Genomic DNA, 115,343 nt, shown 5'->3' on the forward strand with positions numbered 1-115,343 from the left:
GCGTACCGCCTGGTGCCGGTATCGAATAACAGCGGCTACAACGCCACGGCGATGTACGATAACGTAATGAACAAATTCGGTTATGGCAGCGCCAACATACCCGGTGTATATTTTGATGAAGAGAACCGCAAACAGCTGGACATCATCCGCACCGCCAATACTGAACTGGCCATTAACCTGCTGGATACCAACCGCACCGACGAGGCGCGTAAGGTACTGCATAAAACCGACCGCATGTTTTTGCAGGAGAACCTGGCTTATGGCATGACGAGCAAGAACAACGACCATAACCGCATATCCCTCCTGTTTCTGCAGGCCTGTTACCGGGCCAACGAGCAGCAGCTGGCGCAGAAGGTGCGGGATTCTGTAAAACACGACCTGGAGCAGCAGATTAAGTATTACGACACCCTGGGCGAGCGCCAGGCGAACGGGATGGCCTACGAAAGAAACTCGGCCGTTAGCCTGTTAAATAATCTTGAAGCGCTCGAAAAAATGTACCGTACCGGCAAACCGGCCTCGCCCGAGAGCAGGCTGATGGACACAAAATAAACGCCATTCATTTGGCTGAAATGCATTCCAGGTAAGGGATTCGTAAAAAAAGACCCTGGCCTGGAATGTGTTTTTCAGGGCCGGTTTGGGGCCCGGAATTTTATGTTTTATAATTCAACAGTTTACATTAGGTTTGCCAGTCTTAAAAAAAATCCAAAATTGGTATGAATTTTAAAAGGATCAACAACATCACTGGTTGGATCGTTTGTTTGATAGCCTGCACCGTTTACATTTTAACGGCTGAGGCTGCCGGAAGCTTATGGGATTGCGGCGAATTTGTGAGCAGCTGCTTCAAGGTACAGATTCCACACCCCCCGGGAGCTCCCCTGTTCGTATTAATCGGACGTTTATTCATTATCCTATTCGGCGGTAACCCGAGCACTGCAGCCAAAGGCGTAAACATTATGAGTGCCCTGGCCAGTGGATTTACCATCCTTTTCCTTTTTTGGAGCATCACCCATTTTGCCCGTAAAATTGTTCAGAAAGGCGACAAGCTCAAAACCTTTACCAAGGGTGAGCTGTGGAGCATTATGGGGGCAGGCGCCGTTGGTGCACTGGCTTATACTTTCTCCGATTCGTTCTGGTACAGCGCAGTGGAAGGTGAGGTGTACGCACTGTCTTCCTTTTTTACCGCACTCGTATTCTGGGCCATGCTGAAATGGGAAAACCAGGCCGACGAGCCGGGTGCCGACAGGTGGATTGTGTTTATCTTCTTCATGATCGGTTTGTCTATCGGTGTGCACCTGTTAAGCCTGCTGAACATCCCTGCCATCGTGATGATCTATTATTTCCGCCGGAAAGATTCTTTCAACTATGCCAAACTGCGCAGCTACTTTATCTGGATTGTGCTTATTGGTGGTGTGCTGGGTGCTATACTGGCCTATATCGGTGCATCGGGCGAAGTGAATGCTGAACGCGGCATTGTAAGCGTAGACGGTACAGTGGCCACCCTGGTGTTCTTCGGCTCGCTGATTGCCATTGCGCTGCTGTTCCTGGTTGAACGCGCCAACAAAGCCAAAAAAACATACTACGGCGGTATTTATATCTTTTTTGTGATTGCCTGTGCCATTACAGGTATTGTACAGGTAGCGGTGATACAGTACTCTGTTAAGGTGGCCGGCTACTTCGATATCTTCTTTGTGAACTCAGTGGGTATGCCGTATTTCTCCGGCTTTATCATCTTTTTTGTGCTGCTGGCTATTGGCATCTGGCTGGGCCTGCGTTTTGCGAACAAGAAAGGCTGGGGTTACCTGCGTTTAAGCCTGTGGTGCTTAACCTTCATACTGCTGGGTTACAGCACGTACATCACTACCATGATCCGCAGTAATGCTGACCCTGCGGTGGATATGTACAATGTGGACAACCCGATGAGCTTAGTGGGCTACCTGGGTCGTGACCAGTATGGTGATTTCCCGCTGCTGTACGGCCAGAAATTTAATGCGCAGCCTATCGATTATAAAGAAGGCACTACCAAATACGAAAAAGGCAAAGACAAATATGTAGCTATCGGCAAAGACGGCCACTACGTGTATGCTGCTGAAGATAAAATGGTATTTCCCCGTATGTGGGATGCCAGCAATGACCAGGCACACGCTGATTACTATGCTTATTTTATGGGCATCGGTAAAAACAAAGACGGCAGCTATGAGCGCGGTCCTGAGTTTGGCGATAACCTGCGTTTCTTCCTGGAATACCAGAACTACTTCATGTACATGCGTTATTTCTTCTGGAACTTTGCCGGTAAGCAAAACGATGTGCAGGGTGTGTTTGACGGTAACCCCCGTGACGGCAACTGGATTACCGGTATTGATTTTATCGACAGCATTTTCTACGGCGACCAGAGCCAGATGCCTGACAGCCTGAAAGAAAATAAAGCGCACAATAAACTGTTTGCACTGCCGCTGATACTGGGTTTAATCGGCCTGTTCTTCCATTTCAAAAGAAAAGGAGACGATGCGCTGGTTACTTTCCTGTTGTTCTTCTTCACCGGTTTTGCGATTGTTATTTACCTGAACCAGCCCGGTTACCAGCCACGTGAACGTGACTACGCTTATGTGGGTTCGTTCTATGCATTTGCCATCTGGATTGGCCTGGGTGTGCTGAAAGTGCAGGAATGGCTGGCCAAAAAAGTGAACCAGACTACTGCAGCTACCATTGCTACCGTGGTTTGTTTGCTGGCTGTGCCGGTAATTATGGCGCAACAGGAATGGAACGATCATGACCGCAGCAAAAAACTGCTGGCACCAGACCTGGCGAAAGATTACCTGGAAAGCTGTGCACCTAACGCGATACTCTTCACCTTTGGTGACAATGATACTTACCCGCTATGGTATGCACAGGAAGTGGAAGGCGTTCGCCCCGACATCCGTGTAATCAACACCAGCCTGCTGGGTATTGACTGGTATATTAACCAGCTGCGTTATAAAGTAAACCAGAGCGACCCGATTGATGTGATTGTTTCTGCAGCGCAGATTGAAGGCCGCAAAAGGGATTACGTAATGAGCCGCGGTTCGGTAGAAAATTCTATTACCCGTGGTGAAGTAAACCAGGCAGATGCCACCAAAGTGCGCGACCTGCTGGCTAAAATTGACGGCAACCGTTACTACGACCTGTACGATGTAATGAAAAATTTTATAGCCAACGATGCCTATACCTTCTCACGTGGTGAAGATGAAATGAGCTTTTACCCGGTTAGCAAATTCAGCGTTCCGGTGGATGTGAACGTGGTAAAACAAAACAAAACGGTTAACCCCGAAGACAGCGTGCTGACTGAATTGCATATTGACCTGCCTGCCCGCGGTGGTTTAATGAAAAACGACCTGGCGGTATTAACCATTATCGCTGCCAATAAATGGAAACGTCCGATCTACTTTACCAATCAGTACGGTGAGCTGGGCTTTGGCCAGTACCTGCGCAAAGACGGTTTAACTTACCGCCTGGTGCCGCTGGTGAACAGCTATATCAACACCGATTACATGAAAGACAAGCTGATGACGAAATTCCGTTCAGGCAATGCTGATGTGCCGGGTGTGTATTTTGACGAAGAAAACCGCCGCCACCTCAATACCATCCGCCGCGCTTACACCGAGCTGTCGCTTGACCTGTCGTTCAAAAACAGGAAAGAAGAAGCCCGCCAGGTGTTGAACAAGGCCGATAAAATGATGGATCCGGGTAATTTCCCGTATGCCATGGTATCGAGAGGCAATGAGCACAACCGCCTGTCGATGATGTTCCTGGAAGCAGCGTACCGTGCAGAAGACAAAGCATTGTCTGCCAAAGTATTGGCTGCACTGCGCAAAGACCTGCAACAGCAGCTGCGTTACCTGAACAGCTTAACAGGTAAAAAAGCGGAGAACATGGAGTACGACAAAAACAGTGTGCAGGGCATGCTGCGCGACCTGGATGCGCTGGAGCAGAACTACTCCGGCAAAAAGCCTAAAACACCTGAAACAGGTGTCATACTGGGCGGTGATTCCGGTTTGCCTGCAGCCGTGGATAGCGCAAAACCATAGCAAAAGCGCCATAAAGGCACTGAAATAATGCAAAAAGCCCCTGTGAAAGGGGCTTTTTGCGTTTGGGGTGGAACCAAAATCCTTAACGAACTGTTTGTAGGATAGCATGCATACATTTTGTAGCTTAGATTATGATTGGACACAGATTTATACAATTCGACCCCAATGCCTCGGGGAAAACCAGGTTTGAACAGCTGCTGGACATATTCATGCAGTTGCTTACCTACACCAGCGGAGATGTGGCAGAGGCATTACAATGGATGAACGAACTGGATAAGCAGTACCAGTTAACGGACGATGACTACGGGATGGGCGATTTTATTGACGATTTAAGGGAGAATGGTTATATACGCGATGATAACCAAACCGGGCAGATTATCATTACTGCCAAATCGGAACAGGGTATACGCAAACGCAGCCTCGAAGAAATCTTCGGAAAACTGAAACGCAGCAAACAGGGCGATCACAATACATTTAAACCGGGTCAGGGCGATGATATCAGTCCTGATTTAAAGCCATTCCAGTTCGGCGATATGCTGGAACAGATTGACTTTACCGAAAGCATCCGCAACGCACAGATCAATCATGGTATAGAAAGCTTTACCATGCGTGAAGACGACCTGCAGATCCGCGAAACGGATTTCAAGGCGCAGACATCTACCGTACTGATGATCGATATTTCGCATTCGATGATCTTGTACGGGGAAGACCGCATTACCCCGGCCAAGAAAGTGGCGATGGCACTGAGTGAGCTGATCACCACCAAGTATCCGAAAGATACGCTGGACATCGTGGTATTTGGGAATGATGCCTGGCCGGTAGAGATCAAGGATCTGCCGTATTTGCAGGTTGGTCCGTACCATACCAATACCGTGGCGGGGCTGGAGCTTGCGATGGATATACTGCGCAGGCAGAAAAATCCGAACAAGCAGATATTCATGATCACCGACGGTAAGCCCACCTGTTTAAAAATAGGCAAGCGTTATTACAAAAACAGTTTCGGGCTTGACCGGAAAATTACCAACCGCTGTATTAACCTGGCAGCGCAGTGTAAAAAACTGAAGATACCTATCACCACCTTTATGATAGCATCTGACCCATACCTGCAGCGGTTTGTACAGGAGTTTACCGAAACCAATAACGGCAAAGCCTTCTTTGCCTCACTTGATAAACTGGGCGCATTCATATTCAGGGATTTTGAGAGCGGTAAACGGAAAACAGTGTATTAATTACAATAATGCCTTCCTACTTACCTTTGCATCGCCCGCAATGCGTAACAGCAGCGGGATGCAGTTTCCTTGTAATACAGTTGTATTGCCACAAAAAGCAGCTGCGGCGCTAAGCGCAGGGCAGGCCTTTACGGGCCTCAACACAATCTTTCAGGAAGATTACAAACAAAAGAGCGCATGAACATAGAAAAGATCAAAACATTAGGCGAGCTGAAAAAAAGCGGATACAAACCCCTCTCAGTAAAAGAAGAAATCAGGAAAAACCTGATTGAGAAAATACGCACTAAAGAAAATCCATTTACCGGTATCATGGGTTATGAAGATACCGTTATACCCGATACAGAAAGGGCATTGCTGAGCAGGCACAACATCCTGTTCCTCGGCTTGCGCGGCCAGGCCAAAACACGCATGGCCCGCCAGATGACTGAACTGCTCGACGAGTATGTACCCATTATTGCAGGCAGCGAGGTAAACGATAACCCGCTGAACCCGCTGAGCAAATACGCGAAAGACCTGATTGCAGAACACGATGATGAAACACCCATTGTATGGCTGCACCGCAGTGAACGCTACGGCGAAAAACTGGCTACACCCGATGTAAGCGTGGCCGATTTGATCGGTGATATCGACCCCATAAAAGCAGCCAACCTGCGACTGAGTTTTGCAGATGAACGTGTAATACACTACGGCATTATACCGCGCAGCAACCGCGGCATTTTCGTGATCAACGAACTGCCCGATCTGCAGGCACGCATACAGGTGGCGCTCTTCAACATATTGCAGGAAGGTGATATACAGATACGTGGTTTTAAACTGCGTATGCCGCTCGATATCCTGTTTGTGTTTACGGCCAACCCGGAAGATTATACCAACCGCGGCAGCATTGTAACACCGCTGAAAGACAGGATAGAAAGCCAGATCCTGACACACTATCCCAAAGACATCGAAACCTCGCTCGCCATTACCGAGCAGGAAGCCGATATACTGGAAGAACAGCAACAGAAAGTAAGTGTGAGCGACCTTGTAAAACGCCTGATAGAGCAGGTGGCTTTTGAGGCACGCAACAATGAGTACGTTGACAAGAAAAGCGGTGTGAGCGCCCGTTTAACCATCGCCGCTTATGAAAACGCAGTAAGCAGTGCAGAACGCAGGGCCATTATTCACCAGGAAAAACAAACCCAGGTATGGGTGAGCGACCTGGTGGGCGTAATACCCGCCATTACCGGTAAAATTGAACTGGTGTATGAAGGCGAGCAGGAAGGTCCGTACCAGGTAGCCGTAAACCTGCTTGACAAGGCCATCCGCACACAGTTTGTGAGTTATTTCCCTAACCCGGAAACCTCCAAGAAGAAAAGAACACCGTCCGGTAAAAAATCTGTTGAAGAAAAAGAAGGTGATAACCCATACAAGGCCATCACCCGCTGGTTCGATGGCGGCAATCATGTTGACCTGCTGGTTGACATGACCGATGCAGAGAAAATTGCTGCCTTGTATAAAGTAGATGGGCTGTACGGTTTTGTAAAGAAATACTTCCCGCATGCGAATGAAAAGGAAAACGCATTGCTGATGGAATTTGTATTGCATGGCCTGGCTGCTTATTCACTCATCAGCAAAAAGATGATTGAGGGGCGTATTGAATTTAAAGATCTCATAGGCAGTATGATGAACCTGGGCCAGATGAATTTTGAGGATGATGAGATCAATGAAGATGATTTTAATTAGAGATCAGCTTTTAGCGGTTAGCTTTTTATCGAAGCGGAGAACTTAGCGAATTTTTAACCGCTCCGAAGGAGTCCTACGGACAAAGTTCACAGAGGAAAACCCCGCAAATGACATAGAGCATCAACTAAAAAGAGCGCATCGCGCTCTTTTTAGTTGTAGATGCCAACCATATAGCCATGTAACCATTGAACCATCAAATGATATTGACTTCACGTTCCAGTGTTACACCGAACTTTTCCTGTACGCTGGCGATGATTTCTGCTGATAGCTGGTAAATTTCCTTACCGGTGGCATGGGCGTAGTTAACGAGTACCAGGGCTTGTTTGGGGTAGCAGCCTGCATCGCCTTTGCGGTAGCCTTTCCAGCCGCATTGTTCAATAAGCCAGCCTGCGGCCAGTTTGGTTTCGTTGCCGGTTACAGGGTAGCCAACCATGTTGGGAAATTGCTGCTGCAACTGCTGAAACTGAACAGTGGATATGGCGGGGTTTTTAAAGAAGCTGCCTGCATTGCCAATCTCGGCGGGATCGGGCAGTTTGCTGCTGCGAATATTAATGACGGCCTGTGAAATGGCTTGTATGGATAAGTCTTTTATACCCATACGCTGCAACTCCTGTTCTATGGCGCCATACGTGGTATGAAATACGGGCTTCTTCAGCAGTTTGAAGGTAACGTTCAGGATTACAAACTGGTTGCGGTACCGGCGTTTAAAAACGCTTTCGCGGTAGCCGAAACCACAATCTTCAAGGGAAAAGGTAACAATGGTTTTATCGTGCAGGTGCCAGGCTTCAAGGGAATGGAATACATCTTTTATTTCCACGCCGTAAGCGCCGATGTTTTGCATGGGCGAAGCGCCTACACAGCCGGGTATCAGGCTCAGGTTTTCGAGGCCTGCGTAGTTTTGTGCAAGGCAGTGCAACACAAACTGGTGCCAGTTTTCACCGGCCTGCGCTTTTACGTAGTAGTAGCGATCGTCTTCACTAACCAGCTCAATGCCTTTCAGTTCGTTCTTTAATACCAATCCATCGTAGTTGCCGGTGAACAGCATGTTACTGCCGCCGCCCAATATCAGGGGGTTGCTTCCCCGGGCAGTTAATTCAGCCAGCTGTGCTGCCGATTGAAATACGGCAAATTCCCTGGCCGTAACGGCCATACCGAATGTATTAAAGGGCTGCAGCGATTTGTTGTATTCGATCATAAAGCAATGCTCTCTCTTTTTTTAACCACCTGCGTAATATCCTGTTCAATCATTTTCTCCAGCAAGGTATAACCGCCATTGGGTTCGCGGTGTGCAAACTCGCGCTCTTCAGCGGTAATGGGACTTGCCCAGTACAGGTTTATTTTATCTTCGTACATAGCGGGCATCGTTAATTCGATACCGCTTTCGAGTGCGGAGGAAAGAATAAAACTTTCAAAGGGTGCAGGCACACTGGCTGAGTGAATGGTATGCCCCTCACCAAGCCAGCTGAGCGAGCGCCAGGGCAGGTCGGCCAGGGATGATATGCCGGTGGCCATCTGCATAATTTCGTCTTCCGAGAAATCATTGGTGCTTACTGCCAAACCTATTTCCATGCGCCTGAAATCTGCTGCCTGTTCATGGTACAGGTGCTCTACCCAGGGCATGGGCCGTATGCTTACACCGAGTGTAATGAAATACACGATGCCGTTTTTCTCAAACCTGGCCAGCGCCATTGGTGGCCATTGCTGGTTGTCGATGGCGAAGTATTGCTGTACAGGCCCAAGACAGGCTTCATAGGTACTGAGCAGTTGTTCCTGTATATCTTTCCAGGGATTTTGTTTTTCATCGCTCCATTGCTGCCAGAATGCAATGGATGTAGCTGTTTTGCTGAGCAATGCATTGTCTGCTGTGAGCTCAGGCATAGGCAATACCAGTCCGTCCATAGAAGGCGCAATGCAGTCTGCCGCATAGGCAACAGGCTCTTCCAGGTACAGCGACCAGCCGGGTATAACGGCAATAATTTCGTTGTTGTACAACAGGGTAGCGCCATCGTCTTCAGGTGTCCATATCACGGCAAGCAGCGATGCATCCAGTGGTTCTTTGCCTTCGGGATGGTTGCAGGCGGTAACTTCCAGCATAGGGGCAATGCCTTCGGCAAGTGCATCAATATCCCTGTGTGCAGGGCCGGGCTGCAGGTTGCGAAGCCAGCAGCTGCGCATGTTGTAGCGTTTGCCGCTTTCTTCAGACGGGTAAATATAAAACCAGGCCGTTCGTTCATCCTGCTCAACAATCGCAAATAAGGTACTGCGGTTATTGGGCTGCTCCAGTAAAATAGCGGGTGTGCTTTCCATATCAGTATCTGTAAAAGGGTTTGTGATAACGTGTTTATACGGGATCAACATCCGGCACAATAACCACAGCCCTGTATCTTTTGTTCGATTGAATGATGGCTGTTTGCTGCTGTATTTCGGTTTTACATTGCTGTATCAATGCCGCATTGCGCGGCAGTTTCAGCAATACTTCCCATATAAACTGGTTGCGTATGCGGTGTATGGCAGGCTGGGCCGGGCCTGAGAGGTATTGCTGGAAATTGGGTTTTAAGCCGCTGATCATGATGTGGGCGGCTTCTTCGGCAATATGGTCTTCCTTGTGGCGGAATACGAGTTGTATTACGCGCGAAAAGGGCGGGTAAAAGAATTGCTGCCTGTTCTGCAACTCAAACTGAAACAGCTGCCCGTAATTGTGCTGCTGCACAAAGCCCAGCACCGGGTGTGTGGTATTGCTTACCTGTATCAGCACTTTGCCTTCGCCATCTTTACGGCCTGCGCGGCCGCTTACCTGCTCCATGAGCTGGTAGGCGCGTTCGTTAACCCTGAAATCGGCAAAGTTGAGAATGGCGTCTGCATCCAGTATGCCCACCAGGTTAACGTTTTCAAAGTCGAGCCCCTTTACTACCATTTGTGTGCCGATGAGTACATCGATGCGTTGCTGTTCAAAAAGTTTGATGAGGTTATCGTGGTCGTTTTTGCCCTTGACGCTGTCAAGGTCCATACGGGCGATGCGCATGCCCGGGAATATTTCGGCGATGGCTTCTTCAATCTTTTCGGTACCGAAATTCTTCTGTATAAAGTTATGGCTGCCGCATGCTGCGCAGGTATGCATTACCGGGTAGGTAGTGCCGCAGTAGTGACAGGCCAGTTTGTTTTTTGATTTGTGGTAGGTGAGTGTTACATCGCAATGCTGGCAATGCGGAATCCAGCCGCATACGCTGCACAGCAGGTAAGGAGAGTAACCACGCCTGTTCTGGAACAGGATTACCTGTTTGTTTTGCGCTACCGATGCTTCCAGTGCCTGCTGCAGTTTGGGAGTGATCATCACTTTGGGCTGGTTGGGCTGCAGTTGTTGCTGCCGCACATCTACCAGTTCAATTTCGGGCATGGCTACATTGCCGAAACGTTCGGTGAGTTTAACCAAACCGTATTTGCCCTGCAGGGCATTGTAATAGCTTTCGATGGAAGGTGTGGCCGAGCCAAGTAATACTTTGGCATTGAATAAACCTGCATAATATATGGCTGCATCCCTTGCCTGGTAACGTGGTGCAGGGTCTTGCTGTTTGTAGGATGAATCGTGTTCCTCATCTGCGATAATCAGCCCCAGGTTTTTAAACGGCAGCAGTAATGCAGAGCGTGCGCCCAGTACAGCCTTGATGTCGCCGCTTTTTACCTTGTTCCATATTTCCACGCGTTCATTGGGGTTGAATTTGGAATGGTATATGGCGATGTGGCCGCCGAAATGTTTCTGTAGTCTGCGGATGATCTGTGCCGTTAATGCAATTTCAGGCAGCAGGTACAATACCTGTTGCCCCTCGCGTATGCTTTGCTCAATGAGCTGTATGTAAATTTGTGTTTTACCGCTCGAGGTAACGCCGTGCAGCAGGCATACCTGTTTTTCCTGCAGCAGGTGCCTGGTTTCGTCCAATGCCTGCTGTTGTGCAGGGGAGAGGGCGAAATCGATACTAAGGTCTTTTGGCAGGCGCTGAATACGGTCAATGGCCCGTTTGGTAGCGCGCAGTATGCCTTTATCGGTAAGCGCCTTCAGCTGTGCGGAAGTAGCGCCTGATTTTTTGAGCAGTTCGCTTTGGGTGACTTCGCCGGTTGTTTTTTCGAGGTGCAGGTACGCCAGCAGCAGCTCCATCTGTTTGGGTGCGCGGGAGGTACTGTTCCAGTTATTGAGTAACCCAGCCATTGCTTCCTCGCTGTGGTAGGCAGGCTGCAGCGTAATATAGGTTTCTTTCTTTTCCTTGTATTTTTCTTTCAGCTCTTCCCACACATGGCATACCCTTTTCTCAATAAGTCTTTTAATTACGGGGTACACATGCGAGGCATCAAGAATCTGCTGCACTTCGTACAGGCGCAGTTCTTTTTTCAGCAGCAGGGCTTCGGCCACCAGGTATTCTTCATCATCCAGTCCCTCAAAATCTTCTTCGTGTTCTTCATTCCAGATAAGAATGGTTTCGCTGGATAGCTTCAGGTTTGCCGGCACTGCGGCCTGCATTACTTCGCCTTCGCTGCAGAGGTAGTAGCGGGCAATCCATTCCCAGAATTCGAGCTGCGCAGGATGAACCAGTGGTTCATTATCCAGTATGTTGAGAATAGGCTTTGGATCGAAGGCGCCGGGTTTTTCGGTAAACAGGCGTTTGATGATGCCTGCATATTTCTTGTTTTTACCCAGCACTACTTCTACGCGAATGCCTGGCTGCACGCCTGCCTGCAGGTGCGGGGGAATGCTCCAGGTATAGTTTTTAGGCAGTGCCAGCGGCACAATTACTTCTGCGTACAGGGCTGCCTGCCCGGTGGGTTGTGAAAACAATAACTGGCTGGTGTTGCTTTGCTCCGTCATTATGAGCAACGAATTTACACCCGTTTGTTGGAAGCGGGTAATTCCCTGTATCTTTTTAACCCTTCCTCCATGCGGTTGTGTACCAGCTGCTTCAGCTGCGCCATGTCTTTCATGCTGTATCCCGCTACGGGTATGGGTTCCAGGAATACCACGCGGCAGCGGCCGGGAGTAAGTGTGAAAAAGCCGCTGTAGTGCATGCGTTCAGGGGTATCTACAAACAGCAGCGGGTGAATGGCGGTTTGTGTTTCAATGGCGATGCGGAATGCGCCGTCGAAAAATTCTTTGAGCCAATCGCCGGTTTCATTGAACGTGCCTTCCGGGAAAATAAAAATGGAGATGCCTTTGTGCAGCGCTGCTTTCAGTTCACGCACGCTTTGCGCCCGTTTTTCGGCACTGCGCCTGTCAACCAATACCACGGCCATACGGTAAATAATGCCAAACACGGGGTATTTCACCATTTCATATTTGCCCAGTACACGCATGGGCTGGTGAATGCTGCGTACAATGCAGGGAATATCCATGTAGGAGCTATGGTTGGCCACGAAAATATAGTGCTGGCCGGGATCGGGCTTTGATTCGTAAATTTCTTTGTGGCGGATGCCGTTTACTGTATACCAGGCCAATGCCCACAGGTTGCAGATGCGGTAGGTGATGTTACCGCCTTTTACTTTGCCGAACAAGGCGGCAAGCAGTACAAAAGGCACTACAATCAGCATGAGTACGACAAACCATAATAAAGCCCAGATAACATAGAGGTATTGCAGGGAACGCCGGAGTGCTTTCATGCGGATAAAAATAGGGAATAGGTTTTAGCTGCGAGCTTCGAGCTGCGAGCTTTTTTTGAAGGAGATCCAAGCGGAGATTTTAGCGGGGATCGGAGCGTTTTTTATTAACCACAAAGAGCGCAAAGATTTTTGCGCAGAGGGCACAAAGAGTGGGATGTAGAATGTTAAGTTATGTTTCACTATTGACTATTCAGTATTCACCCAAGGCCTGCTCATTGTTTGAATGCACACCTAGGCTTGCCCCGGTTGTTCTTTGGAGGGGATGGCAGTGCCGTCTACGTACCACTCGCCGTCGTACTCCTGCCAAACGGTAAGGTCACATACGGGAACCGCATTGCTGTCGGCCGGTGTGAGCTTTTTGGTGGGTAATTCTTCCGGTAAAAAGGAGGGGAAATTTTCCATAGACGTTTTCAACATAAGGTGTGCGAATGTAGGTTTTTATCGGCTTGGGGAAACAGAATTTTAATCACATACCTGTGCATAAGTCGTGCCATTTGCCCTGGAAAACAGTGCTGCTGCAGGTATACCGGTTTCCTCAGCAATCCGGCCATTCAGCCATCTAAACTATCTTTGCACGATGCAACAGAACAGGCTGGGGAAATCAGACCTCTACGTAAGTGAAATCAGTTTCGGGTGTATGTCGCTCGGGAGCGATATGGCCGTGAACGAAGCCATTACCGGCAAGGCAATGGACGCCGGTATCAATTTGTTTGATACGGCAGATTTATACAACCAGAGTGAAAACGAACGCATGCTGGGTAAACTGCTGAAAGGCAGGCGCAGGCAGGCGATCATTGCCACCAAGGCAGGTAACCAGTGGCGCAGCGATGGCAGCGGGTGGGACTGGAACCCGCGCAAGGAATATATATTGAAAGCGGCAGATGAAAGCCTGCGCCGCCTGCAAACCGATTATATTGACCTGTACCAGCTGCATGGCGGCACCATTAACGACCCGATGGATGATACCATTGAAGCATTTGAGCGGTTGAAGGAACAGGGTAAAATACGCTGGTATGGCATTTCCTCCATTCGTCCCAATGTAATTGCCGAATACCTGCGCAGGAGTTCAATTGTAAGCGTGATGATGCAATACAGCCTGCTTGACAGAAGGCCGGAAGAAAGCTGCCTTGCCTTGTTACAGCAACACGAAGTAAGTGTACTGGCAAGGGGTAGCGTGGCCAAAGGCCTGCTGGCAGGCAAACCCGCAGCAGCCTATAACGGGTATGAAGAACAGGCAGTGGCAGCGGCAGCCAAAGCAATCGGGCAACTGGCCGTGCAACTGGAGCGCAGCGCTGCCCAAACAGCGGCGGGGTATGTGTTACAGCAACCGGTGGCTACAGCAGTATTGGGCATACGCACCCTGCAGCAATTAAATGATATGGTAGATGGAAAAGGCGTTGCTGCATTATCTGCCGCGCAGAAAGAAACCCTGCAACACGCAGTAAAGCCTGTTTTTTATACAGAACACCGTTAAGTATTATTTGAATGTTTCGGAGTAAACGGTTTTATCCAGCTCATCGGAATTGCTGCCGTACTGGGCTTTAAAACGTAACCTGCCTGCGGCATTGCGTGTGCCTGCATCGAGGCGTGAAAAGGCATAGGATTGCGGTTCTTTGGCGCCCGGCGCAATGGCGCGAACCGAAACGGCTTTATTGGGCAGGTTGTTTAATACATCGGGATCAGCCTCTTTCCATTCATCGTTAATAAGGGCCTGCAGGGAAATGGTATAATAAGCCGTATCCTGGCCATTGTTGTTTAACTGGAAATCGATTTTCTCTTTGCGATCGGGCGTTTCGAGCAGCTGAAGCGAGAGCGTTTTTGTTTGGGCGAAGCTACGCACACCTGTAAATGCCAGTACCAGCGCAGTAACCAGGAGTATTCTTTTCAGGTTGATCATGATGGCAAAGCTAATTCATAGAACCCATGTTTGCAAGTGGGGGCAGGTGAGACTACACCGGGAGAAACACCAATTGATTATTTTTGCGGCATGTACACACGTGAACAGGCATCGCAGCTGCGGCAGGCATTCTGGACGGCTTTCGGGCATTATATGCAACCCGTTCCTGCGGCTTCGGGGGAAAAAATAAACTGGGTGAACTATAAAACCGGCATCAGGCAACTGTATTTTAAAATGGATGCAGACCGGGACAATGCTTTTATCGGCATACAAATAACGCATAGCGATGCAGAGAAAAGGCACCTGTTTTACCAAACGCTGCTGCAAATGAAACCGCAGCTGCACGAGGCGCTGGATGAAGAATGGCAGTGGCAGGAAGAAACGGAAAATGAAAGCGGCAAACCGATCAGTTTTATTTATACGGAGCTGGATGAGGTAAATGTGCTCAACCAAAAAGACTGGCCAGCGCTGATCTCGTTTTTTAAACCGCGGCTGATAGCGCTGGACAGGTTCTGGTACGATGTGAAAGATATATTTGAGCTATTGGGATAAGCTATAAATATAAACGGGCCTCAGAAGAAGCCCGTTTGCGTTTACAGTAGGTCAAGGTTCCGGGATGGGAAAGTGTTTTAATGCACTGCCGGCTTATCCCGTCATCCTCCGGCGATGGGAAGATACAATTTCCTTTCATTTCGCCAACAACAGGCACAAAAATTAAAACGATGTTGCACCAATGGCCTCCGGTTTAATTGGCAAAGGGTTTTATGCGAAGGGCCAGGTTTATTATGCGCCCGTCAATAGGTGCCCACAACGGTTTAAAATCAGGATGGGTAATGCTGCCGGTGTACAGGCTTTCATGTTTGCTCTGCCGTTCATCGAGCAGGTTTTCGCAATTGAGCACCAGGCTTATTTTGTTACCGAATTTCCTTTCCGCCATCAGGGCAATGAAGTAATAGTCCGGCGTTTTACTGTCACTATCCCTGTATTGCCTGCCATTGTACGAGCCTTCCAATCCGAAACGCCAGCTATCGTTTGGCTTGTATACAGCGGTGGCTGCTGCGCGGTTGCGTGGTGTTAAGGGCATAAACTGGTTTTGCGAAAGATAGGTGCGTTCTGCATCGGTGAGTGTATAACCCAGGTAAAACTCCCAGCCGCTGTGCAGCTGCATTTGCACGTAAGTATCAAAACCTTTGGTGTGAATGGGTTTTGGCGCGTTGGCAAAACTGAGCATGCCCTGTGCATCTTCAGTACCTATTACAGGGCTGTTAATTTGCGTAACAAAGAATGCGTGGTTAATAAAGAAGCTGTTGCCTTTACCAAACTCCTTTTTGTAATTTACTTCAAAGTTCCAGCCGGCTGATTTTTCCGGGCGTACGCCGGGGCCAATGGGCAATATATCTACCAGGTCATAATCTTTTATCTGCGGCGTTAAGGCGTTGGGTGTTTTGTAGCCCATGCCAAAACCGGTACGTATGCCCCAGGTGCTGTTGATGCGCTGAAATACGGCCAGTCTTGGTAAAACAAATGTGCCGTAATCATTGTGGTGATCTACACGCAGGCCTCCTTCAATTTTGGTTTGGGGAAACAGCTGCCAGGTATCCTGTGCAAACATACCGGGCGTGGTATTGGAAAAACGGCCCAGTGGTGCGGGTGTGGCTGCATCGGGCGTAAACACATCACCGGTAATATTGATGCCGGTATTGATGTTGTGTTTGGGCAAATTGACTGCCAGTGCCGCTTCTGTATAAAAGTTCTGCTGTTTGGCATTAAACAGGTACGTATTGGTGGCAATATCCCTGTGGAACAAACTGTAACTGCCTTTGAGTGTGGCAGATACCCTGCTGCTGAAGCGGTTGCCGGCAATGAAGGTAAAAGTGTTGCGGCTGAGTTTGTTGTTTTCAAAATACGTATGCACGCTATCTGCCTTGCCATGCAATACTTCCATATCACCACCTTTGCGTTTTTCAAAACTGCCCGACCAGCCGATGGATACATAACTGTTATCAGTTGGGTAAAAGAACAGGGTGGGATGAATTAAGGTACTGTTGATGTCGGGCACATCGCTCAGGCCGTCTTTGTCAACATCTTTCTGTTGTTGAAACGTTTGGCCTGCAAACAGCGTAAAACCTGCCTGTTTCCATCTTTGCGCGTAATAGCCATTGATATTGGTTTCGCCCAATGTGCTCTGGCTGGCAACGAATGTAGCTTCTGGGGTATAGGCAGGCTTTTTTGAAATAAAGTTGATAAGCCCTGCAATGGCACCGCCACCGTAGAGCGTGGAAGCTGCACCTTTGATCAGTTCGAGTTGTTTTAAATCCAGCGGGGGAATGCTGAGTACACCAAAGCCGCCGGAGAAGCCTTCGTACAGCGGAATGCCATCGCGCAGCAGCTGGGTATACTGCCCGTTTAGTCCCTGTATGCGTATATTGGTATTGCCCGATGCTGCGGAGGATTGCTGCACCTGCACGCCGCTGATATCACCGAGTATGCTGGCGATATTGCCGGGTTTTACCATGCTTTCTTCATTCATTTCTTCCTGGCCCAGCACTTCTACTTTGGTGGTGGCATTTTCAATACGGTCGTTGGTGCGGGTTGATGAAACAACTACAGCGTTGAGGGTGTTTTCATCAGGCTGCATCAGTAACACCATATTATCTGCATTGGGTTGCAGTTGTTGTTCCAGGTCTTCATAACCCACGGCTGTAAATTGAAATGTGCTTACCGTATCGGGCAGGTGCAGTACCACGGCGCCTTTGGCGTTGCCGGTAGTAATTATTTGTTCATTGCTTTTTACCGTAACGGCGGCAACAGGTTCATGGGTTAATTTGTCCTGTACGGTAATTGTGATGGTCCGCTGTGCTGTTGCTGCAACATGCAACAATAAACAAATCAATAACAGGCATGTCCATCTGGGCATAAAAGCAGGTTTATTGCAGGTACAAATAAAAGCGCAGAATCTGGTGAAATACTGAAGCGTTGTTTGTACCTGAAATTACAACCCAACTGCATTCGTTACACGGACTGTTGCATTTGTTCGGTGAATGTGAGGGTAAAAACGTGTAAGCCATGGTTAAATGCATATTGCAGCTGGTACCCGGATACGGCACATATTTCATGGGCAATAGCCAGTCCCAGCCCGTTGTGTGCTGCATTGCCTGCATCTGCTTTATAAAAGCGGGTGAACAGGTGTGCACTGTTTAGCGGAGCGTTGCCGGTATTGCCAATCTGCAAACGGGATGGTTCGAGGGTAATGGCAATTACGCCAGTATGGGTATGGCGGATGGCATTGCTTAGCAGGTTATTGAGCAGTATATCGAGCAGGGCAGGGTTCATGGTAATAGTGGCGGGCTGTAACTGAACCTTCGTGGTGAGTTGTTGCGCGTGTATCAGTTCTTCGAGGTGTTGCAGTTTTTGGGATACTGCCTGCTCCAGGTTCAGCTGTTCGGTATCGCTGAATTGTTTGTTTTCGATTTTGGCCAGCAGCAGTAAACATTGGTTTAAATGTGTTAAGCGTTGGATGGCTTCGTAAGCAGATTGTACGGCCTGGCCCTGGTGCGGGGTGAGCTGTTCATCCTGTATCAGCACATCGAGTTTTGATTGAATGATGGCCAGCGGCGTTTGCAGTTCGTGTGCGGCATTTTCGGTAAAGTTTTTCAGAACCAGGTAATCCTGTCCTGCCTTTTGCGTGGTTTGCTGCAGTACATGGTTCATAAAATCAAACTCATCGGTACCGCTGGCAGTAAATTGCAGGGGTTGTGTGCCTGCCAGTGAAAAGCCCTGTATTACCTGCATGCTTTGGTAAAATGGCTTCCACAGCTTTTTTAATACCAGCCGGTTAATGATGGAAGAAACGAGCAATATCAGCAGCAGGGTTCCCAGCGTAATGGTAATGATGGCGGCTGTGAGGGCATCGGTATCATCGAGTGATTTGCCTACCCCGGCCGTATACCACTGCCCGCCTGCTGCTATGTTAAAACGCAGCTGGCGAAAGGGTTTTTCTTCCTGTGTAATAGGGTCGTGGAGTTTGGCATTAAACAATTGCCGTTTGTGAAAAATTGTTTTGCCGGGTGTGAATTGTATTACCTGGTCTTTCACAGGTACTACTTCGGGCAGGCGGTTGTATTTGTTTACATAGGTAATGATCTCGTGTTGTTCAATTTTTAAATCATCATCTACCTGGTCAATCAGCACATATCGCAGCAACGCATAAAATGCCCCGCTCGACAGCAGGAAAATAACCACGGTGGCCAGCAGGTTAATACGGTTGTAGCGGCTGAATAGTTTCATGTGGCTGCGGTTTACAGGCTGAATTTATAACCCATCCCGTACACGGATTGTATGTAATCGGCGCTGCCCAGCTGCAGCATTTTTTTACGCAGGTTTTTGATGTGCGTGTAAATAAAATCATAGTTGCCGGCCATATCCATATGATCGCCCCACAGGTGTTCGGCAATGGCGTTTTTGCTGATGACTTTATTTTTATTGCTGATGAAATATAACAGCAGCTCGTATTCCTTTCGGGTGAGCTCCATTTTTTTATTATTCACCAGCGCTGTTTTTTCGTTGAGGTTGAGCGTAAGTGTATCAAATTGCAGGATGTTTTTCCCGTCAAACGATTTGCGGCGTATAATGGCTGCCACGCGGGCGCCCAGTTCGCTGAGGTGAAAGGGTTTTACGAGGTAATCATCTGCACCGGCGCGCAGGCCGTTTACGCGGTCGTCGAGCGAATTCCTGGCTGAGATGATCAGTACGCCGTCGTTTTTATCACTGCTTTTCAGCTCATCGAGTAATTGCAGTCCGCTGCCGCCGGGCAGGGTAATGTCCAAAATAATACAGGCATAATCGTACAGGGTTATTTTCTCCATGGCTGCATGAAAATCGGCTGCTGTTTCGCAGGCGAACTGTTCATCCTGCAGGTAATCACAAATACTTTTCGAAAGGGCCGGTTCATCTTCTATTACCAGTACTTTCATGCTGTTTATTTTTATTGTTTGAGCCACTTGCCATACAATGCAACAGGGATATGCTTTTCAGCGCATCATTCTATAGCAGTTTTTACCCGGCTGTGTGAAATAAATCCACGTTCAGAGGCCACGGATACCCTGCAAGATAACAAACCCGGTGGGTAAAGCTTTGGCATGTTTTTTTGCCCTGCTAAGTTACACGGCCGTTGAATAGTCAGTATATATTCTTCAGATCCTGTAGAACGGGATTACAACATTCCGCAGCCACCGGCATCATACCCGGTGCGTGCATATGTGAAAAGAACAGGGAGCCGGGGCCATGCAGCTGGCAGGCGGAATGTTACTGTATGTAAAAAGGCCTCGTCCCGGTTAAGCCTGGACGAGGCCTTTTTGTTCAGCTTTCGCTTTTATCATCATTGTCGCGGTCAATAAATTCATCCTGCTGTTTGTATTGTTTATCGGCTGTGCTGGGTTTGGGATAATGCTTTTTGTGCCCACTTTCCTTGTCTGCCGCAATGGAATGGCCGTCGCTGCCTTCACGAACAGGCGCCTGGCCTTTATGTGTATCGGTACGCTCTGCATCTTTCAGTTTGCGGTTGAGCGCAGATTGGTTTGTTTGTTGCATAATAGGTGTTTAAACAACATAATCCATAAAGCATACCAGCTTTTGGTAATGCCTGGCATTGTATTGGGGTGAAAATTCCACAACTTGTGGCGTATTGTTGAGAAAGCATCAGGTGGCGGCAGGTTGCCGGTGAAATAGCCTGCGCAATTCATCCTTTGCTTGTTCAAGAATATCCAGCTGGTGTTTTGATAGGTTATGTCCTGCGCGATTGATATAAAAATTGAGCATGGACATGGCCGATTGAAAGGGCGTTCCTTTTCTGCGGTGACTTTTTTGAGCCGAACGCTTCAAAGAGCTGGCAATGGCCGCCGGATCGGTTTTGGTAAAAATGCGTTGCTGCAACGTAAGCGCATCACTGTTTTGTGTTACTGCGGCAGACCATTTACGCTTTTTGGAAGTGTTTTTGCGTTTATTGCGTGGTGTTTTTAATGGCATGGCTTTTTTAAAAGGGTGTGCAAGTAAAATACCAATATGCAACAGCCGGCAGGGAACAACGATGCTACGGTTTGCAAAAGGTAATGATAGACAAAGAGGTCAACAATCCTTTTTTAAACAAACAAGGATGCAAAAAGGAACCTGGACAGGCAGGTATTAGCCAACCCGGGCCGTACCGGTTTCCTTTGAAATTCTGTAGGAACAAACTATGGTACTGATTGTAGACGATAAAGAGGAAAACCTGTACTCTTTACGAACGCTTTTGGAAATCAATTTATTTAACGTAGATACTGCCAACTCGGGGGAGGAGGCGCTGAAAAAGGTATTGAAACATACCTATGCGCTTATCATCCTGGATGTGCAGATGCCCGGCATGGACGGTTTTGAAGTGGCAGAGGCTATTTCGGGATACGGCAAGGCCAGGGATACACCTATTATCTTTCTCAGTGCCGTTAATACAGACAAGCGTTTTATCACCAAAGGATATATGTCGGGCGGGTTTGATTATGTAACCAAGCCATTTGACCCGGATATCCTGTTGCTGAAGGTAAAAACCTTTTACCGTTTGTACGAGCAAACGCGTGAGCTGAACGAAATGCAGCAGGTACTGCGCGAAGAAATTGAATCGCGCAAGCAGGCCGAGAACGAATTGAAAGAACGTGTGGCCGAGCTGCATTCTGTGCTGCATTCTATTCCCCAACTTGCTTTTACTGCATTAACCGACGGATCGGTTGAAATTGTGAATGGCCACTGGCTGCAATATGCGCGTGACAACAACGCCTTTCCGCAAACAGAAGCGGGAGCCTTGTCTGTATCGGGCCACCTGCTTACGGCCATCAGCCGCCGTGAACAATACACGGCAGAGCTGGCCATACAACATATTGCCACAGGCGAGTATCGCTGGCACCTGCTGGCCATTACACCGGTACGGCACAACAATGAAATTATTAAATGGGTAGGCACCTTTACGGATATACACCAGCAAAAAATGATCAACGAAATGCTGGAACGCGGTGTGGCCGAACGTACATTGGCCTTGCAGAAAATGAATACCGAACTGGAAACCAGCAATCACGACCTGCAGCAGTTTACCTCGGTAGCCTGCCACGATTTGCAGGAGCCGCTGCGGAAGATCCAGATATTCAGCCATATGGTGCGGGATAAGTACCTTGCAGACCAGTCGGAAGGCGCGATGTACCTGGACAGGGTGATGAATGCCTCTACCCGCATGCGTTTGCTGATTAACGACCTGCTCAGTTACTCTGAAATATCCATTACCAGGCTGTTTGCGCCGGTTGACCTGAATGATGTGATTGCCGATATACTTACTGACCTGGAGCTGGTTATTACCGAGAAACAGGCCAGTATTCATATCGATGATATTCCATTGGTAGAAGCAGTGCCGGGCCAGATGCGGCATGTGTTCCAGAACATCATCAGCAATGCGCTGAAGTTTTCACGAAAAGAGGTGACACCTGAAATACGCATTAAAGCTGCACTGGTGAACGATAAAGATGCTGCGGCCGAACCGGATGCAGCAGGCAGTTATTGCCGCATCAGCATCAGCGATAATGGTATCGGGTTTAATGAACGGTATCTTAGCAAAATATTCACCATATTCCAGCGCCTGCATTCCAAGGAAGAATACGAGGGTACAGGCATTGGTTTGGCCATTGCAAAAAAAGTGATCGACAAACACAACGGCTTTATCACTGCCACCAGTAAGGAGCAGGAAGGATCGACCTTTATTATTGTGCTGCCGGTAAAACAACAGGCAGCAGAACAGGTGCCGGTATAACAATCCTGCACCGCTGACAAACACCGCCATCAAACAACATTTTATACAGAGGGTATATACAACAATGAATACACAAGCGAGTTTTAAAAGAAATCTGATTGTAGGCTTCGGGCTTTCGCTGCTGCTGCTGGTAGTGAGCTCGGTGGCATCGTACATGAGCATCAGTAACCTGCTGGATAGTACCAAATGGGTAAACCATACCTATAAAGTAATACAGGGGCTGGATAATGTGATGTCTACTTTAAAGGATGCAGAAACAGGGCAGCGCGGCTACCTGATCACCGGTGATGATGTTTTTCTTGAGCCATATAAAGGCGCAAGGGAAAGAGCACTGGGGTACTTACAGGATGTGCATGATCTCACACTGGATAACCCTGCGCAAACAACCTCGGCGCTACAGCTGAAAGAACTCATCAGTCAGCGCATAGAGGTATTGCAGAAGGCCATTGATCTTGAAAAAGAGAAGCGCACCATTGATATACAGGATTTGAAAAAGGGTAAGGAGTATATGGATAACGCGCGTTTGATAGTGGAGGAAATGAAAAGCCGCGAGCAGGGATTGTTAACAGTGCGTACCAACTCTATGAACCGCTATGCGGGTTATACACCGCCATTGATCGTGGTGGCTGCCATACTTGCCATTCTTATTACCATATTCTTCTATGCACGTGTGCAGAACGATTTTGACCAGCGGCTGAGGCTGCAGCTGGAATTGCAGGCCAAAGATGAAGATATCAGCCGCCGTATAGATATTGTACATAAAATAGCAGGTAAGATTGCTGACGGTGAATACTCCACCCGTGTAAACGACAGTGGCAAAGACGGGTTGGGCAGCCTTGCCTACTCGTTAAACCGCATGGCAGGTTCACTGGAAAGCTCGTTCAACCTGTTGTCTGAAAACGAATGGCAGCAAACCGGCATTGCCACATTGAACGAGATAATGATTGGTGAAAAAAGCCTGGAGCTGCTGACAAAAGATGTGATTACCTACCTCGCCGAATATACCCAATGCAGCGCAGGTGTTTTTTATGTGATGGAAGAAAAAGAACTGCATTTTTTCAGCAGCTATGCATTTATGCCCGGCACTGCAAAAAATATTATACTGCCCGGCGAAGGTTTACTGGGGCAGAGTGTTGAAAGCCGCCACGAGATCATACTCACCGATATTGCGCCGGATGCCATGCAGGTGCAGCTGGCTACCGGTGTAATAAAACCATCGCAGATTATAGCCTTCCCTGTATTTGATGGTCATACCGTAAAAGGTGCGATTGAACTGGCTGCTGTGAAGCCATTTGAAGCACGGCATATCCAGTTCCTGAAATCTGCCGCACACAATATTGGCGTGGTAGTAAACCGCACGCAAAGCCGGAAAAAGCTGCAGGAGCTGCTGGAAGAAACACAGTCACAGGCAGAAGAGCTGCAATCACAACACAGTGAGCTGGAAAACCTGAATACCGAACTGGAACTGCAGGCGCAGAAGCTGCAGGCATCTGACGAAGAGCTGCGTGTACAGCAGGAAGAACTGCTGCAGGCCAACCAGGAACTGGAAGAAAGAAGCCACCAGCTGGAAGAACGCAACCAGCTGATTGTTGACCGCAACCGCGAAATACAACAGCAGGCAGAAGAACTGGCACTGAGCACCAAGTACAAATCGGAATTCCTGGCCAATATGTCGCACGAGCTGCGTACGCCGCTGAACTCTATCCTGCTGTTGTCAAGACTGATGTCTGAAAACAAGAACAACAACCTTTCCGGTGAACAGGTAGAATATGCACAGGTAATACAAAGCTCGGGCAAAGGGCTGCTGTCGCTTATTGATGAAATACTGGACCTGTCCAAAATTGAATCCGGCAAAATGGACCTGGAATACCACCAGGTAGCGCTTACCGCACTGGCGGCCAACATGAACGCCCTGTTTCAGCCACTGGCAACAGAAAAGAAACTGGCATTCGGGATCAACATAGCAGCCGGATTGCCGGCGGATATAGAAACAGACCAGCTGCGATTGGAACAGATTGTGCGCAACCTGCTGTCGAACGCATTTAAATTTACCTCGAAGGGTTCTGTTACCATGAATATTGCGGCAGTGCCGGGTACAACAGATAAGATCAGTATTTCGGTAGCGGATACCGGTATTGGTATTGCGCCCAATAAACAACAGCTTATTTTCGAAGCCTTTCAGCAGGCAGATGGTTCCACCAGGCGCAAGTACGGCGGAACAGGGCTGGGCTTGTCTATCAGCCGTGAGCTGGCCAAATTGCTGGGCGGGGAAATACGCATAGAAAGTGAGCAGGAGAAAGGCAGCAACTTTACCGTGATTATACCTGTATCACAAAAAGCAGCGCGTGAAAGCCGCTCTGCCACAGTGTTTGCGCCCTTGCCTTCTGCAGAGCCTGAAAAAACAACAGCGCCTGTAACAGAAGTAAAAGACCGTGCAAAAGATCCCCGTTATACCACCACGATTATCCCGGCGGCCATACCCGATGACCGCGACAGCATTGGAGGAGACGACCGCGTAGTATTAATTATTGAAGATGATACGCACTTTGCCAAATCCATACTTGACTATACACACCAGCAGGGGTACAAGGGTATTGTTGCCGTGCGTGGTGATGAAGGGGTGGAGCTGGCGCGCAAATTCAAGCCCATGGGCATTTTACTGGATATACAGCTGCCTGTGAAAAACGGCTGGGAGGTAATGGAAGACCTGAAAAATGATCCGCAGACCAGGCCGATACCGGTGCATATAATGTCATCGTTTGAAGTGAAGAATGAAAGCCTGCAGAAAGGTGCGGTTGACTTTATCAACAAGCCGGTGGCCTTTGACAAAATGCAGGAAATTTTCAACAAGATTGAATATGTACTTACACATCATCCCAAGAAAGTACTGATTGTTGAAGAAAACGCGAAGCATGCCAAGGCGCTGGCCTATTTCCTCAATACATTTGACCTGAACCTGGAGGTGAAGAGCAACATAAATGAAGGCGTCGAATCTTTACAAAAGAATGAAGTAGATTGTGTCATTCTCGATATGGGCGTACCGGCACAAAAAGGCTACGAAACACTGGATGCGGTGAAGAAGACCGCGGGGCTGGAACACATACCCATTATCGTGTTTACGGGTAAAAGTCTTTCAGCGGCAGAAGAGCTGCGCATCAAGAAATATGCAGATTCCATTATTATTAAAACAGCGCATTCATACCAGCGCATACTGGATGAGGTGTCCCTGTTCCTGCACCTGGTAGAAGAGAAGAACAATGAGCAGGTGGTAAAGAAAAAGTACAAGAACCTGGGTTCTATCAATGAAGTGCTGCAGGGCAGGAAAATACTGATTGCCGATGATGATGTGCGCAATATTTTCTCGCTTACCAAAACACTGGAGAGTTATAAAATGAACGTACTTTCCGCTATGGATGGTAAGGAAGCGCTGAAGCTGCTGAACGAAAACCCGGATACAGACATTGTGCTGATGGATATGATGATGCCTGAAATGGATGGCTACGAAACCACACGGCGCATCCGTTTTGAATACAAATGGAAGAACCTGCCGGTGATAGCCGTTACAGCAAAGGCCATGACGGGCGACCGGGAGAAATGTATCAATGCCGGAGCATCGGATTATATTACGAAGCCGGTGGATATTGATCAGCTGCTGTCGCTGCTGCGCGTATGGTTGTATGAAAGGGCTTAATGGTGAATAGTGAATCAATGTCGCTTAGTTAACGGTTCCTTTGTGAACTTTGTGGGTTTTCCCTTTGCGTTCTTTGCGGTTAAAAATATCAAATACGCTTACCTAAACGGCATTGAATAGTGAATTACAATACAGGCTAGTAGCTTAAAGCTTGTAGCTGGTTTTTAAAAAGTTTTGCAGAGCCGGTAGCGGCGAAACGAATATGGACAAACATATACTGATTATTGATGATGATGCCCGCAATATTTTTGCGCTTACAGCTGTGCTGAAGGCAATGGGCTATCAATGTATTTCAGCCCTGGCTGCCGAAGAAGGGCTGCAACTGCTGGCCACACAACCCAATATAGGACTGGTGTTGCTGGATATTATGATGCCCGATATGGACGGCTACCAGGCCATTGCGCATATACGCGGCAACCCGGCCACTACAGGCATGGTGGTGTTTGCCGTAACGGCACAGGCCATGATCGGTGACCGGGAAAAATGCCTGGAAGCAGGCGCCAATGAATACATATCCAAACCTATTGACGTTGATATATTGACCGCATTATTACAGAAATACCTTTAAATACTATCGTTTGGAAGGAAACTATGTGAAGGATGATGAAGTGGAGCTGCTGCTGAGCGATCTGCTGGATGCATACGGGTATGATTTTACCAACTATGCACGCGCTTCTATTAAACGGCGGATTAACCGGCTGTTTTTGCTGGACCGGTTTCCCAGTTTTGCTGAAATGCGCTACCGTGTTAAAAACGATCCTGATTACCTGCGCCGCGTTGTAGAACAGATATCGGTAAATGTAACCGAGATGTTCCGGGACCCCGCGTTTTATAAAACCCTCCGCAACTATGTGCTGCCCATGCTGGCAACACGGCCATCGGTAAAAATATGGCATGCAGGCTGCGCAACAGGCGAGGAGGTATATTCAATGGCCATACTGCTGAAAGAAGCAGGGCTGCTGCACAAATCACTGTTGTATGCCACAGACATTAACCCGGTTGCACTGGAGAAGGCGCGCAAGGGTATTTTCCCGATCAGTGAAATGAAGTATTATTCCGAAAACTATATTCTCTCCGGCGGAAAGTCGGAGTTCTCTTCTTATTATACTGCACAATACAACTGGGCCAAGTTTGATGAAACACTCAGCCGGCGCATGATACTGGCCACACACAACCTGGTTTCAGACAGCTCGTTCAACGAGTTTCAGCTGATCATTTGCCGCAATGTGCTGATCTATTTTGATAAGGTGCTGCAGGATAAAGTATTCAAATTATTTGATGCCAGCCTGGAATCACTCGGCTACCTGGCGCTGGGTTCAAAGGAAACGCTGCGGTTTTCTTCCATTGTAGGCCATTACCGGCAGATAGAGAACAGGGAGAAGATCTGGAAGAAAGTGAAATGAAGCTGCAAGCTTCGAGCCGCAAGCTACGAGCCGATAGCTTTCAGGAAGAGCGGAGCGAAGGTTTATAGCGGAGCTATAAGCGGATTTTTTAAACAGGCAAGAATCACAGGGGTGATGAAGCCCATATTCCCCAGAAATGCATTAGAATAAAATAGATGTGTTGACTGGTAGCATTTTTTCTTAGAAAAATAAATCAGGTTGCTTATTTTAGCTACTTCACGGGGCATCTGAAGAAAATTTCTACTGTTTTGAAGGAGAATGGCTACAAAGAAAAAGAACTGCTGACGCAAACGTCAACCGGGTGCGAAACCGCATTCAGGGAACTGTTTGTGTTGTACCGCAACAAGGTATATTCTTTTGCCATGCAGCTAACCCATCACACTGCTGTTGCCGAAGAAATTACGCAGGATGTATTTCTGAAGCTCTGGCAAAGCCGCCTTCAATTGCGCGAGGTAACACATTTTAATGCTTACCTGCGCGTAGTGGTGCGTAATACTGCTTACACTTATCTTAAGAAGATGGCCAGCGAAAAACTCGCGCTTGCCGCTATGCCACCCACCGTTTTACCATTGACGGATTGCATTACCGAACAGCAGGTTGTATTTAATGAATGCCATGGCATGCTGCAACAGGCTATTGCCCAATTACCCGGGCAACAGAAAAAAGTATACCTGCTGAGCCGGGAAGATGGTATGGCTTATACGGAAATTGCCAGCAGTATGGCCCTGTCTGTAAATACCGTGAAAGATTATATGAAGCAGGCTCTCCAGTTTATCCGCCGCTACATGCATACCCGCCTGGGTATGTGGCTGCTATGTTTCCTGCTTTGGTTGCAGGCTTAATTCCTTTTTTTAATTATTGCGTGCACTGTATTTTCTTATTGTTAATTTTTTTTCTTTTTTACCCACCCTCGCTGCATGGTTGTGTAGTCTATAGACTAACAGGGCCCGACTACGACCTGAGCCAACCAAATTTATGATGCAACAACAGCGATTGCGGCAATTGCTGCAGCTACGCATAGAACAAAAACTAACTGGTGAAGAAGCACTGGAACTGGATGCTGCTTTGGCCGACGAAGCCAATGCGCCCATGATACAGGCTTTGCTGGAAGCGTTGTACGATGAGCTGCCCCAAACACATACACTTGCTGAAAGTGCTGCTGATGCTATGTTTCAACAGGTAGTACAGCCAGAAGATAAACCTGTTATGCGAAAGCGCCGCCTGCGCGGCAGGTATGCGGCCTTGCTGGTGGCAGGCGTATTGCTCGCCAGCACGGGTGTGTGGTTGTTATACAAACCTAAGCATGCTGCCGTACTGCCGCTGGCACAGAAAACAGTAACACACGATGTGGCGCCGGGCGGTAACAAGGCAACATTAACACTGGCCGATGGATCGAGCATTGTGCTGGATGATGCCGGCAACGGCACCTTAACCCAACAGGGCAATACCAAAGTGATTAAACTGGGTAATGGCCAGCTGGCATACAATACCGCAGGAGGCAGCGGTAAGCAATCATTGTTCAACACCATTTCCACACCACGCGGGGGCCAGTACCAGGTAGTATTGCCCGATGGCAGCAAGGTATGGCTGAACGCCGCATCTACACTGCGTTTCCCGGCAGCATTCCCGGCAACGGAGCGCGAGGTGGAACTTTCTGGCGAAGGTTATTTTGAAGTAGCGGCAGCAACAACGCCGTTTAAAGTGAAAGTGAATAATATTTCGGTAGATGTGCTGGGTACACATTTCAACATCAACGCTTACCCCGATGAAACAGGCACACGTACTACTTTGTTACAGGGAGCCGTGAAAATAAGCTCGGCCTCGGGGCAAAACATATTAAAGCCCGGTGAAGAAGGCGCAGCGGACAATAATGGCGGCATACACGTGAAAGCAGCAGATACAGAAGATGCAGTAGCCTGGAAGAACGGCATCTTTTCTTTTCATGGCGATGATGTGCAAACCGTAATGCGTGCGCTGAGCCGCTGGTACGATGTGCAGGTGAGCTACGAAGGAAAAATACCCGAGCACCGCTTTGAAGGCCGCATCTGGCGCAACTATACACTGGCACAGGCGCTCGCTGTGTTACAGGCCAGTGATGTACATTTTAAAATTGAAAACCGGAACCTGGTGGTATTGCCATAAACAATATAACTGCTACTTATTATGCAACGACAACTACATGGAAAAACGCTTCCGCAAAAGGAAGTTCTAACAGCCAAGGGCTGCAGAGTAATGAGAATAATTGCCTTCCTGCTCTGCATGGCCTGCCTGCAGGTTAGCGCCAAAGGCCTTACGCAGGAAATTTCACTTACAGCCAGCAAGGTGCCGCTGAAGAAGCTGATGGGTGAAATAGAAAAACAAAGCGGGTATTTTTTTCTGTACGACCAGACACTGGAGCTGAATGCCAAAGTGGATGTGCACGTGCAGCACGCCTCTTTGCAGCAGGTGTTAAACCTGTGCTTTAAAGACCAGGGGCTGGAATACCAGATTGTTGAAAAGAACATTGTTATTAAAAAGAAACAACCGGCCAAACAGGCGACCCCTGCTGTGTTTGAAGCCGTGGCTGATTCGTCCGTAATTATAAAGGGTAAGGTGCAGGATGATAAATCACTGCCTTTGGCTGGTGTATCTATCAGGCTTACCGGCTATTCGATGCAGACACAGACCGATAACCGCGGTGTATTTACCATTAAGGCGCCCAAGGCGGATGTACAGCTGGAATTCAGTTATGTTGGTTATAAGACCCAGCAACTGCAGGCAACCGGTACCATACCCATGATTATTACGCTGGAGGCAGATCAGAATAAATTGAATGAAGTAGTAGTAACGGCGCTGGGTATTACGCGTAAAGACCGGTCACTGGGTTATTCTTCACAGGCCGTAAAAGGTGACAACCTCACCCTTACCAAAGAACAGAATGCCATTGGTTCGCTGGCAGGTAAAATTGCCGGCGTGCAATTGTCCGGCTCATCCGGCGCCAGCATGGGTGGTACGCAGAAAATTCAGATTCGCGGTATGAACTCGCTGACGGGTGATGGCCAGCCATTGATTGTGGTAGACAATACACCGATCTCTGACGGAAACTTTGCCGGTAAAAACGGTCCTGATTACGGTAACCTTTCGCAGGACATTAACCCCGATGATATTGAATCTGTCAATGTGCTGAAAGGCCCTGCCGCCTCTGCCTTATATGGCTTGCGTGGCCAGTACGGCGTGGTGATGATCACCACAAAGAAGGGCAGCAAAAATGCCAAAGCCCCGGTGGTTAATCTCAGCTCAGCCTTTTCACTGGAAAAAGCCGGCAACTTTCTGCCGCTGCAGAATACATATGGTGCCGGTTCGAAACTTACTTTTGCTACCGTAAAAATCAATGGTGTTGCCACGCCTTATGTAGATGGCACCTGGGATGAAAGCTGGGGCCCTAAAATGGACGGCACCCTGGTACGTCAGCAATACAGCTTTTACCAGGCAGATCCTGATTTTGGTAAAGCCACACCGTTTGTACCACATCCCGATAATATCAAAGACTGGTTTGTTACAGGCCATACCATTAACAACAGCATTTCTATGTCGGGCGGTTCACAGGCAAGCACCTTCCGCCTGTCGTACAACAACACCGATATACGCGGTATTGAACCGAACACTTACCTGAGAAGAAACAACCTTACCTTCAATGGCTCGCTGAACCTGGCCACCAACCTGGTAGTTACAACCAGCTTCAACTATGCGCAGAACAAGGGCCAGCGTCCTTCGCAGGGATACTACAATGGTTCAAGAAATTTTTACCAGTGGTTTGAACGCTCGCTGGATATGAAAAAGCTGAAGCAGTACAAATATGCGGACGGTACTTTTTACCAGTGGAACGTAAATGATCCCGACGAAGATGGCGTACAGCGTAATGCGAAACCAATTGACTGGAACAATCCTTATTTCGAAGCATATGAAAACCCCTCTCACGATAACCGTGACCGCTTCTTTGGCAATGTGGGCTTAACTTATACCATTATCCCGGGCCTGCAGGTGAGCGGTTTTGTAAGGGAAGATACTTATACGCAGAATATTGATACACGCAATGCAGAAGGTGGCCGTTACCTGCCCAGCTTCGCTATCAGCAAATTCCAGAATAAGGAAATGAACTATGAACTGATGGCGCAGTACACCAAACAGTTTGGTAAATTCTCGCTTGCTGCAAACGTTGGTGGTAATATTCTTACACAGAACTATACTGAGCTGAACCAGGCGACTGTGGGCGGTTTTATTACACCTGCCTTCTTCAATATTTCCAATTCGCTTGAACGGCCTACGGTTTCAAATATCCAGATCCGTAAAGATATCCGCAGCGCATATGCTACAGCAACACTGGGCTGGGACAATACCTATTTCCTCGACGCAAGCCTGCGCAGGGATATCTCTTCTGCATTACCGGCAGATAACAATGCTTACCTGTATCCATCTGTGTCGGGAAGCTTTGTATTCAGCGAACTGCTGAAACTGCCTGCGCTTTCGTTTGGTAAAGTAAGGGCCAGCTTTGCTCAGGCAGGGTCAGATCTTGCAGCTTATAAAACAAATAATTTTTATGTAGTGGGCAGTCCGTACGGCACCGATTTCCCGGTATACCTGCCCGATACGCGTAACAATGCCAACCTGAAACCCTCACTGGGCACGGCTTATGAGGGCGGGCTTGAGCTGCGTTTCTTTAAAGACCGTTTATCGCTGAATGCCACTTACTACAAACAGGTGAATAAAAACCAGGTATTAACAGTAGATGTACCCGGCGGAAGCGGTTACAGCGCTGCAGTAATTAATGCCGGTGAAATAACCAACAATGGCGTGGAGTTTACCCTGGGTGGCTACCCGGTAAAAACAAAAGATTTCAGCTGGAACAGCAGCCTCAATTTTAACCGCAACAAAAACAAAATCGTATCGCTGTATCCCGGTTTAAATACCCTGCAGCTGGATATGAATACTTATTCCGGTTTCAGCGTATACCTGAACGCCAATGTGGGTGAACCCTTTGGTACACTGGTAGGCAGCGCTTACCAGCGTGATCCGAAAAGTGGTAAAATACTGCTGGATGCAGCTAACCTGCCGCTGTACAATACCACCCATAACTTTGGCTCGGTACTGCCCAAGTTTACCGGCGGCTGGCAGAATACCTTTACCTATAAAAACTTTGACCTGGGTGCTATGATCGATTTCCAGAGCGGCGGACAGTTCTTCAGCTGGACACAGATGCTGAGCGTGAAATCGGGCCAGGCAGCGATTACAGCGGCGATGAACGACAAAGGGCACAATGTGCGCGACCCGCTGGCAGATGGCGGCGGTGTAAAAGTAAATGGCATTTCTGCAGCAACAGGCCAGGAAGTAACGGCTTATGTGGATGCACGCAACTACTACCGCAACACGCTTGGTACAAAAATTTATGAGAACTGGCTGTACGACGCCACCTATATCCGCATGCGTGAAATAAGACTGGGTTACACTTTCAGCAAAGCGCAATACACCGGCCTTCCTTTTAAAAGCATCAACCTTGCGTTTATTGCACGCAATCCGTTTATGATTCACCAGAAAGCGCCGAAAGGACTTAACCCTGCAGAACTGGCCACCGGCTCCTCATCGCTTAACTGGCTTGAAACCGGTCAGCTGGCTACAACCCGTTCTTATGGTATCAGCTTAAACGTTAACTTTTAAAACAGCAGCAATGAAAAAATTCAGATACAGCCTGGCAGCACTTGTTTCCATTTCACTGCTGCACAGTTGCACCAAGTTTGATGACAATATTAATGTAAGTCCGAACTATCCCACCAACACCTCCAATGCTACACTGCTCACGTATGCTGAAACGCAGCTGCAGTACACAACGGAATCGCCTTACGGGATATTGTTTGCACAGCAACTCTCTGAAAAGATATATACCGATGCATCGCGTTATACAACGGTGAACTACGATTATTACTGGATTTATACAGGTCCGCTCATGAACCTGAACCTGATACTGAACAGCAATATTCTTAACGACCAGTACGGCTCTAAAAACAACCAGCTGGCTGTAGCGCGTATACTCAAAGCTTATTTCTTCTGGCATGCTACCGACCGTTGGGGTGATTTGCCTTATAAAGAGGCACTGGCGGGTGAGAAGAACTACACACCTGTATACGATACACAGCAATCTATATACACCGATTTGCTGAAAGAGCTGAAAGAAGCAGCAGCGCAGATAGACAATGGCGCCGGTGTGGCAGGTGATATTATGTACGGCGGAGATATGGATAAATGGCGCAAGCTGGCCAATACGCTGCGTATGCTGGTTGCACAACGCCTCAGCAAAATAACGCCGGATATTGCGCAGGCAGAATTCGCCGATGCCTATGCCAATGGCGGCTTTACCGGTAATGACGACAACTGGGTGTACAGGCATATCGCTGAAACAGCCAACCAGAACTACTGGTACTATGTATTCAGCATTCAAAACCGTTTGTGGTATTGCATCAGCGAGCCGCTGGTGAATTACATGAAACCCTATGGCGATCCTCGTTTGAGTACTTATGCTGACCCCAATGAAGACGGTGCGTACGTGGGCTTGCCGTACGGGCTGGATGCCAATGCTGCCGCCGGTTATGCACCTGCCGATGTATCGTACCTTGGTGCTGCTATCCGCAAACAGGATGCACCTTCTTACCTGGTTACTTATGGCGAGTTGTTGCTGGCACAGGCAGAGGCTGCTAAAAAAGGCTGGATCAGCGGTGGTGATGCTACTGCGGCGGCTGACTACAATGCAGCTATTACGGCTTCGGTAGCGCAATGGAACAATGGTGATACTACCGGTGTGGGCGCATACAAATCGCACGACGCTATTGCTTATGACGCAGCCAATGCATTAAAACAAATCGGTTACCAGCGCTGGGTACATTTGTACATGAACGGCTACGAGGCCTGGGCAGAGTGGCGCAGAACCGGTTATCCTGAATTGCAACCTGCACCCAATAACAACAACCAGCCTGTTCCCAGAAGACAGGGTTATCCAACTACAGAACCCAATATCAATACGGCTAACTATAAAAAAGCGATTGATGAGCAGCCGGGTTTAAATGGCAAAGATGACCTGAATGGCCGTGTGTGGTGGGACAAACAATAGTAAACAACAGCACAACGAAACTGGCAATAAATATTCCCCTTACATGAGAAAACAATGTTGGTTAGCAGCACTGTTCATTTTTCACCTGGCAGGCGCCGGTGCACAATCCGTTAAAGATAGTGTGCCGGCACCCATTGCCGGTGGCGTAGTAACCCTTTCTGTGTGCAATAACCGCTTAACACCCGATCAGCGGGCAGAGATGGTGACGCAAACATTGCTGGGTACGCCTGTTCAGATTCTGCGTAAAGACAAAGGTTATTACCAGGTACGCACGCCCGATGGCTATGTGTCGTACACGGAAATGAGCGGCGTGCAGCTGCTTGATACTACTGCATTGAAGGCATGGCTGCATGCGGATAAAATTGTATACACAGCCGGGTATGGTTATGTACTGGATGCACCGAACAAGCATGGCGCACAGGTATCTGACCTGGTAGCAGGTGATATACTGCGCGTGCTGCGTAAAAAAAGGCGTTACTACCAGGTACAGTTTCCCGACAATCGCACCGGTTATGTACCGGTAAAAGAAACGATGCCTTATACACAATGGGTAGCGCGCAAAAATCCCGATGCAGCGGCCATACTGGCTACTGCGCAGCGTTTTACGGGTGTTCCCTATCTCTGGGGCGGCACTTCGGTGAAGGGGGTGGATTGCAGTGGTTTTACCAAGAGCTGTTATTATCTCAATGGCATTGTACTTCCCCGCGATGCTTCACAGCAGGCATTGGTAGGTGAGCCGGTTGATATTACCGAACATGATACCATCAGCAACAGCAAATGCCTGCGAAACCTGCAGGCCGGCGATCTGTTGTTCTTTGCCGTAAAAAAAGGTACGCCGCAACAGCATGTGATTCATACGGCCATTTACATGGGTGGTGGCCGTTTTATACAGGCAGCAGGCATGGTGCGGGTGAACAGTATTGTGCCCGGAGCGCCTGATTTTGATGCGCGGGAATATGAGCGCCTGGTAAGCGCAAGGCGCATGCTTACGGCGATTGGAACAAATGCGGTAACGCGCGTGGAGGCGCATCCGTACTATCAGTGAGAAAGAGGAATCGAGAATCGACAGTCGAGAATCGAGATGATCGTAGCGAGTTCGATTCGTGAGTGACTTTGCGAATCTTTTTTGAATGCCCGTGGTTGCGACTGCGGGCATTTTTTTGCCATTAATCCATTCACCCATCAATCCAAATTCCCCTTAGATTTGCGATAAAGATTGCCATGTATAAACAACTGCTAACGATTGTTGCATTTGCGCTGACTGCTTTTGCTGCGCATGCACAAACGCCTTCAAACGGCTTTTTTAATGTAAAGGGTAAGGAGATTGTTGACCAGAAGGGAAAGCCATTCCTGATGAAAGGAATCAATCTCGGTAACTGGCTGGTGCCTGAAGGGTATATGCTGAAACTGGGTGATATCAGCGCGCCCAGGCTCATCAACGAAACCATTATGGAGCTGATAGGCCGCGATTCTGCAAGGCTTTTCTGGCAGCAATATCTTAATAATTATATTACCCGTGCAGATATACAATACCTCAAAAAGCTGGGGATGAATTCCATCCGCATCCCGTTTAATTACCGCCTGTTTACCAAAGAAGATTACCTGGCATCCAACGATGACCAGCGCGGGTTTGTACTGCTTGACCGTGTGATTGGCTGGTGTAAGGAAGCAGGTTTGTATGTGATACTGGATATGCACTGCGCGCCGGGCGGACAAACCGGCGATAATATCGATGACAGTTATGGCTACCCGTTTTTATTCGACAGTGAAGAAAGCCAGCAGCAAACGGCTGATATCTGGAAAAAGATTGCCGCACACTACCGAAATGAAACTACGATTATCGGTTACGATTTGCTGAACGAGCCCATTGCGCATTACTTCAACACCAGCTACCTGAATCCTAAGCTGGAGCCGGTATACAAAAAAATTACTGCCGCAGTACGCAGCGTGGATGGCAATCACCTGCTGTTCCTGGGTGGTGCGCAGTGGGATTCGAACTTCAAAATATTCGGCGCCCCGTTTGATAAAAAGCTGGTATACACTTTTCACAAGTACTGGAGTGATACCACACAAAATGTAATACAGGAATACATTGATTTCAGGGATAAATACAATGTGCCCATTTATATAGGCGAAACAGGAGAGAATACCGATGCCTGGATAAAATCGTTCAGGGTATTGCTGGAGAAAAACAATATCGGGTGGCATTATTGGCCCTATAAAAAAATGGACAATGTAAAGGGCATTGCCGAATTTAAACAACCGGATTTATACGATCTCGTTATTCAATACGCCCAATCAACACGCACTACTTTTGCCGACCTGCGTAAGGCTGCACCGGAAGATCGCGCTAAAATACACGCAGCACTGGCTGCATTACTGGTGAACTGCCGGTTTGAAAACTGTACACCGAACAAGGGGTATATCGCAGCGCTTGGACTGGGAGAGTAGCACAGCCAGGTATATATGCAAAAAGCCCATGCAGGTGATTCATTTGCATGGGCTTTTTGTTGCAAACGCTGTGCTGTTAAGCCAGTACGGCTTTAATGGCTTCAGCAATGGCAATAAGTAAACCGGTATCAGGCGGTGTATGATCGGTAATGGGATTTACGGCAATGGCGCGGTATTCCCCTTCTTCGTCGGTTTCAAAATAAACGGCGTTGCCGTTGACCAATACTTCAAAACGATGCGTGTAACCACGTACCTGCAGCTGCGCTTCTAACTGTAATTGTGTACCCTTGTAGGTAACTGGCAATAAAAACGGATCTTCCATATGCGGTAATTACCTGCAAGATGCATAGAAATTACGGCCTAGGCAAGCGCCACCTGCATGCCTGTGGCAGCAGACTGCGGTTGCATGCGGTATTCCATTTTTGTATCGAGGTGCTCGGCCTTGTTTAAAAAGTTGCTGATGTGCTGCAGCGTGTCTCGTTTTGTTTTTTTGAAATGCAGTGGTGTGTGCCAGAGTGTGGTGACTGTTTTCTTGTACACGCTTTCCAAACGGTAAAACGTAACATAAATGTGGTGGCGCATTACCGGGTTTGAAACTTTTTGATATTCTTTCGAAAAATGGCTCATCACTTCAAGCAGTGTGAGACGGAGTTTTAATAAATCGCTGTGTTCCCTGAACTGGGTTGTTTTAATACGGTTGTAGGTGGTGATTATATTTTCCATCACTATTGGTTTAAAAATGGGCTTTAAAAAAGCCGGATCAACTACAGGTTCATCCGGCTTTCAAATTCTTGATGCTTTTCGTAGGTTACAACTATTGGTGTTTTTCAAATAGCTGCCGGTCTTACGGGGCCGGCTGCATTGAAACTATTTCCAGAATCCTGCCATAGTGTGGTGGCGGGTCAAAAACCGGTGGAATTGCCTGCAAATGCTGTGATATTAATTTTGTTTATAATGCAGGCGCTGCATTGTACTGTATCCGGAGTGATGCTTTTTTTCCGCACATTTGGGTAACGCTACCGCAAACGCCGCTTTTTTGTGGTCACTACCACGTAAAAAAGCAGCCCGATAACCGGTGCCACAAGCAGGATGATTGCCCAGAACAGTTTTACCGGCATCAACATATCTGTTCGCCTGTACAGGCTAACAATTGCGGCAATCAGTACCACCAGCCATACCAGGCCCAGCACCAGGAAGATATTCATCAATGTATTGGACAAATCGGCTAACATACAACAGGTTTAAATAATGAAAAAAGCCGCGAAACCAAATGGTCCGCGGCCTATGGTATCATCCATTATTGCTAAGGATGTGGTTTGGTTAAACTGGTATCGTGCAATGTTGAACTGGAACTGTCACGGGTAGAATCAGGTGGCGAGCTGTTCATTTTGGTAGTGTCTGAAGGAAACGATGTAGACGAAGCTGAATCTGACCCGGTTTTTTCATTGTTGCCATTGCCGCAGCTGGTTGCCCATACACCGGCAGCCAGGAGGGAGGCGAGTAATAGTGTTTTCATAAGTTCAATTTTTATTACCTACTTCTCCCAATTACTCTGCCATAGTGGATTGGGTTGGTGTGGAAATATGTCACGAAGCCCGGGAATATCGAATAAAGAACAAGGAATGCCGGGTATCGGACAAGGTGCGAAGATGTCGCAGGAAGGAAAACCGTTAAACAATGGAACCAGCAAACAATTAAACAATCAATATACGATAGCCGATTACCTGTTTCTGTTGTTCAAATGGTGTTTTCTTTGGTGAAATGAAAACACAAGCCCCTGATTATTACCATTTATTGATATAATTGCCGGCTTATAATGAATGTGACTGGCATTGCGTTGGATTGAGTAAATTACAGGTATTCCCCGTCGGTTCGTTATCAACAAAATATTATGGCTGTTACGATAGAACAACTACAACAGATAGAAGCCCTGGCAGATGTGCCTGCGCCGCAACTGCAATGGCTGATTGACCAGGGTGAGGAATATTGGCTGGAGAAAGGAGATAAACTGTTCTCCATCGGCGATCACCTGGATAAAACCCATGTATTCCTGGAAGGTAAAATACGTTTGTGCGCTATGCAGCAAGGTGTATTGCGCGAGGTGTATGTGTATGATAAAGCGCATGTGGCGGGTTACCTGCCTTTTTCAAGACTGGTAACAGTGAAGCTTACCTGTGAAATTCTGCAGCGGTCGCACTTTTTAAGCATCCCCGGGCCCATTATCCGCGAAGCCATTAAGCTGCACTACGAATTAACTGCAGCCCTGGTAGGTGTTATGACCAACCGTGTGCGTGACTATACAGCATTTCAGCAGCAGACGGAAAAAATGATCTCATTGGGCAAGCTCTCCGCAGGGCTTGCGCATGAATTAAATAACCCTGCTGCCGCCATTGCGCGCACTTCCGGTTTGCTGCAAACACAGGTGGAGTTACTGACAGAATTGTTTAAGCCGCTGAGCCAGTTACAGCTTACTGCCGAACAGGTAGAAACACTCGATAAAAAGATCAACACCTTATTGTGCAACCGCCCCATGCAGATAAAAAGCATGCTGGAGCAGGCTGCAGTAGAAGATGCTTTGTATAACTGGATGGAAGAGGAGGAGCTGGATGTAAATGCAGGTGAACTGAGCGCCAACTTTGCGGAGGCAGGCATTGCAACAGCAGATCTTGATGAAATAAAGGCTTGCGCGCCCGTACAATACCTGCCCCTGCTGTTGCAGTGGATGAACAATGGAGCGGTAGCATTAAAAATGGCGGCGGATATCAGGGAAGCATCGGAGCGCATCAGCAACCTGGTAAACTCGGTGAAGAATTATACGCAGATGGATCGTGACGGCAACCTGCAGCCCACTGATATTCATACGGGCCTGCGTAATACACTGACCATGCTTGATTACAAATTGCGCAAGGGCAATGTTACTGTAGAAGAACACTTTGATTTAACGTTGCCGCAGCTGGATGCTTATCCCGGTGAGTTAAACCAGGTGTGGACCAATATCATTGACAATGCGATTGATGCCATGGCCGTAAACAAAGAGGGGGTGCTGCGCATTACCACGCAACAGGACAATGAGTTTATTGAAGTAACCATTAACGACAATGGTCCGGGTATACCGCAGGAGATACTGGCCAATGTTTTTGATCCGTTTTTCACCACCAAGGAAGTTGGAAAGGGTACAGGGCTTGGATTGGATATTGTAAACCGCATTATGCGCCAGCACAAGGGTACAGTGCGTTTGCGATCGCAACCGGGGAGCACTTCGTTTACGTTGTGTTTTCCTATTCACCTGCAATAGCGGGCATTTTATTAACGGATTACCATTATGGAGAAACCAATCATATTTACCATTGATGATGACCGGCACGTGCTGAGTGCCATTAGCAGGGATTTGAAAAGCAAGTATGGTAAAACATACCGCATACTGAGCACCACATCGGCCAGTGAAGCGTTGAGCAGTTTGCTTGACCTGAAGAACAAGAGCGAAACAGTAGCCATGTTTGTGAGTGACCAGCGTATGCCTGAAATGGAAGGTGTTGCGTTTCTCGAAAAGGCAAGGCAGTTTTATCCCGAAGCAAAAAAGGTATTGCTTACTGCCTATTCTGATACCGATGCAGCTATTAAAGCCATTAACCAGGTAAGCCTGGATTATTATCTCATGAAACCATGGGATCCGCCGGAAGAAAAGATGTTTCCTGCATTGAATGAACTGCTCGACGACTGGCAGCACGATTACAAACCGGCTTACCGTGGTATAAAGCTGCTGGGTTACCAGTTTTCACCCAAGTCGCACGAGATTAAGAATTTCCTGGCAGGCAACCTGATGCCGTACCAATGGATAGATGCACGTGGCGAAGAAGGCAAACAGCTGGCTGCACTGAACGGCATTGAACCAGGCGAATTGCCTGCTGTTGTTTTTGAAGATGGCGTGGTGCTTAAAACACCTGCATTGCGCGATATAGCTACGCATATCGGTCTTAACTCACAGGTGAAGAACGAAGTGTACGATGTGGTGATTATTGGTGCTGGTCCGGCAGGGCTGGCTGCAGCCGTGTATGGTGCATCTGAAGGTTTGAAAACATTGTTGATCGAAAGCCGTTACCCGGGCGGGCAGGCAGGCACCAGTTCACGCATAGAAAACTACCTTGGTTTCCCGAGCGGTTTAAGCGGCGCCGATTTAACACGCAGGGCAATTAGCCAGGCCACACGTTTTGGTGCAGAGCTGTTGTCGCCACAAACCGTTGCTGCTATTGAGTTGAAGGAGGGATATAAGATTTTGTCGCTGGCCGATAATACCACGGTGAACACCCGCGCAGTGGTAATTACCAGCGGTGTGGATTACCGCAAACTAGAAACAAAAGGGATTGGCGATTTCACCGGTGCAGGCATTTATTACGGCGCTGCCACTACAGAAGCAGCATCGTGTAAAGGCCGGGCAGTATACATACTGGGTGGCGGCAATTCAGCAGGGCAGGGCGCTATGTATCTTTCAAAATTTGCGAAAGAAGTATACATCATTATCCGCAAGCCTGATTTAACCGCTACCATGTCGGCCTACCTGATTGACCAGATTAACGGCACATCCAATATCACGATATTGTCTCATACAGAGATTGTGGAAGCGCGTGGCGACCAAAGTTTGAAAGAGCTAGAGTTGATTGATACGCAAACAAAGTCCACCCGTACGGTAGAAGCAGATGCATTGTATATCTTCATCGGTGCAAAGCCTTTTACCGAATGGATTTGTGAGCATGTGATCAAAGATGAAAAGGGTTTCCTGGAAACAGGGCGCGACCTGGTGGGCCGTGATTCCTTTAAAAGCTTATGGAAGCTGGAACGTGACCCCTATATGCTGGAAACCAGCTGTCCCGGCATATTTGCAGCAGGTGATGTGCGTGCAGGCGCTATGAACCGCGTGGCATCTGCAGTGGGTGAAGGGTCTATGGCAATCAGTTTTGTACACAAGTATCTGGCAGAAGTATAAAACAATTATCCTATGGCAATTTGTGAAGATATTCAGCAACTGGGTGAGCTGAAGCAACCCAAAAAACACGAATGCGAAATATGTGTAAAGAACGGCGGGCGCTGGGTGCATTTGCGCACCTGCCAAACCTGCGGCGTTACGCTGTGTTGCGACGATTCGCCTATGAAGCATATGAGTGCTCATTTTCATGCAACAGGACACCCGGTGATTATTTCAGCCGAGCCTGGGGAAAAGTGGATATGGTGTTATGCGCATGAGAGCTTTGCGGGATATGAATAGTGAGTGAAGGTAGAGCCGGTGAATAGTCAATAGTGAATGAACGAAGCATGTTTCTTTCGTAAGTCGTGAGTGATGTTAGTGCGTTTGTTGGGAAACCAAATAGACGATAGTGAGTGAATGGATGAAGCGAAGTGTTCTGCGGTGTTTTTTATTCGAAGAAGATACGCACGGTCTGGTAAAACCATTTGTTTTGCAAGGCCGTGTTTTGTTGATGCATGGATTCGGTGAAGCCCTGCAGGCCGAAGAGACCGGCCATATTGCCTTTGCTGATGGCTATTTCCAGGTAGCCTGCTGAATTAAACCAGGCCAGCTTTTCGCCGGGTGCGGCCTCGCTGTAATTGGCGCTGAGTTTATCGATGATCTCGTTGCGGGTAAATACAATTTTAAATTTGCGGCCCTTGCGCTGCTCATTGAACTCTTCCCGTGTAATATTCACCACTACATTTTCGAAGTTGTCGATAAAAATGATCTGGCCTTCCATCCAGTCAGGCCCGATGGTAGAGCGCAGCGGGTATTTTTCTTCGATGGCCACATGGGTGTTGCCGAGTGAATGAAGGGCAGTACCCTGGCTTAGTTTGTTTAATGCCGCCGCAACGGGTTGTGTGCACTGCAGCACGCCTAAATTATCCTGTTGCGGAATAGACAGGGCAATCATGCCCGGTGGCCTGGTACCGGTAATCATGGTGAGAATACCGTTGTCGGGGCATACCAGCCACTGGTTGTTGAAAGGTGCTATAAGCATGTGCTGTGGTGATGTTTCGAACAGGTTCACCAGCACAATGTGCATGCTGTTATCGGGAAAATGCCGGTAGGCACTGGTACAGATATAGGCAGCCTGCAAATAATTGAAAGGCGATAAAGTATGGGTAATATCCACAATAGTGAACGAAGGGTTTACAGAAAGTAACTGCCCCTTAATAGCGCCTACTATGTAATCGTTTTGGCCAATATCTGTTGTGAGTGTAATTATGGGCATCGATAAAAACGAGCAAAGATGGTGTTATTTAACCAGTTCACCGTTTTTAAAGTAGAATTTTCTCACGAGCTTATCAGCCAGTGCAGGGAAAAACCGGTTCATAAACACGGTTTGTTTGCCTGTGGAAGTAAGCACCAGCGTGCGTTTGCGCTTTTCAATAGCATGCAGTGTATGCACGGCACATTCTTCGGCACTCATCATCTTGCCTTCATTCATCAGTGATTCTGCCTGCGGAAGCGCGTCTTTGTTTAAAGCCACGTTGCGGATATTGGAAGCGGTAAAGCCAGGGCATACCCACATTACATGCACACCACGGTCGAGCAGCTCTGTGCGCAGCGATTCCATCCAGCCGTTTACGGCGAATTTGGAAGCAGAATAACCGCTGCGGCCCGGCAGTCCGCGGTAACCCGCAATAGACGACATGCCTACAATGGTGCCTTTGCTGGCAATGATATAGGGAAGGGCAAACTTGGTGCAATACACCGTGCCCCAGAAGTTAACATCCATTACCTGGCGTATGGTTGACAGCTCAGATTCTTCAAACAGCGCGCGCATGGAGATACCGGCGTTGTTGATTAAAATGTCTATGGTGCCGTATACGCGAACTACTTCATCGATAAATTGCTGGCAGTCGTGTTCATTGCTCACATCGGTTGCGTGTACAATAAAAGCCTTGCCTGAATATTGCTTCTGCAACTGGTACAGTTTATCATAATTTCTGCCGCAGGTGGCCACTTTAGCGCCTTCCTGCAATAAGCTGTCAACCAACGCACGTCCAATTCCTTCAGAACCGCCTGTAACAACCACCACTTTATCAGTGAAATATCCCATAGAAACGATTTATGCAACAAAAATAGTACTTCTCCCCGGCAATCCGTGCATCTGTTTGGCACTCAGTTGTATTCGATATATTTACGTAACCAAACCATTGCCCCGTATGCAACGAAGGTCTTTTATTAAAAACACCGCCCTGGCTGCAATGGCTGCAGGCATAGCCGGTTCAGACAGTCTGGCCGCCGGCCAGCAGGCAAACAAACTGCCGCAATGGAAGGGGTTTAACCTGACCGATTTTAATACGCCTGACCCCTCCAAACCCAGGCATGATACCCCGGAAGCGTATTTCCAGTGGATGCAGGACTGGGGCTTTAATTTTGTTCGCCTCCCTGTTGCGTACCCGTATTACCTGCGGTACGACCGATCTAAAAACATTACCCCGGATGAGGTTTACCAAACCGATGAACAGCAGATCAATAAAATTGAAACACTGGTACACCTGGCCCATAAATACAACATGCATGTAAGTCTGAACCTGCACCGCGCGCCCGGTTATTGCATCAACGCAGGTTTTGAAGAACCTTACCACCTGTGGACAGACCAGGCTGCCCTGGATGCCTTTTGTTTTCACTGGGGCATGTGGGCCAAACGTTTTAAAAACACCGGCACTGCCAAACTCAGTTTTGACCTGGTGAACGAACCGAGTATGCGGAAGGACATGAATGACCAGCACTCACCCGGCGGACCGGTACCCGGCGATTTATATTACAAAGTGGCAAAGGCTGCCGTTGCGGCCATACACCATGAAAACAGCGAACGCATCATTATAGCAGATGGCAACAATGGCGGCAGCCTGGTAATTCCCGAGCTTGCATCGCTGCCGGTAGCGCAAAGTTGCCGGGGATATAACCCGCATGCCATATCGCATTATAAGGCGCCCTGGGCAAGCAGTGACCCTGAGCATATGCCTGTGCCTGCCTGGCCTGGTATGGCTGGTAACAAACCCATGAACAGGGAAGTACTGGAAGCATTTTACCAGCCATGGATAGAGCTGATGAAAAGCGGAACCGGTGTGCATTGCGGTGAATGCGGCGCCTGGAAGAAAACACCGCATGCTGTATTTCTGGCATGGTTTAACGATGTGCTGGATATACTTTCTTCCAATAAGATCGGCTTTGCCTTATGGGAATTCTCGGGCGATTTCGGCATCCTTGATTCGGGCAGAACAGATGTGGCATATGAGAACTGGCAGGGCCATTTACTGGACAGGAAGCTGCTTTCGCTGCTGCAGAAATATTAATAGGCAGATGGCTGAATCATCGATACTGATTGAGTTTCAGCAGATGTGCGCTATTTTTTTTGAAAAAAAACTTTGAAAATTTGGTTCGAAAGAGAGAAATGTTATCTTTGCACTCCCAAAACAAACAAGGGTATCACAAAATGCCCGGTTTACACAGGGAATGATTTCGTAGCTCAGTTGGTAGAGCAATACACTTTTAATGTATGGGTCCTGGGTTCGAGTCCCAGCGGAATCACTTAAGAAAAGCTTCAACGTAAGTCGAAGCTTTTTTATTTTCCACTGTATTTCAGTGTCTTTATGCTTTTCTATTTCACCTCAGTCGCTCTCATAATTAGAGTTATGCCAAATCGAACTCTTTTCGCACTTCACGATTAGAACTTTACTAGGTTAATAATCAGATTACTACTCCTTATTTATTGTAATTTTTTGTTGGCAAAAGCTTCTTGTACCAATGGGGTAATCTGTTGGGACTCGAACTCCATTATTTACAAGTACCAGTGGCGATTTGATACCCATAGTCTACTGAAAATTAATCAATGAAACCATATTTTTAAGAAAACCTACTATTTAAGGAAACTTCAGCCAAAACATCGAACTCGCTTTGTGGCATTGAAATCAGCATCATTTGTTAGCTCATTATAGAAATATTTGCTTTCTGCATCATATTCAAAACAGACTTGCGTTTTTGGATTTTCACTAATATTTTCATGGCCAAAGACCTTTGCCCCAATCATTGTATTGGTTATATCATTTAAAGCACTTTGAAATGTTTTATCACCTGGAACAATCTTATCCTTTAATATAAGTCTGATCATTTTTACTTTCTTTCAAAAGGTAGCTTTAAAAAGAGTTGAACCATACGAAGAAGTTGAGGCATCTCTTTGTCAATATCTTTTCGCAAGCCTATTATATCCAATGCTACCTGTTGAAGCTCGTTGCCCATTGAGTTAATCCTTGTTTCGCAATCAAACTTTATAACGCAAAGCCTTCTTCATCGATTTCACCTCTTAGGAGTAATTCTTTTGCTTTGATTGATCTATCGAAAGGTGTTCTAAGCTTTTGTGACCTGATGTTGTTTTATAGCATACTCCTTTTGACCCGACTTATAGTATTTTTTTATAATGATTCGGAATAAACTGATGATAATCTCAGGCAGAATAAAACCTTTAAGAAATTTCATAAACTGGTCGTCTATTTTACTCGCCCTGATTCTGAATTTGCACCCGTTATAACAGTGATAGTATGCATAGTAGCTTTTACTTCCTTTGGAGACGCTTCCTGTAAGCACCCTGCAACACCCAGGGCATATAAATACGCCCCGGAAGGGGAAGTGAATATTTTTACTCTTAGGAATGATCTTTTTAGTCTGCCCTCTAACACCGATTGCACTCTCTACTTCCGAAACAGCAAGGTATAATGCGAGACCAGTTTGTTTTCAGGGATACTCAAATCAAGCATCTGTTCGATTGCCTGCACTTCGATACACATTTGCTTCAAATAAGCAATCATGTAATAAGAATCTCCTGCATTTCTACTGAACCGATCCCACGTGTAAATAATACCAAATCTGGCCGTTCTGACTTTTGTGATTGAAAGATTTTAGCATACTTTTCCATTCTGGTCTGTAGAATGTTTTTGCTGAGTGGTCTTCACGAATGATTTGAAACACTGAGATATTATTTACCTCACAGTACTGAATCAAACGATCTTCTTGGTTTTTAATTGAATAGCCCTTAATGGCCCGCTCATCCGTACTGACACGAATGTAGAGAATGGCTGTTGACATAGCTTTCTCATAATAACGCAAAAGTTATATATGAGAATGTTCGGAATAGTCAAGTAAATTGGAATAATACCTTAACAAAGGAGTTAAGAATTTGCAGGTCTTCTTGTCAACCGTTTATCTGCCAATGCAAGATACTTCATACCTGACTGGTCAAATATATCTTCTGCTCTTTCAATTTGTAAGGCAGAATAAACTGCATTTGCAAAACCGGGAAGCCCTACAATAACACCTCCTAAAGTTCCTGCTGTCGCTAATCCCACGCCAGCCCCGATAATACCGCATACCGTTCCATAGAATATTTTTCCAAATTTATTTTCATTCATTTTAGCTGATAATTCTTCTTTTCTTAGTTTGAGTTCATTGATTGTTTCCACAAATAATGGCGTACCTTCTTCAATAGCCGGATTTAACACAATGAGTTCAATACAGTTTTTAAACGCTTTTAATATATCGAGGTGTTTTTCTTTAAATTTCTTGAGTTGGGCTAAGTCTAATTGTTTAGGAAACGGTATCAGTTCATTTAGTATCAGCTCTCTTTTTTCGTTTTGGATTGTAAAAGCTTGAAATTCTTTTTTTGATTCACCAGGTTTGAATCGTTTTCTAACTGTATCAGTTGTAGGCTGGTATTTAAGCTTACCGCCAATTACGGAAGCCAAAAAATTCATCAGTTCATTAGCCGTTCTTTGTTCTACAATGTACCATTCTCCATCTTGTCTCACTGCAAGCCCTGCTTGTTCTAACTGATAAAAAATCTCTCCATCAAATTTATCAATATGAATTCTTGGGCCATTCAATGCAAACTTATCCCGGTGAATTCTTCCAAATTTACCAAGCTGGAATGCATTCAGTCTTTTCTTTAATTTAAAATCCTCACTTTTTATATAGTCAATAAATGGTGCTGAAATCCTCCAGGGATGCTCTAACACTTCAAGGGGATTTACCGGCTCAACTAATTCCATTCTTACCATATCTTTCATAAACGGGTCGTAATCCTCCGGATGGTAAAAATATCTTTGAGGAACGATAGAGGCTACTTTGTCATAATACAGTAGCACTCGTTTTGTCCAATCCGTTTGCGGAATATTAATATATGGATAGTAAAGTAAATTTTCCATAGAAGAATTAATTAAAATTTTTAGAATAGCTTATTTCCAGTTAGGGTAGTCAATAATATGAACCAGTTCTTCCAGCACAATTCGTAAATCGTCTTTCAGTTTGTCCAAATCATTTTTACGGGCAATGTATCTTCTGTTATGCGCACTTAAATCTCCCATCTTCTTTAAGCTCGGTAAACTGTTCTTCGCATTTCTGCCGATATTCCACGTTGTTTCGGATTTAAAGATTTCTATTAAGTCACTCAGGTAATAAAAGTTATCGCTACTATTTTTGAGTTTATTTGAAATATTATGACGTTCAAATGCTTCAATAATTAATACTTCTAATAGTTTTCTTGTCATTACAGAACAGGCATCATATAATCCCTGGTCGTAACAAGCCGCAGCTTGTTGAGATATGGTGGTTAAGTAACCTCTTGTATTGTCGAACAATTCCAATGGAAAATAATTATTGGTCGGAACTACTACCCGGGGCACATTCATCAATGCATCTATCTCACTCTTTTTAGAACGTTCCAAATGGTATGTGCCTTTTTGTAAAATAAACTTTGGTGTTTTACCTTTAACTTTCTTGGTGTTGTTTTTAAGGTATTGGGGGATATTCGAATACTTCGTCGTCTTCAATTCATCAAAGCACACTTTAATATCTTTTGCAGTAGCGCCTTCATTCCCTTTTACAATAGTATGATAATAGACAAAATAGTCTATTTTACTGCTTGCTGTAAAGGTGTCAAAATCATTAATCCGGTGAACAAATGTATCCAATGTCATATCTTAATCTTTTTTATTCCAAAACTTTATCTTATTTATACCTTTGGTAGTTATTTCAATATTTGAATTGATTGTTTTCAGCCAACCTGTGCGAGTTTTGGTATTTCCCAGACTCTTTGCCATATTCTCAGGAATTTTATGATTTACTTCGTCATAACAGGTATAAAGATGGTCTAACGTTACGGATGTAATTTTAAGAACTTCAGATAAGTAATGAGTAAAAAGAAGGTTTCTTTCGTTATCATTTTTTATTTTAAAATCCTTAATAAAATCAACTAAACTTTTTTTTCCAGAAGGATAAAAATCTATTTCAGTAAGCCTTTTAGGAGAGAAAGCAGCAACTGAAGTTTTCTTTTTAACTGTGCTACTACCTTTACTTTCTGACACTTGCTCTGATTCGACTTTTTTCGATTTTTGTTTATTTAGCTTAACCGAGGAGCTACTTGTTCTTGAGATGATTTCTTTTGCTTTTTCGATTCCATTATCCAGGATTGAATAATCATCTGCTAATGGATTAATGAAGTTGCCTTGAACAGCTCTCTTTATATATATTGAAAGAGCACTCTTTTTATTATTGTCCAGTCTATTTGATTCTTCATATTTTTCAATTAAATTTTGCCTTGTAAAAGTATCTTTCCCGTAATTAGAAGCATAAAAAGCATACACCACAATCCATTCCGTTTCTGTTCCGGGAAGATTTTTCATAGCAACAGCTTTCAATGTCGGGTATTCTTCCTGTTTTGCAGTATCGGTCTGTACCGGTTTATGAATTGCTTCAGTTTTGGGAAGTGTATTTCCATTGTTTACAGCTTCCGCTTCTGCAAAGTCAGCCGTTTCTTTATGTGCTCCATTAAAATCATTGAGGGGAGGAAAGCTTGAAGCAATTGCTCTCATCCTTCCGGCAGCAGCGGCATCCCGTAAGGTTCCGGCAAGGTCTTTAGCCACATCATCACTAAATGTTGCTTCGATAGTCCTGTCAGTCGCTGTTTCGTGCAAACGAAAAGTGTTGATATTTTGATGTGAGCCGGTCTTTATTTCTGCTCGCACTTCGTTAGGCGTACCGCAATTAACACAGCCAGCATCATCTTTTTCTAATGATGAACCGCAGGATTTACACTTAACTTGTGTAAGACACCCACCGCAAAAGTAACCTGTCTGTCGTAGAGGTTTGGAACAATTATAGCAGTTTGTTTGTAGATTTGTTTCCATCGCTTTATTTCTTTTTAGGGTTTACAATTTTTTCTTTCAGGAAAAATTTATATACTTCGGCTCTTGGGTAGTTATTACCTTTTGCTGCTCTGTTATCTTCCAGAAATGCCGCATTGGGTATTGCATTGATTTCAAGCTGAGGTCTTAAAATTTTATACAAGTTCTTTTTTCTTAAATATTCCTGGTTTTTACAATAATCTTTCAGGTACTTGGTAATGGCTTTACCTACAGTATCACAATCAGCATATGCTTTACCCGTCTTTTCATAATGTACCAGTACCCAGGTTTCAAAGCAAGGATTGTTTATATAAACCGTAATCTCATTGCTGTTAATACTTTTTAGCTCTTGTGTAAAATCCGCAAGTTTATTTTCTGATAGTACCGTATCAAAATCTATAAGGCAGTACACGTGGTCATAACCTTCCTCCACAAGAGATTTTGCAGTATTGATGGCTTTTTTGTAAGAGCCACCTTTTGAAGACTTGCTGGGTAGTTCCGGTTTGATGACAACGTCTTTAATCCGTTCCAGTTCTTTCAATTGCTCAAAGTAAATCTTCTCGGTAACACCATCACCAACCACAGCAATCCTTCGTAAAAGCTTCCTTTTCTTATCGGGTCTAGCCATTGTCCTCGGTTATAAAAATGTTACCCAATTCCGGCTTTGCTCCCAATTTTCCGGTTTTATACGAATTGATAATGGAAGAATTCTTTCTAATGGTGGAAGTATCGAAATCCGAGAGGGAATACAAATCTGTAGTACCATCATCTTTTTTCTGTGTAAACCATATGGCATCATTCCGCAGTATTTCCCGATCTTCCAGCAGAAAGAGGTTGTGTGTGGTAATAACCATTTGTGATTGACCAGAATTAGCCAAAAACATCAATAGGAAATGTTTCATCAGGTCGGGGTGGAGAGAAGTTTCCAGTTCATCAATAGACACAACTTTATTCTCTTTAATAATAGTCGATAAAATACCACTCAAGCCATAATATCTCAAGGTTCCTCTGGATTCCTGTTCTCTGGGTAAACTATGTGTACTTTCTTTCCCTTTCTTATCTCTGACAAGGTGCTTAAAAATCAGGTCAATGGTTTTGATACTTTTTGTAGTTGATAAATCATTCATTTCATCAGGTGGTAAAATGGAAGATAGGCGGGAAATCATCTCGTTATCCAGCTTACGTTCTTTTTTGTTTACATCAACCCCGCTGATTTGAATATCTGCTTTTTTGATTATCTCTATAACAGATTCTTTAAAAGAAACATTTTCATCCACCCTTTTTGTTGTCCAGCCCAATAAATCTGTTCCTGGTTCAATTTCACCCATTAATGTTTCCCGGAACCAATGAAACACTTGTTGTAGCTCAGGAATATTCACATTGGTTTTGTTGAATGCTCCGATTACAGTAGTATTCCAGATAGTATTTCCTTCAATCAAATCAATATCTTTAGCGCTTGCTTTTACCGTACTACCGAAAGAAACTTTAGAAAGCTGGTTTTCTATATCGGTTTCTCTTAAATACAGGTCTGCCATTCTTCCTTTAGGAGCGTATTGTAACTTTTCCTTAAGGATATAGTTCTTTGTAAACTCGACCTCATAGCTATGCCTTACCTTGTTTGCTACGAAGCCCATTTTTAGTATGGAAGTCTTTTTCTTTGACTTGCTGTCAAATAAGAAGGGTTCAAAGTCTAAGGATTCAAACTTTGCTTTAACAGGATAAATGTTTAAGTCCTTTAAAAACTCCAAAGCTTTTAAAAAAGTGGATTTACCAGAAGCATTAGGGCCATATATTATCAATAATTTTAATAGTTTCAACCCTGGAATTGGCTCCGCAACATAATAGTCATTAAGGCTATCATCGGCTGTAGCTTCAAAAGAAATCACCTGTTCCTCACGTATTGGGCCAAAGTTGGATACAGAAAAGTCTATTATCATTTTTAATGCTTTAATTTGATCTTAAAATGCAAATTTAAAAAATAAAATGAATGAAATCTAAGTTTAGATGTTCATATTGAATATTTATGGCAAAAAATTATATTAAATGGTACTTTATCCCTAGAATAGATTGCTAAGTTTTCGAAATATCGGGTAAAGGAAATGGGGAAGTTTTAAATCAGCCTGATGTAGTAAGGCTCTTTTTACCTATTTAGCAACATCATCTTTTTAGTTTTCCTACTATCTTCTGTTGTTAGCAATCGTTCTTGAGATTATCAGCTTCTTTTTTATCTATATTACTTTGAATAGCAATATCTTTTAGCTGATTCAATCGCCTCAAATCTTCTAACAAAGAGTTCGAGTTCTGTACTAATGGAATCACGGAAAGGGACATCCGCTTAATTCTTTTACTGCTTATTGAGTGAGTTGTAGGCGAGGCATCTCACTTACGTGACTGGCCTCATTTGTCTGATGCTGGTTACCGAAGCTGGCGGATTAATGACGCACGGCGTTGTTATTGCGCGTGAATACGGCTGCCGCAGTGGTTGAGGTAGAAAATGCAACCAGCCTGATTAAAGGCGGGCAATGCATCCGGGTGCATGGAACAGCAGGGGATATAGCGCTGCTGTAACCGGCAAGCTATTGCGCAGGTTATGAACTATTGGAATTAAGCCGTACATTCAAACTGCCATGAACCATAAATCTGCTTCATATGAAAACCTTGCTGCGCATGCTGTTTTTGCTTGTTTTGCCGGTGTTTACTTTTTGCCAGAATGAACAGCGGCTGGCGATAGCGGAAGCAATGTCGAATACTTTTAATCTCTACGGTGATGAAGCAACCGGTACCTGCTTTATAGTTGCCAAAGGCGGGAAGCAATATTTTATTACTGCTGCACACCTGTTTGCATCGTCTCATACATCAGGTGACCAGGTAGCGATACAACTGGTTGTGCAAAAACAGCTAAAGGCATTTGATGCGCATGTGTATTTTCATGCAGACAGAAAAGTGGATGTTGCCATTGTTACATTGCCGGGTACAGTATCCCAGCATGTTGAATTACCTGAAGAACTGGTAAAATACGAAGATACCCTGCAGAAAGTATTCCAGGGACATGGCATGCTGATGGATAGCACCATGATCACTATTGGCGAGGATGTTTTATTCTTTGGTTTTCCCTTGGGAAACCTGGGCACTGAAGCGCTTGGCATTAAGTTCCCTTTGGTAAAAAAGGCAATGATATCTGGTTGGGTAAAACACAACGGACTTGAGTTATTGCTGCTGGACGGCCACAACAATGCAGGCTTTTCCGGCGGGCCTATTGCAACCTACGATTCCAGTACTAAAAAGATGTCAGTAGCAGGGGTAGTATCCGGGTATATTCCTGAACCGATGGATGTACAGCGTAAAAATGAAACCTTATCGGTGAACGGGAACTCGGGCATTATTGTTTGTTATGGCAAACGTTATATTGAAGAAATTTTCGCCAGGTATAAAAAGGAGCTGCGTTAAAACTGCGCAGATGCCTGTTTTCTTTTACTTATTGATGCGGTGTTAATGCTGCTCCCTCAAATGCGATGCCTGCCCAGCCATGCGCCATAAACTGGCGGATATTCTGGTGGTCAGTTGCGTCAGGATGTGCCAGTACAGAGCGGTAATGTTCTGAAAACAAACTAAGCGTATCCTGCTGGTTCAACTGGTTGAGCTGGGCAAAAGCAAACACCCGGGCGCTGCCCTGGTTTTGGTTGGCCTCGTTGTAGGTATCGCCATTTTTAAATGCAGTGGGCTGGTGCTGGTACCAGTGGTCGATAAAGGCGATGACTTCTACAAAGGGGATAGTGTTTTCTTTTACACCTGCAAGCAGGTTGCTGAGCTGTTCTTTCATAATTGTATTTTGATAGAAGGGCAAAGGTACGAAGTAACCATGGCTTTATTTGTCGGGGAAGCATTGCGGTCCTATTGCTCCTCCGCCGTATTCGAACGCCATCGTATCATTGTAAAGCCGGTATCGGCAGGAATCGTTGTAGGTTTTTTTCAGGCTGTCGTTCAGTGGTGCATTAAACAGGTTGTAAAAGTACATGCCCATGCCACTTCTCCTGAAACCAACATTGGCTGGCTCTCCATTGGTTACTGAAATGCAATTGGCATTGTCAAGGTAAGCTTTGATCGTCCGGAAAGTTGCATCTTTCCAATTCAATATGTCTTTTACCGTATCAAGTGATGAAGTCTCATCATCGGGCATATTGTAAACAGGTGAATCCTGCCTGCCATTATATGGATTAAAACCCCATTGTTGAAAAAGTACCTTTTTCGGATATGGAGGTATTGTTTTATGATAGATGCTGAGATCAATGGTTTGGTCATTTATGAACTCTATATATATTTCCAGGTCTTTTGGTGTAATGGAATTAAAGTAGCGCTTTAGTTTGGCAATTTCTTTATGCTTTGAGTTATAATTACTCTTTAGTTCCTGTTCACTTGATTCCGGCATATCTTTAAAAGGAGAGCAAGATATAAATAGGAGCGTGGTGGTAAGTATAAGTAGTTTATTCATGTTTGATAACCCGGTAGACGATGGAGTGGTGGCGTTTATTGGTGTGGCAGAACCGGCGTAGAAATAGCAAAGAAGCGCTCCGCAGAGCGCTTCTTTATTAACGGATTATTTCCGGATTATTCCTGCGCAAAGTATACGGGCTGCCGTACCCTGGTGCGTACGCGTCTGTTGTGTTGTACAGCAGGCAACCATTTGGGCGACTTGCGTACTGCATCCAGCGCTATAATATCAAATTCCGGATGAAAGGGCGCACTTACTTCTGCGTTGGATACATTGCCGTCTTCATCAATATCTGCATCTACTACCACCACGGCCTGGTCTGCATTTACCAGTTGATATTGCGTGGGAAAGTAAACATGTTTGTAAAGATATTTCTGCCAGGCTTTAATGCCTCCCGGAAAATTAGCTTCATGATCGTGGCTGGTTGTATCCATCGGGTTGCTTTGTTCATCAAAATATTGCTTGTTAACCAATACGCCATCCTGGTACCATTCAAAAGCAGCTACTTTGCCATTGTTATGAAAGAACTGCCATTTGCCATTCTTTTTTTCACCAGCGCTATACCTGCCTGCAAAAGAAGGGGAGCCATTATTAAACCAGGCAACAGCAATACCACTACCGTCTGCGTTCCACACAGCTGAATCAGAGGCAGTACCGTCTGCGTACCAGCCCAAACAGGTGCCTGTTCTGTGGCCATTGTTGTAATGTATAGAATCACTCATCATGCCATTTGCATGATAGCTTACCCAAAGCCCGTTAAACTGGCCATGACTGTATTCGCCTTTTCTTTTCAGCCGCCGGTTGGCATGATAGTATACAAACAGCCCGTTAGCCGTTTTGCAAGCCTCGTCTTCATAGGTTCCGTCCATTTGCAGGCTGCGCTCATGTATAAAATAATCTTTGCGGTGCCAGCCGGAATCGGTTCTTTCTATCATGGCTGCATATCGTGCACTGTCAGGGGTGGTTTCTTTCCATCTGAAATCGAAGTATTTTTCCACTTTTTGAGCCGTGGTAGTGATATACAAAAGCAGGCAAGGTAATAGCAGTAACGGTTTCATGGTCTATGAGTTGAAATTGCAGTGGCGGCCAAATTAACCGGAAAGAAAGATATGGCCAAAAAAAGTGAAGGCTTTCTTCTTTGAGATGTTCTTTCCCTAGCCGCTTTTCCTGTTATTTTACGGGTTTTGGAGCATCAGCAGGATGTGTGCATTTAAGCGCCAAAAATTTTGCCATAGATTTTTCTCCATTACCCATGCTACTGTTTGTTTCAAATAGTACTACCGGTTGGCGATAAATGGCGCTGCTTTCAGGTAATCAGTATCTGTTAATTGCTGCATTAAAAAGTGTGCTAAAGCGGTGGCGCTTATTTTGTCGCCGGGGCAATCTTCCAGGCTAATGTTGATGGGAGCGTTGGCGCCAGAGAGCGCTATTAAAGGCAACCGTACCAATGTCCAGTCAATGTTGCTTTCGGCGAGTATAGCCCATTCTTTTTGCTTGTCTGCCGTTGTTTGGGGATAGTGGGTTTTCATCCAATCGGTACCAAGTGCAGTTGCGGCGCTTTTTTGGTCAGCAGGTGTATCTACGTTTAAGCCGGTGGTTACAATATAGCGTGTAATGCCGTGTGCATGCATGGCACGGATAACATTGGAAGTGGCATCGCTAAAGATGGGGCTTTCGCCTTTGGGTTGCCCTAAAGTGCTGATCACTGCGCTGCATCCTTCAAGTAAGGTGTGCACTGCTTCGTAATTCCTCGCATCACCCTGCACAAGTGTAATGCCTGTAGGGTGCGTGGGATATTTACCCGGATCACGGAGCAATAGTTTAACGGGAAACCGGTTGCTGATTAATTGCTGAACAAGGTACCGGCCTGATTTGCCTGTGCCGCCGATAACGGCTATCGTAGTATGTTGCATGTTACGCTCTATAAAAATGTGGGAAGAAAATAGTGGTAGCCTCATCCGCCTGCGACGAACAAGACTTTCAGCACCGGGCTGCCGGTACTGCTTTCCATTCTGTTATTTTATAAGGAGCGTTTAATGATTGCAATATACGATTTTGAACCGAAGCAAATACTTTAGCGAATCGGCAGCCCATATCGTTTGGTTAAACGTGATGGATCTTTTACCACGGGCGACAACGAACCTGAAACATTAAACTGCAAACATTCAACCTCTTAATACACCGACCCAGGCGGTAGCTCATCTGCCTGTAAGAATGATTGCCGGTAGCGTGCCTTGCAGTACGGCCTGTTGTTGTTTGCCCTGTGATGCAGGGGAGAATCCCCGGGACAGCAACTAACCCGGTTTTACAGTAAAACTATCAGAATATTAAACAATCAGGCCATTCAACCATTAAGCAATCAGACAATTAAACCATCAAGCCATGAAAATCAAAGCCATCATAACAGGATCAACAGGTATGGTTGGAGAAGGCGTTTTGCTCGAATGCCTGGACAATCCTGCTGTGGAAGAGGTGTTGGTGATTAACCGCAGGCCGCTGGGCAGAACGCATCCCAAACTGAAGGAAATTATTCATAGCAATTTCTTTAACCTGGCGGCTGTTGAAGCACAGCTGGCGGGGTACAATGCCTGCTTTTTTTGCCTGGGTATATCATCCGTTGGTGTTAGCAAGGAAGAATACAAACACATGACGTACGACCTTACGGTGTATGCTGGTGAGGTGCTGGTGAAAATGAACCCGGATATGACGATCTGTTATGTAACCGGTGCCGGTACCGACAGTACGGAAAAGGGCCGTGTTGCCTGGGCACGTGTGAAGGGCGCTACGGAGAATAAGCTGATGCAGCTGTTTAAGCACGCCTATATGTTCAGGCCGGGTTTTATGAAGGCAACTGCCGGGCAGCGAAACCTGAAGGGCCTTTATCGTGCATTTGCCTGGGTATACCCGCTTGGCAGGGCGGTTTTCCCCAAGGGCTTCTGTACGTTGCAGGAAGTGGGCAAGGCAATGATTAACGTAACGCAGCACGGGTATGCCAAACAGGTTATTGATGTAAAAGATATTGTACAGCTGGCGAAAGCCTGATGCAGTCCGTAAAAGCGTTTCATAGCAGCGCCTTTTTTATTGACTGTTCTTGCCCGTTTCCCTGCGTATCACGCTGGTTTCTGTTTCATCGAAAGGGTGCCCGTCTGTATAAAAAATATCGTGGTACCATAGTGCCGGTGCAGGCTCTCCGCCCTTATTGCCCTGCGGGTAATTGGTTTGTGTTTTACCGGCTACCAGTCCCCAGTTAATGGCACCCACGCCGTAACGTTTCATCAATGGCAAACAACTTGTAAAAGTACTGTTGTTGGGCCGTTTCATGTATTCGGTGCACACCACCATTTTACCCCTGTTCACCAGTGTATCCATGGCCTCTTTAAGGGAAGTGGTGTCGCGGTAATTGTGAAAGCTGATAACGTCTGAGCAGGCCAGCTGAAACTGGTTAAACCCGGTGAATGCCGGGTTCCAGATGCCCATGGTTACAGGTTGTACCGGGCTGCAGGCTTTTACCCAGTGCAAGGTGTTTTTGAGCAGTGGCATGCTCTTCAGTCCGTGTTTAAAATGACCGGGTTCGTTGTATAAGTCCCAGCAGCAAATGCGGGTATCATTGCGGAAGTGCGTTACTACTGCGGTTACATATTGTTGCAGGGTATCCATCAGCAGGGGCAGGGTATCAATGCGGTTACCGGGATCTTTTAGCCAGCGGCTGTTGTGAATGCCCGGTTTGGGTGCGGGTTGCGGCCCTGCTGCATAATCATCGTTCCAGCAATCATCAAAGAACACAAACATGGTTTGTATATGGTGCCGTGTGGAAATGGCGAGGTACTGATCCATGCGGTTGAGCAAACCGGTAGAATCCTGCTGCCAGGCAACGTGGTGCAGGAATACCCGCATACAGTTCATGCCGATGGAGGCTGCATAACCCAATTCACGGTTAATGGTCGCCGTGTCGAAAGTAGGCTGCTGCCAAAACTCCAGCTGGTTAACGGCTGTGGATGGTGTGAAGTTGGTGCCCACCCACCATACGGCAGGCGACTGACTTTGCGCTGTATGTGGTATTAACTGTATGGATACAAGCAAACAGAGAAACAGGCAGTTGCTTGTGATGACAGGTTTGCGATGGCGGCTGTGCATGAATCAGTTTGTGGTGTGTAAACGCAAAATACATCAGCCGGTATCTTTACATCGCCGCCGCAGGTTGTTCTTTTTATTCACCCGTATTTACCTTAACAATACTACGGTGCCGGTTCGGTACATGCGTTATTCCGGCTCAATCACATACCGCGACCGTACTTTTTCTTCCTCCAGGTCTAGCAGGATATGCTGTTCGCGGATGATGTCTTCATCAATAGTTGGGTTCTTGTTAATCTGGTGCAACAGGTGCCGCTGGTGGTCGAGTGCTTCTAAATATACTTTTCCGAAGATGCCCAATTCATGGGTATTGTCGCAGTGTTCCATAAATGCCTCCTCCTGCTGCAGTTTTGTTTTCAGTTGCTGCAGTAAGCTGTTACTGCGGGCCAGGTCGTCGGGGTGCGATTCCAAAAACTGGATAGTGGCTGCAGCCAGCTGCTGCCGTATCTGGCGGTGCTGTTCTTCGGGCGATGCATGATGATCGGGGTCGGGCATGTTTACCAGGCGTATCAGTGCAGGAAAGGTAAGGCCCTGCACAACCAGGGTAACAAGTATTACCACGAAGGTGATAAACAGTATCAGGTTGCGTTGCGGGAAGGGCGCACCACTTTTTAACTGCAGGGGTATGGATAAGGCTGCTGCCAGTGATACCACACCGCGCATGCCTGCCCAGCCCAGCAATATCGGTCCGCGCCAGCCCGGCCTGTTGTCTGCCGTAGTAATATACCGGCTGATGAATACGGTAAACACGCTGGCGAAGAGGGTACATACAATACGGCTTACAATGAGAATGCCTGTTATCAGTAAACCGTACTTTATTGCTTCGCCCATACTCACTTCACCCAGCTGACGGATGATTTCAGGGAGCTCAAGACCAATGAGCATAAAGATGAGGCCGTTTAATACAAAGCCCAGTACCGACCATACGGTGGTGCCCTGGAAACGGCTTCTGTAGCTGAGATAGCGGTGGCTTCTGGCAGAGAGATACAGTCCGCCCGCAACAACAGCCAGCACACCGGAAAAGTGCATGGATTCTGCCACAATGTACATGACGTAGGGCGCTGCAATAGACAATACGATGTCCATTTGCGGCGTGGTTGGCAGCTTTAAAAGTGCGATGTAGAAAATGTAGCCGATCACCAGTCCGGTTGCAATGCCCATTACAATCACACTTACAAAACTCAGCGCCGCTTCATGAAATACAAACCTGCCCGTTTCCACTGCGATCAGTGAAAAGCGGAAGATGATCAAACTGCCTGCATCGTTCAGCAGGCTTTCGCCTTCCACGATCGCGGATAATCGTTTAGGCACCTTTACAAACCTGAGCACCGCAGAGGCAGATACTGCATCGGGCGGGGAAATGATGCCGCCTAGCAAAAAGCCCAGTGCCAGTGAAAAGCCGGGAATAAGCCAGCTGGAGAAAATAGCCACCACCAACGCAGTAACCAGTACAATCAGGAAGGCAAAACTGCTGATGACCCTGCGCCAGCGCCAGAGCTCTTTCCATGAGGTGTACCAGGCTGCTTCGTACAGCAGCGGTGGCAGGAAGATGATGAAGATGAGTTCAGGATCTATTTTAACAGATGGTATCCATGTTTGAAAGCTTAACAGCAAACCGCCGAGTACCAGCATTACCGGGTAGGCCACTTTTAGTTTGTTGGCCAGCATTACCAGCAGCATAATCACTACAATGAGCACAATGTATTGTCCGAACGTAGCTAGCATAGCAGTTGTTTTTACAGCAGTGAAAAAGATAATGCAATTATGCGGCAGGGCCAAATCTTTACCGCAAGTGAACAATGCTATCTATAAATTCCACCAATAATTAAACTTCAGCACAAAGGCGCGGCTGCGTACCGAAAACGGGGTGGTGAGGTAATTGTCTGTGTACACCAGGAACAGGTCTGACGCCGGTTTGTAACGCCATTGCAGCCGCGTGTTCAGGTTCATGTTTTTGGTTTGCTGGTTGTATTGAATATAAGTAGTGAGGAACAGCGTATTGGTCATCGTGAAATCTATTTTAGGCCCCACCAGCCAAAAGTTGGTATGTCCCCAGGGCTGCGGCAGCTGCAGGCTGGTATAGGTGGCGTTAACGGTGAAGTTTACATAGGGTTGTATGCGGTAACCTGCATCGCCGATGAACATGAACTTCTTACTGTCAGCATAATAGCCGCCGTAACGCAGCGAAGCATCCCAGGTAAACAGTGCCTGTGGCTTGCTTACATAATCAAGTCCGGCCGTGTTCCAGCGGTGTTGTGTGCCGGTGGCCAGTGTGTGCACACCGGTATTGGTGGGGTCGAAGGGTTGCAGCAGCTGCACATAATCGTTGATGAGTACACCCGATATGGTGCTTTTATCGCGGAAGGTAGTAAGCCAGTTGAATTGTGTTTCATTATCCGTACGGTGAAATGATTCATTGAAATAATAGCTGGAAGTCAATTGCGGGCCATGACTTAATACAATACCGCCATGCGGTAGAAACAGGTACGATACCTGCGGATTGAATTTGATATAACCCTGTCTTGGAACATAACCCACTTCTGCATTGTAATTGCTGCCGGTAAACTCGTACTGCATGCCTGCCAGCCAGTGACGGTTGGTGTATTGCAGGTTGCCGGCATGTACATAATCATCGCCTTTTTTATTCGGACTAAATGATTTCAGTACCATCATTTTGCCTGTCCATGCATTGTTGGCAGATGCCAGGTTAAACTCCACACCTGCATTGCGGTTGTATTGCGAGTATACGGGCATCGTGGTGTCTTTACCGGGCTGGTAATGCAGGGATTGTTTGTTGATGAAGATAAACCCGATATTGGAGCGTGAGAAAACCTTGCGCTGAATGGCCAGTACCGAAAAGTTCTGTGCAGGCAAACCGGTTGATTCCATTTTGCGTGTTTGCATATCCAGTACGCTGATGCGCCAGTTGCGATCGAGCTTGCCGCTGAGACGTGCGCCAAAATCAATGGGTACACCCAGGCCGATGCGCCTGGAAAAGAAAGGCCGTATGCTGGCATAACCCAGGTTGTTGAGATGGTCGGCATTCTCTAAAAAGAACTGGCGTTTCTCCGGGTAAAACAATTCAAAGCGGCTGAGATCAATCACCTGCCGGTCTACATCCACCTGTGAGAAATCAGGATTTACCGTAAGGTCGAGATTGAGCGAAGAAGTAACGGCAATTTTTGCATCACCACCTATTTCTTTCTTGTAAGTGGCAGGCTGGTGCGTGTTATAATCCTTCTGCACACCGCCCAGCACATAGGGAATGATCGATACATTGGCACCGGGCGGGGGCGGTGGTGTATCCCATACCAGCACACCGGTATAGGCAAGTGAAGCAGTAGGGAACTGCCTGGGAACAGGCGCCCAGGCTGATTTCTCGGTTGTTTTGAGATCATTGCGACTGAAGTTGACACCCCAGCGCGTTAAGCCTTTTTTATAACGCAATGTTTTAAAGGGGATGGCCATTTCCAGCACCCATCTATCGTTGAAATGGCGTACTACAGACGACCATTTATTGTCCCAGCTAAGATCTATCTTACCACCTTCATACATCAGCCCGTCCCACTGACCGCCTGCAGCATTGGCGCCGAAGCTGAAACCGCTGGTTTGGTCTTCAAACGGGTCGAGGAAGAAAATGAAATTATCGTTTTTGAGGAAAGCGAAATCGCGGCGCAGGGATTCTACCATATCTGCACCGGGCATGCCGTTAAAACATTCGGCCAGCAGGTACAGGTTATTGTCATCGTAAGCCATGCGTACGGTGGTGCGCACTTTGGCGAAACTGGTATCCATGGGCAGCACCATAAAAAAATGATCCGCCTTGTCTGCCTGCTGCCAGGTTTGTTCATTGGGGAAGCCGTCTACATGCATAGGGTCTGTGGAATGGTGTATATGCAGCTCATACCCCGCATTGGGTTTTTGTGCGGGTGCCATAAAAGTGAGCAGGAAAAAGCAGGCCGTTGCAAAAGCTTTAGCAAGTAGTCGTTGGGCAATCATGCCCAAAATGTACAATTTTTCCGGCAAAGCGGAGCCCGCGCAGCGGGGGCTTCGGTGAGTGGAGCGGCAGAGCCAGTGAGTGGTGAGTTGTGAGTGGTGAGTGAAAAACAGAGCCCTATACTACTCACCACTCACCAATGCCGCCTGCCTCGCCATCCACCGCTTTCTGGCCCGGTTAACCTTTGCATCAAAGTAGCGGTAAGCAACATAACTGGTGATGCCTGTAAGCAACAGGTAGGCGCAAAACAACAATACCTGTGCGCCGGTGTTTGCGGTAACCCATTGCCGGTAAGGGATAATCCATAACCAGTGCGCGAGATAAAGCACGTATGAAATATTACCCAGCCATGCATCTTTTGCATCGCTTTTCCTGGTAACACAGTTGCTGATCAGCGGTATCATTAGCACGGCCATTATTTCGTTGATCAATGCACTGCTTCGGGGCAATACCTGTGCATACAACAATGCCGTGATTACCAGTAATGCAAGATTACACACCAGTACAATGTACCTGCTGCATACAACAGGCCACCAGTACAGGAGCATACCTGCGAGGAAAAAAGGCGAATAGTAGAGGAATGTTGGTTTTATAAACGAGAACTGCAATACAGGCAAACAACGGATAAACAGGTAAGCAAGCGCGCTTAACAAAGCAAGTGATAACAACCCGCGTTTACCAAACCTGCTCACACATAGGTATAACAATGGAAACACACCATAAAACTGCAACTCAATATCCAGCGACCAGGCAGGCCCCAGTAACCGGAACTTCAGCAGCGCCAGGCCAAATACAAACACATGCGACAACCAGAACCTCGTTTGAGCAAAACCACTAAGCTGCTGCACCTGCAACATAAACGAACGATCAAACAACGCCTGCATAACCAGCGCTGCAATGGTAAACAACAACAAGGTAGGCACCAGTCGCCATAACCTGCTGGTATAAAACACGAATAAGGGATGCTGTTCTTGTGTGTATTGCCGGTGAAACAAACTGCTGATCCAGTAACCGCTCAGTATAAAAAAACAGATCACGGCAAAATACCCAAGAAATACCCACCCGGGCACAGCATGCCCAACCGCCACAATCAGCGCCAATAAAAAACGAAGCATACCTGGTTTTATCATGATAATGTATAAGATACGTGTAAATCCACCAGATAGTTGCTAATCAGCTCCGCTAAGGACTTCGCCCAAAATCTCCGCCCAATTCTCCGCTGCCCCTTGCCCCTGGCTGTGTCCCCACAGCCAGCTCCGCTAAGATCTCCAACCCCCAACATCAAACCTTCCAACATCAAACCTCCAACCCGCATTTATCCATACAATTTGTTAAAACGCCATCCTTTTCAGCTTCCGGGGGAAAAAGTACCATAATTGGGATATTTCGTGCATTGTACCGCCCGTTGCAGCGCCGTAGCTTTGTGTTATCAAAATGATTGAGGAACGATTAAAAAGAGCGATCATGAACACAGAAAAGATTTTAGCAGCATTGAAAGACGCAGCAGACAGGCTCTTGGGTTTAAACACCGGTTCACAGAAACCAAAACTGGTTTACCAGCCGGTAGCGAAAAAGACAAAGCAGATTGGAAAGATAAACAGGTAGTACACAGTAATAGCAACAGCAAGGATTGATTGAGCAGGCATTTTAACAGGCACAACAGCACGTAGTAAAATTGACCTCAACACCCAACGAATGGTCGTATACAGGATGGACATAAACACGAACAATCAAAAGAATACAGCAACGGAATACAGTGGGTGATGGTAAAAGAATCAGCAGACAGGATTTGGGATTACACCGATTCTCAGTAACCGTAAACGATTATACAAGACAAATGCAAAGGTACAACAGATTGGACAAGTAAGCAGGTAGTAAAGGTTAAATAAGAGTTGGTTAAGGAAACGTTCTTCTTAGGGAGGACGTTTTTTTGTGAGTAGTGAGTAGTCAGTAGTGAGTGAAAGAAAGCCGGTGAATAGTCAATAGTGAATAAAAAGCGCATCGCCTTCTTCGCTAAGAACCTCTGTGTTCTTTGCGGGTTTGCCCTCTGTGTCCTTTGCGGTTAAAAATTCGCACCAATCTTCGCTAAGTTCTTCGCTTCACTAAAAGCTAATCGCTATCAGCTATTTATTGGCTTTTCCATCTTCAAATGTACAACCACCGCTGTACAAAACGCAATCAATGCACAGCACCCGGCAGTGTAATGCTAATCTCCGCTAAGCTCTTCGCCCCAATCTCCGCTTCGATAAAAGCTAACCGCTAACCGCTATCAGCTAAAAGCTTTCCTCCACCATAACAGTTCAGGACGGCCATACAAATGAATGCATTTATTTTTAGGTATGCTTATAACTAACCTGCCCCGCTTAACACGGGGTGGCGGTGTTGTGTGTAAACGATTGCTGTTTTTTACAACCACTGTGTAACCTAAAAACTAGCTGTTATGAAACTGCCACTTGATTGCCTTATGAAAAACTATCCATCCTTTTATGTAATATCCACTTCCGGATAATTCAGCTTTTACATACGGGTATTATACGCTAAGCAACATGCTTATGCGGTAATACATACCTGGTGCGGACTTTCAGCAGGCTCCGCAGGTGTATGTTTTGTGTATAGCCAAAAGCACGCAAAGTATGCAGGGAATAAACTATTGCTTTAACAGATGTCTTTCGCATAAAACCAAAATTGCTCGTCATGAAAATTACATTGAAACTACCTGTCCCGCGGCGCACACTGCTGCTGTTGCTGCTGCTGCTCGGACTGTGTACGTTGCGGCTCGCAGCGCAACAAAAAACAATTGCCGGTACCGTGCAGGATGATAAGGGAACTGCACTGGCCGGTGTTACTGTTACCGTATCCGGTACAAAAGCTTCGGTTGTTACGGGTGCAGATGGCAGGTTTAGCTTACAGGCTGCAACAGGCGCTGTACTCAGCTTTGCCTATGTGGGGTTTGAAGACAGGAAGCTAACCGTAGGCAGCAACACCAACCTTACCATACAGTTAATACCCGTTGCTGCCAACCTCGACCAGGTAGTGGTGATTGCCTATGGTAAGCAACAGAAAAAAGACCTCACCGGCTCTGTTGCTGTGCTTTCGCAAAAAGATATTAAGAACGTGCCTGCTGCTGGTATTGATCAAAAGCTGGCCGGACAGATTGCCGGTGTACAGGTGGCAGATGTTACCGGAACACCCGGTGGCGGCGCTTCTATCAAAATACGCGGCTCCGGTTCTATCGGTGCAGGTGACGATCCTTTATTTGTAATTGATGGCTTCGCACTCACCAGCTCTTTTGGTCAAACCAGCAACCCGCTTAATATTTTAAACCCGGATGATATTGAATCTGTCACCGTACTGAAAGATGCATCGTCTACTGCCATCTATGGTTCACGCGGTGCGAATGGTGTAGTGTTGATTACTACAAAGTCAGGCAAAAGCGGCGTAGCTAAGCTGGATGTGGGTGCATATACCGGCTGGCAGCAGGTACCAAAGAAGGGCAGACCCGATATGATGGATGCACGCCAGTTTGCACAGTTCAGGAAAGAGATGGTGATAGATGATTTTGCTTCGCGAGGATTAACACCTACCGATGCAGATATCCCTGAAGAATACCGCAACCCCGATGCCTATGGTAAGGGAACAGATTGGTATAACGAAGTGCTGCGCACAGCGCCACAGTCAAACGTGAATGTGAACCTCACCAAGGGAGGTGAAAATGTACGCTCTGCCATATCGCTCGGTTATTTTGACCAGGAAGGTGTGGTGCGTTATACAGGATATAAACGTTTTACAGGCAGGGCCAATGTAGAAGGTAATATCGGTAAACTGCGGCTGGGATTGAACCTGGCGCCTTCTTACAGTGTGCAGAAACGCAACGATTTTGAACGTGACTTTGTAGATGTGTTGTCGTTTGCGCAATGGTTAAGTCCGCTGGTGCCGGTATATACGGATGGGAAAAGAACACCCTATATTACTTCGCCCGGTATGTTTGGTTCCTCTAACCCGCTGGATTGGCTGCAGTACGTAGGTACCAATGACAAACAGTTTAAGGGCCTGGCTACTGCTTTTGCAGAATATGAGATCATCAAAGACCTGAAAGTAAAATACAGCATTAACGTAAGTTATACCAATGAACAGTCTTTCCTGTTCAACCCCTCTAATATCGTTGGCCCCTTTGCCGCATTGCCGCCGGATATTCCCAATTCCTTTACTACACGCTACAATGCCACCAACTGGCTGAGTGAGGCCTTGCTAACCTATGATAAAACCATTGGCAGGGATCATAAACTCAATGCCATTATCGGTTATACCGCGCAGAAGGAAACCAGTGAAAACCTGGGCATCAATGCAACAGATTACCCGGATGATAAAATACATACCATCAATGCAGCCGCAACCATAACCACGGCCTACGATGATATACAGGAATGGTCGCTGCTTTCATACCTTGCAAGACTGAACTATTCTTTCCGGAACAAATACCTGTTAACGGCAACCATCCGTTCAGACGGATCTTCCCGTTTCGGCAGCAACAACCGGTACGGTACATTCCCTTCCGTAGGTATTGGCTGGAACATGAGTGATGAACGTTTCCTACGCAGCGTATCCTGGCTCAATGAGCTGAAGCTGCGCGGCAGTTATGGCTTGTCGGGCAACTTCAATATCGGTAACTACACCTATACCTCGGGTGTTGGCCCGGGTAACTATGTGTTTGGTGGTGTGCTGGCGCCGGGCAGGTCAAGGTCATCACTGGGTAACCCTGATTTAACCTGGGAATCCTCCAAACAATGGGATGCCGGTATAGATGCGGCTGTGTTTAACAGGCGTATTTCTTTAACGGTTGATCTGTATCACAGGATCACCACTGCCATGCTGTACAACAGCCAGATCGCCTTGTCTTCCGGTTTCCAGAATGCACTCATCAACTCAGGTAAAATATTGAACAAGGGTGTTGAAATAGCCGTTAACTCCGTGAACCTGAAAGATGCCTTCACCTGGACAACCAGTTTCAACATTGCTTTCAATCGCAACAAGGTACTTGCGCTGAACGATAAAAACGATCCCATCCTAAGCGGCCGCAGCGGCGAAGGCTCATATACGCACATCACACAGGTTGGTCACCCTATTGGTGAGTTTTACGGTTATGTAAAACAGGGCGTGTATATGGATCAGAAAGACTTTGACAACTCACCCAAGGCTGCTACTTCGGTGCTTGGCTCTGTTAAATACAAAGATGTAGATGGCAACGGCATTATTGAACCGGTAAAAGACTTTGCCGTAATAGGCCGCGCGCAGCCTGATTTTACCTGGGGTATGACCAACTCGTTCGGTTATAAAAACTTCGATCTCAGTGTTATCGTCAACGGTGTACAGGGCAGCCAGGTATTTAAGAAAGCCAACCAGTACCTGCATAATATTGACGGCGTATTCAACGTAACACGTGAAATGCTCAACAGGTGGCGTAACCCGCAGCAGCCGGGCGATGGGCAAACACCCACGACCAATGGCGGCAGGGTATTGTACCGCGATATCAGCTCTGGCGATATCGAAAACGGATCGTTCATGCGCATCAGGAACATTACGCTGGGCTACCAGCTGCCACCGCGGTTGCTGAGCAGAAGCCATGTATTTAAAGCCCTGCGTTTGTATACATCGGTACAGAATGCATTCATCTTTACCAAATACAGCGGCGCCAATCCTGATGTAAACCGCAATGGCAGCAGCGCACTGGAGCCGGGTGAGGATTTTACCAACTACCCATTGGCGCGCACTTATACCATTGGCGTGAATTGCTCATTTTAAACCGCAACAACTAGTTATATGAAAAAGCAGCTATACAATATAACCGGCCTGTTAGTACTGTTACTGGTGTTTGGTTGTAAAAAATCATTCCTGGAAATGGATCCCCAGTCAACATTAACCGCTGGTACGTTTTTTAAAACAGCGTCTGATATAAAGCAGGCAGTAAACGGCTGTTATATCCCCTTGCGGGATATGGGCCGCATCGATTACTGGCTGTTTGGCGAAATGCGTTCGGATAATACCGGTTTCCAGTTTAACAAGGAAAACCGCGGTCTTGAAACGCAGCGTGAATTTGTAGATGAGTTTTTAACCGGCGCCACTGCCGAATCTGTGCTTGATTTATGGCAGCGCTCTTACAGCGGTATTTCCAATTGTAATGATGTACTCGGCAGCATAGGCGGCATCACCATGCCCGATAGCGCAAAGAACCAGTACACCGGAGAAGTATCTTTTATACGCGCTTTTCATTATTTTACCCTCGTGCGCCAATTTGGTGATGTGCCTTTAAGATTGAAATCGGTAAATTCACCTGCTGAATCAAGATCAGAAGGCAGGGCGAAGACCGATATGGTATATGCCACCATTATTGCCGATTTAAAGGAAGCAAGTGCTAAGCTGCCGGTGAAATATGGCAGTACAGATGCAGGCCGCGCTACCCGGGGCGCAGCAGAAACCATGCTGGCAGAAGTGTACATGACACGCAAACAGTTCGATTCTGCTGCAACTGTGCTGAAAGATGTAATTACCCTGGGATACAGTTTGCAGGCAGATTACAAAAGCATATTTGACCCTGCCAATAAAAACAACAGCGAATCTGTTTTTGAGCTGCAGTATTCCGGAATCCTGCCCGAGCTGGCCAGCAGTTTTATGTACACCTTTGCGCCCTATACTTCAGGCTCGGTAGTAACCGGCGATGTGAATACAGGGATGGGCGTTGACAATGGCTGGAACATTCCTACACAGGATATGCTGGATACCTATGAAGCAGGCGACAAACGCAAAGATGCATCACTGGCCACAGGCTTTACCGATGCTACCGGTTTTGTGAATATACCCTACGTGAAAAAGTACAACTGGGGCTTTGTTGCACCGGGCAGAACCAATGTGAATTTTATCGTATACCGTTATGCCGATGTACTGCTGATGCTGGCAGAATGTTTAAATGAAACAGGGCAAGGCGCACAGGCATTACATTACCTGAATGATGTATTTGGCGGCGCAAGCATCAGGGGCAGGGCGGCACTGGCACCCATCACAGTAACCGATCAAACACAGCTGCGCGAGGCAATTGCACATGAACGCAGGGTAGAACTGGCTTTTGAAAACCACCGCTGGTACGATTTGGTGCGCACCGGCAAAGCAGTAGATGTGATGAATGCACATGGTGTGCAGGAGAAACAGCTCAAGAGCTTTATTCCTGCAGCGGCCTTCCAGGTAACAGCGAATAAACTGTTGCTGCCTGTTCCGCAACGTGAAGTGTCTATCGATAACCTGCAACAGAACCCGCTTTAATTCAAGTAGCAAAACAACGATGAGAATATGAAAAAAACACTTTTATGGATGGCCTTGTTTCAATGCTGTATGGGAATCAGTTTCGCCCAGGTACAGGTGAGCAGCCTGCTTTGTGAGAACCGCGAAAACCCCGCAGGTGTTGATGCTGCAGCGCCGCGGCTTAGCTGGCAGCTGGTCTCAGACAAAAGAGACGTAACGCAAACTGCCTACGAGGTAAAGGTATCCACTGCGCCCAATGGCAAAGGCGATAGCTGGAGCAGCGGCAAAGTAAACTCCGATTCATCCGTGCATGTTACCTACAAGGGCAGTGCATTGCAACCCGGTAAAAAATACTACTGGCAGGTGCGTGTGTGGGATAACTCCGGTAAGCCCTCCAGCTGGAGCACAGGCGCCTGGTGGCAAATGGGCGTGCAGGCGGCAGACTGGAAAGCGCAATGGATACAGCCTGGTTATACAGAAGATGAAACCTGGCGTACCAGTCCCTTGCTGCGCAAGGAATTTACCACATCCAAAAAAATAAAGCATGCCACCGCATTCATTACTGCGCACGGTTTGTATGAAGCACAGATCAACGGCAAACGTGTAGGTGATGCTTATCTTACACCGGGTTGGACGAGCTATAACAAGCGCCTCGAATACCAGTTGTACGATGTAACAGATTTGCTGAAACAGGGCACCAATGCCATTGGTGTTACCCTGGGCAATGGCTGGTACAGGGGCTACCTGGCCTGGGGTGGTACCAAAAATGTATTTGGCAAAGACCTCGGCTTACTGTTGCAACTGCAGATTACCTACACAGATGGTTCAACAGAAACCGTAATCAGCGATGGCTCATGGAAAACAGCCAAAGGCCCCATACTCGACGCTGAAATTTACCACGGTGAATGGTATGATGCACGCAGGGAAATCACAGGCTGGGCATTGCCCGGCTTTAAAGAAAACGCAGATTGGACAAGTGCAGCAGTAGCCAGCTTTCCCAACAACAACCTGCTGGCAACCGTAAACGAACCCATCCGCAAACACGAAGCATTTAAACCGGTTAAAATATTCACCACACCCAAAGGAGAGAAGGTAATTGACTTTGGCCAAAACCTGGTAGGCTGGGTAATGGTGAAGGCAAAAGGCAATGCAGGTGATAAAATAGTGATACAGCATGCCGAAGTGCTGGACAAGGCCGGTAACTTTTATACCGAGAACCTGCGCGCCGCAAGATCCACTGCTACCTATGTATTGAAAGGTGGCGGAGAGGAACAGTTTGAGCCGCATTTCACCTTTCATGGTTTCCGTTATATAAAAGTAGAGGGCTATCCCGGTGAACTGAAACCGGAAGACTTTACAGCCGTTACATTGTATTCCGACATGCCACCCACCGGTACATTCAGCACTTCCAATGCCTTGATCAACCAGCTGCAGCACAACATACAATGGGGACAAAAAGGCAATTTCCTGGATGTGCCTACCGACTGCCCGCAACGCGACGAACGCCTGGGCTGGACAGGTGATGCGCAGGTGTTTTCGCGCACCGCCTCTTTCAACATGAATGTAAATAACTTCTTTGCCAAATGGATGAAAGATGTGGCGGCCGATCAGTTGCCCAATGGCAGTGTGCCTTTTGTGGTGCCCAATGTATTGGGTCCTGATGCAGGCGCCTCAGCAGGCTGGGCAGATGTAAGCACCGTAATACCCTGGAATATGTACCTCGCTTATGGCGATGTTACACTGCTGTCGCAGCAATATGCGAGCATGAAAGCCTGGGTAGAGTACATGCACGGCAAAAGCAAAAATGACTTGTGGAATACCGGCTTTCATTTTGGTGACTGGCTGTTCTACCGCCCCTTTGATGACAACGATGGCAGGTCTGCAGTAACCGATAAATACCTGATTGCACAATGCTTCTACGCCCATTCAACACAGTTGCTGATTAATGCAGCAAAAGTGCTGGGCAATGATGCTGATGTGCAGCAATACACGGCGCTGCTGCAGAAAATCAAAGCAGCCTTCCTGAAAGAATATGTAACACCATCAGGCAGGCTGGTATCCAGCACGCAAACCGCCTATGTGCTGGCCCTGAACTTTGATATGTTACCCGAAAACCTGCGCGCGCAGGCTGCTGAAAAGCTCGCTGCCAATGTGAAAGACTACGGTAATCATTTAACCACCGGCTTCCTTGGCACGCCTTACCTGTGCCATGTATTAAGCCGCTTTGGTTATACAGATGTGGCATTCTCCCTGCTGATGCAGGAATCATTCCCTTCGTGGCTGTACCCGGTGAAAATGGGCGCTACCACTATATGGGAAAGATGGAATGGCATTCGTACAGACAGTACGTTTGAACCGGCTTCTATGAACTCGTTTAACCACTATGCCTATGGTGCCATTGGCGACTGGATGTATCGTGTAGTGGCTGGTTTGGATACCTATGAAGATGGAGCGGGCTATCACCACATAAAAGTAATGCCTCATATCGGCGGAGGATTAACGCAGGTGGCTGCCAGTTTAAAAACATATTATGGCACTGCAAGCTCAGCCTGGAAACTGGAGAATGGTACCCTGCAGCTGGATGTAACCATCCCTGCCAATACTACCGCAACAGTGTATGTGCCGGCTACAGCCGCATCCGCTGTAATGGCCGATGGCAAAGCAGTAACACCAGGTTCGGCAGAAGCAGTGAGTGGATATGTGCCCGTTACAGTAGGGTCGGGTGTGTATCATTTTACAGCGCCTGCGCCGCAGCAAACAACAGTGAAGCAATAAGCGTCAGTAACTGTTTACTGGTATAAAACAACAAAGCCGTCTCAGCGAGACGGCTTTGTTGTTGGTGACTATTGCTTGTTGTACTCGTAGTTCACCATCCAGTTTACACCATACTTGTCGGTCAGCATCCCGAAGTAAGCGCCCCAGAAAACCTTGGCTAAAGGCATGGTTATATTACCGCCTTGCGCCAGGCCGTTGAACACCTGGTCTGCCTGTGCTTCACTGTCGGGGTTAAAAGCGATAGAGAAATTGTCGCCGTTTGTACCTGGTCCGTGAGCAGCCATACGGTCGCTGCCCATTAAAGTACTGTTGGGGCCAATGGGTAAGGCCACATGCATAATTCTGTTTTTTTCTTCTTCAGCCGGAGCATAGTCGCCGGGAGGAATGGAATCAAACCGCATCAGGGTGAGGAAAGAACCACCGAACACGGATTTGTAAAACTCGAATGCTTCTTCGCAATTACCATTGAAGGTAAGATAAGGATTGATGGCAGACATGGTTTATCGTTTTTGTGGGATAAAAGTACTGTGCCCATTTTGTATTCCTGAAGGCATTTCAAGACAATCACGATGGGCGGATATGACAATGTGAGGAACGGTCAATACGCAGCCTGCTGTGCTGCAAACCGCGTATTTGCTGCGTTTGACAAGGTATATAACTAACGGGACTGCTGCTAATGAATGCATTGCATCGGCAGTCTTTTTATGCAGGCAGTAATTTTTTTTGAAAATTTCTTTGCAGAAATAATATTTCTCTTATCTTCGCACTCCTTAATTAAAAAAGAGGAATGATTTCGTAGCTCAGTTGGTAGAGCAATACACTTTTAATGTATGGGTCCTGGGTTCGAGTCCCAGCGGAATCACGGAAATGAAAAGGGCTTCAGAACATATTGTTTTGAAGCCTTTTTTTTATTATCGAATGCCCAATTTGGTTTTAACCAATGGCAATGTATCATCGCTGGTGGGTGCAGCCAGCAGTAAGCCTCATCGAATGTTTTCATCTTTTAGGGAATACCGTACAAGGGTATTTTGAGCCTGCCTCCAACGCCACTGGCGCCTGCGCCGAGCTTTTCTATTCCTGCGCATCCGGTAAATGCGTCCGCAGCTTTTGTACATATTCTTTTATATAGTGTTCCTTCTGTTTGTTCTTGTACTGCATAATAAAACGCGGGTGCTCCAGCGGTATAATCTTTCCGAAATAACCCAGCCTGTTGTTGAGGTGCAACAAATACTGGTAGTTTTTGCTTAGTCCCATGCAAAAGCAAACATCCGTATCGCAGCCCATATTAATCTGCTCCCGGATGTTCCATTCTATAACAGCTTGTACGGCCGTGGTCAGCGCCTTACTATCAAAGTAATTGTAATTCTTCTCCTTCCCGTCTTTGTCTTTTACAACAAAGCCCAGCGGGCAAATGGAGCTGATATAAAACCTGGAATAAAATGCATTGATGCCGCCGAATGCGTCAATCATTTCATAAATAAAGGCAGACGATGGTTCATGCAGCATCGGACCGGTATAGGGAATGCCGCAACGTTCAGTTAACCGTTTTGGATCGGTGAAAGGTATGCCGGTGGCGCCGGCGCCCAATCGCCCGGGATTTATGCCCAGTATCAGTTTCCGCCTGTTGTGGTCATGGTAGAATTTATTGTAAAAACCTGCTGCTGTTTTAAAGGTGTCAGCATCTTTAAACGGGTTCAGTACCGCGATATTGTCCGGCAGTGCAACGTTAAGCGTCAGCTGTTTGTTAAAGTTGTTTACCCGTGTGGCAAAGTTCATATGGCCCTGGATCTTGATGAATTTGAAATAAAGAAGGACGGTTACAGCCTGTAACACTGCCGAAGCTAATAAATACCTTCCTGTGATGCAAGGGTGTAGCGGAAAATAGGGAAGAATGCTTTACGGTTATCTCGATATGACTAATACACGATTTTTTAGATCGCAAGGTTAGCAAAAAATAAACCATGCACCAAACCCCCTATAAAAATATAGAGGGTAACCAGGTGCCAGGTCAGGAATGGTATCACCTGTACTGCTATTTGTTGTAGCGTATTAACTCCATTCTTTAACCAGCTGGTTGTAAAAACTGTTACTTTCTTCTTTGGCGTTGGGCTGGCCTTTACCGGTGGTGATTAAGTTATGCAGGCTTTGCTGAATATACCGCGTCCATGCCTCAAAGCAAATGTCAAAGCATTCGTATTGCGGCACCAGTCCCTCGTGTGTAAAGTGAAGGGTTGTACGGCCATCTTTTTCAGTGATATCAAAATGAATGGTGGTGTTTTGCCATTCGCTCTGGTCACTGATAAAATTGAAATAATTGTGCAATACCAGCCACTCCACTTTTTTACCCGGTACAAATTCCGTGATTTTCATTTTGCATACATGCACATCCCGGTAGTGGTAAAGAAAAACTGCATTCAATGTATCTGTGCGGCCTTCCACTTCAGCTGACCACCATCCGCGAACATTGTTGATGGCATTGAATACTTCCCGGGGTGTGTGGTTTACGGTAAATGAGGTTTCGAAATCAGTTGTTGTCATGTCCGATGATTTTTACTTGAATATTACGGGCGTTATTTACTGCCCTTTTCCCTGCGCAGCAATGCTTCCAGTTTTACCAGGTTCGATTGCCAGAATGCATCGAAGAAACCAAGCCATTGCTGCAAATCAGTAAAGCCGTTTTTACTGAGCGTGCAATAGCGCTCCCGCCCGATGTTTTCTATGGAGATAAACCCTGCGCACTGCAGTATGCTGATGTGTTTTGAAACCGCCGGCCGGCTCATGTTGAAGTTATTGGCCAGTGTATTAATGGACTGGCTTTCCCGGGCAAGCAGCCGCAATATCTGCCGCCTGCTGGGATCGGCGATTGCCTGGAAAACATCAACAGTCCGCGGGCACATGTTTTGAGATGTTTAAAAGTGCGTTTATCTTTTGTATGTTCTTGTACCATCCATCGGTCATGGAATTGTACACAGGCAGGTTTTCCGGTAAGCGGAAGCCGGTTTGCTCAAGCGATAATTCTGTTCCATTGTCTTTTTTTGTTAACGTCCACACCACAACAGTGTCAAACGTCACATGCTCCCTGTCTGGCCCGCCTTTCCAGGAATAGGAGAGTTTGCTGTACGGAACAATTTCGAGCACCTTGCAATCAAAAATGCCGTCCAGGTCAAGCTTGGCTATGGGATTAACTTTAAACTGGAATGCGCAGCCCTGTTCGGGCTTAAAGTCATTCGGCATCAGCCATTGCGCCATTAATGCAGGTGTGGTAAGGTATTCCCAAACCGCTTCGGGTGAGTGGGAAAAGAAAAAGCTGTGTTGGATAGTCTGTTTCATAATGAGTAACTTTTTAGTTACCTAAAGCTATGAGTAACTTTTGAGTTACGCAAATAAATTATTTTGTAATGCGTTTTACTGCTTTAAATCCGTGTTATGTGCAGGTTGCATAATTGTTTCCTGGCGCGAACAGGTAATTTTGCAGTTAAACAAGAAATCGCGAACATGAACGGACAATACAGGAAAGATATTTACCCGGGGCTGGAAGTGGCCATTATATTGAAGAAAGACCAGCGTAGTGGCAGGCTCACATATGGCATTGTCAAAGATTTGCTTACCTCTGCCGCTTATCATTCACGCGGCATAAAAGTGCGCCTGGAAGACGGGCAGGTGGGCAGGGTTGCAGAAACGGATGTGATTGATCCGGATGGGGAATAAAGAACAAAGCAATGGGCATGCAGCATACAAATATGACAGCCGTTTCCTGAACCAGATAGTCAAACAGATTGCTCTGCCGGGAAAAGTGAATTGATAGCCTGATTGCAAGCGCTCTAAAAAAGTAGCCTGGCAGCCGGGTTGTACCCATACATCGGATTTCAGTAAGTTCTTTAAAATTTGTACAAGACCCGGCATGCGCTGGGTTTTTGCGTATTATACCAGCTTTGGGAAGTGCTTTTTTTACCTGGAAAAGCGCTAACCGGGTGCATTGCCCGCCTGGGGGGCCAAATTGCCCGTTTCAGGATATTGGCGCTGGTACGGTTGATTTACGTGCAGCAATTTTGTGTCATCAATAACAACAAAACCAAAATATATGAAACGCAAAACAGCAACAACAATCTATTGGATCGGAACTATTCTTACCTGTATGTGGTTTGGAGCAAGTGGTGTTGGTGAGCTCACCAATAACGAATTTGTCTGGGGCATCACCAGGCTGTTAGGTTATCCTCCGCATTTTATTTATATACTTGGGGTAGCTAAACTGGCCGGTATAATCACGCTCCTGATTCCCGGCAAACTGCTGCGTTTAAAAGAGTGGGTATTTGCAGGCATGTTCTTCGATATTCTTTTTGCATTTTTCTCTAAAATTGCAGTATTGGGATTCCCTGCCACTATTGATGCAATTGTTGCATTTGTAATGGTGGGCGTAACTTATGCGATGTTCCGCAAACTGTATCCCGGGCTGCAGGCGCAGACTGCAATAGCGTAAGCGGGTAGCATCATCAATAATACATCAATCAGGTAGTGTTTAGCGGCGCTGGTGTTTAACCAGGCCGCTAAATATTTTACAGGCACCTGCTACTCCCTGAACTCGCGGCGAATGCCGAGCTTCTTCATTTTAGACGCGAGCGTTGTTGGCGGTACGCCGAGGATTTCAGCAGCCCCACCATTGCCGCGGATGCGGCCATTGCATTTTTTTAGTACAGCGAGGATATGTGATTTTTCGTTTTCTTCAATTGTTCTGATATGCAGTTCTTCTTTTTCAGCAGGCAGAAATATGTTCCTGGATACAGGTAGTGGAATTTCTTCTATCGAATCGCCTTTGGCCAGCACCACGCTTCTTTCAACCAGGTTTTCCAGTTCACGTATATTGCCGGGCCAGTGGTAGGTTAACAGGTTTTTAAGTGCAGCATCGGAAATATAACGTACGTTTTTGGCTGTTTTGCGGCTGTATGCAGCAATAAAGTGACGGGTAAGTATACCAATGTCTTCAGTGCGCTCACGCAAGGGTGGCAGCTGTATGGGAAACACATTCAGCCGGTAATATAAGTCCAGCCTGAACCTGCCTTCGGCTACTTCTTTTTCCAGGTTGCGGTTGGTGGCGGTAATAATGCGCAGGTTTACTTTTATGGGCACCTTTCCGCCAATGCGGTCAATTTCCCGCTCCTGCAGTACGCGCAATAATTTGGCCTGCATATCCAGCGGCATTTCGCCTATTTCATCCAGGAAAATAGTGCCGTTGCTGGCCTGCTCAAATTTGCCGGTCCTGCGGTCGAGCGCACCGGTGAAAGCGCCTTTTTCATGACCGAATAATTCAGATTCAATCAGGTTAGGCGGCAACGCAGCACAGTTTATTTTTACCATTGGGTGGCCGGCCCTGGGCGAAAGGCGGTGGATAATTTCAGCGATGCGTTCCTTGCCTGTACCGCTCTCGCCCAGTATCAGCACCGAGGTGTCTGAAGCTGCTACCTGGGTAACATCATCAAATACTTTTAACAGCAACGGGCTTGTGCCTACAATGCCGTAAAATCCTTCTTCTGTGCCGGGTGATGGTATAATGTTCGGTGCCGGTGCAGTTGCAGCATCGCTGCTGTTGTTTTTGTGGCATTGCGTTATCAGGGCAGCTGTTGCCTGCGCAAGTGATCCCTGCAAACGCTCGCTTAATACCAGGTGTTCCTCATCAAATCCAAAAGGCTGCCTGCTGAAGAAATGAAACTGCAGTAAAGAATGCTGGCCGTTTGCGGGTTTAACAGGCAGGCTGATATGCGAGTGCATGCCGAAATATTTTGCAACGGCCTGCTTCATCCCGCTGCTGCCGGCAGCTTCAAAATCGTCGCCGCAATGCAGGGTGATGGCAGTGGAAGTGTTTTCGTTTGCAAACCAGGATTGCATTTCATGCATCTTCAGTTTGGTGATTACCTGGAATTCATTTACGCCGATTGACTGGTATTCATTATAACTGATTCTTAAAAAACCGTTGATGCTGTCAGGGCCGTCATCTGTTGTTTTGAGTACAACAAAATCAAAAGGGATCAGTGGCTGCAGTGCCCGTACAATGTTCAGCAGCCCGTCTTGCAGGCTTAGCTGGCTGCCGCTCATGGCCTTTAACTGTTTTTGAAAAAACAGTTCTTTCCTGAACAGCGATTCCAGTCCGTGCTCCTGGTGGTACTGTGCAATTTCCATGGTTACCAGCAGGTCTTTTTCCCTGAATGGTTTTACCAGGAAGCCGTAAGGGTGTGTGGCCTTGGCCTTATTCAATACATCTTCATCGGAATTGGCGGAAAGATAAATGAATGCAATGTTTTCTTCTTTCAGGTACCTGGCAAGGTCAATGCCTGTTCCCTTGCCGGAGAGAAAGATATCTAACAGCACCAGGCCGGGCTTTTCCTGCCGGATGCTTGCTTTGGCATCTTCAACAGAGCGCGCAATACCACTGACGGTATACCCTGCATTCTTCAACATTAAACGCAGGTGGTTGGCTTCCACAAACTGGTCTTCTACAATCAGAATTTTATCACGCAGTGCCATAAATGCTTTACTTGTTTATTTGATTAGCTTACCCGGGATGCCGGTTCAGGCAGGTTGAACAACAATTCAACCTGAACACCGTTGTTGCTGTATATTTTTAATGTTCCGCCTATATCTTCTGTAAGTCCCTGCATCAGCGTAATGCCCAGTGATGAGTTTTGCTGCAGGTTAAATGCCGGCGGTAATCCCATGCCGTCATCTTTTATCACCAGGCTGTAACGCGTGTTGCTTAACTGCTTTAAACTGATCTTTATTTCACCCGGCCGGTCATCACGGAACGCGTATTTAATGGCATTGGTGATGGCTTCATTCAGTATTAAACCCAGGGGAACCGAATGGGACAGGGGCAGTTCCAGCTTCGCTATATCAAGCGTAAAATGTACCGGGTTTTTCTTATGGAAAGCGCTTTTCAGGTACTCTGTCAGCTCCAGTATATACGAGGGCATGTCAATGGTGGTAAGGTCTTCTTTCTGGTACAGCTTCTGGTGTATCAGCGACATGGCCTGTACACGGTTCTGGCTTTCGTTGATGGCATCAAGCGCTTCCTGCCCTTTGATAAATTCTGTTTGACTGGCAAGCAGCCCTACTACCATGTGCAGGTTGTTTTTTACGCGGTGATGAATTTCCTTTACCAGCCAGTCTTTTTCCTTTACCAGGTTTTCGAGGGATTTGTTCTTTAAATCAATTTCTTTCTGGTGCGCCTGCAATGCACTGTTTGTTTTTTGTTTGAGCTGGTATGCATGGTATAAAAGTGAAATAACGATCAACAGCAAAATTACACCACCCATGGTAATGTTTTTAATAATGTTGGTTTGCCGCAGGTTGTTTTGCTGAAACTCGGTTTCCTTTTTCAGCAGCTGTATGTCTTTGTCTTTCTTCTCCGTTTCATACACAATACCCATCTGGGTAATCTGCCTGCTTTTGGCTTCATTAAACAGGGAATCTTTTACCTCCTGCGAACGCTGAAAATTGCCGATCGCAGAAAAGTAATTGCCTGTAGCACTGTCTATCCTGAATTTCACCATGTGGTAGTCTTCTGTGTAAGCCGCAATCTGCATCTTGTTGCAGAATATTTTATACAAAGCCGTATAATCTGCTGCCTTGGTAAGGTTGCCCGTTTGAATATAGCAATTAATCAGCGTTGTATAGGCACTCTGTATTACCCGGAAATCGGCTACCCCGTTTTTTAATTCCTGTTCCAGCTGTGCGCAGTAGGCAATGGCTTTGTCAAACAGCTGCAACCGCTGGCAAATAGTAATCATCAGTATCGCGATAGATGGCTTATACTTTGTTTCTATTTCGGGGTACTTCCTGGTCATGGTGAAAACAAAACGCCTTGCTTTATCATATTCTGCAGAATTGATGAACAGGCCGGTAATGTTGTAGGTGAGCTCAAATATCTCATCCGGATCGTTGCGCCTGATAGCAATATCGAGCGAGCGATGGAAATAGAAAGCTGCATGGTTAAGGTCGTTCAGTTCTTTATACACCAGTCCCAGCCTGTTGTACACGGCACACAGGGTGCTGTTGGTGGTATCGCCTGAATCTTCCATTGTTTTTACTGCCATAAGGCCGTATTGTACCGCTTCTTTATAATCGCCAAGCATGCTGTACACGTTTCCTAAAAGACTGTACAGGCCATGTATGGCTGTTGTGTTGGTAAGCTGGTACAGGGTGAGTGATTTTTTCAGCATAGCCAGTGCTGCGCCGGGGTTGCCTTCCAGCTGCAGCAGGTCGCCGATTTCTTCATAACACTGTGCTTCTCTTTTATTGTTGCCTGCCGAATGAAACAGTGCGGCAGCTTTTTCAAGCAATGTAATACGTTGGGGGTAAGGCATGCCGGTAAGTGAGCTGTTCGACCACAGCATTACATAGGCTTCGCCGGTCTCGTCCGGGTTGTTGAGTGGTTCAAACAAGTGAACGGCGCTGTCTGCATAACGTTTACCGGTGATGTAGTCACGTTGCAATTGTTTAACAAACGAGAGCTGCAGGTAAGCCTCTGCCAGTTTTTTGCGATCTGCTGTTTTCGCGGCGATCAGCAAAGCCTGCTGCCCGTAAAGCAAAGCCTTTTGTACGGCTGCCGTATCGGGGTATTGGGCAGAATACCAGTGGCTGGCTTTCAGCAGTACGGTTATTTTCTCACTGCCGTCTTTTACCTGGCGCTGGGTTGTGATGGTTTTATTCAACTGCGCTTCATCCGCAAATTCCCGCTGGGCCAGGCAGGGTATGGCCAGCAGGAACAGGAACGCCAGGGCAGTTAGTTTTTCGCTCATAGCATTGTTTTTAGGGAGATGTTACCAGCAATTGTGCCACGGCACCTTGCGGCAGGTTGCATGGCGTTTAAAGTACGGTTTTGAATTGATTTATTATGGATTACGCCGGAAATTCCTGTATGTGTTGCTGCTGCCCATACCCCGCAGCAGTAATACGGCGCGCCGGCCAACGAAATCAAGTTGCAGCTTTTCGTCGTACAACGAAATACAGTTGTGCGGCCACTGCAGAATATCTTGCTTATTGCACGCAGAATCAATTGTTTAAGTTGTTGGAATGGCATTGGGTGCAGTTCCGGCACTGCAAAACGATTCTGTATGATGTACAACGATTCAAAGAACATTCTTTTCATTACCGGCGCCTTTATCAGTAACAGTTGCTGGGATGAATGGAAGGTGTTTTTTGAAAAAAAGGGATACACCACGCATGCGCCCGCCTGGCCTTACAAAGATGCACCGGCAGAAGTATTGAGGGCGCGTCATCCTGACGCAGAGGTGGCGTCTGTACGGCTTCACCAGCTGGTCGCTTATTATGAGCATATCATTCGTTCCATGCCGCGTAAACCTGTTCTTGTGGGGCATTCCATCGGCGGTTTAATTGCCCAGCTGCTGTTGCAGAAAGAGATGGCTACTGCAGCCGTTGCCATTCATTCAGTGCCGCCCAGGGGAATTTTCACCTTCAAACCATCGTTCCTGATTGCAGGCTGGGGGCCTTTGGGTTTTTTCACTTCTACCCGAAAAACTTTTATGATGAGTTTCAGGCAGTGGCAGTATGGCTTTACCAACGGCATGCCCGAAGCATGGCAGGAGAAGGGCTACTGCTGGGCTATCCCGGAATCAAAACTGGTGGTGAGAGATACGGTCTCAGCTGCCGCCACGGTTGATTTTCACAAACCGCATGCACCCCTGCTGCTGATTGCAGGGTCGGCAGACAGGAGTATTCCCGCTTCACTTAATTATGCCAACTACCAAAAATATACCGATAAAAATTCGGTGACCGATTATAAAGAGTTTGAAGGCCGCAACCATTTTGTACTGGGCCAGCCCGGATGGCAGGAAGTGGCCATGCAGGTAATGAGCTGGATAGAAAACAACAAAACTGAAAACTAAGTCTTATGAATACAATACACAATACCCGCTGCGGCGGGTTCGCCACAAGCATTCTTTTTGCACTGCTGCTGTTACTGGGCTTTACGGCAGCTGCTGCACCGGTTAATGATTCCACCAAACGAAACGGTACAGCTGCAGGGCTGCTCCCGGCTGCACCGCCTGATGGATTTACACACCAGACGGTAACTGTAAACGGTATCCCGATTCATTATGTGATTGGCGGCAGCGGCGAACCGCTGGTGCTGATTCATGGCTTTGGACAAAACTGGTTTATGTGGAACCGGTTGCTGCCTGAGTTCTCGAAGCATTTCACGGTTATTGCACCTGATCTTCCCGGGCTTGGTGAATCAGGAAAACCGGCAAGCGGTTATGATAAGAAAACACTGGCCGCAGATATACACGGGCTGGTAAAACAACTGGGTTATTCTTCCATTAACCTGGCCGGCCATGATATTGGCCTGATGGTAGCCTACGCTTATGCTGCGCAATTCGGTACTGAAGTAAAACGGCTTGCACTGATGGATGCATTGCTGCCCGGTGTTGAACCTGTTTGGGGACAGGTGAAAGGTTCTGCCTGGTGGTTCGGCTTTTTCGGATGGCCTGTTTCGGGTGATATTATCAAGGGTAAGGAGCGTGAATTTCTTACGAATTTCTGGCCGCTGGTAGGTCATGTAAAAGATGCCTTTACCAGCCAGGAATCAGAAGAGTTTGTGCGGGCCTATGCCATTGACGGCGGCACTACGGGCAGCTTTCACTGGTTTGGCGCATTTGACCAGGATGCACTCGACAACAAAGAATTTATGAAAACCAAGCTTAAAATGCCGGTACTGGCAATGGGTGGCGAATACTTCGGTGCCGCCTTCCTGGAAGACCATTGCAAGCTGGTGGCAGAGCATGTTGTTGCCTCCAACATCAAAGGGGCAGGGCATTGGATTGTGCAGGAGAATACAGCACAGGTATCGCATGACCTGATGAACTTTTTTACAGCAAAACAATAACCAATCAATCAGCTTATATGTACATGCAAACACTAAAAAAATCCCTTGTTACGAAACCCATGCTGTTAACAGCCTTGTTGCTTGCAGTCTTCTGTACAGCCCGGGCTCAATCAGATACAAGCGGGCAGCTGCGTATGACGCAGCAACAGATTATCGCAGCCAAAGCAAGCGGCACGCGCGCGCCGGGTTCTTCTAATTTAAGTGCAGTGCAGGTAATCGTTATTCACGGAGATCCTGCAAAGCCCGGTCTCTATACCATCTTATTAAAAGTAGCGCCCAATACAAAAATACCTGCACACCTGCACCCGGATGACCGTGTGGGAACCGTTGTTTCAGGCACCTGGTACTTTGGATACGGCGACAAGTTTGATGAAGGCAAGTTAAAAGAATTGCCGGTGGGTAGTGTTTACTCGGAAGTGGAAGGGCAGAATCATTTTGCCATGACAAAAGATCAACCGGTTATTGTAGAAATCACCGGTTACGGCGCTTCCGGTGTTACGTATGTGAATGCAGCAGATGATCCGCTGAATCACCGGTAATAACTTGTATACTGCTTAACAACTCAGGCCGCTTGCTGCAAGCGGCCTGAGTTGTTTGTTCACATAAACATAAAGTAGTGTTAATGTTATGGCAACATAGTACGGGCACCTTTGCCGCAAATCAAAACCACTACTATGTCTTTCACCAAGCGCTGCACTATTTTATTGTTACTACTTTTTACAATGGTACAGGTTGTTACCGCACAAACCAACCTGGCGGGTATAGCCGGTAGAATAGTTTCCCCTGATGGCAAGGCTATTGACCATGCAACCATTACCATTAAAAACGGATCTACAGGTTTTACTGCCAAAACAGTTTCCAACGAAAAAGGGGAGTTTCTGCTGAAAGAACTTCCGCTGGGTGGCCCTTATTCCATTATTGCGGAAGCAGTGGGAATGGCGTCGCAAACGCAAACGGATTATGCACTGAACCAGGGCGACCTGTTGCGTGTATTGTTCCAGATGACAGAGAAAACAGCTGCATTGCAGGCTGTTGTGGTTAAATCTACTTCACTCAGGAACAAGGTGGAGAACATTGGTACAGCTACAGCAGTTACTGCCAAAGACATTAACCGCCTGCCTGTAAATGGCCGTAACTTCACTACACTGGCCGATCTTTCTCCTTTAAGCACCGGTACCAGCCTTGGCGGTCAGCTGGGCTCTGCCACCAACTTTACCATTGATGGCATGGCTGCAAGAGGTACCATTTCAGGCGGTCAGCCAACAGGTGCCTATGCCATTACCATGGAAGCAGTGCGCGAGTTCCAGGTAGTAACCAACCAGTATGATGTTACCTATGGCAATGCCGGTGGTGGCACCATTAGCACGGTAACCAAATCGGGTACCAATACTTTAAGCGGAAGCGCCTTTACTTTTTTGCGTACAGACTGGCTTTCGAGCCCCTACGGTTTAAATGGTCAGAAACGTAACCAGCCGTTTGACATTAAACAATATGGCTTTTCACTGGGCGGTCCCATTATTAAAGACAAAGCACATTTCTTTGTGGCATGGGATCACCAGGCCAATACGCAGCCATTGCTGATTGCGCCTATCCAGTCAAATGCCGATGCACTGCGTTACAACGTAACCCAGCAAACACAGGATGATTTTTTAAGAATAGCACGTGCTAAATACGGTGTGGCCAATTCACCGCAGTTTGGCCAGTTCAGCCGTTTTAAAAATACACATGCATTGTTTGGCCGTATTGACTGGCAGCTGGGCAGGAAAAGCCTGCTTACCATTCGTGATAACTTTATCTATGATATGGATAACCAGTCAGACGGTGACAATACCACCATCAATATTTTTGAAGTATACAGCAGCCGTAAAAGCATCAACAACAGTGTTATGGCTTCGCTGCGTACCACTATCAATCCCAGGGTGACCAATGAATTAAAGCTTGAACATTACTGGGAGTACAATAAGCTGTACGCCAACCCGCAGCTGCCGGCAGATAATATCCCGAGAGCCACTGTTTCGAACATTGCATCTGTTAACCCGATGGATACTGCGAAAAGACTGTACACCAACATACAGCTGGGTGGCCAGCGTTATGGCGGCGACTACTTCAACAACAGCCTTATCCAGCTGGTGGATAATATTTATATCAACACCGATAAGTTCAACTTTACACTGGGCGGTGGTGTAACCTTTACACACCAGAACTCAATTTACGGCAGCGAAACAAATGGCCGTTTCTGGTATACCGGGCTTGCTGCATTTGACAACCTGCAGCCTTACCGTTTTACAAGAGATGTTTATTTGTCTGATGATCACAATATCAAATTCAATATACTTAGCCCGAACGTATATGCGCAGGCGCAAACAACGCTTGGCCGCGGTTTAACTGCAACTGCCGGCGTGCGTATAGACTATACCGATTATCTCGACAAAGCCAATTTTAACCAGGCTGTATACAACACGCTTTCTTTAAATACATCCAACAAGCTGGCTACTTTACAGGTGCAGCCACGCGTTCAGTTCACCTGGGATGTACACCAGAATGGAAAGGATATCGTTCGTTTGGGCGGCGGTATCCTGGGTTCTGCGCTAAACCCTTACTCCATGATCAACAATATGCTGTTTGATGGCAGCCATATTGCGAGCATCGATGTTACCGGCAGCCTGGTACCCACACCCAATTTCCCTGGTTATCGTCAAAACCCGTCTTCTGCACCGGGTAAAGATCTCGTGAGCAAAACAGATGTGCCTAAACTGTACACCATTAACATGAATGGCAAAGATGCGAAAGTGCCTATCGTGTATAAGATCAACGGCTCCTACAGTCATTTCTTCAGCCCTAATTTCAGGATGAGTATTGCAGGTTACCTGTCGTTTGCACGTAACAACTACACTTATCTTGACAAGAATATGGTTGACCAGCCTTACTTTACTTTATCGCAGGAAGGCAACCGCCCGGTATATGTACCTGCTGCTACGATCAATACTTCCAATGGTTCGCAGGACTGGACACTGGGCAGAAAAACCAACCAGGTAGGCCGTGTGCTGCAGCTGGAAAGTGTTGGTAAGGTAAACCAGGCAGCCGTGGTAATTGACGGTGATTACCGCTATTACAAAGATGGCGAAATCGCGTTCTCCTACACCTGGAACCAGGCCAGGGACAATACCTCTTACAACGGTAACGTAGCAAATACGGCTACCTTAAACCAATACACAGGAGGTGATCCAAGGGATCTTAGCCTGATCCGTTATTCAGACAATCATTTCCGCAGTAAAATAGTGATCTACGGTAACACGCCGAGCTTTCATGGCTTTAACCTGGGTGTGCGTTTCTCAGGCCTGGGTGGTACCCGTTATTCTATGTATGTAAACGGTAACATCAATGGCGACTTTGTTGAAACCAACGACCTGGCTTATGTAGCCGATCCTAACAGTGCCGGCACGCCACAGTACATGAAAGACGGTCTGAATGCCATTCTCAACAATCCCAATGTAGAGAACAGCATGAAAACCTACCTGCGCAAAAGCTTTGGCAAAATTGCAGAAAGCAATGGCGGTGTAAATCCTTTTTACGGAACAGTTGACCTGCGATTGACCTACAAAGTGAAAGTATACAGGAAACAATACATTGAGCTGTCAGGCGATTTGTTTAATGTAGCCAACCTGCTTAACAAATCATGGGGGGTAAACCATGCGCTGGGCGCCACCTCGTTACTGTCAAGGTCTGGTTTTGATGCTGCTACCAACAACTTCAGATATGCGGTAAATACCAATGCCGGTGTATCTGGCTTAAGCGGTAATCCTTACCAGTTTCAGCTGGGTATCCGCTACGGATTTTAAACAGGAGCGTATCATGCATAAAAAAGCTGGTTGACATTTGTCAGCCAGCTTTTTTATTATCTGGTAATAAAACCATTAAACCTGGTGCCCGCGATCAGTTGGCAGAAGCGCCCGGGCTTTGTACGGCTGAACGGCCGGCAGCAGTAATATGGCCATTGCCGTTATTCTGCTGTAAACCGATGATTTCCCATTGATGCTGGCTGAAATCTGCGGGTAAGTTCAGCAGCACGGTTTTTTCATCTGTTTGTGCAGTGGCCAGTGCTCTTACAATCTGTACATGTGACAGGGTTTTACCTTCGTTTTCACCTGCTTTTACTTCACTCCGGGCTGATTTCTGTACCAGCGCAAAAGTGAGCGCTGACCTTTTTTCTGCAAAAGCTGTGTAATCTATTTTCAGCTTGTTTCCTTCTACTGTTCCGGTAAACTGCAGCTGTTTGGCAGGGTGGCTAAGGCCGTCGGAAATGGCATTTAATACAGCACTCTCGTCAGAGCCTACGTATTCTGATGCGCCGTTTACCACAATCTGCGGTGTATACAGGGTTTGCAGGTGCAGCCATTCTACATAACGGCTTTGGCGTTTGGTATATGCAGCATCACTGAAGCGGTCTTTCCAGCCCTGGTGGTCCCAGTAATCAACATGGTAAGCCAGTATGTAAATCTGCTTGTTGTGAATCTGCTGTTCAATGCCTTCAATCAAAGCGTCTGCAGGCGGACAGCTGGAGCAGCCCTCAGAAGTGAATAATTCTACCACAGCAATGCCGCTGCTGTCTTTGGCTGTTTGCAGGTTGTTGATGTTGTTTTTGCGGTTCATAAAGGCGGTGATGGCAAATATGCCTGCCAGGCAGGTTGCCGGGAATAACAATTTAAATGATTTCATTTTCGTAGTTTTTAAATGTGATGCTTTGAATCGTCTGTTGCTGCAAGTTCTTACTGTAGCTGGTTTTCACGGGATACAGGATTGGTCAGTCTCATTTTACCGGTACGGCAAACGCAAGGGTTTGGGGAGGCAGGCATTGCCTGTCGCTGCAAACCATAAACTGTACTGTCCCCCTTACCAATGCGCGTTTTGCTTTTAACTGTATTTTCTGTTGAAACACTACCGTGTTTTCAAAATAGGCCACATTCGCATTAAACGCCTTTTCAAATTTTGAAAGGGATGCCGGTTCTGCTACTTCCCCGTCTAACGTATAGGAAGCATCAGGGGTAAAGCTGAAGCTGGCTTTTACCGGGCCGCCGTTTGCCAGTGACTGGGCATACACATGCCAGCCAGGCTGAATCTCGGCTTTCATAAACAGGGTAGCGGTTGTTTCACCGGTTCTCTTTGCTGTGTAACTCCATTTTACCGGTTTCAATACCTGGCTGCTGACGGTGAAACCGGTGAATAAGCTTATTAATAAAATGTATAACGTTTTCATTTTTATAAGTTTTTATATGTCAGGAATGCTGCTTGTTCGCATACTGCTGAAACACTGGTGCTGTATGCATTTGCTGTATCAAAATTATCACACTGCAGAAGCGCTGCCGAGTGCAAAGTGGGTTAAACGGGCAAGTAGGGGGCCGAATCGGGCATTCGGCCGCTTTAAGCCGGGCATAAAAAAGCCTGCACCATTGAGGCGGTGCAGGCTGTGTATTGTACAATTTAGTGCTGAACGCTAGCGGTTTTCCATCCAGCGTAAAAAAACACTCACTTTGTCTTTATGAATCAATAGCTTCTCCGGTGTGGGAATGGTTAGTTTTACATACAGTTTGCGCTGAAAAAAGTGTTCCACTTCCTTTATGGCATCGAAGCTGATGAGGTATTGCCTGTTGAGGCGGAAAAACTGCAGCTCAGGCAGCTGTGCGGCTACCTGGTCGAGCGACTGGCTGATGTTGTACTCCTGCTGATCGAAACACATGATAAAAGTAGCATCGTACTTTATGTAAAAGAAAGCGATGGTATCCGTAGGTATGTTCAGGTATTTCTGGTTTTTAAACACCAGGAAGTTTTTCTTGCCCTGTGCCGGTGTAAGCGCCGATAACAGGCTGTTGATATCAGGAGCCGTATTTTGCTGGAAAAAGTTTTTCAGCTCATCAGCCTTTTTCAGGGCGCCTGTTATGTCTTCCTGTGAAAAAGGTTTCAGCACATAATCAATACCGTTGGATTTGAAGGCTTCCAGCGAATATTCATCAAATGCAGTACAGAAAATAATAGGGCAGGTGATTTTAACGGATTTAAATATCTCGAAACACAAACCGTCAGACAGCTGCACATCCATGAATGCGAGATCGGGCATATCGTTGTTTGTGAAATAAGCCACGGCGCTTTCTATGCTCTGCAGTTTGGCAATCACTTTTGCACCGGGTTTTGCAGCGGTGATAAGGCTTTCCAGCGATTTCGCGGTTTTTATTTCGTCCTCAATGATGATGATATTCATGTATTACCGGGAGTTTAACTTTAAAAGTTTGATCAGTGGCTATAATGTCTATGCCCCGCTCCAGGAAATGGGTGTAGCGGAGGTTAATGTTTTTTAGTCCCACACCAAGCGATGCCTCTTCATTGCGTTTGCGCTGCACGGGATTCTCTACAACAATAGCACCGTCTTCTGCATACATTTTTATGTGCAACGGCTTATCAAGCGATACTACATTGTGCTTGATGCAGTTCTCAATCAGCAGCTGCAGTGTGAATGGAGGCATTAGTGTTGACGTATATTTTTCATCTACCGTGTTGGTAAAGCTGATGCCGTCTTCAAAACGTTCTTTCAGCAGAAAAAGATATGCATTGACAATTTCCATTTCTTCTGAAAAATGAATCAAATCAAACTTGCGGCTTTCCAGCGTAAAGCGATAAAAGCCTGCAAGCTTCAGGATAAACTCTACTGCATTTTTGTCCTGCGTTTCTACCATTGCTTTTAACGTATTGAGACTGTTGAACAGGAAATGCGGGTTAATCTGCTGCTTCAGCAGTTCGTTCTGGGCCTCGAGGTTGTCTGATTTAATGCGTTCCAGTTCCAGGTTAATCTGCTGGTTCTGGTAGTTCTGGTACAACAGGTGAATCAGCATGTAAAACACCAGGTTAATGAGTATGCCTCTCACTTCCACCATCAGCATTACCGGGCCAAAATGCAGGTGGGTTAATATTAATTGCTGAACGGTAGCCAGCGCAAACATCACTACAATACCCAGTACCAGGCTGATAACAAGCCTGGGGTATGAGAAGCTTCTGTTAGCACCGCGTTTGCTGCTGGTTTGCGGAAGCGTATAAATATTAAAATACCATACAAACAGGGCAAATGAAGCCGTAAGTGCAGAGTTAACCAGGGCTTCGGGTGTATTGAAGCGGTGCTCAGCAATATGCGGCACCGAGGCGAGCAGTCCCAATATGATGGAGCTGATCCAGATAACCCCCTGCGAAATCCTGAAGTTTCCTTTTTTCATTCCTTGATTCTTTATACACGCCTGCTAACCTGCGCATTATATGCTAAGTTAAAACAAGCTGTGCCAATTTGGACAATAGCTGCTGCCAACCGGGCAAATCCGGTCCTGAAACGGGCATATCCTGCCTTAACAGGCAGGCGTGTTACATGCCTGCATTACAAAAAGGGCTGCCCGCTAAGGGCAACCCCTTGAAACACTGCGCCACAAAGGACGACTTATTCAACAGCTATTTTACTATGCCTGTGTAACAAAGCTATTTGCAGCAATGCATCGGGCAAGCTACTTTAACGGCGAACCGGGCAACAAGGAGGATGAAACGGGCAGCAGGTGCCGGGAAAAAACAACACCCAATGCCGGTGATAGCATTGGGTGCGCTGTGGCTGTTGATGCACTGCTGTAAGTGGATCGTATTGGCTAGAAACTAGCGAAATAGCGTGATCGCAGCGGGTTTGCCAATGAAAGCGTGCAACGCCTTCCCTGGCTAAGGCGCCTTAACCAGGGAGCGCTGCCCAACCGGTTACGCATATACTTTGAGAATTTTCCCGTTCACGGCACCCAGTACACTTAATACATAAGCATTGGCCACCTTATCCATCGGTGCAAGGTTATAACCGGGAAACAAGGCGCCGTAGCGTTCGCGACTGTCTGCTACCAGGCCCGGACTAACTACATTAATACGCTGGTCTTTTTTCAGTTCCTGCGATGCGGCAAGTACAAAGCTGTTCACCGCGCCATTCAGCATGGCTACCGTTGCGCCATTGCGGGCCGGGTGTTCGGCTGCAATACCCGAAGTGAGTGTAAAAGAGCCGCCTTCAGACAAATAGTTTTTACCAATGAGCACCAGGTTTACCTGTCCCAGTAATTTGTTGCCAATGCCGGGCATCATGTGTTCCTGCGTCATGGTGTGGAAATCGCCGTAATAACCGGTACCTGCTGTACAAATGCAGGCATCTACTGTAACCAGTTCGCGGAACATGTTTTCAATAGAAGCGGCAGAAGCAATGTCTACCTGGATATCGCCGCTGTTGCGGCCTGCAATAATCAATTCGTTCCCGGGAGCCAGTGCTGCTGCCACGCGTTTGCCGATAGTGCCTGTTCCGCCGATCAATACAATTTTCATACACTTGAATTTTGTACAAAACTAGCGACGGGTACTGCCTGCGGCATAGCCTGAAAAGCTCAATCAATGGTAATATCGGCCCGCAGCGATTGCGGGGTATGGCCATATGTTTTTTTAAAGAGGCGGATAAAATGGGAGGGGCTTTCAAACCCGCACTCCGTGGTTATTTCAGCCACGCGCTGGTTGCTGTTCTGTAATAACAGGCGTGCATATTCCAGCCGCTGCCGGTTAATCCATTGTTTGGGCGGGGCATTGAACAGGCGCTGGAAATCCCGTTTAAAAGAAGCCAGGCTGCGGTTGGAGAGATTGGCCAGGTCTTCGAGTGTCACAGGCTGCAGCAGGTAAGTGCGCACTGTATATTCAAGGTCTTCGGGCTCGGTGCTGATAGCGTCGAGTATAAAATGGGCAACACGGTTTCTTTGTCCTGATGAGATCAGCAGCAACAGGATTTCCTTTTGTTTGAGCGGCAGCAGCTGATCTATATTGGCCACGGGTGTATCAAAGTATTGCCGCAATTGCTCTTTAAAACCCTGCATCAAATCGTTGCAGGGAAGCAGCATAAACGGTTCTCCCTGGTGTTCGGTTTTACGGCCGAACTGTTGTTGCAGGGCAAGTGCTTTCAACAGTTTTACCGGCAGAAAAAGCAGCAGCGCTTCAAAACTGAGCCCTTCCTCGATGTATTCGGCCATTACATAAATGCCCTTTTTCAGCAATACCGCGTTATCGGGCGTAACGGTAACAGTGCCGGTAGAAAAATGCAATAGTTTGGCGCCCTTGCGCACAAAAAGAAGGGTATGCTCTGTAAGAAACACCGTGCGTTTGCCTGCTTTGGATTCAATCTTCAGCTTGGCAAAAGCGCCTTCTTTGCCACAGAGGAAGGTGGCGTCTGTTTTGTCTGGCGGTATGGGAGGAAATCGGAACAGCATCTGGCGCAAAGATAGGGAGATGGCCGTATGGTTGGATGGATGAATTGTTTGATGAGGCAACCACCGGGCATGTGTTTACGTATGTTCCAGGCAATTGCCGGTGTATGCTCGGAAACAGGAAAATAGTGGTGGTTTTGCCGGCCTATAATGCAGGCCGTACGTTGGGGAAAACCTATCGCGAAATTCCTTTTGACATTATTGATGAAGTGATACTGGTGGATGATGCCAGCCAGGATAATACCATTGAAACCGCCCGTGAACTGGGTATTCAGCACATTATTTGCCATGACTGCAACAAGGGCTACGGCGGTAACCAGAAATCCTGTTACGCCAAAGCACTGGAGCTGGGGGCAGACATAGTGGTGATGCTGCACCCGGATTACCAGTACACTCCCCGCCTTATTTACGCCATGTGCAGCATTATTGCCAACGATGTGTACCCGGTGGTACTGGGTTCCCGCATTTTGGGAAAGGGGGCATTGAAAGGCGGCATGCCCTTGTACAAATATTTTTTTAACCGTGTGCTTACGCTTATCCAGAATATATTAATGGGTCAGAAGCTGAGTGAATACCATACCGGTTACCGTGCATTTTCGGCCGGGGCGCTTACTGCCATTCACTTTGAGGCCAATAGTGATGATTTTATTTTTGACAATGAAATGCTGGCGCAGCTGCTGATGAAGGGGTATGAGATTGCTGAAATAACCTGTCCCACCGCTTATTTTAAAGAAGCTTCCAGCATCAATTTCCTGCGCAGCATACAATATGGTTTGGGTGTGTTGCGCGTATCCCTGCAATACCGGCTGCACAAATGGAAGCTGGTGCAGGCTCGTCTTTTTACTGCCCGCTGATTTTGTACAGGTACAGGTTGCTGCCGGGTTCTATAGCGCCTTCCCGTTTATCTACCAGATTTACTTTGTATGCCGTGAACAGCAAGGCATCTGCTTGCTGCAATTGTACCGGCGATAGCACTGACAGCAGGTATACCTGTTGAATGCCCTGCTGTGTGCAGTAGGTTTTTACCCCATTGTAAAAAGGATGCGGCCGGTGCAGCATGGCAGAAAATTCGCTGGTCCACAAAATATAGGCAACCTCTTTTTGTAAATCTGCACAGTAAAACGGCTTGTCTGCATAAGCCGAAATGGTGTTCAGTGCCCAGTAATCCGTCACTGCTTTTTCCTGCGCCGGAATTTGCTGTAACAGTTCATGTACCCGGTAATCGTTGGAGAATGGATATTGCCAGTCCCGCGCCAATGCGGGGATGGCAGCAAGCAATTGTATGCACAGCAGCGCGTACACATATTTAACCCGGTTAGCTGCAATGGGCCTGGTTGCCTGGTACAACCACAGGGCAGCGATAAAAGCAATAAACACAAAGCCGGCATACCGCGCACTGTTTAAAGGAAAGATAAGGCTTACTGCACAGCTGGCGGCAAAGTTGGCAGCGAACAGCAGCAGGCTTTTACGGTTGTTGCGTAAAATGAAACAGGCCAGCAGCAGCAAACCCGGTGACAGTAATGGATTCAGCAGTTTTAATGCCGGGTGTGTTGTACTGCTGTTCAGCAGGAAGGTCGTATTCCACCAATGGTAATTCCACCAGGCAGGTATGGGTATAAACGCACGCTGCGGCAATTGCACCAGCGTAAGCAGCTGCCTGCTATTCCAGTGGCTGGCCCAGAAACCTGCATTCATTTCGCTGTTGGAAGGCGGCGCAATAAAACATAGCGCAGGCAGCAATACCAGCATACCTGCAAGCGCCTGCAGGATAATTTGCCTTCTGGCAGCCTGTCGTTCACCCTGCTGTAACAGGTAATACAGGTGCAGGGCTGCTGCCAGCACCAGGCCCAGCAAATGGGTATTGGATAACAGGAACAACAACAGGTAATACAAAAGGCTTTGTTTGCGGTTATGCTGCAGCAACAGGCAAAGGCAAAAGGCAAGCACCAGTGCTATGGCATAGTTACGGCTGAATGCTGCATATTCATACAAAAAGAAATAGCCAAACGGCAGCACTATTCGCATAGGCAGTGAAAAGGGAGAACGGAACAGCAACAGGTATACTGCAGTGCCTGCTATAAACCAGTGCAGCACCTGTACACAGGTGAGGCTATGTGTGCATTTTGATAACAACCATAACAACGTATACCATAGCGGCGGATGGCCTTCGTAGCGCGTGTTTTGCAGCAGGTTAATAAAGCTGGTGCTTCCCTTGGCAATATTCCAGCTGTGCAGTTCATCGGCCCACAATTCATGGTGTGCAATGGTGTGCGCCAGCAGCAGCAGGTATACGGCAAATATGCCCCAAAGCAGGGCCCGGGTTTGCCGGCTGGCTGGTATCGCTGTTGTTGTGCTGGTGGTCATGTGGTTTGGGTTGCCGCATGAATGCTGCCTGCGGCGCATGGCTTTTAAAGATAATAAAACATGGTGAGTAGCGGTATAAACGGCAGTTTTTACGGCGAAAACAGGCACTTGCCGCTGGTGTATTATACTTTGTTTCATTTACAGGCCGTTTTGTAAATTAGCGATTGATACCGGCACCGTAAAAAGTGCTTTTGCTTCATCCCCGTTTATAATTCAGCATAAGATATGGTTAGAAAAGTATATTTATTTTTGCTCTTCAGCGCTGCACTCGCCTGTAAGGCATCACCCGGCAAACTCATCAGGGTAAGTGATAAAGACCTGTTGCCTGATGAACAGCAGGTAACGGTTTGTAAGAAAATTGCAGAGTTGATCACCAATTACAACTACAAAAAAGTTGCGCTGAACGATTCCATCTCAACTGTTATTTATAACCGCTATCTCAAAGCGCTCGACGAAAACCGCAGTTACCTGCTCGCTTCCGATATCCGCGAATTTGAAAAGTATAAAACTGAGCTGGATGATGATGTCAAAGAAGGCAATCTTAACGCGGTGTTCTATATGTTCAATGTGTTGCAGAAACGCTACCTCGAACGGGTGAATTATTCACTGGTGTGCCTGAAACAGAACTTTGATTTTAACCAGGCAGACAGTTTTGTGTACGACCGTGACAAGTTGCCCTGGATTAATTCGCCTGCTGAAATGGACGAGTTGTGGAAGCATCGCGTAAAGTTCGACCTGCTGAACCTGAAGCTGGCCAATGCAGATATGGCGAAGAATAAGGAAACATTGCGGAAGCGGTACGAGAGCCTGTTGTCGCAGTCTAACAAACTGTCTAACCAGGATGTGTTCCAGTATTTCATGGATGCTTTTACCGAAGCCATCGATCCGCATACCAATTATTTTAATCCGTCGAACGCCGCGAACTTCAATATCGAAATGTCGCGCCAGGTGGAAGGTATCGGTATTTCACCTGTGTCTGAAAATGAGTATGTAACCATTAAAAGCATTGTGCCCGGCGGCCCGGTTGACAAGAGCAAACAGATTGGTTTGAACGATCGTATTGTTGGCGTAGCGCAGGGAAAAACAGGCGAGTTTCAAAACATTGTGGGATGGCGTATTGACAATGCCATTGCCCTGATACGCGGCACAAAGGGTACCGTGGTTCGCCTCGAAATACTGCCTGCAGGTGCCAGTGCGGGCGGCAAACCCAAAGTGGTGGAACTGGTGCGTGAAAAGATCATCCTGAAAGACCAGTCTGCCAAAAAAGAGATCCGTACCTACAACAGTGCAGATGGTAAAATGGTGAAGATCGGTGTGATCGCTATCCCTGCATTCTATATTGATTACAACGATTACAAAGCCGGCAATCCCAACTACAAAAGCACTACGCATGATGTGAAACTGCTGCTCGACAGCCTGAAAGATGAGCATGTGGATGGTGTGATGATTGACCTGCGGGAAAATGGCGGCGGCTCCCTCATGGAAGCCATTGAACTAACCGGCCTGTTTATTAAGCAGGGCCCTGTAGTGCAGGTGCGTGATGCCAGCAACCGGGTAGATGTTGAAAAGGACGAAGACGAGGAAGTGGCATATACCGGTCCGCTGGGTGTGCTGGTAGACCGTTTCAGTGCATCTGCCTCAGAAATATTTTCCGGTGCCATACAGGATTATGGCCGCGGCATCATTATGGGTACACAAACCTATGGCAAGGGATCGGTGCAAAGCTCCATTGACCTGGACAAGGTGCTGGGCTCTCCGCTGCGCGATAAAATAAACCAGCTTGCCGGTAAAGCCAAAAACGTATCAACCGGCAGCCAGAGCACTTATGGCCAGCTGAACCTGACCATTGCGAAGTTTTACCGTATCAGTGGTAATTCAACACAGCACAAGGGTGTTATCCCGGATATACAGTTCCCTTCCGTTATTCCGCTGGATAAGTATGGTGAAGATACTGAGCCTTCTGCCATGCCTTTTGATGTGATTGACAAAACAGATTATGTAAAAGCAGGCGATTTCTCTGCCGTGCTGCCGAAGCTGATCGAGCAGCACGACCAGCGCATGGCCAGCAGCAGCAGTTATAAATACATCCTGGATGATATTGCGGCAATAAAGAAACAGGATGCCGAAACCACGGTTTCACTGAGGGAAGCTGACCTGAAAAAGCAGCGCGACGAAGAAGAAAAAGCCTCCTTTGACCGCAATAACCTGCGCCGCCAGGCGCTTGGGTTGCCGGTGCTCAAGAAAGGCGAAACCAAAACAAAAGAAGATGACCTTGACTTTGTGAAGCGTGAAGCCGGGCAGATTATGACGGATTATATTACGCTGGCATGAAGTCAGTGAATAGTGCCCATAGGCAATAGTGAATGAAAAAGAAAAGCGGCCCTTTAAAGGGGTGCTTTTCTTTTGTTGTAGTTTTTGATCCACTCTTGTTGCCTGCGGCTGTGTCCTCACAGCCGCTGCTGTGATGGCAGCGGGGATTGCTTTATAAGGCAGCCATCACTGGTTGTCTGCCCCAATAATCTTACCTGCGCATAAACAGCAAGCAACAGGCTTGCCTGTATTGTTATTTACCTAAACCATCGTTTATGCGCCTGTTTTTTTGTTACAGAAATTCGCTGTTGCTGCTTTTATTATTTTCAGTATTCGTTGCCTGCCATGTCCGGCAGAACAATAACACAAAGAAGGTTAAGCTATCATCCGCTGCTGCTGCCGAGGTGAAGCGGCTAAATGACACCTTGTTCCAGGTACTGCGTATGCCGCTGCCATTGGGTGAGGCCAGGGATGTTCATAGAGAGAAAAGCTATATCACGCGGATACTGGCTATTGATAGCCTGGATGGTTCTACGCTTTATCTGCAGGCACAGATATATGCGAAATTGGGCTTTTATGACAGTGCTATCGCGGTATTGACAAAAGGATTAGATGAACATTTGCCCCTTGCTTCCAGGTGGTTGATGTTCAGAGGAGCCTTGTATGAAAACCGGCAACAGCAGCCTGCTGCTTATGCCGACTATGCGCGTATAAAAGCTATTGCCAGGCAAATGCAGGATACGGCAAGTAACACAATATCCAGGGGCAATGCCCTTTGCTCTCTTCATTTTGTGAATATGATGATGGGGGCGGGTAAATCGGAAGAACTTATTGTATATAAAGCAGAGGCTATTAAAGCCGGTATAAGCCCCACCGATAAGACATTTCTCGACGGGCAGAAAATATTGATGCTTTTTAATAAGGAGCGGTTCCTGGCCGATTTTAAACGCGGAAATCTTTAATGTTGTTGACTACAATTGCAGCGCCTGGGCATGCTTCCTGTATTCCACCGGGCTTTGGCCGCTGTGTTTTTTGAACTGGCGGCTGAGGTGGCTTTCGTCTGTAAAGCCCAATTCGCCGGCTATCTGGCTGATGGTAAGTTTACTGTGTGTAAGCCGTTGCTGTACCAGTTTTATTTTGTACTGCGTAATATATTGCTGCAGGCTTTCGCCCGTGAACTTGCGGAAGTATTCGCCCACATAGTTGGCGGATAAATTAAAGCAGCCAGCCAGGTATTCAATGCGCAGTTTCTCCGGATCTGCGATGTGCTGGCCAATGTGCAACAGCATACGGTTAATTAATGAAGTGTCTGTTTCTGTTGCAGCGGTATCCGCACCATTACTTACATTCCGTGCCAGTATGTTTAATACCAGGGTAACATAATGCTGTAGGTTTTCTTCGTAATAAGGTTGTTTGCGTTCGTATTCTTCCATCATGTGCTGCATCAGCGAAGCAATCATGTTACAGTCGCCCGGCTGTTTAACCAGCAGTTCCTGGAAACGGTTGTGGTGATAAAAAATGTGTTCCAGCTGTTGCAGCCATTGGGTTATGCGTTCCCTGTCCTGCGGTGTTTTGCTTTGCCGTAGAAAGGTTTCCGAGAAACGGATAGAGCAGAAGCGTGTGGGTTTTGTTATGTCAAAGCCGCGGCAATCGAGCGGTGTAAATAAAAAAATGCTGCCCTTGTGGTAGCGGAACTTATTGCGGTTTACTTCGCGCGTGCCTTCGCCTTCGAGTATCTGCACAATCTCGAAGAAATGATAAATCAGCGGACGCTCCTTCCAGCATTCCATATCTGATACATACAGCTCAAAAGGCTGGTGTAATGCTTTTTGTTCCATAACCTGTAAAATTACAGAACAAACCCTGTTTTATCACTGTTCCATCGTTGCTGCACCTGGTAATTTTGACAGCAAAATAACAGTTATGTGTTCTATAGAAAGGCTTTTGTCCCCGCTGGTAACATCCCGTCATCATTTCCAGAACCGTGTAGTAATGGCACCTATGAGCCGCCGCAGGTCGCCCAATGGCATCCCGAATGCATCGGTACCGCTGTATTATGCACAGCGTGCAGGTGCGGGTTTAATTATTGCAGAGAATAGTGCAGTGGCCGGTAATGGCATTGGTTACCTGGATGCGCCGGGTATTTATAATGAAGCACAGAAAGCAGCATGGAAACGGGTGGTGGATGAAGTGCATGCCTATGGCGGTACCATTTTTATACAACTGGTGCATACGGGTCGTATCGGGCACCCCATGAACAATGAAAACAATGCGGCATTGGTAGCCCCATCTGCCGTGCAGGCTGAGGGATTGATGCGTACGCCCGGTGATATTCACCTGCCCATGCCGGTGCCCGAAGCATTGACTACTGCCGGTGTGCAGGCATTGGTAAACGCACACGTTCAGGCAGCCGCTGATGCCATTGCGCTTGGTTTTGACGGCGTGGAAATTCATGGTGCACACGGCTTTTTGCCCGATCAGTTCCTGCATCCGCAATCCAATCACAGAACAGATGCTTATGGCGGCAGTATTGCCAACCGCAGCCGTTTCCTGCTCGAAATAGTGGAGGGTGTTGTTGCTGCCATCGGTAAAAAATGTACAGGTGTGCGGTTGTCGCCTTTTGCAGCAATCAACGACCTGCCACCGTATGCAGAAGAGCTGGCCACGCACCAGTACATCACCGATGCACTGGTGCAGCTGGGTATCCTGTATATCCATTTATCCAGCCAGCCTGTGAATGGTACTGCTTCTATTACGCCGGCTTACATTAAAGAAGTGCGCAACCGCTTTTCCAACCTGCTGATACTGGCAGGCGGCTATACTGCCACATCTGCTGAAGCTATGCTGCAGGCTGGTTTGGCAGATATGATCGCGTTCGGCAGGCCCTTTATTGCCAATCCCGACCTGGTAGAACGTTTCAGGCGCAATGCACCCTTAACGCAGGGTGATCCCGATACGTATTACCAGGGAGGAGATGCCGGGTTTGTTGATTACCCGGTGATGGAGGGGATTATTGGTGAGTGGTGAGTGATTGTCCGAAGGACTTCTTTGGAGAAGCGGAGATCGGGGCGAGGATTTGGAGCGGAGGTTTTAACCGCGGAGGGCACGGAGGAATACACACGGAGGGCACGGAGGATTTTAGCGGAGATTGGTTGCCGGTGGGGACACCGGCAACGGCATTATGGGGGTTACAGGCAACGGCAGTCCGGCAGTCTATGACTACGGGCTTTTTTATTCACTATTGACCATTCACCGGCTTTCGTTACTCACCACTGACCACTCACTGATAATCTCACCACTCACCAACCTTACTGGCACAAAATTTATACGGATATACACATGTCCGATACATTATTTTATTGCGGTTTAAGCGGGTTGGTGCTGCCGGTGCCCAACAAACAAGCTTTCCCTGAAGCATTCCGGGAGGCAAGCCGGCTGCAGTACTATGCTTCCCTGTTCAACAGTATTGAAGTAAACAGCAGTTTTTATAAAGTGCCCATGCCTGCTACATTTCGTAAATGGTCGCTCGATGTGCCGGATGACTTTGTGTTTACCGTAAAGCTTAACCGGGATATTACGCATGCAAAGGCACTGGCTTATAAAGAAGCGGATGTAACCCGGTTTATGCAGGCCGCCAATGAAACAGGTAATAAGAAAGGGTGTTTGCTGGTGCAGTTTCCCGCAAGTATTACCGATGAATATTATGAGGAGGTAGATCTATTGTTACACCGGCTGCAGCAGCACAATCAAACAGGCAAGCCCTGGCAAATAGCGGTGGAGTTCAGGAACAGCCGCTGGTACAACAAACAGGTATACGCCATGTTAGACGAACATAAAGCGTGCATGGTATTGCACGATATGTCCAATTCTGCCACTGCGGTACTGAATAAAAAAGCAGGTGTGGCCTATTTCCGTTTTCATGGTCCGGAGAAAGGATACAGGGGCAGTTACAGCAATGATGTATTGAAGCGATATGCTGCGCTGATACAGCAACAGTTGCTGCGGGGCAGGCAGGTATTCGCGTACTTTAACAATACACTGGGCGATGCGATCGGTAACCTGTATACGTTACGCGACATGGTGGCTGCGGATTAATGCTGGCGGGTTTGAATTATTATCAGTAAATTAGGTAATGCAATGAAAGCACCGGCCCATGTTGTCAGCAAGCCATGATATAGATTACTCCATTGTTATCTGCACCTACAATCCCGATGTGCGTATACTGCAACGCTGCCTGCAGGCAGTGCAGCAACTGGATACCAGTAATCTGCAAACCGAAGTAATACTGGTTGACAATAACAGCAATACACCTGTAAACAATTTGCCCTGTGTGGTGGCCTGCCGGCAGCAGCTGCCTGCATTTACCTGCCTGCTGGTGAAAGAACAGGGAGTGCGTTTTGCACGCATGGCTGCCATTGAACAGGCTGCCGGGAAATTTATTGTATACATTGATTATGATAATGAGCCGGAAAAAGATTACCTGCAACAACTAAAACAACTGAATACTTTGTACCCGGGTGTGGCTGCCTGGGGGCCTGGCAATGTGCAGGTTGATTTTATTGACGGGGTAAACGAAGCCATTGCCGCCTACGCACGCGTTGCCTTCCAGGAGCGGCACGAGCAGGAGGTGTTGTTCTCTTCAGAAAAGCAATGGCAGCCCTGTTACCCTTTTGGTACAGGTTTGTGTACCTATGCCTTCCTGCTGCGTGAATACATACGCATGGCCAGGGCCGGGAAATTTACACTCGACGGCAGAACCGGTGAAAAACTTAGCAGCGGGGAAGATACACAGATGATATTGCTGTGCATCAGTATGGGGTATGCAGCGGGTGTTAGTCCTGACCTGCACATTACACACATGATTCCCGCATCACGTGCCAATGATGCCTACCTGCGTCGCCTGGCGTATGGTACCAGCGTTTGTTATGCCACCTGTTTGTTGCAGGTTTTCCCCGAACAGGAAGACCGCCTGCTGCAACAAGTCATGGGGCCTTACCGGTTTCTGAAAAATGCCCTGAAGCAATTTATTAAAGTGCAATACAGCAAAGAGCCGCACCGGCTGTTTGAGCTGGCCCGGTTTATTGGTCTTAACACAGGTTTATACCATGCATTAAACAAGCCGGTTCCTTTACCTGTTAACAAAATTGCCCGCTACCTGAAGCTGGAGTAGCAGCCTTTCATTATTCACTTAAATTGTATAAAGCCCTATGCATGCCGGCGACAAAACAGGGGTTTCTGTTATCATCTGTTGTTTTAACAGCGCTGCACGTTTGCCGCAAACATTGCAGCACCTGGCTGGCCAGCTGGTACCGGCAGATTTTGAGTGGGAGATATTGCTGGTCAACAATGCATCGACAGATGATACGGTGGCTTGTGCCCGGGAAGTGTGGAGCAGGTTGCAGCACGCGCAGGTGGCGTTTCATATAATAGATGAGCCGCGGGCCGGACAAATGTATGCCCGTAAAAAAGGAGCGCAGGAGGCAAAGTATGAATACATCATTTTCTGTGATGATGACAACTGGCTGGGAGCGCAGTATGTGCAGCTCGCTTACCGGGTGATGCGCAGTGATAGTTTAATAGGAGCGGCAGGCGGACAGAATTTACCGGTTACCAATGCGCCTGCTTACCCGGACTGGTTCGAGGAATACAAAGACAAGTATGCCATTGGTACGCCTGCACCGGCTTCGGGCGATGTGAGTTACCGGGGCTTTGTGCTGGGGGCCGGACTGGTTACGCGCAGGTCGTTGTTTTTACAGGTGAATGACACCAGGTATCCTTCACTGCTTAACGGGCGCAACGGGGAACAGTTAACCACCGGAGATGATTTTGAATACTGCAAACGCCTGCTGTTGTGGGATTACAAATTGTATTATGAACAGGGAATGCTGCTGCAGCATTTTATACCGGAAGAAAGGCTTACCATCGCCTACAGGGAGCGGTTAATGCAGGGTATACTGGATGCAGGCATTGTGCTGCATCAATATGATGATGCTTTGCGTTTGTACAGGAAGAACAGGCAAAAGAGCCGGCTGCGGTTATTGCTGCTGGCACCTTTCAGGCTGCTGTTCTCCAGGCTCGGTTTATCCAGCCGGAAATGGATGGATGAATGGCTTACTTTTTTTTACCTGGCACCATTCCGGGTAAAGGCCAGCGATACACAGCTATCCATTAAACATTTTGTTGCACGTAAATAGTAAAAAGCGCAGGTATGCTGTTTAAGAAAAAACAACCACAACAATCGCTGTTCAAGATATTTTCATTTTACAACAACAAGGTTAACCCCGAGGTGCCGGTGTACCAGAAAGCAGTGTTTCAGAAATTTGGTTGCAGTGTTAACCACATTGTTGACCAGAAATTCAGTCATGGGGATTTCCTGAACCATATCTGCAGAACAGTTACCGACACCGATTACCTGGTGTTTTTTGACATTGATTGTATTCCCCTGCACAAGTTCTGGCTGCAGCAGCTGCTGGCCGATTTGCTGGAGCCGCGCACCATTGTTGGCGCTGCGCAAACTGCCAATCACCTGCGGGATGCAAAGAACCTGTATGTGTCACCCTTTTTCTTCGCCATCTCCACGGCCTATTTAAAAGCATTGGATTACCCGGATATGAATATGACGGATGATATGGATGCAGGGCAAAACCTTACCGAGCATATTGAACGGGAAAACGGCCAGGTGAAATACTGGTGGCCCACGCATGTGGAAGATGAAAAATGGTACCTGCATCATCCGCAGCACCAGGTGTTTGGTTTAGGCACCACGTACAATGATACCATCTATCATGCGTTTTATTCACGCGATAATTTGTCAGATGGGTTCATCAGGAAATGTAAGTCTTTACTTATGTAGACTGGAATAAGGCACGCACCCATCTTTTAAATTTGCGTTTGGGTTTATTGTATCGGCGCCACCTGGCTGCCAGGTCAAATTCTTTCTGCAGAAAATAATAATCTGCTTCCGTCTCCGGTAAAAAATAACGCGGGTGTGTAATGTGGGTGATTTCGCCTGCAGGCAGGTGTGCGTTGTGGTTATCGGGGTTGTGTGTATGCGTGGCGTCATCACGAAAACCGGTATTGCTGATAAGGTTTACATTGGGCGTAACACAGAGCCGGTTTTCAAAAAAATTGATAAAGTTAAGCTGGTAGTCCCAGGTATCAATTAACCCCGCTTTCAGATCGTTAAACAACTTCACCCAGTCTGCCGCGAGAAACGGGTCGCTGAATACTTTCTTCATTTGCCGGGCAACTTCTGCGGGCTGGTATTGTGTTAATTCTGCATCGTATTGTTGCCATACCCTTCGCCAGCTGGCCCATCCCCATATATTGCTGTAGCGGGAAAAATAATAACTCGCATCGCCCCATTGGCGGCCGTTCTGCAGGTTGGTGCCTGTGATGCAGGTAATGCGTGTGTCCAGGCGGTAATGCTGCAACAATGTGTCGCAGAAATAAAAAAAGCTCTGCACAGGCAGGCAGTCATCTTCCAGTATAATGCCTTCGGGTTCCTGTTCAAAAAACCAGGTGAGTGCTTCTGATACGGCTTTTTTGCAGCCTTTGTTTGCTTCTCGGAACAGGGTTTTTACCGTGCAATCCCAGTTTACCTGTGTGGCAACAGCGCGTGCCTGTGCGCACAGGGCAGCGTCTGCGGCATGTGTGGGGCGTGGCCCGTCGGCGGCAATATACAGTCGTGCAGGCTGCACGCGCTGTATCTGCTGAAAAACCTGCTGCGTTAAATCGGGCCGGTTAAACAGCAGCAATAGTACCGGCGATTGAACCCTGTAATTTTCCATGCGGCATAGTTCGTGTAACGTATAAACAGCGCTGTATGCACCAGGCAACAAAACAAAAACCAACAGCATCTGTTTACTGAATATAAGTTTTTTTAGTTGCAAAACCATTGTGTGCGTATGACCGGGGAAACGGAACAACAGGCCCATGCAGTGCTGGTAAGTATTGTAATCGCTACGTATAATGCAGCTGATTACCTGCAGGGATGCCTGCAGTCAATTGCCGATTTGTCGTTGCCAGGGATAGAAGTGGTGATCATAGATGGCGGCAGTACAGATGCTACACCTGCTATTGCACAATCCTTTACAACGTTGCGCATGGTATGGCAAAGCGGGCCTGATGCAGGTATTTATGATGCGCTTAACAAAGGTATAACGGCTGCAAGCGGGCGCTGGCTGCATTTCCTGGGTGCTGATGACCGGCTGCTGCCGGGCTTTGCAACATTGTTTGCACAACTGAAACAGCCCGGTACGGTTTACTACGGCAGCAGTGAAGCCTGGTACGGGAAAGGGGAGCGGCCTTCGTATGTATTGCTGGGCGGGCCTTTCAGCAGGTACAGGCTGGCAAAATATTGCATGAATCACCAGTGTATTCTTTATCCTGCCGCTGTGTTTGCCAGATACAGGTACAACCTGCGGTACCGCGTATTTGCCGATTATGCCCTGAACATACAGGTTTGGGGCGATCCGCAGTTTAAAAAACAGTTTGTTCCCGTGAAAGTGGCCCTGTACAATATGACGGGTTTTTCGTCTGTGTGTGATGACCTGCTGTTCAGGCAAGACAAGGCGCGGTTGATCAGGAAGCACATGGGTATGCTGGTATACCTGCGGTTTATGTTAAAGCGGTATAAAAAAAAGCGGGAAGGGGCAACTGACTTTCAATGAGCCGTGCGCTTTCTGAAACTGAACAATTGCCATTTGGATTTAGCGTGCCTCGCTGCAGCACCGCCTTTTCGCAAACGGTCGTAGGCTGGTGTTAAGTGGCTGTACCTGGCGTACCCTGCAGCTTTCAGGTCATCATTGTAGGTGCGGTATAGTTCATGCAAATCCGGTCGTGCAGCCATGTTAAAGCGATTGTAATGCTGCAGGGGCAATTCCATATGGCCTGCCCTGAACGAGCTGAAATGGTAAAACACCAGGCTGGTATTGCCATTGACCATGTAAGCGCCTGCAGGTGCCGCGCTAAGGTAACGTTCGTGCAGGTTCCAGGGAGCCATGTTTACGCCCGTGTTGTGCAATATGTGCACATTTTTAAAAAAGATGGGTACATGGTTAATGGGCAGCTGGTCTACAAATATGCCTTTGTAAACATCTATATAACCTTGCTGGTAGGTATGGTTTTTCCACCAGCGTATAAATTCAGTTGTTTCTGATGTGTTGCTCAAGCCAATAAAACCAAGGTTGTACAGGCCAAAATTAAGGAACGTGCTTTCGCCGGGTGTTTTATTATCCAGTGGAATGGGTGTATAAATATGCGGGGTTAACAGTATACTGGTGTTATCGAGCAGCTGGTACAGGAATGCAGGTGAGCTGAAGAGTTTGGTATCGGGATCAAGATAAATAACTTTTTCTTCGCCGCGTTCGGTAAACAGGTATTCGATAATGCGGGGCTTCAGGCAGGTATTTAATTCTACAGTATTGTACCTGGCGGCAAGTGCGTGAATGGCGGGTTCTATGGCTGCTACGGGGATCACTTCATCGGCCAGTGGTGTGTAATCAATGTCAGGCAGCGGCTCGTCGCATAAAAAGATCATATACCTGGAGCCGGGCGCATGCTTTTTTACAGATGCACCCAGCACGCCTGCCTGGGCAAGATAATTGTTTGAACATACGGTACAGTAGAGTTGCATAATGTGTGGTAGGCTGATGTATAAATTACGAAATAAAAAACAGCTCCTTAAAAAATACGGACAGGTTAAGAAAAAATGAACAATTTATTTTGAAATAGGTTTTACGAATAAAGTGAAATGGCTAACTTGAAGCAGGATTGTTTCTTAAGTCCGGATTAATGCACATTTGTAAGTAATTCTCCAGCATGGCTATGCAGCTTCTTTTGCCTGCTTTTATAGCCCTTCCCTTATAACGTGTAATATATTGCCTGCCTTATTTAAACAAGGCTCCCCGCGCTGTTTTTTTCAACCCGCAACTCCTGGCGTTAATCATTTCTAACCAAAATGTAGGGTATGCAGCAAGTGATCTCCGTAGGTGTTTTAGTTTCAACATACAATTGGCCGCAGGCACTGGAGCGAATATTCCTGAGTATATTAAAGCAAACACGCTTGCCCGATGAGTTACTGATTGCAGATGATGGTTCGGGCGAAGAAACCAGGTACCTGGTTGACCGTTACCGCAATATTTTCCGGTTTCCCGTGCAGCATGCGTGGCATGAGGATAAAGGCTTTCGTAAAAGCGTAATATTGAATAAAGCCGTAAAACTGGCGCGGGCCGATTACATCATTGAGATAGATGGTGACATTATCCTGCACCCGAAGTTTATTGAAGATCACCTGAAGCAGGCGCAGCCCGGCTATTTTGTACAGGGCTCCCGTGCTATACTGAGTGAAGATATTACGAAGCGGCTGCTGCACAACCAGCATGCCCGGCTGCATTTTTTATCTGCCGGTATCCATAACCGGTTTAATGCCATACGCGCACCTTTGTTCTCCTTTTTAATTAAAACAAATGCTCTTAGCCCAGCCAATACCAAGGCCTGTAACCTCGCATTCTGGCGCAAAGATTTCCTGGCTGTGAATGGTTACAATAACCTGTTCAGGGGTTGGGGCCTTGAAGACAATGAGTTTGCGGCGCGACTGATTCATGGCGGTATATTGAAGAAGCGGCTGAAGCTGGCAGCTATTTGTTACCACCTACACCATGAATGCAATTCAAAAGCTGCGTTTAATAAAAACAAGAAGCGGTATGTACAAACCATTCACCACCGCATTGTAACCTGCGCCAATGGTTACCTGCAGGTTTAACGAAACTTTGTAAACAGCCACCAGGTCAGCAATAAGTATAATACCCACTTGGTAATGCGGTAACTGCTGGTTCTGTAGAATTTTAGTTTATTCATGCGGCAGTTATCATTGAAGCGTTCGCCAAAGCCTTTTATTCTGCCCCTTGCCAGGTTACCCCATAATACACCGGTTTCATAACTTAAACGCAGCAACAGTAAATAAACATACACGGCAGGCTGCAGCGGTGCCCTGCGTTTGATGGCCTGCACTGTGGTGGCAATACATTCTATTACTACAATGCCCGCGAGCAGGCAGGCGAACAATGGCAATGCAGTTGGTTGTAATAGTCCGGCAATGATTATTGCAACCATCGTGAGCAGCAATGTTTCAGGTGTGTTCAGCCAGTCGTAATAGGTGTAGGCAGGGTTTAATGCTGCCAGGTAGCTGTTGCCAATGCCATAGCGGAACGGGCGTTTGTAATTAACGCGGCCCTGGTTCCACCACGGATGTAACACTGCGGCAGCGGGTAGTGATTGGTAGTCTTTATACTGGTTATGTGCCCGCACCTTCAGGAAAAAGTCTACGTCTTCACCACCGCCCGCTTTGGGGTAGGCATGAGAAAAACGGATATCGCTGATGGCATTGCGGCTGATTAAAAAGTTGGCAGTAGCGCCCCAGGCATAGGCCGGCTTGCGTTGTGCGATGCTGAATATATCCATCGATCCGCTTACCTGAATGGCCCGGGTAAATGCATCCTGCGCAGGCGGCAGGTTTACAAGGCCGATAAAGCCGGTTGCATCCGGGTATTGCTGAATGGCAGCAGCATAGGTTTCCAGCAGGTTGGGTGGAACAATAATGTCATCATCGAGGAACAGGATCCAGTCTGCCTGTCCGCTGTCAATACCCTTGTTGCGCGAGACGGCTGCGCCCAGGTTATGCTCGTTTATCAACAGCTTTATATCATCATTGTTTACCAGTTGCTGAATGGCAGGCGCCACAACAACGGCAGGGTTATCGGCTATTACATAGTAGTGAATAATAGTTGCGGCAGGCCGTTGCAATTGCAGCAGGGGCAGCAGGTATTGTGCTTCCAGGCGGTAGGAGGGAATAATGATGTCGATACTGGTTGCTGCCATGGTGCGTTTCGCTACGTGGTTTGCAGGGTGGTAGAGGTAAAGGTTTGCATATCGATGAGCTTGCGGTACAGCCCGTTTTGCTCCAGCAATTCCAGGTGCGTGCCCTGCTCAACAATACGGCCATTTTCCAGTACCAGTATGTTGTCTGCATTCTGGATGGTGCTGAGGCGGTGGGCAATTACCAGCGAGGTACGGTGTTTCATGAGGTTGTTCAGGGCTTCCTGCACCAGTTTTTCCGATTCGGTATCCAGTGCAGAAGTGGCTTCATCCAGCAGCATAATGGGCGGGTTGCTTAACACGGCACGGGCAATACAGATGCGCTGCCGCTGGCCGCCGGATAGTTTAACGCCCTTATCGCCGATATTGGTTTGGTAGCCTTTGGGTGTGGCAGTAATGAAGTCATGCGCATTGGCAATTCTTGCAGCAGCTTCCACATCTTCCATGCGTGCATCCGGTTTGCCAAAAGCAATATTGTTGTAAATGGTATCGTTAAATAAAATGGAATCCTGGTTTACAATGCCCATCAGTGAACGCAGTGAATCGGCGGTGAGGTGTTGTATATTTTGTCCGTCGATGCTGATGGTACCTGATACCGGGTGAATAAATCTTGGTATCATATCCATGATGGTAGACTTGCCGCCGCCCGAAGGGCCAACCAGCGCAACGGATTTGCTCTTGGGTATGGTAAACGAAATATGTTGCAGTACCGGTATGGTATGGTAGGCAAACGATACATCGTTAAAGCTAAGCTCCTGGTTAAACGCGCTGATGGTCACTGCATCTGCCGTATCGGTAAGCTGTGGTTGTTCATCAATCAGTGATAACACGCGTTCGCCTGCTGCCAGGCCGGAATGTATGTTGCTGAATGAATCGGATATGGCTTTGGCCGGTCGCATAATTTGTGAGAACAAGGCGATATAGGCAATAAAACTCGCTGCCGTCATTTCGCTTTTGCCGGAGGTAACCAGTGAGCCGCCATACAGCACAATAGTAGCTACCATCAGTACGCCCATAAACTCCGATACAGGAGAAGCCATCTGCTGCCGTTTGGCCATGGAGCGGATGATATTGGAATAACGGATGTTTTCCTGGTTAAACCTGTTTTTGATAAAGCCGGTGGCGTTAAACGATTTGATGATCTTAATGCCCGCGAGTGCTTCATCAAGATAGCTGATCATAATGCCGTAAGAAATATGCGAAGCAGCTGCCTGGTGTTTCAGCTTTTTTACAATGCGCGAAATAATAAAAGCAGAAACAGGAATCACCAGCACCGACATCAGTGTAAGCTTGTACGAGATGGCAAACAGGGTAACAAGATACGTGAGCAATGTAAGCGGTTCTTTAAAAAATACCTGCAGGGTACCGGTCACAGAGTATTGCACCACCTGTACATCGGAGGCTATTTTAGAAATGATATCGCCTTTTCTTTCATTGTTGAAATAGCCGATGTGTAAATCCATCACATTGCTGAATACGGCTTTGCGCAGGTTTAGCAGCGTGTGTATGCGCAGGTTTTCCATGGTGCGTTCTGCAAAATACCGGAATATATTACTCAGGAAAACGGAGAGCACAATCACCAGGCAAACCAGTTGCAATGTTTTGGTTACGCCGTATTGTTTGTTGGCCTGGTAGGAGTAGTAGTTGAGGGCTTTGATAATATCGAAGAAATGTTCCGGTCTGGCCGGTATTTCATGGTTGGCGCTTTGCCCGAACAGGGTGGTTAGCAGGGGCACCAGCAAGGCCAGGTTGAGCGTACTGAACACAACCGCTAAAATGGTGAAAATAAGATAAGGTATGGCGTATTTCTCTATGGGCCTGGCATAGGACAATAAGCGGAAGTATATTTTCATGGTCTCACTAAATGATCTAATTTAATAAATTAAAACCGGATAACCCTGTAAAAGCCCTGTTTACTGCGGTGTTGCCGCGTTGAAACATCACCTGCAAAGCCAATGCCATGCTCAGTTTTGAAACCAAGTGTTATGAAAACGATTGGGAAATGATCCTGCAGGGAAATTATCTCCGCACCATGATTGCCAGGTGCAATACAGCTTTTGCGCAACGCAGGGTGCTGATCAATAACGTGGCAGATGTTGACAAAGTGAGTTATTATGCCAGGAAACAGGTGCGGGCCGGCGTGATTGATGGCTTTTATATTGTAGCCGATTACGCAAATGAAGCGCTTGATTTCTTTAAGATAGATCCTGCCTCCTTCAACGGTGGTTATTACTATTCCATTGCAGAGCTTGCCGGCATCTATCTCTGCAACACGCCTTACCTGCTGCATTTTTCGAGCGATTCATTCCCGGCTAAAAAGCCAACAGACTGGATACAGCAGGCCCTTGCCGTGTTTAACAGCAGGGAAGAGGTGGTGGTGGCGAACCCCACGTGGGACTTCAATTTCACACAGGCCAAAGAAGAATCATTTGATGAGCTGGAACATTTTTACCTGGGGTATGGTTTTTCTGACCAGTGTTATCTTATAAAGACAGCGGTGTTTCGTGCACCTGTTTACAATGAAACGCATGCGCTCTCTGTGCGTTACCCTGCGTATGGTGGTGAGCTGTTTGAAAAACGCGTGGATAGTTTTATGCGCAACCATCAATTGTTTCGCATTACCAGCAAGGAAGCCGTTTATGTGCATGAGAATTTTCCTGCCGGTAAATGGCAGCGCTTTCGCCGGAAGATGGATGTGTATTGGGGTAAACGCTGAAGTTTATTGCGTTTGCGTACTGCTGTCGCTTTGTTGTACCGCGTTTGTATTTTCCGGTTGGTTTATCTTCAATGCCCGCACCAGCCAGGGCAGCGTTAAGCCCTGGCCTAATAGCGTAAACAATACTACAGCAACAGAAATAAAGATGATGGCATCGCGCTGCGGAAAGGGCGTACCGTCCTGCAAGGTAACCGGCAAGCCAATGGCAATGGCCAGTGATACAATGCCGCGCATGCCCGACCAGCTGATCACCAGGCTGCTCTGCCAGTCGAGCAATGCATGTTCGCTTATTTTGCGTTTTTGGGAACTGAATGCACGCTGCAGGTTGCGCTTCTGTAAAAATACCCTTGCCATGCGCAATACCAGGGCTACCACGGTAATTACAAAAGCATAACCAATATAGGGCAGCAACTGGCTTTTGCTGATGTTGTGCGCCACATAGGGAAACTCGATGCCGATCAGAATAAAGATGAATCCATTCAGTAAAAAAATAATGATCTCCCAGAAGGTGCGTGATTGTTGTTTCAGGTTTTCGGGGAACAGCTTCCTGCTAAAACGTGCAATGGCCAGCCCCAGGAACACCACGGCTATAACGCCCGATACATGCAGTTCTTCTGCCACCAGGTAAGTAACAAACGGCACCACCATCATAAAGCTGATGGTAACAACGCCGTTGCGGTGTACATGTTTTAGAATAAAGGCCAGTATGCGGCCCATGATCATGCCTGTCAAAAGTCCGCCGGAAATAACCAGTAAAAACTGCAGGGAAGCCTTCCAGAATACAAATACAGCACCGGTTACAGCAGCTACTGAAAAGCGGTAGGCAATCAATGCCGAAGCATCGTTTACCAGGCTTTCGCCTTCCAGTATGGTGCTGGTTTTGTGCGAAATGCCCAATCCCTTGGTAATGCTGATGGCAGCAACCGCATCTGTAGCCGATAAAATGGCGCCCAGCACAAAACCCAATGGCCAGCTGATGCCCGGTATCATAAAATGCGCTGCAGCAGCAATGCCTACGGTGGTAACAAACACGAGGGATATGGCCAGCGTGCCAATAGTATTAATGTTCATTTTAAATTCCCGGTACGATATATTAAAAGCAGCATCATACAACAGCGGCGGCAGAAACATCAGAAAAACCACTTCGGGGTTTAACTGTATGTTGGGCAAAGCGGGGATAAAACCAATGCCAATGCCGGCGATGATGAGCAATACAGGATAGGGGATCTTTATTTTATCGGCAACGGCAGATAATGCAATCATCACGATCAACAGAAAAATAATAATGCTGTAATTCTCCATCAGTAGCTGGTTTGGCGTTTGTTGAAAAGCAGTTTTGTGTGCGTATGCTGTTGTAAATATAACCAGGATACGGATTCATAATTTATTCAACAAGCACTGGATTTTTCTGTTAACTTTAGGGTTATCACTTATTGCGATTGCCTTTTAAATTGCCAGCTTATGTACCCATCACCGCCACCGCACAGCTCCTGTGTTGTTTTCCTATTTTATTGCTGCATTTTAATTTGTTGAAGGTGGATATTATCAATGCATTACAACAAGGCGACCAGGTTGTTTTTGAAGAAGTGTATCATCAATACCATGAACGGGTATATTTTTATGTGTGGCAGAAAACCCAGTCCGCGTACATTGCCGAAGAGGCTACCCAGCTCACTTTTGTAAAACTGTGGCAATACAGGGCCGCGCTCACGGCTGAACAGCAATTGTTTACACAGATTTTCCGCATTGCCCGCACCACCATGATCGATCTGTTGCGCAAACAATACAACAGCCGCAACCTGGTGCAGCAGCAGCCTGCGCAGGCTACAGCGGCCAATGATGTATGGCAACAGCTGGCCGGTAAGGAAATACAGGCATCGTTGCTGGCTGCTATTGAGCAAATGCCGCCGGTGCGCAAACAGGTGTTTATTTTAAGCAGGCTGCAGGGGCTTAGCCACCAGGAAATTGCCGGGCGGCTTTCTATTTCCGTAAAAACCGTGGAGGGGCATATTACACTGGCTTTGAAAGATTTACGCAAGTACCTGCCCGCACTTATTGTACTGGGGGCCGCTTTCTGGCTGTACTGAGAAAAAAATCAGGGGGCGGGCAAGGGGTACATCATTTGCAAACGTATTACCTGTATAAAAATCTGTTTGCATGCTTTCGCAGGAACTGGTAAGCCGTTATTTATTGCAGCAATGTACTGTTGCCGAAGCGCACGAGGTAGAAGCCCTGCTGCGCGAAGATGCCGGTGCGCTGGACCGGCTGCTGCCCGAAAGCGAAGCGGCAGCAGACAAGGTGCGGCTGCATCCTGCAGTATCGCAGCAAATCTGGAACAAGGTACAGTTGCAGGTTTTTCCCAAAAAAGTACATACCATGAAATGGCTGCGCATGGCAGCAGCAGCCGTCTTACTGGCCGCCATGGGCATACTGTTGCTATGGCAGCAGAAAGCACCTGCACCTGTGGCCGTAAAACCCGTAACACAACAGCAGCCGGGGATGGCCGCCCTGCAAAACAGCAGCGACAAGCCACAGCGTTTTACCATGCCCGACGGGTCGATGGTAGAACTGGCACCCAACAGCATCATTAGTTTTGAGAAAAATTTCACCGGTAATACACGCACTGTTCAGCTAACGGGTAAAGCTTTGTTCAACGTAATATCCAATGCTGATAAGCCTTTCAGCGTGCATGCAGGCAACCTGGTAACCACAGTGCTGGGCACAGCGTTTTCCATTGCGGCTTTCCCGGAAAGTAAATTGATTACCATTCAACTACTTACCGGGAAAATTGTTGTAACAGGAACACACCTGGCGCATGCCGTTTATCTGCAACCCGGCGAAGTGCTGACCTATGATAAAAAGTCAATGACTGCCAGTGTGAACAATGCCGGTGCAACGGGTAAAACCCCGCAACTGCGCGACACCGTTACCACGCCCGGTATCCAGCAACAACAGCCCGTTT

At 47.1% G+C, this 115,343-nt stretch carries 97 protein-coding genes and 2 tRNA genes (2 of these 99 only partly in view); 47 read left to right on the top strand and 52 right to left on the bottom strand.

Annotated elements, in window-relative coordinates:
• The 4 genes from DXN05_RS25060 to DXN05_RS13625 form a co-directional block, all read left to right on the top strand.
• On the top strand, positions 1-549 hold the 3' end of the coding sequence (locus DXN05_RS25060; RefSeq protein WP_245975208.1) for a glycosyltransferase family 117 protein. Its footprint begins 2,709 nt before the window's first position; 549 of the gene's 3,258 nt are visible here — the last part of the coding sequence; its start codon lies off the left edge, out of view; it ends in the stop codon at positions 547-549.
• 164 nt (positions 550-713) lie between these two features.
• The gene (locus DXN05_RS25065) at positions 714-4,061 is read left to right on the top strand and encodes a protein O-mannosyl-transferase family (protein ID WP_245975209.1); all 3,348 of its coding nucleotides are present in this window, start codon (positions 714-716) and stop codon (positions 4,059-4,061) included.
• A gap of 131 nt (positions 4,062-4,192) precedes the next feature.
• Entirely contained in the window at positions 4,193-5,290 is a 1,098-nt protein-coding gene (locus DXN05_RS13620; RefSeq protein ID WP_116847813.1) for a vWA domain-containing protein, read from the top strand.
• A gap of 177 nt (positions 5,291-5,467) precedes the next feature.
• Positions 5,468-7,012 carry a sigma 54-interacting transcriptional regulator gene (locus tag DXN05_RS13625; protein WP_116847814.1) on the top strand — a complete coding sequence of 515 codons (1,545 nt, stop codon included), beginning with the start codon at positions 5,468-5,470 and terminating at the stop codon, positions 7,010-7,012.
• Between the two features lie 193 nt (positions 7,013-7,205).
• Here the strand turns inward: DXN05_RS13625 and murB are convergent, their stop codons facing one another.
• The 5 genes from murB to DXN05_RS24485 all read right to left on the bottom strand — a co-directional run bounded on the left by murB (position 7,206) and on the right by DXN05_RS24485 (position 13,054).
• Positions 7,206-8,207 (bottom strand): UDP-N-acetylmuramate dehydrogenase, encoded by a 1,002-nt coding sequence (gene murB / locus DXN05_RS13630; protein ID WP_116847815.1) that lies wholly within the window; start codon positions 8,205-8,207, stop codon positions 7,206-7,208.
• Entirely contained in the window at positions 8,204-9,319 is a 1,116-nt protein-coding gene (locus DXN05_RS13635; protein ID WP_158559244.1) for a suppressor of fused domain protein, read from the bottom strand. Before DXN05_RS13635 ends, murB begins: the two co-directional genes overlap by 4 nt.
• A 34-nt stretch (positions 9,320-9,353) precedes the next feature.
• Positions 9,354-11,867 carry a replication restart helicase PriA gene (gene priA / locus DXN05_RS13640; RefSeq protein ID WP_116847817.1) on the bottom strand — a complete coding sequence of 838 codons (2,514 nt, stop codon included), beginning with the start codon at positions 11,865-11,867 and terminating at the stop codon, positions 9,354-9,356.
• Between the two features lie 14 nt (positions 11,868-11,881).
• Complete coding sequence (locus DXN05_RS13645; RefSeq protein ID WP_116847818.1) at positions 11,882-12,652, bottom strand: lysophospholipid acyltransferase family protein; 771 nt, start codon at positions 12,650-12,652, stop codon at positions 11,882-11,884.
• 231 nt (positions 12,653-12,883) lie between these two features.
• Positions 12,884-13,054 (bottom strand): hypothetical protein, encoded by a 171-nt coding sequence (locus tag DXN05_RS24485; RefSeq protein ID WP_158559245.1) that lies wholly within the window; start codon positions 13,052-13,054, stop codon positions 12,884-12,886.
• A gap of 175 nt (positions 13,055-13,229) precedes the next feature.
• Between DXN05_RS24485 and DXN05_RS13650 the strand changes: the two genes are divergently transcribed.
• Positions 13,230-14,126, top strand: coding sequence for an aldo/keto reductase (locus DXN05_RS13650; RefSeq protein WP_116847819.1), 897 nt, complete (start codon positions 13,230-13,232; stop codon positions 14,124-14,126).
• Positions 14,127-14,129: 3 nt separating this feature from the next.
• Here DXN05_RS13650 and DXN05_RS13655 read toward each other — a convergent pair whose 3' ends face one another.
• Complete coding sequence (locus DXN05_RS13655; protein WP_116847820.1) at positions 14,130-14,549, bottom strand: hypothetical protein; 420 nt, start codon at positions 14,547-14,549, stop codon at positions 14,130-14,132.
• Between the two features lie 90 nt (positions 14,550-14,639).
• Between DXN05_RS13655 and DXN05_RS13660 the strand changes: the two genes are divergently transcribed.
• Positions 14,640-15,101: a DUF4268 domain-containing protein gene (locus DXN05_RS13660; RefSeq protein ID WP_116847821.1), complete on the top strand. Its 462-nt coding sequence runs from the start codon at positions 14,640-14,642 to the stop codon at positions 15,099-15,101.
• A gap of 193 nt (positions 15,102-15,294) precedes the next feature.
• On the opposite strand, the gene DXN05_RS13665 is transcribed toward DXN05_RS13660, so the two are convergent.
• The 5 genes from DXN05_RS13665 to DXN05_RS13685 form a co-directional block, all read right to left on the bottom strand.
• Positions 15,295-17,466: a TonB-dependent receptor gene (locus DXN05_RS13665; protein WP_116847822.1), complete on the bottom strand. Its 2,172-nt coding sequence runs from the start codon at positions 17,464-17,466 to the stop codon at positions 15,295-15,297.
• Positions 17,467-17,561: 95 nt separating this feature from the next.
• Positions 17,562-18,836 (bottom strand): sensor histidine kinase, encoded by a 1,275-nt coding sequence (locus DXN05_RS13670; RefSeq protein ID WP_116847823.1) that lies wholly within the window; start codon positions 18,834-18,836, stop codon positions 17,562-17,564.
• Positions 18,837-18,847: 11 nt separating this feature from the next.
• Entirely contained in the window at positions 18,848-19,522 is a 675-nt protein-coding gene (locus DXN05_RS13675) for a response regulator transcription factor (RefSeq protein ID WP_116847824.1), read from the bottom strand.
• Between the two features lie 385 nt (positions 19,523-19,907).
• Positions 19,908-20,138, bottom strand: a complete 231-nt coding sequence (locus DXN05_RS13680) for a hypothetical protein (RefSeq protein ID WP_116847825.1) — start codon at positions 20,136-20,138, stop codon at positions 19,908-19,910.
• 108 nt (positions 20,139-20,246) lie between these two features.
• Complete coding sequence (locus tag DXN05_RS13685; RefSeq protein WP_116847973.1) at positions 20,247-20,573, bottom strand: DUF3175 domain-containing protein; 327 nt, start codon at positions 20,571-20,573, stop codon at positions 20,247-20,249.
• A 208-nt stretch (positions 20,574-20,781) separates the two neighbouring features.
• Between DXN05_RS13685 and DXN05_RS13690 the strand changes: the two genes are divergently transcribed.
• From DXN05_RS13690 to DXN05_RS13735, 10 genes are all read left to right on the top strand, one after another.
• Entirely contained in the window at positions 20,782-22,371 is a 1,590-nt protein-coding gene (locus tag DXN05_RS13690; protein ID WP_116847826.1) for a sensor histidine kinase, read from the top strand.
• 64 nt (positions 22,372-22,435) lie between these two features.
• Positions 22,436-26,062 (top strand): response regulator, encoded by a 3,627-nt coding sequence (locus DXN05_RS13695; RefSeq protein ID WP_116847827.1) that lies wholly within the window; start codon positions 22,436-22,438, stop codon positions 26,060-26,062.
• Positions 26,063-26,264: 202 nt separating this feature from the next.
• Complete coding sequence (locus DXN05_RS13700) at positions 26,265-26,630, top strand: response regulator (RefSeq protein ID WP_116847828.1); 366 nt, start codon at positions 26,265-26,267, stop codon at positions 26,628-26,630.
• A 10-nt stretch (positions 26,631-26,640) separates the two neighbouring features.
• Complete coding sequence (locus DXN05_RS13705) at positions 26,641-27,465, top strand: CheR family methyltransferase (RefSeq protein WP_116847829.1); 825 nt, start codon at positions 26,641-26,643, stop codon at positions 27,463-27,465.
• Positions 27,466-27,713: 248 nt separating this feature from the next.
• Positions 27,714-28,307 (top strand): RNA polymerase sigma-70 factor, encoded by a 594-nt coding sequence (locus tag DXN05_RS13710; protein WP_158559246.1) that lies wholly within the window; start codon positions 27,714-27,716, stop codon positions 28,305-28,307.
• A 133-nt stretch (positions 28,308-28,440) separates the two neighbouring features.
• Positions 28,441-29,607 carry a FecR family protein gene (locus DXN05_RS13715; RefSeq protein WP_116847831.1) on the top strand — a complete coding sequence of 389 codons (1,167 nt, stop codon included), beginning with the start codon at positions 28,441-28,443 and terminating at the stop codon, positions 29,605-29,607.
• Between the two features lie 90 nt (positions 29,608-29,697).
• Positions 29,698-33,156, top strand: a complete 3,459-nt coding sequence (locus DXN05_RS13720; RefSeq protein WP_245975210.1) for a SusC/RagA family TonB-linked outer membrane protein — start codon at positions 29,698-29,700, stop codon at positions 33,154-33,156.
• Positions 33,157-33,166: 10 nt separating this feature from the next.
• Positions 33,167-34,600, top strand: a complete 1,434-nt coding sequence (locus tag DXN05_RS13725; RefSeq protein ID WP_116847833.1) for a SusD/RagB family nutrient-binding outer membrane lipoprotein — start codon at positions 33,167-33,169, stop codon at positions 34,598-34,600.
• A 43-nt stretch (positions 34,601-34,643) separates the two neighbouring features.
• Entirely contained in the window at positions 34,644-35,645 is a 1,002-nt protein-coding gene (locus tag DXN05_RS13730) for a C40 family peptidase (RefSeq protein WP_158559247.1), read from the top strand.
• A 176-nt stretch (positions 35,646-35,821) separates the two neighbouring features.
• Entirely contained in the window at positions 35,822-37,051 is a 1,230-nt protein-coding gene (locus DXN05_RS13735) for a glycoside hydrolase family 5 protein (protein WP_116847835.1), read from the top strand.
• A 76-nt stretch (positions 37,052-37,127) separates the two neighbouring features.
• Here DXN05_RS13735 and DXN05_RS13740 read toward each other — a convergent pair whose 3' ends face one another.
• From DXN05_RS13740 to DXN05_RS13755, 4 genes are all read right to left on the bottom strand, one after another.
• Positions 37,128-37,373, bottom strand: coding sequence for a hypothetical protein (locus DXN05_RS13740; RefSeq protein WP_116847836.1), 246 nt, complete (start codon positions 37,371-37,373; stop codon positions 37,128-37,130).
• 38 nt (positions 37,374-37,411) lie between these two features.
• On the bottom strand, positions 37,412-37,774 hold the full coding sequence (locus DXN05_RS13745) for a hypothetical protein (RefSeq protein WP_116847837.1): 363 nt from the start codon (positions 37,772-37,774) through the stop codon (positions 37,412-37,414).
• A 293-nt stretch (positions 37,775-38,067) separates the two neighbouring features.
• The gene (locus DXN05_RS13750) at positions 38,068-38,283 is read right to left on the bottom strand and encodes a hypothetical protein (RefSeq protein ID WP_116847838.1); all 216 of its coding nucleotides are present in this window, start codon (positions 38,281-38,283) and stop codon (positions 38,068-38,070) included.
• Between the two features lie 71 nt (positions 38,284-38,354).
• Positions 38,355-38,567, bottom strand: a complete 213-nt coding sequence (locus tag DXN05_RS13755) for a hypothetical protein (RefSeq protein WP_116847839.1) — start codon at positions 38,565-38,567, stop codon at positions 38,355-38,357.
• A 375-nt stretch (positions 38,568-38,942) separates the two neighbouring features.
• Between DXN05_RS13755 and DXN05_RS13760 the strand changes: the two genes are divergently transcribed.
• From DXN05_RS13760 to DXN05_RS13770, 3 genes are read left to right on the top strand one after another with little or no spacing between them, the layout of a single operon-like run.
• On the top strand, positions 38,943-40,346 hold the full coding sequence (locus DXN05_RS13760; protein WP_116847840.1) for an ATP-binding protein: 1,404 nt from the start codon (positions 38,943-38,945) through the stop codon (positions 40,344-40,346).
• A gap of 27 nt (positions 40,347-40,373) precedes the next feature.
• Complete coding sequence (locus DXN05_RS25200) at positions 40,374-42,032, top strand: FAD-dependent oxidoreductase (protein ID WP_116847841.1); 1,659 nt, start codon at positions 40,374-40,376, stop codon at positions 42,030-42,032.
• A gap of 12 nt (positions 42,033-42,044) precedes the next feature.
• A complete protein-coding gene (locus tag DXN05_RS13770) occupies positions 42,045-42,311 on the top strand; it encodes a UBP-type zinc finger domain-containing protein (RefSeq protein WP_116847842.1) in 267 nt (88 codons plus the stop codon).
• Between the two features lie 148 nt (positions 42,312-42,459).
• On the opposite strand, the gene DXN05_RS13775 is transcribed toward DXN05_RS13770, so the two are convergent.
• Positions 42,460-43,287 (bottom strand): SAM hydrolase/SAM-dependent halogenase family protein, encoded by an 828-nt coding sequence (locus DXN05_RS13775; protein ID WP_116847843.1) that lies wholly within the window; start codon positions 43,285-43,287, stop codon positions 42,460-42,462.
• Between the two features lie 24 nt (positions 43,288-43,311).
• Positions 43,312-44,118, bottom strand: a complete 807-nt coding sequence (locus DXN05_RS13780; protein ID WP_116847844.1) for an SDR family oxidoreductase — start codon at positions 44,116-44,118, stop codon at positions 43,312-43,314.
• Positions 44,119-44,224: 106 nt separating this feature from the next.
• Between DXN05_RS13780 and DXN05_RS13785 the strand changes: the two genes are divergently transcribed.
• Positions 44,225-45,361: a glycoside hydrolase family 5 protein gene (locus tag DXN05_RS13785; RefSeq protein ID WP_116847845.1), complete on the top strand. Its 1,137-nt coding sequence runs from the start codon at positions 44,225-44,227 to the stop codon at positions 45,359-45,361.
• A 162-nt stretch (positions 45,362-45,523) separates the two neighbouring features.
• Positions 45,524-45,596: transfer RNA gene (locus DXN05_RS13790), tRNA-Lys, on the top strand.
• A gap of 343 nt (positions 45,597-45,939) precedes the next feature.
• On the opposite strand, the gene DXN05_RS13795 is transcribed toward DXN05_RS13790, so the two are convergent.
• The 7 genes from DXN05_RS13795 to DXN05_RS13825 form a co-directional block, all read right to left on the bottom strand.
• Positions 45,940-46,176 carry a hypothetical protein gene (locus DXN05_RS13795; protein WP_116847846.1) on the bottom strand — a complete coding sequence of 79 codons (237 nt, stop codon included), beginning with the start codon at positions 46,174-46,176 and terminating at the stop codon, positions 45,940-45,942.
• A gap of 716 nt (positions 46,177-46,892) precedes the next feature.
• Complete coding sequence (locus tag DXN05_RS25260; RefSeq protein WP_116847847.1) at positions 46,893-47,147, bottom strand: recombinase family protein; 255 nt, start codon at positions 47,145-47,147, stop codon at positions 46,893-46,895.
• Between the two features lie 83 nt (positions 47,148-47,230).
• Positions 47,231-48,262: a kinase gene (locus DXN05_RS13805; protein ID WP_116847848.1), complete on the bottom strand. Its 1,032-nt coding sequence runs from the start codon at positions 48,260-48,262 to the stop codon at positions 47,231-47,233.
• Positions 48,263-48,292: 30 nt separating this feature from the next.
• Positions 48,293-49,033, bottom strand: a complete 741-nt coding sequence (locus tag DXN05_RS13810; protein ID WP_116847849.1) for a DUF4145 domain-containing protein — start codon at positions 49,031-49,033, stop codon at positions 48,293-48,295.
• Positions 49,034-49,036: 3 nt separating this feature from the next.
• Positions 49,037-50,242 carry a zinc ribbon domain-containing protein gene (locus DXN05_RS13815; RefSeq protein WP_147313920.1) on the bottom strand — a complete coding sequence of 402 codons (1,206 nt, stop codon included), beginning with the start codon at positions 50,240-50,242 and terminating at the stop codon, positions 49,037-49,039.
• A 4-nt stretch (positions 50,243-50,246) separates the two neighbouring features.
• On the bottom strand, positions 50,247-50,867 hold the full coding sequence (locus tag DXN05_RS13820) for an RloB family protein (RefSeq protein ID WP_116847851.1): 621 nt from the start codon (positions 50,865-50,867) through the stop codon (positions 50,247-50,249).
• Entirely contained in the window at positions 50,860-52,176 is a 1,317-nt protein-coding gene (locus DXN05_RS13825) for an AAA family ATPase (protein ID WP_116847852.1), read from the bottom strand. The genes DXN05_RS13820 and DXN05_RS13825 overlap by 8 nt, the downstream gene beginning before the upstream one ends.
• A 712-nt stretch (positions 52,177-52,888) precedes the next feature.
• On the opposite strand from DXN05_RS13825, the gene DXN05_RS13830 reads away from it, so the two are divergent.
• Positions 52,889-53,686 carry a S1 family peptidase gene (locus DXN05_RS13830; protein ID WP_116847853.1) on the top strand — a complete coding sequence of 266 codons (798 nt, stop codon included), beginning with the start codon at positions 52,889-52,891 and terminating at the stop codon, positions 53,684-53,686.
• A gap of 28 nt (positions 53,687-53,714) precedes the next feature.
• Here the strand turns inward: DXN05_RS13830 and DXN05_RS13835 are convergent, their stop codons facing one another.
• The 4 genes from DXN05_RS13835 to DXN05_RS13850 form a co-directional block, all read right to left on the bottom strand.
• Entirely contained in the window at positions 53,715-54,059 is a 345-nt protein-coding gene (locus tag DXN05_RS13835) for a HopJ type III effector protein (protein WP_116847854.1), read from the bottom strand.
• Positions 54,060-54,104: 45 nt separating this feature from the next.
• Positions 54,105-54,728 carry a hypothetical protein gene (locus DXN05_RS13840; RefSeq protein ID WP_147313921.1) on the bottom strand — a complete coding sequence of 208 codons (624 nt, stop codon included), beginning with the start codon at positions 54,726-54,728 and terminating at the stop codon, positions 54,105-54,107.
• 116 nt (positions 54,729-54,844) lie between these two features.
• Positions 54,845-55,786, bottom strand: a complete 942-nt coding sequence (locus tag DXN05_RS13845; RefSeq protein ID WP_116847856.1) for an energy transducer TonB — start codon at positions 55,784-55,786, stop codon at positions 54,845-54,847.
• A gap of 219 nt (positions 55,787-56,005) precedes the next feature.
• Positions 56,006-56,641: an NAD(P)-dependent oxidoreductase gene (locus DXN05_RS13850; protein WP_116847857.1), complete on the bottom strand. Its 636-nt coding sequence runs from the start codon at positions 56,639-56,641 to the stop codon at positions 56,006-56,008.
• 469 nt (positions 56,642-57,110) lie between these two features.
• Here DXN05_RS13850 and DXN05_RS13855 point away from each other — a divergent pair, with 469 nt between their 5' ends.
• Positions 57,111-57,770, top strand: coding sequence for a Rossmann-fold NAD(P)-binding domain-containing protein (locus DXN05_RS13855; RefSeq protein WP_116847858.1), 660 nt, complete (start codon positions 57,111-57,113; stop codon positions 57,768-57,770).
• 36 nt (positions 57,771-57,806) lie between these two features.
• Here the strand turns inward: DXN05_RS13855 and DXN05_RS13860 are convergent, their stop codons facing one another.
• The 4 genes from DXN05_RS13860 to DXN05_RS13875 all read right to left on the bottom strand — a co-directional run bounded on the left by DXN05_RS13860 (position 57,807) and on the right by DXN05_RS13875 (position 63,971).
• A complete protein-coding gene (locus tag DXN05_RS13860; protein ID WP_116847859.1) occupies positions 57,807-58,862 on the bottom strand; it encodes a cellulase family glycosylhydrolase in 1,056 nt (351 codons plus the stop codon).
• Between the two features lie 126 nt (positions 58,863-58,988).
• Positions 58,989-60,584: a Na+/H+ antiporter gene (locus tag DXN05_RS13865; RefSeq protein ID WP_116847974.1), complete on the bottom strand. Its 1,596-nt coding sequence runs from the start codon at positions 60,582-60,584 to the stop codon at positions 58,989-58,991.
• An 81-nt stretch (positions 60,585-60,665) separates the two neighbouring features.
• Positions 60,666-62,858: a DUF5916 domain-containing protein gene (locus DXN05_RS13870; protein WP_211330048.1), complete on the bottom strand. Its 2,193-nt coding sequence runs from the start codon at positions 62,856-62,858 to the stop codon at positions 60,666-60,668.
• A gap of 120 nt (positions 62,859-62,978) precedes the next feature.
• Positions 62,979-63,971, bottom strand: coding sequence for an acyltransferase family protein (locus tag DXN05_RS13875; protein ID WP_158559248.1), 993 nt, complete (start codon positions 63,969-63,971; stop codon positions 62,979-62,981).
• A 349-nt stretch (positions 63,972-64,320) separates the two neighbouring features.
• Here DXN05_RS13875 and DXN05_RS24700 point away from each other — a divergent pair, with 349 nt between their 5' ends.
• The 4 genes from DXN05_RS24700 (at position 64,321) to DXN05_RS13895 (ending at position 72,921) form a co-directional block, all read left to right on the top strand.
• Positions 64,321-64,461: a hypothetical protein gene (locus DXN05_RS24700; RefSeq protein WP_158559249.1), complete on the top strand. Its 141-nt coding sequence runs from the start codon at positions 64,321-64,323 to the stop codon at positions 64,459-64,461.
• A 1,089-nt stretch (positions 64,462-65,550) separates the two neighbouring features.
• Positions 65,551-68,655 carry a SusC/RagA family TonB-linked outer membrane protein gene (locus tag DXN05_RS13885; protein WP_116847863.1) on the top strand — a complete coding sequence of 1,035 codons (3,105 nt, stop codon included), beginning with the start codon at positions 65,551-65,553 and terminating at the stop codon, positions 68,653-68,655.
• An 18-nt stretch (positions 68,656-68,673) separates the two neighbouring features.
• Positions 68,674-70,167, top strand: a complete 1,494-nt coding sequence (locus DXN05_RS13890; RefSeq protein WP_116847864.1) for a RagB/SusD family nutrient uptake outer membrane protein — start codon at positions 68,674-68,676, stop codon at positions 70,165-70,167.
• Positions 70,168-70,194: 27 nt separating this feature from the next.
• Positions 70,195-72,921, top strand: a complete 2,727-nt coding sequence (locus tag DXN05_RS13895; protein ID WP_116847865.1) for an alpha-L-rhamnosidase — start codon at positions 70,195-70,197, stop codon at positions 72,919-72,921.
• Positions 72,922-72,989: 68 nt separating this feature from the next.
• On the opposite strand, the gene DXN05_RS13900 is transcribed toward DXN05_RS13895, so the two are convergent.
• A complete protein-coding gene (locus tag DXN05_RS13900; RefSeq protein WP_116847866.1) occupies positions 72,990-73,418 on the bottom strand; it encodes a VOC family protein in 429 nt (142 codons plus the stop codon).
• 292 nt (positions 73,419-73,710) lie between these two features.
• Here DXN05_RS13900 and DXN05_RS13905 point away from each other — a divergent pair.
• Positions 73,711-73,783, top strand: a tRNA-Lys gene (locus DXN05_RS13905).
• 209 nt (positions 73,784-73,992) lie between these two features.
• On the opposite strand, the gene DXN05_RS13910 is transcribed toward DXN05_RS13905, so the two are convergent.
• The 4 genes from DXN05_RS13910 to DXN05_RS13925 form a co-directional block, all read right to left on the bottom strand.
• Positions 73,993-74,697, bottom strand: a complete 705-nt coding sequence (locus tag DXN05_RS13910; RefSeq protein ID WP_116847867.1) for a uracil-DNA glycosylase family protein — start codon at positions 74,695-74,697, stop codon at positions 73,993-73,995.
• A gap of 273 nt (positions 74,698-74,970) precedes the next feature.
• Entirely contained in the window at positions 74,971-75,459 is a 489-nt protein-coding gene (locus DXN05_RS13915) for an SRPBCC family protein (RefSeq protein WP_116847868.1), read from the bottom strand.
• 32 nt (positions 75,460-75,491) lie between these two features.
• Positions 75,492-75,818: an ArsR/SmtB family transcription factor gene (locus tag DXN05_RS13920; protein WP_116847869.1), complete on the bottom strand. Its 327-nt coding sequence runs from the start codon at positions 75,816-75,818 to the stop codon at positions 75,492-75,494.
• Positions 75,799-76,251 carry an SRPBCC family protein gene (locus DXN05_RS13925; protein WP_116847870.1) on the bottom strand — a complete coding sequence of 151 codons (453 nt, stop codon included), beginning with the start codon at positions 76,249-76,251 and terminating at the stop codon, positions 75,799-75,801. The genes DXN05_RS13920 and DXN05_RS13925 overlap by 20 nt, the downstream gene beginning before the upstream one ends.
• Positions 76,252-76,416: 165 nt before the next feature.
• Here DXN05_RS13925 and DXN05_RS13930 point away from each other — a divergent pair, with 165 nt between their 5' ends.
• Together DXN05_RS13930 and DXN05_RS13935 are read left to right on the top strand one after the other, a co-directional pair.
• Positions 76,417-76,629: a YwbE family protein gene (locus tag DXN05_RS13930; protein WP_116847871.1), complete on the top strand. Its 213-nt coding sequence runs from the start codon at positions 76,417-76,419 to the stop codon at positions 76,627-76,629.
• A gap of 373 nt (positions 76,630-77,002) precedes the next feature.
• A complete protein-coding gene (locus tag DXN05_RS13935; protein ID WP_116847872.1) occupies positions 77,003-77,398 on the top strand; it encodes a DoxX family protein in 396 nt (131 codons plus the stop codon).
• An 89-nt stretch (positions 77,399-77,487) separates the two neighbouring features.
• Here the strand turns inward: DXN05_RS13935 and DXN05_RS13940 are convergent, their stop codons facing one another.
• Both DXN05_RS13940 and DXN05_RS13945 read right to left on the bottom strand, forming a co-directional pair.
• On the bottom strand, positions 77,488-79,437 hold the full coding sequence (locus tag DXN05_RS13940; RefSeq protein ID WP_211330049.1) for a sigma 54-interacting response regulator: 1,950 nt from the start codon (positions 79,435-79,437) through the stop codon (positions 77,488-77,490).
• 23 nt (positions 79,438-79,460) lie between these two features.
• Positions 79,461-81,710 carry a tetratricopeptide repeat-containing sensor histidine kinase gene (locus tag DXN05_RS13945; RefSeq protein WP_116847873.1) on the bottom strand — a complete coding sequence of 750 codons (2,250 nt, stop codon included), beginning with the start codon at positions 81,708-81,710 and terminating at the stop codon, positions 79,461-79,463.
• Between the two features lie 315 nt (positions 81,711-82,025).
• Between DXN05_RS13945 and DXN05_RS13950 the strand changes: the two genes are divergently transcribed.
• The 4 genes from DXN05_RS13950 to DXN05_RS13965 all read left to right on the top strand — a co-directional run bounded on the left by DXN05_RS13950 (position 82,026) and on the right by DXN05_RS13965 (position 87,654).
• A complete protein-coding gene (locus tag DXN05_RS13950; protein ID WP_116847874.1) occupies positions 82,026-82,817 on the top strand; it encodes an alpha/beta hydrolase in 792 nt (263 codons plus the stop codon).
• 5 nt (positions 82,818-82,822) lie between these two features.
• Positions 82,823-83,815 (top strand): alpha/beta fold hydrolase, encoded by a 993-nt coding sequence (locus tag DXN05_RS13955; RefSeq protein ID WP_116847875.1) that lies wholly within the window; start codon positions 82,823-82,825, stop codon positions 83,813-83,815.
• A 23-nt stretch (positions 83,816-83,838) separates the two neighbouring features.
• Positions 83,839-84,354 (top strand): cupin domain-containing protein, encoded by a 516-nt coding sequence (locus DXN05_RS13960; protein WP_211330050.1) that lies wholly within the window; start codon positions 83,839-83,841, stop codon positions 84,352-84,354.
• A gap of 135 nt (positions 84,355-84,489) precedes the next feature.
• Positions 84,490-87,654: a carboxypeptidase regulatory-like domain-containing protein gene (locus DXN05_RS13965; RefSeq protein WP_116847876.1), complete on the top strand. Its 3,165-nt coding sequence runs from the start codon at positions 84,490-84,492 to the stop codon at positions 87,652-87,654.
• Positions 87,655-87,748: 94 nt separating this feature from the next.
• Here DXN05_RS13965 and DXN05_RS13970 read toward each other — a convergent pair whose 3' ends face one another.
• The 6 genes from DXN05_RS13970 to DXN05_RS14000 all read right to left on the bottom strand — a co-directional run bounded on the left by DXN05_RS13970 (position 87,749) and on the right by DXN05_RS14000 (position 93,117).
• On the bottom strand, positions 87,749-88,531 hold the full coding sequence (locus tag DXN05_RS13970) for a DUF1223 domain-containing protein (RefSeq protein WP_116847877.1): 783 nt from the start codon (positions 88,529-88,531) through the stop codon (positions 87,749-87,751).
• A gap of 91 nt (positions 88,532-88,622) precedes the next feature.
• On the bottom strand, positions 88,623-89,069 hold the full coding sequence (locus DXN05_RS13975) for a protein-disulfide reductase DsbD domain-containing protein (RefSeq protein WP_116847878.1): 447 nt from the start codon (positions 89,067-89,069) through the stop codon (positions 88,623-88,625).
• Between the two features lie 237 nt (positions 89,070-89,306).
• Positions 89,307-90,068, bottom strand: coding sequence for a LytR/AlgR family response regulator transcription factor (locus DXN05_RS13985; protein WP_116847880.1), 762 nt, complete (start codon positions 90,066-90,068; stop codon positions 89,307-89,309).
• Positions 90,049-91,071, bottom strand: coding sequence for a sensor histidine kinase (locus tag DXN05_RS13990; RefSeq protein ID WP_116847881.1), 1,023 nt, complete (start codon positions 91,069-91,071; stop codon positions 90,049-90,051). Before DXN05_RS13990 ends, DXN05_RS13985 begins: the two co-directional genes overlap by 20 nt.
• Before the next feature lie 517 nt (positions 91,072-91,588).
• A complete protein-coding gene (locus tag DXN05_RS13995; RefSeq protein ID WP_116847882.1) occupies positions 91,589-92,191 on the bottom strand; it encodes a short chain dehydrogenase in 603 nt (200 codons plus the stop codon).
• Positions 92,192-92,250: 59 nt separating this feature from the next.
• Complete coding sequence (locus DXN05_RS14000; protein ID WP_116847883.1) at positions 92,251-93,117, bottom strand: helix-turn-helix transcriptional regulator; 867 nt, start codon at positions 93,115-93,117, stop codon at positions 92,251-92,253.
• A 104-nt stretch (positions 93,118-93,221) separates the two neighbouring features.
• Between DXN05_RS14000 and DXN05_RS14005 the strand changes: the two genes are divergently transcribed.
• Positions 93,222-93,968, top strand: a complete 747-nt coding sequence (locus DXN05_RS14005; RefSeq protein WP_116847977.1) for a glycosyltransferase family 2 protein — start codon at positions 93,222-93,224, stop codon at positions 93,966-93,968.
• Here the strand turns inward: DXN05_RS14005 and DXN05_RS14010 are convergent.
• A complete protein-coding gene (locus DXN05_RS14010) occupies positions 93,955-95,616 on the bottom strand; it encodes a hypothetical protein (protein WP_116847884.1) in 1,662 nt (553 codons plus the stop codon). The two genes, DXN05_RS14005 and DXN05_RS14010, sit on opposite strands and share 14 nt — an antisense overlap.
• Positions 95,617-95,703: 87 nt before the next feature.
• On the opposite strand from DXN05_RS14010, the gene DXN05_RS14015 reads away from it, so the two are divergent.
• Complete coding sequence (locus DXN05_RS14015) at positions 95,704-97,809, top strand: carboxy terminal-processing peptidase (RefSeq protein ID WP_116847885.1); 2,106 nt, start codon at positions 95,704-95,706, stop codon at positions 97,807-97,809.
• 404 nt (positions 97,810-98,213) lie between these two features.
• Positions 98,214-98,750: a tetratricopeptide repeat protein gene (locus DXN05_RS14020; protein WP_147313923.1), complete on the top strand. Its 537-nt coding sequence runs from the start codon at positions 98,214-98,216 to the stop codon at positions 98,748-98,750.
• 9 nt (positions 98,751-98,759) lie between these two features.
• Here the strand turns inward: DXN05_RS14020 and DXN05_RS14025 are convergent, their stop codons facing one another.
• The gene (locus DXN05_RS14025; protein WP_116847887.1) at positions 98,760-99,626 is read right to left on the bottom strand and encodes an AraC family transcriptional regulator; all 867 of its coding nucleotides are present in this window, start codon (positions 99,624-99,626) and stop codon (positions 98,760-98,762) included.
• An 85-nt stretch (positions 99,627-99,711) separates the two neighbouring features.
• On the opposite strand from DXN05_RS14025, the gene DXN05_RS14030 reads away from it, so the two are divergent.
• From DXN05_RS14030 to DXN05_RS14050, 5 genes are all read left to right on the top strand, one after another.
• Positions 99,712-100,815: an alkene reductase gene (locus DXN05_RS14030; RefSeq protein ID WP_116847888.1), complete on the top strand. Its 1,104-nt coding sequence runs from the start codon at positions 99,712-99,714 to the stop codon at positions 100,813-100,815.
• Between the two features lie 312 nt (positions 100,816-101,127).
• A complete protein-coding gene (locus DXN05_RS14035; protein ID WP_116847889.1) occupies positions 101,128-101,883 on the top strand; it encodes a DUF72 domain-containing protein in 756 nt (251 codons plus the stop codon).
• Between the two features lie 58 nt (positions 101,884-101,941).
• On the top strand, positions 101,942-102,958 hold the full coding sequence (locus tag DXN05_RS14040; RefSeq protein ID WP_116847890.1) for a glycosyltransferase: 1,017 nt from the start codon (positions 101,942-101,944) through the stop codon (positions 102,956-102,958).
• A gap of 37 nt (positions 102,959-102,995) precedes the next feature.
• Positions 102,996-103,982, top strand: a complete 987-nt coding sequence (locus DXN05_RS14045) for a glycosyltransferase (protein ID WP_116847891.1) — start codon at positions 102,996-102,998, stop codon at positions 103,980-103,982.
• Positions 103,983-103,996: 14 nt separating this feature from the next.
• A complete protein-coding gene (locus DXN05_RS14050) occupies positions 103,997-104,641 on the top strand; it encodes a hypothetical protein (RefSeq protein WP_116847892.1) in 645 nt (214 codons plus the stop codon).
• Here DXN05_RS14050 and DXN05_RS14055 read toward each other — a convergent pair.
• A complete protein-coding gene (locus DXN05_RS14055) occupies positions 104,634-105,578 on the bottom strand; it encodes a nucleotide-diphospho-sugar transferase (RefSeq protein ID WP_116847978.1) in 945 nt (314 codons plus the stop codon). The two genes, DXN05_RS14050 and DXN05_RS14055, sit on opposite strands and share 8 nt — an antisense overlap.
• A gap of 117 nt (positions 105,579-105,695) precedes the next feature.
• On the opposite strand from DXN05_RS14055, the gene DXN05_RS14060 reads away from it, so the two are divergent.
• The gene (locus tag DXN05_RS14060; protein WP_116847893.1) at positions 105,696-106,460 is read left to right on the top strand and encodes a glycosyltransferase; all 765 of its coding nucleotides are present in this window, start codon (positions 105,696-105,698) and stop codon (positions 106,458-106,460) included.
• Here DXN05_RS14060 and DXN05_RS14065 read toward each other — a convergent pair.
• A complete protein-coding gene (locus DXN05_RS14065; RefSeq protein ID WP_116847894.1) occupies positions 106,454-107,425 on the bottom strand; it encodes a hypothetical protein in 972 nt (323 codons plus the stop codon). The genes DXN05_RS14060 and DXN05_RS14065 overlap by 7 nt on opposite strands.
• 333 nt (positions 107,426-107,758) lie before the next feature.
• Between DXN05_RS14065 and DXN05_RS14070 the strand changes: the two genes are divergently transcribed.
• On the top strand, positions 107,759-108,553 hold the full coding sequence (locus DXN05_RS14070; protein ID WP_116847895.1) for a glycosyltransferase family 2 protein: 795 nt from the start codon (positions 107,759-107,761) through the stop codon (positions 108,551-108,553).
• Here DXN05_RS14070 and DXN05_RS14075 read toward each other — a convergent pair.
• Positions 108,550-109,668, bottom strand: a complete 1,119-nt coding sequence (locus DXN05_RS14075) for a glycosyltransferase family 2 protein (RefSeq protein ID WP_116847896.1) — start codon at positions 109,666-109,668, stop codon at positions 108,550-108,552. The genes DXN05_RS14070 and DXN05_RS14075 overlap by 4 nt on opposite strands.
• Before the next feature lie 11 nt (positions 109,669-109,679).
• Positions 109,680-111,518, bottom strand: coding sequence for an ABC transporter ATP-binding protein (locus DXN05_RS14080; RefSeq protein WP_116847897.1), 1,839 nt, complete (start codon positions 111,516-111,518; stop codon positions 109,680-109,682).
• Positions 111,519-111,625: 107 nt separating this feature from the next.
• Here DXN05_RS14080 and DXN05_RS14085 point away from each other — a divergent pair, with 107 nt between their 5' ends.
• On the top strand, positions 111,626-112,381 hold the full coding sequence (locus DXN05_RS14085) for a hypothetical protein (protein ID WP_116847898.1): 756 nt from the start codon (positions 111,626-111,628) through the stop codon (positions 112,379-112,381).
• 3 nt (positions 112,382-112,384) lie between these two features.
• Here the strand turns inward: DXN05_RS14085 and DXN05_RS14090 are convergent, their stop codons facing one another.
• Positions 112,385-113,683 carry a Na+/H+ antiporter gene (locus DXN05_RS14090; RefSeq protein WP_116847899.1) on the bottom strand — a complete coding sequence of 433 codons (1,299 nt, stop codon included), beginning with the start codon at positions 113,681-113,683 and terminating at the stop codon, positions 112,385-112,387.
• Positions 113,684-113,916: 233 nt separating this feature from the next.
• Between DXN05_RS14090 and DXN05_RS14095 the strand changes: the two genes are divergently transcribed.
• Both DXN05_RS14095 and DXN05_RS14100 read left to right on the top strand, forming a co-directional pair.
• Complete coding sequence (locus tag DXN05_RS14095; protein ID WP_158559250.1) at positions 113,917-114,468, top strand: RNA polymerase sigma-70 factor; 552 nt, start codon at positions 113,917-113,919, stop codon at positions 114,466-114,468.
• Between the two features lie 70 nt (positions 114,469-114,538).
• A protein-coding gene (locus tag DXN05_RS14100) for a FecR family protein (RefSeq protein WP_116847901.1) crosses the window boundary here: on the top strand, positions 114,539-115,343 show its 5' portion. 236 nt of this gene lie beyond the right edge of the window; 805 of the gene's 1,041 nt are visible here — the first part of the coding sequence; the start codon lies at positions 114,539-114,541; the stop codon falls past the right edge of the window.

The sequence above is a fragment of the Deminuibacter soli genome (genome assembly GCF_003412455.1).
Classification (GTDB): domain Bacteria; phylum Bacteroidota; class Bacteroidia; order Chitinophagales; family Chitinophagaceae; genus Deminuibacter; species Deminuibacter soli.

What these genes read in the sequence shown, in the direction of transcription:
- DXN05_RS25065 (WP_245975209.1), top strand. Translation starts at nt 714, where the DNA reads ATGAATTTTAAAAGGATCAACAACATCACTGGTTGGATCGTTTGTTTG.
- DXN05_RS13620 (WP_116847813.1), top strand. Translation starts at nt 4,193, where the DNA reads ATGATTGGACACAGATTTATACAATTCGACCCCAATGCCTCGGGGAAA.
- DXN05_RS13625 (WP_116847814.1), top strand. Translation starts at nt 5,468, where the DNA reads ATGAACATAGAAAAGATCAAAACATTAGGCGAGCTGAAAAAAAGCGGA.
- murB (WP_116847815.1), bottom strand. Translation starts at nt 8,207, where the DNA reads ATGATCGAATACAACAAATCGCTGCAGCCCTTTAATACATTCGGTATG.
- DXN05_RS13635 (WP_158559244.1), bottom strand. Translation starts at nt 9,319, where the DNA reads ATGGAAAGCACACCCGCTATTTTACTGGAGCAGCCCAATAACCGCAGT.
- priA (WP_116847817.1), bottom strand. Translation starts at nt 11,867, where the DNA reads ATGACGGAGCAAAGCAACACCAGCCAGTTATTGTTTTCACAACCCACC.
- DXN05_RS13645 (WP_116847818.1), bottom strand. Translation starts at nt 12,652, where the DNA reads ATGAAAGCACTCCGGCGTTCCCTGCAATACCTCTATGTTATCTGGGCT.
- DXN05_RS24485 (WP_158559245.1), bottom strand. Translation starts at nt 13,054, where the DNA reads ATGGAAAATTTCCCCTCCTTTTTACCGGAAGAATTACCCACCAAAAAG.
- DXN05_RS13650 (WP_116847819.1), top strand. Translation starts at nt 13,230, where the DNA reads ATGCAACAGAACAGGCTGGGGAAATCAGACCTCTACGTAAGTGAAATC.
- DXN05_RS13655 (WP_116847820.1), bottom strand. Translation starts at nt 14,549, where the DNA reads ATGATCAACCTGAAAAGAATACTCCTGGTTACTGCGCTGGTACTGGCA.
- DXN05_RS13660 (WP_116847821.1), top strand. Translation starts at nt 14,640, where the DNA reads ATGTACACACGTGAACAGGCATCGCAGCTGCGGCAGGCATTCTGGACG.
- DXN05_RS13665 (WP_116847822.1), bottom strand. Translation starts at nt 17,466, where the DNA reads ATGCCCAGATGGACATGCCTGTTATTGATTTGTTTATTGTTGCATGTT.
- DXN05_RS13670 (WP_116847823.1), bottom strand. Translation starts at nt 18,836, where the DNA reads ATGAAACTATTCAGCCGCTACAACCGTATTAACCTGCTGGCCACCGTG.
- DXN05_RS13675 (WP_116847824.1), bottom strand. Translation starts at nt 19,522, where the DNA reads ATGAAAGTACTGGTAATAGAAGATGAACCGGCCCTTTCGAAAAGTATT.
- DXN05_RS13680 (WP_116847825.1), bottom strand. Translation starts at nt 20,138, where the DNA reads ATGCAACAAACAAACCAATCTGCGCTCAACCGCAAACTGAAAGATGCA.
- DXN05_RS13685 (WP_116847973.1), bottom strand. Translation starts at nt 20,573, where the DNA reads ATGCCATTAAAAACACCACGCAATAAACGCAAAAACACTTCCAAAAAG.
- DXN05_RS13690 (WP_116847826.1), top strand. Translation starts at nt 20,782, where the DNA reads ATGGTACTGATTGTAGACGATAAAGAGGAAAACCTGTACTCTTTACGA.
- DXN05_RS13695 (WP_116847827.1), top strand. Translation starts at nt 22,436, where the DNA reads ATGAATACACAAGCGAGTTTTAAAAGAAATCTGATTGTAGGCTTCGGG.
- DXN05_RS13700 (WP_116847828.1), top strand. Translation starts at nt 26,265, where the DNA reads ATGGACAAACATATACTGATTATTGATGATGATGCCCGCAATATTTTT.
- DXN05_RS13715 (WP_116847831.1), top strand. Translation starts at nt 28,441, where the DNA reads ATGATGCAACAACAGCGATTGCGGCAATTGCTGCAGCTACGCATAGAA.
- DXN05_RS13720 (WP_245975210.1), top strand. Translation starts at nt 29,698, where the DNA reads ATGAGAATAATTGCCTTCCTGCTCTGCATGGCCTGCCTGCAGGTTAGC.
- DXN05_RS13725 (WP_116847833.1), top strand. Translation starts at nt 33,167, where the DNA reads ATGAAAAAATTCAGATACAGCCTGGCAGCACTTGTTTCCATTTCACTG.
- DXN05_RS13730 (WP_158559247.1), top strand. Translation starts at nt 34,644, where the DNA reads ATGAGAAAACAATGTTGGTTAGCAGCACTGTTCATTTTTCACCTGGCA.
- DXN05_RS13735 (WP_116847835.1), top strand. Translation starts at nt 35,822, where the DNA reads ATGTATAAACAACTGCTAACGATTGTTGCATTTGCGCTGACTGCTTTT.
- DXN05_RS13740 (WP_116847836.1), bottom strand. Translation starts at nt 37,373, where the DNA reads ATGGAAGATCCGTTTTTATTGCCAGTTACCTACAAGGGTACACAATTA.
- DXN05_RS13745 (WP_116847837.1), bottom strand. Translation starts at nt 37,774, where the DNA reads ATGGAAAATATAATCACCACCTACAACCGTATTAAAACAACCCAGTTC.
- DXN05_RS13750 (WP_116847838.1), bottom strand. Translation starts at nt 38,283, where the DNA reads ATGTTAGCCGATTTGTCCAATACATTGATGAATATCTTCCTGGTGCTG.
- DXN05_RS13755 (WP_116847839.1), bottom strand. Translation starts at nt 38,567, where the DNA reads ATGAAAACACTATTACTCGCCTCCCTCCTGGCTGCCGGTGTATGGGCA.
- DXN05_RS13760 (WP_116847840.1), top strand. Translation starts at nt 38,943, where the DNA reads ATGGCTGTTACGATAGAACAACTACAACAGATAGAAGCCCTGGCAGAT.
- DXN05_RS25200 (WP_116847841.1), top strand. Translation starts at nt 40,374, where the DNA reads ATGGAGAAACCAATCATATTTACCATTGATGATGACCGGCACGTGCTG.
- DXN05_RS13770 (WP_116847842.1), top strand. Translation starts at nt 42,045, where the DNA reads ATGGCAATTTGTGAAGATATTCAGCAACTGGGTGAGCTGAAGCAACCC.
- DXN05_RS13775 (WP_116847843.1), bottom strand. Translation starts at nt 43,287, where the DNA reads ATGCCCATAATTACACTCACAACAGATATTGGCCAAAACGATTACATA.
- DXN05_RS13780 (WP_116847844.1), bottom strand. Translation starts at nt 44,118, where the DNA reads ATGGGATATTTCACTGATAAAGTGGTGGTTGTTACAGGCGGTTCTGAA.
- DXN05_RS13785 (WP_116847845.1), top strand. Translation starts at nt 44,225, where the DNA reads ATGCAACGAAGGTCTTTTATTAAAAACACCGCCCTGGCTGCAATGGCT.
- DXN05_RS13795 (WP_116847846.1), bottom strand. Translation starts at nt 46,176, where the DNA reads ATGATCAGACTTATATTAAAGGATAAGATTGTTCCAGGTGATAAAACA.
- DXN05_RS25260 (WP_116847847.1), bottom strand. Translation starts at nt 47,147, where the DNA reads ATGTCAACAGCCATTCTCTACATTCGTGTCAGTACGGATGAGCGGGCC.
- DXN05_RS13805 (WP_116847848.1), bottom strand. Translation starts at nt 48,262, where the DNA reads ATGGAAAATTTACTTTACTATCCATATATTAATATTCCGCAAACGGAT.
- DXN05_RS13810 (WP_116847849.1), bottom strand. Translation starts at nt 49,033, where the DNA reads ATGACATTGGATACATTTGTTCACCGGATTAATGATTTTGACACCTTT.
- DXN05_RS13815 (WP_147313920.1), bottom strand. Translation starts at nt 50,242, where the DNA reads ATGGAAACAAATCTACAAACAAACTGCTATAATTGTTCCAAACCTCTA.
- DXN05_RS13820 (WP_116847851.1), bottom strand. Translation starts at nt 50,867, where the DNA reads ATGGCTAGACCCGATAAGAAAAGGAAGCTTTTACGAAGGATTGCTGTG.
- DXN05_RS13825 (WP_116847852.1), bottom strand. Translation starts at nt 52,176, where the DNA reads ATGATAATAGACTTTTCTGTATCCAACTTTGGCCCAATACGTGAGGAA.
- DXN05_RS13830 (WP_116847853.1), top strand. Translation starts at nt 52,889, where the DNA reads ATGAAAACCTTGCTGCGCATGCTGTTTTTGCTTGTTTTGCCGGTGTTT.
- DXN05_RS13835 (WP_116847854.1), bottom strand. Translation starts at nt 54,059, where the DNA reads ATGAAAGAACAGCTCAGCAACCTGCTTGCAGGTGTAAAAGAAAACACT.
- DXN05_RS13840 (WP_147313921.1), bottom strand. Translation starts at nt 54,728, where the DNA reads ATGAATAAACTACTTATACTTACCACCACGCTCCTATTTATATCTTGC.
- DXN05_RS13845 (WP_116847856.1), bottom strand. Translation starts at nt 55,786, where the DNA reads ATGAAACCGTTACTGCTATTACCTTGCCTGCTTTTGTATATCACTACC.
- DXN05_RS13850 (WP_116847857.1), bottom strand. Translation starts at nt 56,641, where the DNA reads ATGCAACATACTACGATAGCCGTTATCGGCGGCACAGGCAAATCAGGC.
- DXN05_RS13855 (WP_116847858.1), top strand. Translation starts at nt 57,111, where the DNA reads ATGAAAATCAAAGCCATCATAACAGGATCAACAGGTATGGTTGGAGAA.
- DXN05_RS13860 (WP_116847859.1), bottom strand. Translation starts at nt 58,862, where the DNA reads ATGCACAGCCGCCATCGCAAACCTGTCATCACAAGCAACTGCCTGTTT.
- DXN05_RS13865 (WP_116847974.1), bottom strand. Translation starts at nt 60,584, where the DNA reads ATGCTAGCTACGTTCGGACAATACATTGTGCTCATTGTAGTGATTATG.
- DXN05_RS13870 (WP_211330048.1), bottom strand. Translation starts at nt 62,858, where the DNA reads ATGATTGCCCAACGACTACTTGCTAAAGCTTTTGCAACGGCCTGCTTT.
- DXN05_RS13875 (WP_158559248.1), bottom strand. Translation starts at nt 63,971, where the DNA reads ATGCTTCGTTTTTTATTGGCGCTGATTGTGGCGGTTGGGCATGCTGTG.
- DXN05_RS24700 (WP_158559249.1), top strand. Translation starts at nt 64,321, where the DNA reads ATGAACACAGAAAAGATTTTAGCAGCATTGAAAGACGCAGCAGACAGG.
- DXN05_RS13885 (WP_116847863.1), top strand. Translation starts at nt 65,551, where the DNA reads ATGAAAATTACATTGAAACTACCTGTCCCGCGGCGCACACTGCTGCTG.
- DXN05_RS13890 (WP_116847864.1), top strand. Translation starts at nt 68,674, where the DNA reads ATGAAAAAGCAGCTATACAATATAACCGGCCTGTTAGTACTGTTACTG.
- DXN05_RS13895 (WP_116847865.1), top strand. Translation starts at nt 70,195, where the DNA reads ATGAAAAAAACACTTTTATGGATGGCCTTGTTTCAATGCTGTATGGGA.
- DXN05_RS13900 (WP_116847866.1), bottom strand. Translation starts at nt 73,418, where the DNA reads ATGTCTGCCATCAATCCTTATCTTACCTTCAATGGTAATTGCGAAGAA.
- DXN05_RS13910 (WP_116847867.1), bottom strand. Translation starts at nt 74,697, where the DNA reads ATGAACTTTGCCACACGGGTAAACAACTTTAACAAACAGCTGACGCTT.
- DXN05_RS13915 (WP_116847868.1), bottom strand. Translation starts at nt 75,459, where the DNA reads ATGACAACAACTGATTTCGAAACCTCATTTACCGTAAACCACACACCC.
- DXN05_RS13920 (WP_116847869.1), bottom strand. Translation starts at nt 75,818, where the DNA reads ATGTGCCCGCGGACTGTTGATGTTTTCCAGGCAATCGCCGATCCCAGC.
- DXN05_RS13925 (WP_116847870.1), bottom strand. Translation starts at nt 76,251, where the DNA reads ATGAAACAGACTATCCAACACAGCTTTTTCTTTTCCCACTCACCCGAA.
- DXN05_RS13930 (WP_116847871.1), top strand. Translation starts at nt 76,417, where the DNA reads ATGAACGGACAATACAGGAAAGATATTTACCCGGGGCTGGAAGTGGCC.
- DXN05_RS13935 (WP_116847872.1), top strand. Translation starts at nt 77,003, where the DNA reads ATGAAACGCAAAACAGCAACAACAATCTATTGGATCGGAACTATTCTT.
- DXN05_RS13940 (WP_211330049.1), bottom strand. Translation starts at nt 79,437, where the DNA reads ATGGCACTGCGTGATAAAATTCTGATTGTAGAAGACCAGTTTGTGGAA.
- DXN05_RS13945 (WP_116847873.1), bottom strand. Translation starts at nt 81,710, where the DNA reads ATGAGCGAAAAACTAACTGCCCTGGCGTTCCTGTTCCTGCTGGCCATA.
- DXN05_RS13950 (WP_116847874.1), top strand. Translation starts at nt 82,026, where the DNA reads ATGATGTACAACGATTCAAAGAACATTCTTTTCATTACCGGCGCCTTT.
- DXN05_RS13955 (WP_116847875.1), top strand. Translation starts at nt 82,823, where the DNA reads ATGAATACAATACACAATACCCGCTGCGGCGGGTTCGCCACAAGCATT.
- DXN05_RS13960 (WP_211330050.1), top strand. Translation starts at nt 83,839, where the DNA reads ATGCAAACACTAAAAAAATCCCTTGTTACGAAACCCATGCTGTTAACA.
- DXN05_RS13965 (WP_116847876.1), top strand. Translation starts at nt 84,490, where the DNA reads ATGTCTTTCACCAAGCGCTGCACTATTTTATTGTTACTACTTTTTACA.
- DXN05_RS13970 (WP_116847877.1), bottom strand. Translation starts at nt 88,531, where the DNA reads ATGAAATCATTTAAATTGTTATTCCCGGCAACCTGCCTGGCAGGCATA.
- DXN05_RS13975 (WP_116847878.1), bottom strand. Translation starts at nt 89,069, where the DNA reads ATGAAAACGTTATACATTTTATTAATAAGCTTATTCACCGGTTTCACC.
- DXN05_RS13985 (WP_116847880.1), bottom strand. Translation starts at nt 90,068, where the DNA reads ATGAATATCATCATCATTGAGGACGAAATAAAAACCGCGAAATCGCTG.
- DXN05_RS13990 (WP_116847881.1), bottom strand. Translation starts at nt 91,071, where the DNA reads ATGAAAAAAGGAAACTTCAGGATTTCGCAGGGGGTTATCTGGATCAGC.
- DXN05_RS13995 (WP_116847882.1), bottom strand. Translation starts at nt 92,191, where the DNA reads ATGAAAATTGTATTGATCGGCGGAACAGGCACTATCGGCAAACGCGTG.
- DXN05_RS14000 (WP_116847883.1), bottom strand. Translation starts at nt 93,117, where the DNA reads ATGCTGTTCCGATTTCCTCCCATACCGCCAGACAAAACAGACGCCACC.
- DXN05_RS14005 (WP_116847977.1), top strand. Translation starts at nt 93,222, where the DNA reads ATGCTCGGAAACAGGAAAATAGTGGTGGTTTTGCCGGCCTATAATGCA.
- DXN05_RS14010 (WP_116847884.1), bottom strand. Translation starts at nt 95,616, where the DNA reads ATGAAACAAAGTATAATACACCAGCGGCAAGTGCCTGTTTTCGCCGTA.
- DXN05_RS14015 (WP_116847885.1), top strand. Translation starts at nt 95,704, where the DNA reads ATGGTTAGAAAAGTATATTTATTTTTGCTCTTCAGCGCTGCACTCGCC.
- DXN05_RS14025 (WP_116847887.1), bottom strand. Translation starts at nt 99,626, where the DNA reads ATGGAACAAAAAGCATTACACCAGCCTTTTGAGCTGTATGTATCAGAT.
- DXN05_RS14030 (WP_116847888.1), top strand. Translation starts at nt 99,712, where the DNA reads ATGTGTTCTATAGAAAGGCTTTTGTCCCCGCTGGTAACATCCCGTCAT.
- DXN05_RS14035 (WP_116847889.1), top strand. Translation starts at nt 101,128, where the DNA reads ATGTCCGATACATTATTTTATTGCGGTTTAAGCGGGTTGGTGCTGCCG.
- DXN05_RS14040 (WP_116847890.1), top strand. Translation starts at nt 101,942, where the DNA reads ATGTTGTCAGCAAGCCATGATATAGATTACTCCATTGTTATCTGCACC.
- DXN05_RS14045 (WP_116847891.1), top strand. Translation starts at nt 102,996, where the DNA reads ATGCATGCCGGCGACAAAACAGGGGTTTCTGTTATCATCTGTTGTTTT.
- DXN05_RS14050 (WP_116847892.1), top strand. Translation starts at nt 103,997, where the DNA reads ATGCTGTTTAAGAAAAAACAACCACAACAATCGCTGTTCAAGATATTT.
- DXN05_RS14055 (WP_116847978.1), bottom strand. Translation starts at nt 105,578, where the DNA reads ATGGAAAATTACAGGGTTCAATCGCCGGTACTATTGCTGCTGTTTAAC.
- DXN05_RS14060 (WP_116847893.1), top strand. Translation starts at nt 105,696, where the DNA reads ATGACCGGGGAAACGGAACAACAGGCCCATGCAGTGCTGGTAAGTATT.
- DXN05_RS14065 (WP_116847894.1), bottom strand. Translation starts at nt 107,425, where the DNA reads ATGCAACTCTACTGTACCGTATGTTCAAACAATTATCTTGCCCAGGCA.
- DXN05_RS14070 (WP_116847895.1), top strand. Translation starts at nt 107,759, where the DNA reads ATGCAGCAAGTGATCTCCGTAGGTGTTTTAGTTTCAACATACAATTGG.
- DXN05_RS14075 (WP_116847896.1), bottom strand. Translation starts at nt 109,668, where the DNA reads ATGGCAGCAACCAGTATCGACATCATTATTCCCTCCTACCGCCTGGAA.
- DXN05_RS14080 (WP_116847897.1), bottom strand. Translation starts at nt 111,518, where the DNA reads ATGAAAATATACTTCCGCTTATTGTCCTATGCCAGGCCCATAGAGAAA.
- DXN05_RS14085 (WP_116847898.1), top strand. Translation starts at nt 111,626, where the DNA reads ATGCTCAGTTTTGAAACCAAGTGTTATGAAAACGATTGGGAAATGATC.
- DXN05_RS14090 (WP_116847899.1), bottom strand. Translation starts at nt 113,683, where the DNA reads ATGGAGAATTACAGCATTATTATTTTTCTGTTGATCGTGATGATTGCA.